At 36.1% G+C, this 115,343-nt stretch carries 117 protein-coding genes, 1 other RNA gene and 1 riboswitch (2 of these 119 running past the window's edge); of the genes, 57 read left to right on the top strand and 61 right to left on the bottom strand.

The window, feature by feature from the left end; translation table 11 throughout:
* On the top strand, positions 1–467 hold the end of the coding sequence (locus EYB29_RS04955; RefSeq protein WP_166626755.1) for a bifunctional folylpolyglutamate synthase/dihydrofolate synthase. Its footprint begins 793 nt before the window's first position; only the last 467 of its 1,260 coding nucleotides appear in the window; its start codon lies off the left edge, out of view; its stop codon occupies positions 465–467.
* Positions 468–735: 268 nt separating this feature from the next.
* Here the strand turns inward: EYB29_RS04955 and mscL are convergent, their stop codons facing one another.
* Positions 736–1,128 carry a large conductance mechanosensitive channel protein MscL gene (mscL, locus tag EYB29_RS04950; RefSeq protein WP_026866239.1) on the bottom strand — a complete coding sequence of 131 codons (393 nt, stop codon included), beginning with the start codon at positions 1,126–1,128 and terminating at the stop codon, positions 736–738.
* A 283-nt stretch (positions 1,129–1,411) separates the two neighbouring features.
* On the opposite strand from mscL, the gene acnA reads away from it, so the two are divergent.
* The gene (gene acnA / locus EYB29_RS04945; RefSeq protein WP_166626754.1) at positions 1,412–4,117 is read left to right on the top strand and encodes an aconitate hydratase AcnA; all 2,706 of its coding nucleotides are present in this window, start codon (positions 1,412–1,414) and stop codon (positions 4,115–4,117) included.
* A gap of 61 nt (positions 4,118–4,178) precedes the next feature.
* Here the strand turns inward: acnA and plsY are convergent, their stop codons facing one another.
* Positions 4,179–4,769 (bottom strand): glycerol-3-phosphate 1-O-acyltransferase PlsY, encoded by a 591-nt coding sequence (plsY, locus tag EYB29_RS04940; protein WP_026866241.1) that lies wholly within the window; start codon positions 4,767–4,769, stop codon positions 4,179–4,181.
* A 203-nt stretch (positions 4,770–4,972) separates the two neighbouring features.
* On the opposite strand from plsY, the gene parE reads away from it, so the two are divergent.
* The 7 genes from parE (at position 4,973) to EYB29_RS04905 (ending at position 13,250) form a co-directional block, all read left to right on the top strand.
* Entirely contained in the window at positions 4,973–6,955 is a 1,983-nt protein-coding gene (gene parE, locus EYB29_RS04935) for a DNA topoisomerase IV subunit B (protein ID WP_026866242.1), read from the top strand.
* Complete coding sequence (gene parC / locus EYB29_RS04930) at positions 6,942–9,371, top strand: DNA topoisomerase IV subunit A (protein ID WP_166626753.1); 2,430 nt, start codon at positions 6,942–6,944, stop codon at positions 9,369–9,371. Before parE ends, parC begins: the two co-directional genes overlap by 14 nt.
* A 17-nt stretch (positions 9,372–9,388) precedes the next feature.
* A complete protein-coding gene (locus tag EYB29_RS04925) occupies positions 9,389–10,843 on the top strand; it encodes an alanine/glycine:cation symporter family protein (protein ID WP_166626752.1) in 1,455 nt (484 codons plus the stop codon).
* 102 nt (positions 10,844–10,945) lie between these two features.
* Positions 10,946–11,461 carry an NUDIX hydrolase gene (locus tag EYB29_RS04920; RefSeq protein WP_205710591.1) on the top strand — a complete coding sequence of 172 codons (516 nt, stop codon included), beginning with the start codon at positions 10,946–10,948 and terminating at the stop codon, positions 11,459–11,461.
* 14 nt (positions 11,462–11,475) lie between these two features.
* A complete protein-coding gene (locus EYB29_RS04915; protein ID WP_166626751.1) occupies positions 11,476–11,772 on the top strand; it encodes a TIGR04104 family putative zinc finger protein in 297 nt (98 codons plus the stop codon).
* 61 nt (positions 11,773–11,833) lie between these two features.
* Positions 11,834–13,069, top strand: coding sequence for an MFS transporter (locus tag EYB29_RS04910; protein WP_166626750.1), 1,236 nt, complete (start codon positions 11,834–11,836; stop codon positions 13,067–13,069).
* A 10-nt stretch (positions 13,070–13,079) separates the two neighbouring features.
* The gene (locus tag EYB29_RS04905; protein WP_166626749.1) at positions 13,080–13,250 is read left to right on the top strand and encodes a hypothetical protein; all 171 of its coding nucleotides are present in this window, start codon (positions 13,080–13,082) and stop codon (positions 13,248–13,250) included.
* 82 nt (positions 13,251–13,332) lie between these two features.
* Here the strand turns inward: EYB29_RS04905 and EYB29_RS04900 are convergent, their stop codons facing one another.
* Positions 13,333–14,301, bottom strand: a complete 969-nt coding sequence (locus EYB29_RS04900) for a DUF1002 domain-containing protein (protein WP_166626748.1) — start codon at positions 14,299–14,301, stop codon at positions 13,333–13,335.
* Between the two features lie 215 nt (positions 14,302–14,516).
* Between EYB29_RS04900 and EYB29_RS04895 the strand changes: the two genes are divergently transcribed.
* From EYB29_RS04895 to EYB29_RS04790, 22 genes are all read left to right on the top strand, one after another.
* A complete protein-coding gene (locus tag EYB29_RS04895; protein WP_166626747.1) occupies positions 14,517–15,983 on the top strand; it encodes a vWA domain-containing protein in 1,467 nt (488 codons plus the stop codon).
* A 142-nt stretch (positions 15,984–16,125) separates the two neighbouring features.
* Positions 16,126–17,103 (top strand): LCP family protein, encoded by a 978-nt coding sequence (locus EYB29_RS04890; protein ID WP_166626746.1) that lies wholly within the window; start codon positions 16,126–16,128, stop codon positions 17,101–17,103.
* Positions 17,104–17,382: 279 nt separating this feature from the next.
* On the top strand, positions 17,383–18,054 hold the full coding sequence (locus EYB29_RS04885; protein ID WP_166626745.1) for a YveK family protein: 672 nt from the start codon (positions 17,383–17,385) through the stop codon (positions 18,052–18,054).
* Between the two features lie 11 nt (positions 18,055–18,065).
* On the top strand, positions 18,066–18,776 hold the full coding sequence (locus EYB29_RS04880; protein WP_166626744.1) for a CpsD/CapB family tyrosine-protein kinase: 711 nt from the start codon (positions 18,066–18,068) through the stop codon (positions 18,774–18,776).
* Positions 18,777–18,779: 3 nt separating this feature from the next.
* Positions 18,780–19,562 (top strand): tyrosine-protein phosphatase, encoded by a 783-nt coding sequence (locus EYB29_RS04875; protein ID WP_166626743.1) that lies wholly within the window; start codon positions 18,780–18,782, stop codon positions 19,560–19,562.
* A 15-nt stretch (positions 19,563–19,577) separates the two neighbouring features.
* Entirely contained in the window at positions 19,578–21,401 is a 1,824-nt protein-coding gene (locus EYB29_RS04870; protein WP_166626742.1) for a polysaccharide biosynthesis protein, read from the top strand.
* Positions 21,402–22,585: 1,184 nt separating this feature from the next.
* Entirely contained in the window at positions 22,586–23,797 is a 1,212-nt protein-coding gene (locus EYB29_RS04865) for a hypothetical protein (protein ID WP_166626741.1), read from the top strand.
* A gap of 22 nt (positions 23,798–23,819) precedes the next feature.
* Positions 23,820–24,299: an acyltransferase gene (locus EYB29_RS04860; RefSeq protein WP_166626740.1), complete on the top strand. Its 480-nt coding sequence runs from the start codon at positions 23,820–23,822 to the stop codon at positions 24,297–24,299.
* A 20-nt stretch (positions 24,300–24,319) separates the two neighbouring features.
* Positions 24,320–25,330 carry an NAD-dependent epimerase gene (locus EYB29_RS04855; protein ID WP_166626739.1) on the top strand — a complete coding sequence of 337 codons (1,011 nt, stop codon included), beginning with the start codon at positions 24,320–24,322 and terminating at the stop codon, positions 25,328–25,330.
* 19 nt (positions 25,331–25,349) lie between these two features.
* Positions 25,350–26,624 carry a nucleotide sugar dehydrogenase gene (locus EYB29_RS04850; protein ID WP_166626738.1) on the top strand — a complete coding sequence of 425 codons (1,275 nt, stop codon included), beginning with the start codon at positions 25,350–25,352 and terminating at the stop codon, positions 26,622–26,624.
* Positions 26,625–27,779 carry a glycosyltransferase family 4 protein gene (locus EYB29_RS04845; RefSeq protein WP_166626737.1) on the top strand — a complete coding sequence of 385 codons (1,155 nt, stop codon included), beginning with the start codon at positions 26,625–26,627 and terminating at the stop codon, positions 27,777–27,779.
* Positions 27,776–28,378: a sugar transferase gene (locus tag EYB29_RS04840; protein WP_166626736.1), complete on the top strand. Its 603-nt coding sequence runs from the start codon at positions 27,776–27,778 to the stop codon at positions 28,376–28,378. Before EYB29_RS04845 ends, EYB29_RS04840 begins: the two co-directional genes overlap by 4 nt.
* Entirely contained in the window at positions 28,371–29,021 is a 651-nt protein-coding gene (locus tag EYB29_RS04835) for an acetyltransferase (RefSeq protein WP_166626735.1), read from the top strand. Before EYB29_RS04840 ends, EYB29_RS04835 begins: the two co-directional genes overlap by 8 nt.
* Before the next feature lie 6 nt (positions 29,022–29,027).
* Positions 29,028–30,251 (top strand): phenylacetate--CoA ligase family protein, encoded by a 1,224-nt coding sequence (locus EYB29_RS04830; RefSeq protein ID WP_166626734.1) that lies wholly within the window; start codon positions 29,028–29,030, stop codon positions 30,249–30,251.
* Positions 30,248–31,390 (top strand): DegT/DnrJ/EryC1/StrS family aminotransferase, encoded by a 1,143-nt coding sequence (locus tag EYB29_RS04825; protein ID WP_305793597.1) that lies wholly within the window; start codon positions 30,248–30,250, stop codon positions 31,388–31,390. Before EYB29_RS04830 ends, EYB29_RS04825 begins: the two co-directional genes overlap by 4 nt.
* A gap of 91 nt (positions 31,391–31,481) precedes the next feature.
* The gene (locus EYB29_RS04820) at positions 31,482–32,066 is read left to right on the top strand and encodes a YdcF family protein (protein WP_166626733.1); all 585 of its coding nucleotides are present in this window, start codon (positions 31,482–31,484) and stop codon (positions 32,064–32,066) included.
* A 114-nt stretch (positions 32,067–32,180) separates the two neighbouring features.
* Positions 32,181–32,909, top strand: coding sequence for a GntR family transcriptional regulator (locus EYB29_RS04815; protein ID WP_166626732.1), 729 nt, complete (start codon positions 32,181–32,183; stop codon positions 32,907–32,909).
* The gene (locus EYB29_RS04810; RefSeq protein WP_166626731.1) at positions 32,890–33,909 is read left to right on the top strand and encodes a DctP family TRAP transporter solute-binding subunit; all 1,020 of its coding nucleotides are present in this window, start codon (positions 32,890–32,892) and stop codon (positions 33,907–33,909) included. The genes EYB29_RS04815 and EYB29_RS04810 overlap by 20 nt, the downstream gene beginning before the upstream one ends.
* A 50-nt stretch (positions 33,910–33,959) precedes the next feature.
* On the top strand, positions 33,960–34,436 hold the full coding sequence (locus EYB29_RS04805) for a TRAP transporter small permease (protein ID WP_166626730.1): 477 nt from the start codon (positions 33,960–33,962) through the stop codon (positions 34,434–34,436).
* The gene (locus EYB29_RS04800) at positions 34,433–35,713 is read left to right on the top strand and encodes a TRAP transporter large permease (protein WP_166626729.1); all 1,281 of its coding nucleotides are present in this window, start codon (positions 34,433–34,435) and stop codon (positions 35,711–35,713) included. The genes EYB29_RS04805 and EYB29_RS04800 overlap by 4 nt, the downstream gene beginning before the upstream one ends.
* A 10-nt stretch (positions 35,714–35,723) precedes the next feature.
* Entirely contained in the window at positions 35,724–36,731 is a 1,008-nt protein-coding gene (locus tag EYB29_RS04795) for a proline racemase family protein (RefSeq protein WP_166626728.1), read from the top strand.
* A gap of 175 nt (positions 36,732–36,906) precedes the next feature.
* Complete coding sequence (locus tag EYB29_RS04790) at positions 36,907–37,512, top strand: YdcF family protein (RefSeq protein ID WP_166626727.1); 606 nt, start codon at positions 36,907–36,909, stop codon at positions 37,510–37,512.
* Between the two features lie 44 nt (positions 37,513–37,556).
* Here the strand turns inward: EYB29_RS04790 and EYB29_RS04785 are convergent, their stop codons facing one another.
* Positions 37,557–38,798, bottom strand: a complete 1,242-nt coding sequence (locus EYB29_RS04785) for a YeeE/YedE family protein (RefSeq protein ID WP_205710599.1) — start codon at positions 38,796–38,798, stop codon at positions 37,557–37,559.
* A gap of 191 nt (positions 38,799–38,989) precedes the next feature.
* Here EYB29_RS04785 and EYB29_RS04780 point away from each other — a divergent pair, with 191 nt between their 5' ends.
* From EYB29_RS04780 to EYB29_RS04770, 3 genes are read left to right on the top strand one after another with little or no spacing between them, the layout of a single operon-like run.
* Positions 38,990–39,526 carry a TetR/AcrR family transcriptional regulator gene (locus tag EYB29_RS04780; RefSeq protein ID WP_026866251.1) on the top strand — a complete coding sequence of 179 codons (537 nt, stop codon included), beginning with the start codon at positions 38,990–38,992 and terminating at the stop codon, positions 39,524–39,526.
* Positions 39,527–39,835: a DMT family transporter gene (locus EYB29_RS04775; protein ID WP_026866252.1), complete on the top strand. Its 309-nt coding sequence runs from the start codon at positions 39,527–39,529 to the stop codon at positions 39,833–39,835.
* A 10-nt stretch (positions 39,836–39,845) separates the two neighbouring features.
* Positions 39,846–40,193 (top strand): DMT family transporter, encoded by a 348-nt coding sequence (locus EYB29_RS04770; RefSeq protein WP_026866253.1) that lies wholly within the window; start codon positions 39,846–39,848, stop codon positions 40,191–40,193.
* Between the two features lie 78 nt (positions 40,194–40,271).
* Here EYB29_RS04770 and EYB29_RS04765 read toward each other — a convergent pair whose 3' ends face one another.
* The gene (locus EYB29_RS04765; RefSeq protein WP_152023464.1) at positions 40,272–40,367 is read right to left on the bottom strand and encodes a type I toxin-antitoxin system Fst family toxin; all 96 of its coding nucleotides are present in this window, start codon (positions 40,365–40,367) and stop codon (positions 40,272–40,274) included.
* A gap of 146 nt (positions 40,368–40,513) precedes the next feature.
* Between EYB29_RS04765 and EYB29_RS04760 the strand changes: the two genes are divergently transcribed.
* From EYB29_RS04760 to EYB29_RS04745, 4 genes are all read left to right on the top strand, one after another.
* Positions 40,514–40,882, top strand: a complete 369-nt coding sequence (locus tag EYB29_RS04760) for a VOC family protein (RefSeq protein WP_166626725.1) — start codon at positions 40,514–40,516, stop codon at positions 40,880–40,882.
* 238 nt (positions 40,883–41,120) lie between these two features.
* Complete coding sequence (locus tag EYB29_RS04755; protein WP_166626724.1) at positions 41,121–42,392, top strand: Y-family DNA polymerase; 1,272 nt, start codon at positions 41,121–41,123, stop codon at positions 42,390–42,392.
* 23 nt (positions 42,393–42,415) lie between these two features.
* Positions 42,416–42,670 carry a hypothetical protein gene (locus tag EYB29_RS04750; protein WP_166626723.1) on the top strand — a complete coding sequence of 85 codons (255 nt, stop codon included), beginning with the start codon at positions 42,416–42,418 and terminating at the stop codon, positions 42,668–42,670.
* Between the two features lie 490 nt (positions 42,671–43,160).
* Positions 43,161–43,940: an acetoin reductase gene (locus EYB29_RS04745; protein ID WP_166626722.1), complete on the top strand. Its 780-nt coding sequence runs from the start codon at positions 43,161–43,163 to the stop codon at positions 43,938–43,940.
* A gap of 76 nt (positions 43,941–44,016) precedes the next feature.
* Here EYB29_RS04745 and EYB29_RS04740 read toward each other — a convergent pair whose 3' ends face one another.
* Complete coding sequence (locus EYB29_RS04740) at positions 44,017–44,358, bottom strand: hypothetical protein (protein WP_240921833.1); 342 nt, start codon at positions 44,356–44,358, stop codon at positions 44,017–44,019.
* On the bottom strand, positions 44,358–44,987 hold the full coding sequence (locus EYB29_RS04735; protein ID WP_166626720.1) for a helix-turn-helix transcriptional regulator: 630 nt from the start codon (positions 44,985–44,987) through the stop codon (positions 44,358–44,360). The genes EYB29_RS04740 and EYB29_RS04735 overlap by 1 nt, the downstream gene beginning before the upstream one ends.
* Before the next feature lie 138 nt (positions 44,988–45,125).
* Here EYB29_RS04735 and EYB29_RS04730 point away from each other — a divergent pair, with 138 nt between their 5' ends.
* From EYB29_RS04730 to EYB29_RS04705, 6 genes are all read left to right on the top strand, one after another.
* On the top strand, positions 45,126–45,269 hold the full coding sequence (locus EYB29_RS04730; protein ID WP_166626719.1) for a hypothetical protein: 144 nt from the start codon (positions 45,126–45,128) through the stop codon (positions 45,267–45,269).
* A gap of 196 nt (positions 45,270–45,465) precedes the next feature.
* Complete coding sequence (locus tag EYB29_RS04725; RefSeq protein WP_166626718.1) at positions 45,466–46,713, top strand: aminoacyltransferase; 1,248 nt, start codon at positions 45,466–45,468, stop codon at positions 46,711–46,713.
* Positions 46,714–46,957: 244 nt separating this feature from the next.
* Positions 46,958–48,220, top strand: coding sequence for an aminoacyltransferase (locus EYB29_RS04720; RefSeq protein ID WP_166626717.1), 1,263 nt, complete (start codon positions 46,958–46,960; stop codon positions 48,218–48,220).
* A 23-nt stretch (positions 48,221–48,243) separates the two neighbouring features.
* A complete protein-coding gene (locus tag EYB29_RS04715) occupies positions 48,244–49,491 on the top strand; it encodes a peptidoglycan bridge formation glycyltransferase FemA/FemB family protein (RefSeq protein WP_166626716.1) in 1,248 nt (415 codons plus the stop codon).
* Positions 49,492–49,593: 102 nt separating this feature from the next.
* Positions 49,594–49,899, top strand: a complete 306-nt coding sequence (locus EYB29_RS04710; protein ID WP_166626715.1) for a hypothetical protein — start codon at positions 49,594–49,596, stop codon at positions 49,897–49,899.
* A 189-nt stretch (positions 49,900–50,088) separates the two neighbouring features.
* The gene (locus tag EYB29_RS04705; protein WP_026866266.1) at positions 50,089–50,445 is read left to right on the top strand and encodes a YflT domain-containing protein; all 357 of its coding nucleotides are present in this window, start codon (positions 50,089–50,091) and stop codon (positions 50,443–50,445) included.
* A 54-nt stretch (positions 50,446–50,499) separates the two neighbouring features.
* Here the strand turns inward: EYB29_RS04705 and EYB29_RS04700 are convergent, their stop codons facing one another.
* Both EYB29_RS04700 and EYB29_RS04695 read right to left on the bottom strand, forming a co-directional pair.
* Positions 50,500–51,174, bottom strand: a complete 675-nt coding sequence (locus tag EYB29_RS04700; protein ID WP_166626714.1) for a hypothetical protein — start codon at positions 51,172–51,174, stop codon at positions 50,500–50,502.
* A gap of 60 nt (positions 51,175–51,234) precedes the next feature.
* Positions 51,235–51,561: a hypothetical protein gene (locus EYB29_RS04695; RefSeq protein WP_166626713.1), complete on the bottom strand. Its 327-nt coding sequence runs from the start codon at positions 51,559–51,561 to the stop codon at positions 51,235–51,237.
* Between the two features lie 127 nt (positions 51,562–51,688).
* Here EYB29_RS04695 and pepF point away from each other — a divergent pair, with 127 nt between their 5' ends.
* Complete coding sequence (pepF, locus tag EYB29_RS04690; protein ID WP_166626712.1) at positions 51,689–53,494, top strand: oligoendopeptidase F; 1,806 nt, start codon at positions 51,689–51,691, stop codon at positions 53,492–53,494.
* A gap of 317 nt (positions 53,495–53,811) precedes the next feature.
* On the opposite strand, the gene EYB29_RS04685 is transcribed toward pepF, so the two are convergent.
* Positions 53,812–54,687 carry a CvfB family protein gene (locus EYB29_RS04685; RefSeq protein ID WP_166626711.1) on the bottom strand — a complete coding sequence of 292 codons (876 nt, stop codon included), beginning with the start codon at positions 54,685–54,687 and terminating at the stop codon, positions 53,812–53,814.
* 169 nt (positions 54,688–54,856) lie between these two features.
* Here EYB29_RS04685 and EYB29_RS04680 point away from each other — a divergent pair, with 169 nt between their 5' ends.
* From EYB29_RS04680 to lysA, 8 genes are all read left to right on the top strand, one after another.
* Positions 54,857–56,458: an ABC-F family ATP-binding cassette domain-containing protein gene (locus EYB29_RS04680; protein ID WP_026866271.1), complete on the top strand. Its 1,602-nt coding sequence runs from the start codon at positions 54,857–54,859 to the stop codon at positions 56,456–56,458.
* A 64-nt stretch (positions 56,459–56,522) separates the two neighbouring features.
* Positions 56,523–56,704, top strand: a riboswitch (Lysine riboswitch).
* A gap of 84 nt (positions 56,705–56,788) precedes the next feature.
* The gene (locus EYB29_RS04675; protein WP_166626710.1) at positions 56,789–57,766 is read left to right on the top strand and encodes an aspartate-semialdehyde dehydrogenase; all 978 of its coding nucleotides are present in this window, start codon (positions 56,789–56,791) and stop codon (positions 57,764–57,766) included.
* A 13-nt stretch (positions 57,767–57,779) separates the two neighbouring features.
* On the top strand, positions 57,780–58,670 hold the full coding sequence (gene dapA, locus EYB29_RS04670; RefSeq protein WP_166626709.1) for a 4-hydroxy-tetrahydrodipicolinate synthase: 891 nt from the start codon (positions 57,780–57,782) through the stop codon (positions 58,668–58,670).
* A complete protein-coding gene (gene dapB, locus EYB29_RS04665) occupies positions 58,667–59,380 on the top strand; it encodes a 4-hydroxy-tetrahydrodipicolinate reductase (protein WP_166626708.1) in 714 nt (237 codons plus the stop codon). The genes dapA and dapB overlap by 4 nt, the downstream gene beginning before the upstream one ends.
* Positions 59,381–59,394: 14 nt before the next feature.
* Positions 59,395–60,108: a 2,3,4,5-tetrahydropyridine-2,6-dicarboxylate N-acetyltransferase gene (dapD, locus tag EYB29_RS04660; protein ID WP_026866275.1), complete on the top strand. Its 714-nt coding sequence runs from the start codon at positions 59,395–59,397 to the stop codon at positions 60,106–60,108.
* A 1-nt stretch (position 60,109) separates the two neighbouring features.
* The gene (locus EYB29_RS04655; RefSeq protein WP_166626707.1) at positions 60,110–61,261 is read left to right on the top strand and encodes a M20 metallopeptidase family protein; all 1,152 of its coding nucleotides are present in this window, start codon (positions 60,110–60,112) and stop codon (positions 61,259–61,261) included.
* Between the two features lie 18 nt (positions 61,262–61,279).
* Positions 61,280–62,350: an alanine racemase gene (locus tag EYB29_RS04650; protein WP_166626706.1), complete on the top strand. Its 1,071-nt coding sequence runs from the start codon at positions 61,280–61,282 to the stop codon at positions 62,348–62,350.
* Positions 62,340–63,620 carry a diaminopimelate decarboxylase gene (gene lysA, locus EYB29_RS04645; RefSeq protein WP_166626705.1) on the top strand — a complete coding sequence of 427 codons (1,281 nt, stop codon included), beginning with the start codon at positions 62,340–62,342 and terminating at the stop codon, positions 63,618–63,620. The genes EYB29_RS04650 and lysA overlap by 11 nt, the downstream gene beginning before the upstream one ends.
* Positions 63,621–64,100: 480 nt before the next feature.
* Here lysA and EYB29_RS04640 read toward each other — a convergent pair whose 3' ends face one another.
* The 3 genes from EYB29_RS04640 to EYB29_RS04630 all read right to left on the bottom strand — a co-directional run bounded on the left by EYB29_RS04640 (position 64,101) and on the right by EYB29_RS04630 (position 65,940).
* The gene (locus tag EYB29_RS04640; protein WP_166626704.1) at positions 64,101–65,162 is read right to left on the bottom strand and encodes a nuclease-related domain-containing protein; all 1,062 of its coding nucleotides are present in this window, start codon (positions 65,160–65,162) and stop codon (positions 64,101–64,103) included.
* A 166-nt stretch (positions 65,163–65,328) separates the two neighbouring features.
* A complete protein-coding gene (gene cspA / locus EYB29_RS04635) occupies positions 65,329–65,529 on the bottom strand; it encodes a cold shock protein CspA (RefSeq protein WP_026866280.1) in 201 nt (66 codons plus the stop codon).
* A 108-nt stretch (positions 65,530–65,637) separates the two neighbouring features.
* Positions 65,638–65,940, bottom strand: a complete 303-nt coding sequence (locus EYB29_RS04630; RefSeq protein ID WP_166626703.1) for a DUF1033 family protein — start codon at positions 65,938–65,940, stop codon at positions 65,638–65,640.
* Between the two features lie 123 nt (positions 65,941–66,063).
* Between EYB29_RS04630 and EYB29_RS04625 the strand changes: the two genes are divergently transcribed.
* Positions 66,064–66,792, top strand: coding sequence for a 5-bromo-4-chloroindolyl phosphate hydrolysis family protein (locus tag EYB29_RS04625; RefSeq protein ID WP_166626702.1), 729 nt, complete (start codon positions 66,064–66,066; stop codon positions 66,790–66,792).
* On the top strand, positions 66,779–67,972 hold the full coding sequence (locus EYB29_RS04620; protein WP_026866283.1) for a toxic anion resistance protein: 1,194 nt from the start codon (positions 66,779–66,781) through the stop codon (positions 67,970–67,972). The genes EYB29_RS04625 and EYB29_RS04620 overlap by 14 nt, the downstream gene beginning before the upstream one ends.
* A gap of 67 nt (positions 67,973–68,039) precedes the next feature.
* Here the strand turns inward: EYB29_RS04620 and brnQ are convergent, their stop codons facing one another.
* From brnQ to EYB29_RS04480, 29 genes are all read right to left on the bottom strand, one after another.
* A complete protein-coding gene (brnQ, locus tag EYB29_RS04615; RefSeq protein ID WP_166626701.1) occupies positions 68,040–69,353 on the bottom strand; it encodes a branched-chain amino acid transport system II carrier protein in 1,314 nt (437 codons plus the stop codon).
* Between the two features lie 91 nt (positions 69,354–69,444).
* Entirely contained in the window at positions 69,445–69,639 is a 195-nt protein-coding gene (locus EYB29_RS04610; RefSeq protein ID WP_026866285.1) for a DUF6501 family protein, read from the bottom strand.
* A gap of 67 nt (positions 69,640–69,706) precedes the next feature.
* Complete coding sequence (gene odhB, locus EYB29_RS04605; protein ID WP_166626700.1) at positions 69,707–70,963, bottom strand: 2-oxoglutarate dehydrogenase complex dihydrolipoyllysine-residue succinyltransferase; 1,257 nt, start codon at positions 70,961–70,963, stop codon at positions 69,707–69,709.
* A 17-nt stretch (positions 70,964–70,980) separates the two neighbouring features.
* Complete coding sequence (locus EYB29_RS04600) at positions 70,981–73,779, bottom strand: 2-oxoglutarate dehydrogenase E1 component (protein WP_166626699.1); 2,799 nt, start codon at positions 73,777–73,779, stop codon at positions 70,981–70,983.
* 108 nt (positions 73,780–73,887) lie between these two features.
* A complete protein-coding gene (locus tag EYB29_RS04595) occupies positions 73,888–75,261 on the bottom strand; it encodes a sensor histidine kinase (RefSeq protein WP_166626698.1) in 1,374 nt (457 codons plus the stop codon).
* Entirely contained in the window at positions 75,258–75,932 is a 675-nt protein-coding gene (locus EYB29_RS04590; RefSeq protein ID WP_026866289.1) for a response regulator transcription factor, read from the bottom strand. Before EYB29_RS04590 ends, EYB29_RS04595 begins: the two co-directional genes overlap by 4 nt.
* A gap of 136 nt (positions 75,933–76,068) precedes the next feature.
* Complete coding sequence (locus EYB29_RS04585) at positions 76,069–76,689, bottom strand: GNAT family N-acetyltransferase (RefSeq protein ID WP_166626697.1); 621 nt, start codon at positions 76,687–76,689, stop codon at positions 76,069–76,071.
* A gap of 92 nt (positions 76,690–76,781) precedes the next feature.
* Positions 76,782–77,405, bottom strand: coding sequence for a phosphatase PAP2 family protein (locus tag EYB29_RS04580; RefSeq protein WP_026866291.1), 624 nt, complete (start codon positions 77,403–77,405; stop codon positions 76,782–76,784).
* Positions 77,402–78,478 carry an undecaprenyldiphospho-muramoylpentapeptide beta-N-acetylglucosaminyltransferase gene (locus EYB29_RS04575; RefSeq protein WP_166626696.1) on the bottom strand — a complete coding sequence of 359 codons (1,077 nt, stop codon included), beginning with the start codon at positions 78,476–78,478 and terminating at the stop codon, positions 77,402–77,404. The genes EYB29_RS04580 and EYB29_RS04575 overlap by 4 nt, the downstream gene beginning before the upstream one ends.
* A gap of 96 nt (positions 78,479–78,574) precedes the next feature.
* The gene (locus EYB29_RS04570; RefSeq protein ID WP_240921832.1) at positions 78,575–80,152 is read right to left on the bottom strand and encodes a S41 family peptidase; all 1,578 of its coding nucleotides are present in this window, start codon (positions 80,150–80,152) and stop codon (positions 78,575–78,577) included.
* Between the two features lie 71 nt (positions 80,153–80,223).
* A complete protein-coding gene (gene deoD / locus EYB29_RS04565; RefSeq protein ID WP_026866293.1) occupies positions 80,224–80,940 on the bottom strand; it encodes a purine-nucleoside phosphorylase in 717 nt (238 codons plus the stop codon).
* 12 nt (positions 80,941–80,952) lie between these two features.
* Entirely contained in the window at positions 80,953–81,174 is a 222-nt protein-coding gene (locus tag EYB29_RS04560; protein WP_026866294.1) for a YozE family protein, read from the bottom strand.
* Complete coding sequence (msrB, locus tag EYB29_RS04555) at positions 81,175–81,609, bottom strand: peptide-methionine (R)-S-oxide reductase MsrB (protein ID WP_026866295.1); 435 nt, start codon at positions 81,607–81,609, stop codon at positions 81,175–81,177.
* Entirely contained in the window at positions 81,609–82,130 is a 522-nt protein-coding gene (gene msrA / locus EYB29_RS04550) for a peptide-methionine (S)-S-oxide reductase MsrA (protein ID WP_166626695.1), read from the bottom strand. Before msrA ends, msrB begins: the two co-directional genes overlap by 1 nt.
* A gap of 10 nt (positions 82,131–82,140) precedes the next feature.
* Complete coding sequence (locus EYB29_RS04545; protein ID WP_166626694.1) at positions 82,141–82,692, bottom strand: DUF2140 family protein; 552 nt, start codon at positions 82,690–82,692, stop codon at positions 82,141–82,143.
* 3 nt (positions 82,693–82,695) lie between these two features.
* Positions 82,696–83,169, bottom strand: a complete 474-nt coding sequence (locus EYB29_RS04540; protein ID WP_026866298.1) for a dihydrofolate reductase — start codon at positions 83,167–83,169, stop codon at positions 82,696–82,698.
* 8 nt (positions 83,170–83,177) lie between these two features.
* The gene (locus tag EYB29_RS04535) at positions 83,178–84,131 is read right to left on the bottom strand and encodes a thymidylate synthase (RefSeq protein WP_166626693.1); all 954 of its coding nucleotides are present in this window, start codon (positions 84,129–84,131) and stop codon (positions 83,178–83,180) included.
* 202 nt (positions 84,132–84,333) lie between these two features.
* On the bottom strand, positions 84,334–84,774 hold the full coding sequence (locus EYB29_RS04530) for a BrxA/BrxB family bacilliredoxin (protein WP_166626692.1): 441 nt from the start codon (positions 84,772–84,774) through the stop codon (positions 84,334–84,336).
* Positions 84,775–84,776: 2 nt separating this feature from the next.
* Complete coding sequence (locus tag EYB29_RS04525; RefSeq protein ID WP_370545378.1) at positions 84,777–85,565, bottom strand: virulence factor; 789 nt, start codon at positions 85,563–85,565, stop codon at positions 84,777–84,779.
* Positions 85,566–85,606: 41 nt separating this feature from the next.
* Complete coding sequence (locus EYB29_RS11705; RefSeq protein WP_370545379.1) at positions 85,607–85,888, bottom strand: NifU N-terminal domain-containing protein; 282 nt, start codon at positions 85,886–85,888, stop codon at positions 85,607–85,609.
* A 14-nt stretch (positions 85,889–85,902) separates the two neighbouring features.
* Positions 85,903–86,073 carry a zinc-finger domain-containing protein gene (locus EYB29_RS04520; protein ID WP_084145695.1) on the bottom strand — a complete coding sequence of 57 codons (171 nt, stop codon included), beginning with the start codon at positions 86,071–86,073 and terminating at the stop codon, positions 85,903–85,905.
* A 50-nt stretch (positions 86,074–86,123) separates the two neighbouring features.
* A complete protein-coding gene (locus EYB29_RS04515; protein ID WP_026866301.1) occupies positions 86,124–86,522 on the bottom strand; it encodes a ribonuclease HI family protein in 399 nt (132 codons plus the stop codon).
* A 2-nt stretch (positions 86,523–86,524) separates the two neighbouring features.
* Complete coding sequence (locus tag EYB29_RS04510; RefSeq protein ID WP_166626691.1) at positions 86,525–87,400, bottom strand: 5'-3' exonuclease; 876 nt, start codon at positions 87,398–87,400, stop codon at positions 86,525–86,527.
* 4 nt (positions 87,401–87,404) lie between these two features.
* Positions 87,405–90,791, bottom strand: coding sequence for a dynamin family protein (locus tag EYB29_RS04505; protein WP_166626690.1), 3,387 nt, complete (start codon positions 90,789–90,791; stop codon positions 87,405–87,407).
* A 3-nt stretch (positions 90,792–90,794) separates the two neighbouring features.
* Positions 90,795–91,916, bottom strand: coding sequence for a THUMP domain-containing class I SAM-dependent RNA methyltransferase (locus EYB29_RS04500; RefSeq protein WP_166626689.1), 1,122 nt, complete (start codon positions 91,914–91,916; stop codon positions 90,795–90,797).
* 93 nt (positions 91,917–92,009) lie between these two features.
* Positions 92,010–92,402: RNase P RNA component class B (gene rnpB / locus EYB29_RS04495), an RNA gene on the bottom strand.
* 19 nt (positions 92,403–92,421) lie between these two features.
* A complete protein-coding gene (gene gpsB, locus EYB29_RS04490; RefSeq protein WP_026866305.1) occupies positions 92,422–92,745 on the bottom strand; it encodes a cell division regulator GpsB in 324 nt (107 codons plus the stop codon).
* 12 nt (positions 92,746–92,757) lie between these two features.
* On the bottom strand, positions 92,758–93,297 hold the full coding sequence (locus EYB29_RS04485) for an SLOG family protein (protein WP_166626688.1): 540 nt from the start codon (positions 93,295–93,297) through the stop codon (positions 92,758–92,760).
* Positions 93,294–93,620 (bottom strand): hypothetical protein, encoded by a 327-nt coding sequence (locus EYB29_RS04480; RefSeq protein ID WP_166626687.1) that lies wholly within the window; start codon positions 93,618–93,620, stop codon positions 93,294–93,296. The genes EYB29_RS04485 and EYB29_RS04480 overlap by 4 nt, the downstream gene beginning before the upstream one ends.
* Before the next feature lie 94 nt (positions 93,621–93,714).
* On the opposite strand from EYB29_RS04480, the gene recU reads away from it, so the two are divergent.
* Complete coding sequence (gene recU / locus EYB29_RS04475) at positions 93,715–94,305, top strand: Holliday junction resolvase RecU (RefSeq protein ID WP_166626686.1); 591 nt, start codon at positions 93,715–93,717, stop codon at positions 94,303–94,305.
* A 5-nt stretch (positions 94,306–94,310) separates the two neighbouring features.
* Positions 94,311–96,773 (top strand): transglycosylase domain-containing protein, encoded by a 2,463-nt coding sequence (locus EYB29_RS04470; RefSeq protein ID WP_166626685.1) that lies wholly within the window; start codon positions 94,311–94,313, stop codon positions 96,771–96,773.
* Positions 96,774–96,925: 152 nt separating this feature from the next.
* Here the strand turns inward: EYB29_RS04470 and nth are convergent, their stop codons facing one another.
* The 19 genes from nth to aroC all read right to left on the bottom strand — a co-directional run.
* The gene (gene nth, locus EYB29_RS04465; RefSeq protein ID WP_166626907.1) at positions 96,926–97,561 is read right to left on the bottom strand and encodes an endonuclease III; all 636 of its coding nucleotides are present in this window, start codon (positions 97,559–97,561) and stop codon (positions 96,926–96,928) included.
* A gap of 10 nt (positions 97,562–97,571) precedes the next feature.
* Entirely contained in the window at positions 97,572–98,195 is a 624-nt protein-coding gene (locus EYB29_RS04460) for a DnaD domain protein (RefSeq protein WP_026866309.1), read from the bottom strand.
* A 57-nt stretch (positions 98,196–98,252) separates the two neighbouring features.
* Positions 98,253–99,542 (bottom strand): asparagine--tRNA ligase, encoded by a 1,290-nt coding sequence (asnS, locus tag EYB29_RS04455; protein WP_026866310.1) that lies wholly within the window; start codon positions 99,540–99,542, stop codon positions 98,253–98,255.
* A gap of 11 nt (positions 99,543–99,553) precedes the next feature.
* Positions 99,554–100,738 carry a pyridoxal phosphate-dependent aminotransferase gene (locus tag EYB29_RS04450; RefSeq protein ID WP_026866311.1) on the bottom strand — a complete coding sequence of 395 codons (1,185 nt, stop codon included), beginning with the start codon at positions 100,736–100,738 and terminating at the stop codon, positions 99,554–99,556.
* A 34-nt stretch (positions 100,739–100,772) separates the two neighbouring features.
* On the bottom strand, positions 100,773–103,292 hold the full coding sequence (locus EYB29_RS04445) for an exonuclease domain-containing protein (RefSeq protein WP_240921830.1): 2,520 nt from the start codon (positions 103,290–103,292) through the stop codon (positions 100,773–100,775).
* Between the two features lie 9 nt (positions 103,293–103,301).
* Positions 103,302–104,264: a biotin--[acetyl-CoA-carboxylase] ligase gene (locus EYB29_RS04440; RefSeq protein WP_166626684.1), complete on the bottom strand. Its 963-nt coding sequence runs from the start codon at positions 104,262–104,264 to the stop codon at positions 103,302–103,304.
* On the bottom strand, positions 104,245–105,432 hold the full coding sequence (locus EYB29_RS04435; RefSeq protein WP_166626683.1) for a CCA tRNA nucleotidyltransferase: 1,188 nt from the start codon (positions 105,430–105,432) through the stop codon (positions 104,245–104,247). Before EYB29_RS04435 ends, EYB29_RS04440 begins: the two co-directional genes overlap by 20 nt.
* A complete protein-coding gene (bshA, locus tag EYB29_RS04430) occupies positions 105,425–106,573 on the bottom strand; it encodes an N-acetyl-alpha-D-glucosaminyl L-malate synthase BshA (RefSeq protein ID WP_166626682.1) in 1,149 nt (382 codons plus the stop codon). Before bshA ends, EYB29_RS04435 begins: the two co-directional genes overlap by 8 nt.
* Positions 106,574–106,698: 125 nt before the next feature.
* On the bottom strand, positions 106,699–107,394 hold the full coding sequence (locus EYB29_RS04425; protein ID WP_026866316.1) for a zinc metallopeptidase: 696 nt from the start codon (positions 107,392–107,394) through the stop codon (positions 106,699–106,701).
* A gap of 55 nt (positions 107,395–107,449) precedes the next feature.
* Complete coding sequence (locus EYB29_RS04420; protein ID WP_240921829.1) at positions 107,450–108,004, bottom strand: DUF1405 domain-containing protein; 555 nt, start codon at positions 108,002–108,004, stop codon at positions 107,450–107,452.
* A gap of 81 nt (positions 108,005–108,085) precedes the next feature.
* Positions 108,086–108,886, bottom strand: a complete 801-nt coding sequence (locus EYB29_RS04415) for a menaquinol-cytochrome c reductase cytochrome b/c subunit (protein WP_051220459.1) — start codon at positions 108,884–108,886, stop codon at positions 108,086–108,088.
* A gap of 18 nt (positions 108,887–108,904) precedes the next feature.
* Complete coding sequence (gene qcrB, locus EYB29_RS04410; RefSeq protein WP_026866318.1) at positions 108,905–109,579, bottom strand: menaquinol-cytochrome c reductase cytochrome b subunit; 675 nt, start codon at positions 109,577–109,579, stop codon at positions 108,905–108,907.
* Between the two features lie 11 nt (positions 109,580–109,590).
* Positions 109,591–110,091 (bottom strand): QcrA and Rieske domain-containing protein, encoded by a 501-nt coding sequence (locus EYB29_RS04405; protein ID WP_026866319.1) that lies wholly within the window; start codon positions 110,089–110,091, stop codon positions 109,591–109,593.
* Positions 110,092–110,235: 144 nt separating this feature from the next.
* Positions 110,236–110,664: a DUF2487 family protein gene (locus tag EYB29_RS04400; protein ID WP_166626680.1), complete on the bottom strand. Its 429-nt coding sequence runs from the start codon at positions 110,662–110,664 to the stop codon at positions 110,236–110,238.
* Between the two features lie 5 nt (positions 110,665–110,669).
* Positions 110,670–111,146, bottom strand: a complete 477-nt coding sequence (locus tag EYB29_RS04395; RefSeq protein ID WP_026866321.1) for a YpiB family protein — start codon at positions 111,144–111,146, stop codon at positions 110,670–110,672.
* The gene (locus tag EYB29_RS04390) at positions 111,127–112,398 is read right to left on the bottom strand and encodes a tetratricopeptide repeat protein (protein ID WP_026866322.1); all 1,272 of its coding nucleotides are present in this window, start codon (positions 112,396–112,398) and stop codon (positions 111,127–111,129) included. Before EYB29_RS04390 ends, EYB29_RS04395 begins: the two co-directional genes overlap by 20 nt.
* A gap of 1 nt (position 112,399) precedes the next feature.
* Positions 112,400–113,689: a 3-phosphoshikimate 1-carboxyvinyltransferase gene (gene aroA, locus EYB29_RS04385; RefSeq protein ID WP_026866323.1), complete on the bottom strand. Its 1,290-nt coding sequence runs from the start codon at positions 113,687–113,689 to the stop codon at positions 112,400–112,402.
* A complete protein-coding gene (locus tag EYB29_RS04380) occupies positions 113,686–114,732 on the bottom strand; it encodes a 3-dehydroquinate synthase (protein ID WP_166626679.1) in 1,047 nt (348 codons plus the stop codon). Before EYB29_RS04380 ends, aroA begins: the two co-directional genes overlap by 4 nt.
* Before the next feature lies 1 nt (position 114,733).
* Positions 114,734–115,343: the 3' portion of a chorismate synthase gene (gene aroC / locus EYB29_RS04375; RefSeq protein WP_166626678.1), read on the bottom strand. The gene runs 557 nt beyond the window's last position; only the last 610 of its 1,167 coding nucleotides appear in the window; its start codon lies beyond the right edge, outside the window; the stop codon is at positions 114,734–114,736.

Below are 115,343 nucleotides of genomic sequence, written 5' to 3'. Positions count from 1 at the left end.
TTGCAGCCTTGTTAGAAATGCAAGAAGCGGGTGTGGTGAGTTTAGACGTCAACAAGATGATTACTGGTGTTGAACGTACTTACTGGAGCGGTAGAATCGAAAAGATTTCCCACTCACCCTTAGTGATAATGGACGGTGCCCATAATAATGAAGCTGTCGATGCCTTAGTTGCAACCATGCGTGAATCTTATAGTGATAAAAAAATCACGGTACTCTTTTCAGCAGTCAAAGGTAAGCCCTTAGACAGCATGGTATCTAAAATCGGCATGATCGCTGATACATTTGTCGTAACAGAATTCGACTTCTTTAAAGCCGAAAAAGGCGACGTGTTATTCGATGCCATCGAGCATCCAGATAAGCACTATGTCGAAGACTATATGGAATATATCCGTAATTTTTCAGGAGACTTGCTCCTCATTACAGGCAGTTTGTACTTTATCAGTGAGATAAAACAACAATTGAAGTAGAGTTTGCATGCCCACCTTATATGCGTATGAGGTGGGTTTTTGTTTGGGTTGTTAGGGAAGGGGGCTTACCGGCACTCTGTGGGGGTGACAGCGACTCGCTAGAGTTATATTGGCTCACTGTGGGGGGTAGACTAATATCGGATCACTGTGATGCTGACAGCGGGCCGTCGTTATGCCCACCACCAACAACCTTCACCCCCAAAAGCAAAAAAACCTGGCAGGAACACCCTATAAAAGGGGATCCTACCAGGCCTCAATTAGTCAAAACTTAAAGTGATGGTCCATTACCATCGTTTTTGTTGCCTTCAACGGCTTTAAGAGAGTCTCTCATTTCACGTAGTAATACAAGTTGCTCGTCTTCTGCTTCTTCTTCAACGAAGCGGTTACCAGATAGTTTGTTAACCACTTTAACGAATACGAATACTGCAGCACCGATGATGATGAAGTCGATGATTGCTTGAATGAACACACCGTAAGTAATACCCATGTAGCTCCATTCTGAAGCAAAGTCTGTGTTACCGAAAATCAACGCGATAGACGGCATGATAATGTTGGCAACGAGTGCCTCAACGATCTTACCGAAGGCAGCACCGATAACAACTGCGACTGCAAGGTCTAGAATGTTACCACGAAGCATAAAATCTTTAAATTCTTGCCACATAAAATAGCCTCCCTAGATTAAATTAAAATAAAAACAAGTGAATCGTAATAATACAGGAAAAATTATCATCAAGCAAGTTTATATTTTCAATTTTATGCTATTTTAACAAAAAATCAATGAGCAATTTACTTATAATGATTTATTATTAATGATATTATAATAAATAATAATAACTTAATTAACTGTTAGCTTATTCGTATCATTAGATTATGTTCATGCATTTACTTTATGAATATATTCAGTATACAATTAAGATGACTAAATTTAGAGGGGGCTTTTAATTATGTCAAATAACGTAAAGGAACATTCCCGCAGCACTTTATCGGTTAATGGTAAGGACTACACTTACTATAGCTTACAGTCACTCGTTGACAACGGCGCAAGTCAGTCACAAAATTTACCTTACTCAATCCGTGTGCTACTGGAATCTGTCTTACGTCAATATGACGGTAAGGTGATTACTGAAGATCACATCGAAGCATTAGCAAATTGGGACAAAGGGGATATCAAAGGGAAAGAGGTGCCTTTTAAACCTTCCCGTGTTATTCTTCAAGACTTCACTGGTGTACCAGCAGTTGTCGATTTAGCTTCATTACGTAAAGCCATGGACGATGTTGATGGGGACGTCCAAAAAATCAACCCTGAAGTACCAGTAGACCTAGTCATTGACCACTCAGTTCAAGTTGATGAATATGGTACTTTAAACGCACTTCAAAAGAACATGGAGCTTGAGTTCCAAAGAAATATGGAGCGTTATGAATTCTTACGCTGGGCAACGAAGGCATTTGATAACTATCAAGCAGTACCACCAGCAACGGGTATCGTTCACCAAGTGAACTTAGAATACCTTGCAAATGTCGTTCATAACAGAGAAGAAGAGGGTACGAACGTACTTTATCCAGATACACTTGTTGGTACAGACTCCCATACAACAATGATCAATGGTCTTGGTGTACTTGGTTGGGGTGTTGGTGGTATCGAAGCTGAAGCAGGTATGCTTGGCCAACCTTCATACTTCCCAGTACCTGAAGTAATCGGTGTACGTATGACGAATGCTTTACCTGAAGGGACAACTGCAACGGACTTAGCACTTCGCGTAACAGAATTGTTACGACAAAAAGGTGTGGTTGGTAAATTTGTAGAATTCTTCGGTGAAGGTGTTACAGCCTTACCATTAGCTGACAGAGCAACTATTGCCAACATGGCACCTGAATACGGTGCGACATGTGGCTTCTTCGCTGTAGATGAAGAAACGTTAGACTACCTTAAACTTACAGGTCGCGACACTGAACACATCGACTTAGTTAGAGCATATCTGAAAGAGAATAATTTATTCTTTGACCCTGCAGTAGAGCCAACTTACACAGATGTTGTTGAACTTGACTTATCTACAGTTGAGCCATCACTTGCGGGACCAAAACGTCCACAGGACTTAATTAATCTTTCTGATATGAAAGATGAGTATAGAAAATCTGTCACTGCTGAAAGTGGTAACCACGGTCATGGTTTAACAGAAGAAGAGTTTAACAAAACAGCAACAGTGAACTACAATGACGGTGACTCTGAAGAACTGAAAACAGGGGACTTAGTCATTGCAGCGATTACGTCTTGTACAAACACATCTAACCCATACGTTATGTTAGGTGCTGGACTCATTGCTAAAAAAGCAGTTGAGAAAGGTTTATCTGTACCGAAGTACGTAAAAACTTCACTGGCACCTGGTTCAAAAGTTGTTACAGGTTACCTAGCTGATTCAGGCTTACAACCTTACCTTGATCAACTCGGTTTCACACACGTTGGTTACGGTTGTACAACATGTATCGGTAACTCAGGTCCATTACGCCCAGAAGTGACTGAAACGATTGTAGATAACGACATGCTCGTTTCATCAGTACTATCTGGTAACCGTAACTTCGAAGGTCGTATTCACCCGCTTGTTAAAGCGAACTACCTAGCATCACCACAACTCGTTGTTGCTTATGCTTTAGCAGGTACAGTAGATATCGATCTTAGAAATGACCCAATCGGACAAGATAAAGAAGGTAATGACGTATACATGAAAGATATCTGGCCGTCAATTCAAGAGGTTAGAGATACTGTAATGTCTACGGTCACACCTGAACTATTTAGAAAAGAATACGAAACTGTATTTGATTCAAATGAAACATGGAATGAAATTGATGTAACAGATGCACCATTATACGATTTTGCAGATGAATCGACTTACATTCAAAACCCTTCATTCTTCCAAAAATTATCCAAAGAAGCGGGTACAATTGAGCCGTTAAACGGCCTACGTGTACTTGGTAAATTCGGGGATTCAGTCACAACGGACCACATCTCACCAGCCGGTGCAATCGGTAAAGATACACCAGCAGGGCAGTGGTTAATTGAACAAGGCGTATCACCTAGAGACTTTAACTCTTATGGTTCACGTCGTGGTAACCATGAAGTGATGGTACGTGGTACATTCGCGAACATCCGTATTAGAAACCAAATTGCACCAGGTACAGAAGGTGGCTATACAACTTACTGGCCAACAGGTGAAGTGATGAGTATCTATGATGCATCACAAAACTACCAAAAAAATGGTACAGGCCTTGTAGTCATCGCTGGTGACGATTACGGAATGGGTTCAAGTCGTGACTGGGCAGCTAAAGGTACAAACCTACTAGGCGTTAAAGCAGTTATCGCGGCAAGCTACGAACGTATTCACCGTTCAAACCTAGTGATGATGGGTGTACTCCCTCTACAGTTTGTCAACGGAGAAAATGCTGAAGATCACGGCTTAGATGGTTCTGAAACATTTGATATCAATATTGATGAATCCGTTACAGCTGGAGAAATCATCGATGTTGTCGCAACGAAAGAAAACGGCGACAAAGTGACGTTCAAAGCAAAAGTACGCTTTGACTCTGAAGTAGAAGCAGATTACTACCGTCATGGTGGTATCCTACAGCTTGTACTACGTAACAAAATCGCATCGTAAGTAAAGAGAGGCATAAATTAAGTCCATCAGAACTTATTGTTCTGATGGACTTATCTTTCTTTTACATAAATGTAATCTTCGGTTCAGTTTTACTTTTAATACGTTTCATATTGGGTATATGCTTAACTATGACAACGATGCCGAGGATGATACCAAAGATGATCATAAACCAATCTGAGGTAAACATGACACCAATTAATAAGGCGAGTGCTGCAAATACACTCGATAGGGAAACGTATTTCGATAGTTTTAAGGTAATTAAAAATGTTGATACTAACACTATAAACAGAATTGGGTTCGCAGCAAGTATGGCACCACCACCCGTTGCAACAGCTTTCCCACCTTTGAATTTTAAAAAGATAGAATAGACGTGTCCGAGTGCTGCAACGACACCGTAAATCACGACAGGAAAGTCACCAGTCACATCGACGAGCATGGCGACCCAAACTGGAATCGCACCTTTTAAAATATCGAGAATAAGGACGACAATTCCTGCCTTTTTTCCGAGGATGCGAAAGGTATTCGTTGTACCCACATTACCGCTGCCATGTTGTCTTAAATCAATGTTGTAAAATAATTTACTGATAATTAGACTGAACGGAATTGACCCAAACAGGTAGGAAAAGATTAATAAAATAAGAACTGTATACAATAGATTATCCCCTTTTTATTATCAGGTACTAACAGTTTACCATATATCTTTAAATTATCACATAATTATATAAAGTTACCATTAATATTATTATGTAAACTAATGACAAAACATTCTTGCAAAATGTTTGGATTTACGTAAAAATAGATAAGTAGATTAATTTAACGAACATACGTTTGTATTGTTTGTAGGAGGATACAGACTTGGCTAAAGAAACCGGATATAATGATGAATCCATACAAATACTAGAGGGACTAGAAGCAGTAAGAAAACGTCCGGGTATGTACATCGGTTCAACCGATACGAGAGGACTACATCACCTGGTATATGAGATTACGGACAATGCTGTTGATGAGATTATTAACGGCTACGGTGATGAAATCAATATTACAATCAATAAGGACGAAAGCATTACAGTTAGAGACAATGGCCGTGGGATACCAACAGGTATGCATGCTAGCGGTGTACCGACTGCTGAGGTCATATTTACGGTACTACACGCCGGCGGGAAGTTCTCTTCAGGCTCCTATAAGTCGTCAGGGGGACTACATGGTGTAGGGTCTTCTGTTGTAAATGCGCTCAGTGAACACTTAAAACTCCGTTCATTTAGAAACGGTAAAATATATGAGATTACTTTTAAAGATGGCGGCAAGGTCGACACGCCATTAAAAGAAGTCGGTAAGACAAAAGAGACAGGGACAGAAGTCACTTTTAAAGCAGATCCTGAAATCTTTAAACAGACGATCGCCTTTAACTTCGAAACGATTGTTGAAAGAATGCGTGAGTCTGCCTTCTTAACTCGTGGGCTTAAAATTACCATTAATGATAAAAGAACTGATGAAGAAGAAATATTCCAATATGATGATGGTCTGAAATCATTCATTAGCTTCTTAAATGAAGGTAAGGATGACATTGGTGAAATCGTCATGTTTGAAGGGACTTATAATGAAATGGTCGCAGAAGTTGCCTTTCAGTTTAACGACCAATACTCTGAAACAATCTTCTCCTTTGTCAATAACGTCCGTACTAAAGACGGCGGTACCCATGAGGTCGGTTTTAAGACCGGTTTCACTCGAGTCTTTAATGAATATGCCCGTAAAATTGGTGAGTTAAAAGATAAGGATAAGAACCTAGAAGGCTCTGACATTAGAGAAGGTCTAACAGCCGTCATTTCGATTAAACTCCCAGAACACCTCCTACAATTTGAAGGACAAACGAAAGGGAAGCTTGGTACGAGTGAGGCGAGAAACTTACTGGAGACACTCCTTACAGATCAACTCCCATACTTCTTAGAAGAGAACGGGGCCTTATCGACTCAACTTGTTAAAAAGGCAATTAAGGCAAGACAGGTGAGAGAGGCTGCCAGAAAGGCACGTGAGGATGCGCGTAGTGGTAAAAAGAACAAGAGTAAGGATACTTTACTATCTGGTAAGTTGACACCCGCACAAAGTAAGAACGCTAAGAAAAATGAATTGTTCTTAGTTGAGGGTGACTCTGCAGGTGGCTCAGCCAAACAAGGTCGTGACCGCCGTTTCCAGGCGATCTTGCCGCTACGTGGTAAGGTCATTAATACTGAAAAGGCGAAATTTGAAGATATCTTCAAAAATGAAGAAATTAATACGATTATCCATACGATTGGTGCGGGTGTCGGTAATGATTTTAAAGTAGAGGACTCAAACTACGACAAGATTATTATTATGACCGATGCAGATACGGACGGTGCGCACATCCAAGTCTTACTCCTCACTTTCTTCTTTAATTACATGAGACCACTGTTTGAAGCAGGTAAGATTTACATTGCCTTACCACCACTCTTTAAGTTAGAGAAGAAGGGTAAGAAAAAAGATGTCCAATACGTGTGGACTGAAGATGAACTAGAAGTAGCTCAAAGAGAGATGGGTTCAAATGTTGAACTCCAGCGCTATAAAGGTCTCGGTGAGATGATGGCTGAACAGCTATGGGAAACGACTATGAATCCAGAGACACGTACTTTAATTCAAGTGCGCATTGAAGATGAAGCCCTGTCACTTAAACGTGTGACGACACTGATGGGCGATAATGTAGAAATCAGACGTAAATGGATCGATTCAAACGTCTCCTTCACCCTAGAAGAAGGTACAAGTATCTTAGATAATCAAGATGTAGAAAAATTAGCAGAAAGTGATGAAGACTATGGCAGAGCATAATCCATTACAACAATTAAAGCTAGAAGATGTTATTGGCGACCGCTTCGGACGCTATAGTAAGTACGTCATTCAAGACCGTGCTATTCCAGATGTAAGAGATGGCCTAAAACCGGTACAAAGACGTATTCTTTACGCGATGTATAAAGAAGGAAACACTTTCGATAAAAACTATCGTAAGAGTGCGAAGACTGTCGGTAATGTGATTGGTAACTACCACCCACATGGTGAGAGTTCGATTTATGATGCCATGGTCCGCCTTGGCCAAGACTGGAAGATGCGTGAAGAGTTAATTCTGATTCACGGTAACAAGGGGAGTGTCGACGGTGACCCTGCAGCAGCCATGCGTTATACAGAAGCAAAGCTTGCTGAGATATCAGGAGAGCTCTTAAAAGATTTAAATAAGAACACAGTGCCTTTTATCGATAACTTTGATGATACAGAAAAAGAACCTGCGGTCTTACCGGCGAAGTTTCCAAACTTACTCGTCAACGGTGCAACAGGGATTTCAGCGGGTTATGCTACTGATATTCCACCGCACAACTTAGCGGAAGTGATCGATGCGACCTTAAAGGTGATCGATAAGCCGTCAGCAACAATCGATGAACTCATGGAATTTGTTAAGGGACCAGACTTCCCAACAGGTGCCATTATTCAAGGTAAGAATGAGCTGAAAAAAGCTTATACAACTGGTAAGGGACGCGTCGTCGTTCGCAGTGTGGTCAATAAGGAAGAAACAAGGGGCAATAAGGTACTGATTGTCATCACTGAAATTCCTTTTGAAGTGAACAAGGCGAACTTGGTTAAAAAGATGGATGAAATCCGTGCAGATAGAAAAGTGGACGGTATTATTGAAGTCCGTGATGAGACGGACCGTGAAGGTCTAAGAATCGTCATTGAAGCGAGAAAAGATGCCAATATCGATGCGATTATCAATTATCTCTATAAGAAGACGGATTTACAAGTCTCATATAACTTTAATATGGTGGCAATATCCGACCGTGCACCGAAGTTGATGGGCTTAAAAGATATTTTAGAAGCTTATATCCGTCACCAAGAAATCGTTATTACTAACCGTTCGAAATATGAGCTCGAACATGCTCAAAAACGTATGCATATTATCGAAGGCTTAATCAAGGCGCTATCAATCTTAGATGAAGTTATTAAAACGATTCGTGAATCTGAGAATAAGAGAAACGCCAAAGAAAACTTAATTGAACGCTATAGTTTTACAGAAGCTCAAGCTGAAGCCATTGTCATGCTACAACTTTACCGTTTAACGAATACGGACGTTGTAGAGCTTGAAACGGAGCAAAACGAATTAGAGTTTCAAATCAACCAATTAAATGAAATTTTAAATGATCCAAAGAAACTAAAAAGTGTGATCAAGTCTGAACTTAGACAGATTAAGAAAAAATATGCTTCAGAGCGTTTAACTGTCATAGAAGACGAAATCCAAACGATTGAAATTTCTAAAGAGCAGTTAATTGCTAAAGAAGAAGCAGTTGTCTCACTGACTAAGGAAGGCTACGTCAAGCGTACAAGCATCCGTTCTTATAATGCCTCTAATTTCGATGAAATTGGTATGCGTGAAGGTGATAACGTCTTGTTCTCGACGTTCTCAAATACACTAGAACAACTGCTCATCTTCACTAATCTTGGAAATTATATGATTATCCCGGTCCATGACCTTCAAGATATTAGATGGAAAGATATGGGACAACACCTGTCATCCCGTTTCAATTTAAAATCTAATGAAGCACCGATTTATGCGATGACCTTAGAGCAGTTTAGTCAAGATATTAATGTGGTCATGTCGACAAAATCCGGTCAGGTGAAACAGACTACTTTAAGTGAGTTTGAAGCATCGAGAATTTCGAGACCAATCATTAACATGAAACTTAAAGCGAATGATGAAGTCATTGATGTGTCCTTAGCAAAAGAACCACAAGATTTATTATTCATTACATCTAAAGGTCTGTCATTAAGATATGCCCTAGACCAAGTATCTGAAACAGGACTAAAATCTCAAGGTGTCAAGGCGATGAATGTTAAGCCTGATGATCATCTCGTTTTAGGTCGAGTGATTCCAAATGAGGGTAATTTAATCACAGTATCAAACCGTGGTGCGGTTAAACGAACGAAATTATCTACCTTTGAACATGGTAATCGTGCCCAAGTTGGCTCGATGTTATATAAAGATATCAAGTCAAAACCGCATGTGATTATCGGTGCAACCATTGTAGAAGATGGAAAGAATGTTAACATAGACTTATTAGCAGATGATCACAGTCATAGAACAAAAGCCAATGAAGTGAGAATCAGTGGTAAATATTCTAATGGTTCTTTCGTCGTCGATGAGGATACTTTCGGTCAGGTCAAACGCGTACATTTCTCTCAAATAGAGGAAGATAGATAATAAAGGGGAGGAACTGAATGCAAGACTTTTTAAGTGTTTTTGAACAAGCAGTCAATTTTTTAAATGATTTACTGTGGCAAGAGGTCTTAATTGGACTATTAATTATAGCGGGACTATATTTCTCATTTACAACTAAATTTGTCCAGTTTAGATGGTTAAAAATTATGTTTTCTTCACTCGGTGAAAAACGAGCGAAGATGCCAGACGGAACGAAAGGGATTTCCTCATTCCAGGCCTTTACAATCAGTGCGGCCCAGCGTATTGGGACAGCGAATATCGCGGGTGTTGCAACTGCTATTGTGGTCGGTGGTCCTGGGGCTGTATTTTGGATGTGGATTGTCGCACTCTTAGGTGCAGCATCAGCATTCTTTGAAGCGACACTCGCTCAAGTGTATAAGGTTAGAGATTCAGAAAGTGGATTTCGTGGTGGCCCGGCCTACTATATGACAAAAGGTTTGAATCAAAAGGGTATTGGCTACATATTTGCGATTCTAATGACCATTACTTTTGGTGTGGTCTTTGTCATGCTACAGTCAAACACCATTGCCAATGCTTATGATGAAGCCTTCAACATAGATACTTGGCTATCCGGTGTCATCGTTGCAGTCGTCGTTGGCTTAGTAATCTTTGGTGGGGCAAAATGGATTGCCAATGTGGCAACTGCCATTGTGCCGATCATGGCAGGACTCTATCTTTTACTGATTACCATAATTCTTGTTATGAACTATGACATGATTATCCCGATGCTACAGACGATTGTTATGAATGCCTTTGGTTTAGAAGAAGTCTTTGGTGGTGCTTTAGGTGCTGCCATTATCAATGGTTTCCAGCGTGGACTCCTTTCCAATGAAGCGGGTATGGGTTCAGCACCGAACGCAGCAGCATCAGCTGCCGTCCGTCACCCCGTTCAACAAGGACTGATCCAGTCCTTAGGTGTATACTTCGATACAATTATCGTCTGTACAGCAACAGCCATTGTAATTTTAATGTATACAGACTTAAGCTTTGGTGCCGATGCACCCCAAGGTATCCAAGTGACTCAAGCAGCGATGGACCAACAATTCTTCGGTTACGGTGGAACGATCCTTGCAGTATTTATCCTATTATTTGCCTTTACGACAATTCTAGGAAACTATTTCTATGCACAAAGTAACTTAAGTTTCATTGTGGATAATAAGAAAGTAACGACCGCATTTAGAATCATTGTGACTATTATGACTCTAGTCGGTGCAGTTTTAGGTGTTCAGCTCGTGTGGACCTTAGCTGACCTTTTCATGGCCTTCTTAGCCATTATTAACTTAATGATGGTGGTTGCCTTAAGTCCGCTGGTGTTTGAAGTCATGCGGGACTATAAGGAACAAAAGGACCGCGGAGAATCACCGATTTTCTATGCGAAAAACATCACCTACAAACTGCCTGATGATAATCAGTGGGGCAATGAGGATTATAGAAAAGACGAAGATGATAAGTAAGAACATGAGCCAACCGACAAAAATCGGTTGGTTCTTTCTTGTCTAGAAAAATTGAAATATGGTAAGGTAACTATTATGTCTAAAGACGAATGAGGAATAGTAATGGAACTTTGGAACTTATATGATAAGGATCGAGTATTGACAAAAGAGACCATGGTCAGAGGAGACGAAATGAAAAAAGATACGTATCATTTAGTCGTTCATGTGGTCATTATTAATTCAGAGAATCAAATGCTGATTCAACAACGCCAGTGGGATAAAATTGGCGCACCCGGACTCTGGGATATCACAGTTGGGGGCAGTGTACTAGCTGGGGAAACGAGTCAGGAAGGTGCCATCAGAGAAATTAGTGAAGAATTAGGTATCGAGCTTGATTTAAATCAAAGACCCCACCTTTCAGTGACCTTTGACCATGGCTATGATGATATATACATTGTCAATCAAGAGGTAGAACTCGATTCACTTAAAATACCAAATGATGAGGTCCTAGATACTAAGTGGGCTTCGATTGATGAAATCTATGAGATGATCGATAACAAAAGCTTTATAAATTACCGTAAGAGCTTAATTCAATTGTTATTTGATATGCGCTATTCTTACGGTGGTAAAAATGACTAGATAGGAGAGAAATCATGACTAAATGTGCGAGTTGTAAGAAACAGTGGACTGGGCTCTTGTTGTTTAAGGGGCATTTTGCTTCTCAGAACGGGGTAGAGTGTGACTACTGTGGTAAGATGCAATATGTATCGGAAAAATCGAAAAAAAGAATGATTATTCCTCTATTACTCGTTACAGGAATGTTGTTAATTGGACTCTTTGCACCACCATCAATTACTCAATATTTCTGGGTCTACATTACGATTACGGCAGTGACTTTAATTTATATGTATGTGAGTTTGGAGTTAACGGATATCCCACCAGAGCAATAGGCTTTTCTTTTTTTGTAATTTTGATATACTTCTGTAATACTTATATAAAGAAGGTTAGCGTATGCAACAAGTGAGAATCGGCACAAGTATTTACTTGAATTATATTTTACTGGGCATGATTAATTTAATTATCGCCTTACATATGAGTTTTTTAACGGAACAGTTGAATACCGATGCAGCTGCGATATCAGCACTTATTTCTGCCATTGGTATCGGGAAACTGATTGCGCTTAGCTTTGCAGGTAAACTATCTGATAGTCTCGGTCGTCGACCGATGATTATTACAGCATGTTTAATCTACGTAATCTTTTTATGCGCCATACCCTTTGCACCGACCTACACCATTGCATTTATGTTTGCACTTTTAGCAGGTATGGGAAATTCTATCTTGGATACGAGTTCATATCCGGCATTAATCGAAGTGTTTAAAAATCGTTCCAGTTCAGCGACGGTCTTAGTTAAAGCGTTTATGTCTGTTGGGTCAACAATCTTACCATTAATGATTACATTCTTTATGGCGAGAGACATGTTTTACGGTTATACCTTTTTCATTATGGCAGCAGTATTTCTTTTTAATGCCATCCATTTAATGAGCTTAAAGTTCCCAGAAGCAAATGAGGGATACTTACCGCCTAAGAAATCGACGCATAGACAAGTGAAATTAAAACCAAAGACGGTCTTTATGGAAAAACCGAAATTTTTACGTGAAGGTATTACAGTTATTGCGATTGGCTTTACTTCAGTCGGTCTGTTTCTTATCATCCAAACTTGGTTAGCGACTTATGCAGAAACGATCATTGGTTTAACAGAATCAGAGGCGATCAACCTACTAAGTATTTATAGCCTAGGCGGCTTTGTTACGGTCATTATTTTAGCGACCTTACTCGATAGAGTGTTTAAACCTGTGACAGTGCTCATAATCTATCCAGTCATTGCGATCCTTTCACTAACATCACTTCTAGTCGTAGAGAACTATATTATTCTGCTTATTATCGCCTTTATGCTTGGACTATCGACATCAGGTCTGTTCCAGCTGGCAGTGACACTGATGGCACAGTTCTTCCCAGAGAAAAAAGGAACAAGTACAGCCTTTGTAACCTTGTCATCAAGTATTGCCTTCATTACCTTACCGTATATTACGGGGCTCTTAAATCGACATATTACTGTATCGTCAATATTTATATTTGAGATTATGATCGCAATCATAGCAGTCACCTTAGCAGTGTTTATATCATATCGTTATAGAAAGATTTTTAATTCAAGAAGTTCTGGGAAAATATTGTGGCGTAATCCGTAAGGAGAATATCATGGTTAAGTTTTTTAGTATTGTGTTGATCATATTAGGCATTGCATCGTTTATAAATGTATTTATGAATCTATCTTCAAGTCTACTTATGTCAGGTGTCTATTTGGTTGCAGCGATTATTTTACTGTATGTAGGAAATCAGATGTATAGGAATAGTGGGAAAGAAGAGTAGGAAAGAATAAAAGATAATAGACAAAAAGGAAGCAACCTAAATACATAAGTTTTTAGGTTGCTTCTATTAGATTATGCTACCTCTAGAACAATCCTCTAAAGAATTCTACAATTCGATCCCAGAAGTTTCTGAGAGCTTCCATAAATGAATTGACCTCTTCAGAGTCTGCAATGTCACGGCCTAATTCAGATGCACTGTCTTTAGCATCTTGGAATGAATCACTTGATGTAATTCTATTCAAAAGATCTTCAGATGAATCCACTAATCTCTGTGCCTCTTCACCTGTGAAAATTCCTGAGTCTTTAATGCTGTTAAAGATTTCAACTAAACGATCGATTTGTTCCTCACTTAGTAATCCCTCTAAACCATTTTCTGCAAGTTTCTCATCAAGAATCGAACGAATTTGTTCCTCACTCACATCACCATTAAAGTTGTTGATGATCTCAACTTTCACTTCAGTGATAACTTTGTTTAATTGAACTTGTGTAAAGCCTTCTACATTACTATTCTCATTTGTAATGTCAGAAATAGCATCCAATTCATCCTGAGCATTTTGAGTTTTCTCAGGGTCAATCTCCTCACCTTGAGCAGCGTATGCTTTATAAACACCAGCTAAGGCACTTTCACCTGTCACATCCTGAGCAGCCGCAATCGTGACATCCGCATCAGTAATCCCTGAAGTTAATAAGGCATTTTGATAAGTCTCTTCAGAAATCATTGTAATGTTACCCAGTGACTCATCAATATTTATATTTAAGCCGCTACCTTCAGACGTTTGTTGTATACGAATACTCGACATTAAGACACTATTGTCATAATTTTGATTTACGTACTGACTGACATCCTCACTATATACATAATCGATGATATCAGAATCACTCGCGCCGAGTAGATCCGCAGTCTGTTCTTGTAAACCCGTATCAGATTCTAAAGCAGCACCATATACTGTCACAGCATTATCCCATTCACTTGCTGCATTGATATTCTGTGATGTACATGGAATCAATACAGATAGTGATACGACTGTGAGTACAAGTAATTTTTTAATCATTGTGTTAACTCCCAACTATTTTAATCTTTCATGCTACAGAACTAGCATTGTAATCATTTTACCAATGAATTATTAAAGGAAAATGAAAGTTTCATAGAAATATCCGAATATAAAATTTACAGTATTTTTACAAACTAATTTTAGTATTGCTGTTTTTAGATAATAATTATAGGCTATACTTAAATTAAAATTGAAAAATTACAAGGGGTGTAATGATGAGAGCATTTTTGTTGATGGGACTCTTTTTCATACTTACCGCATGCAGCACTACGGAAGGTAGCACAGACGAAACGACTGAAGATACTAACCAAACAGAGGAAACTGAAGCTACTAATGATAATGAATCTGAAGATACAAATGAGAGTACAGATGAATCTTCAACAGAAGAAGATAGTGACACAGAGAGCGATTCAAGTGAATCAGAAGACAATACTGACGAAGATCCAGCATCAAGTGAAGCAGAAGAAGAAGATATCGAAATTTCTTTAGATTCAGTTCTTGAAGAAGAAGAGGGCACAATGGTTGACGCTTCTAGAGAGGAACTTGAGGATGAGTTAACAACATTTATAGAAGATAACGATGGTGAAGTAACAGATGAAATGGTCTATGAAAAATTAATAGAAATGCTTGGTGGTCACCCAGATGTTCAAGAAGGTATCGAGTATTTCCAGGACTTTTCAGCTGAGCTTGTTGATTTAACAGATCAACCTGGTGGTTTGAAAGTTGAAGATGGTGAGCTTTCAATGAGAAATAATGTATATATTTTAATGGACAATAGTGGCAGTATGGCGGATGAAATTGATGGCACGACGAAGATGGATGCAGCTAAAGAATCAGTGAACCAGTTTGTTGAAGATATGCCGAATGGTACACAAGTGAGTCTAATCAATTATGGATTCTCAGAAGAAGATAGTGAAGAAGATAATTCATGTTCAGCAGTTGAAGAAACATTTCCAATTGGTGAGTATAATGAAGCTGAATTTAATGATGCTCTAGGTCAATACGGAAGTGAAGGATTTACACCACTTGCCCTTGCTATTGAAGAAGTCGGGAAAGTGATTGAAGATAGTGAAGCGACTGGTAGTCATACAATATACGTTGTAAGTGATGGTCAGGAAACTTGTAATGGAGACCCTGTTGCTGCTGTACAAGATCTACCTGAAGATGAGAATATCGAAACAGTGTTAAATATTATTGGTTTTGATATTAAAGATGATGAAGTTCAATCATTGGTAGATATTACTGAAGCCAACGGTGGAGAGTACTTATCTGCAACAAATCCAGATGAATTGTCGAGATTATTAAAACAGGAAAAACTAAATCTCTTTATAAAATATAGAGATTGGTCGAATGAGAACTTAAAAAATATTACTCAAGCAAGTAATGACAAAATGTTAGACAAAACACAAGTTTACAATGACGCAGCTACAGCAAACCGTGAAGTTAGTAATAGTATTAACGGGGTTTTAAATGATGTTTCACAAAGTAGTTCTCAGGAATATCGATATCCAGAAGCTAGAGAAATGGCAGATGAGAGATATCTCTTAGTGAGAGATTTCTTAAGTGAAGCTTATGACGAATCAAGTGATGATGTAGAGGCTGAAAAAGAAAAACTCCAAGAAACTGTCAATCAAGAATTTGAAGAAATTGAGAGTGAATATAAAGAAGACGCAGAAGAATAGTTATAGTCCCACTAAGTTAAATCAACTAACTTAGTGGGATTTTTGTATGTAATTTGTAGGCTGATTAAATCTGTTTTCACTTTATAATATAAGTAAGATGGCGTACAATTAGTTCTTAAGAAAAGTTTAGGGGCAGTTGGTAATGGACAATGAGCAGATGAGAAGATCCGGTAAGAAAGAATATAAAACTGTTAAGAAAACAAAACTTAGAAAACGTGGATTTGTTTGCCTTGGTGCAATTGCCTTAATAATAATTATTGCTTTATATATAGTGTTTTCCTATAGATCAGGCTTAAATATTGCTAAAGAAAATGGTGTCGAAACAGAATCAGAAACGTTTGACCCAGTGGACAATAATGATGGTAAAAAGACAATTCTCATCGTTGGCAAAGACCGTATGGATGAAGGTGCAGAACGTACGGATGTCGTGATGATAGGTCAATATGATTATATGAAAAAAGACATGAAGCTTGTGTCACTCATGCGTGATATCTATGTAGAGATACCAGGCTATCAAAACTATAAAATAAATGCGGTCTATTCTTTAGGTGGTATGGAACTCTTAAGAGAAGTCATTTCACATAACTTTGGACTAGAAGTAGAAGAATATGTGACCGTAGATTATGAAGCATTTACCGATACCGTAGATGTGATTAACCCAGATGGTATAGAAATTGATGTTGAAAAAGACATGTCAGAGAAAATTGATACGACACTTCATAAAGGTGTTCAACAATTAAATGGTCAGGACTTACTTGCCTATGCAAGATTTAGAAATGATGAAGAAGGCGACTTTGGACGGGTGAGACGCCAGCAGCAAGTCCTGTCTGAAATAAAAGATGAAGTTGTAAGTGTAGGCGGGGTTGTTAAACTGCCTAAAATCATAGGAACAGGCATGGGTTATGTTGATACATCAATGTCCAACAAAGAAATGTACAGAATGATTGCTAGCTTCCTAGTAAGAGGAGATAAGGATATTGAATCAATGACCTTGCCTTTAGAAAATACTTATCAATTTATGGATACTAGTTATACTGGAAATGTCATTGATATGGATTTTGAGAGGAATAGTGAAGAGTTGCATAGATTTTTAGATGGAAATAGTGAGGAAGAACAATAATTATTAATTTATAGTAAAATATATCAAGAAAAAGAGAAAAGCGACTTTTATAGTCGCTTTTCTCTTTTTATATAGACGTATATATACACTAAATATCTATAATTTATTAAATTAAAGTAAAGAATAAAAAAATTGTGATAAAAGATGTTCCTTTTTAATTTGGTTAGGTTTATAATTAAATCCATAATTTGAAATAAACATTTTTTACAATCATTAACAGTAAGGATAGATCATACATAGTAAATATTGTAAATTTGTTTGAAGTCGTTGGAGGAAATCATGGAAGAAACATTGAATTTAGAAGACATTTTAGATGTTATTAAGAGTAGTGCTTTAATGATTGCGATTATGACACTGTTGTTTGGATGCATTGCAGCTTTTGGAACATTGTTTTTCATAACACCTCAATATGAGTCAAATACTCAAATTTTGGTTAGTCAGTCTCAACAATCTGAAGTGATTGACAATCAAGATATTCAAGCGAGTTTACAGTTAGTGAATACATATAGGGACATCATTAAAAGCCCAACTGTTTTAGATGATGTCATTCAAAACTTGAATTTAGAAGAGTCAACTGAAGCTGTTTCAAACAAAATTAATGTAACAAACCAAGATCAATCACAGGTTCTAACGGTGACTGTGACTGATGAGTCAGCACAACGTGCTGAAGATATTGCGAATGAAATAGGAACAGTTTTCCAAGAGAAAGTCACTGAAGTCATGAGTGTGGATAACGTATCAGTTTTAGCAACTGCAGATGTAGGAGAAAATCCAGCACCTGTTTCACCTCAACCAGTGATTAATATTGCAATTGGTTTGATTTTAGGATTACTTGTTGGATTAGGTATTGCTTTCTTAAAAGCATTCTTAGATAAGAGAATCCAATCAGAAGAAGATGTTGAAAAGTATTTGGACTTACCAGTTATTGGTACAGTAGCCAAGTTTAAATAAGGAGCGTCACAATGAGTTCAAAGCGAAAAAAACTTAGAAAATATCAATCAGGTCCAAGAGATCTTATTGTTGAAAGAGAACCAAAGTCGCCAATTAGTGAACAGTTTAGAACGATTAGAACAAATATTACATATGCAAATATTGATAACCCTATCAAATCTGTTTTATTTACTTCAGCTACACCAAGTGCGGGTAAATCGACAACTGCAGCTAATGTTGCGATTGCTTATGCACAAGCAGGTAAAAAGACATTATTATTAGATGGGGATTTAAGAAGACCAACGTCCCATTATACATTTGAAATGCAGAATGTGATTGGTCTGTCCACGGCAACAATCAATGATTTACCATTAGCAGAAGTTGTCAGAGATACACGAATTGATAATTTAGGTGTTGTGACATCAGGTCCTATACCTCCAAACCCATCTGAATTATTATCTTCAAATAAGATGTCTGATTTTATAAAAAAATTAAAAGAACAGTATGACATGATCATCATTGATTCACCGCCAGTTTTAGCGGTGACAGATGCCCAAGTACTTAGTCAGCATACTGATGGCACAATAATCGTGACAAATGTAGAGGACAATAGTCGCGATAATGTGACACAAGCAAAAGAATTATTAGAAAAAGCGGACGCCAATATTATTGGTGTAGTACTGAACAACAAAAAAATGGATAACAAGAAAGATAGTTATTATTACTACTATGGGAGTGAGTAATAAATGATTGATATCCATAATCACCTTCTCATTTCAGTGGATGATGGACCATCCACTGAAGAAGAAGCTTTAGATCTACTGAAACAAGCAAAAGACAATGGAATTAGTAAAATAATTGTCACTCCACATCATTTGAGTGGTGATTATTTTAATGAGAAAAGCAAAACACTTAGTGATTTGGAAAGTCTCAAATCATTAATTTTTGATAACAATTTAGAAATCGAAGTATTTCCGGGTCAGGAGATCAGAATTAATGGAGATTTGGTGGATGATTTAGAGAACGACAAAAATCTAACACTCAATCATTCTCGATATGTATTGATAGAATTACCGTTTACGGAAGTACCTTCTTATACAGACAAGATGTTTTTTGATTTACAACTTAAAGGTTATACTCCTGTGATTGCGCATCCTGAGAGATGTCGACCGATTAAAAAGGATCCTAATCTGCTTTTTGAGTTAGTAGAGAAAGGGGCAATCGCACAGATTACTGCCTCATCAGTTGTTGGTACTTTAGGTGAGTCTATGCAAGAAGTAAGTTTAAAAATGATAGAAAATAACTTGATTCACTTTGTTGGCAGTGATGCGCATCATGCTAAAAATAGACCGTTTATGTTGAAAGAGGCATATAGGGTCATATCTGACAAATTGGGTCAAACATATGTAAGTGATTTACAAAACAATGCGGAAGCAATCCTTCATAATAATGAAGTGAAAGTGAAAGCACCTCAAAAATTTGAAGAAGAGACCAAAAAGAAAAGAAAGAAATTTTTTGGTCTATTTTAGAAAAGGTGTGTGGCAATGGGAGCGAAAAAAAGATATTTTTTACTCTTATTAATTGATTCATTAATCGTTACATTTTCGGTGTTCTTAGGATATTACATTCTGGCACCATTCTTCTTGGAGTATACATTAGGGCAATTGGCAATTACTTCAATCATCCTTTTATTTAGTCATCATGTGTATGCATACATTTTTAATCTTTACCACCGAGCTTGGGAGTATGCGAGTGTACGTGAATTAATCTCAATTACTCAGGCGGTATCGTCTTCGATTTTAACAACGTATATCTTAAACATTCTGATTTTTCAAACGAGCTATACCCGTCTTATGATCATTACATGGATGATGCATCTCATTCTTATCGGAGGATCGAGATTGTCTTGGAGAGTCTCTCGTAAGTATTTAACAGGCAAAAAAAATAATGGTCAGAAGATGTTGAAGACCCTAGTTGTGGGTGCAGGTAAAGGGGGGACCATACTGGTGAAGCAGTTAATTGACACACCGAGTATGGGCTTAAATCCTGTTGTGGCAGTGGATGATGATCCGGTTAAACAGAAGATGGAGATGACAGATGGTGTCAGAGTAGAGGGGACTCGAAATGATATTCAGAGTTTGGTTAAGAAGTATGGTATAGAGAAGATTGTTATTGCAATACCTTCTTTACCAAAGGCAGAGCTTAAAGAGATTCATGAGTTAGCGATTGGTGATCAAGCTGAGGTCATGACGATGCCTAATATCGATGATGTCATGACGGGTCGAGTTGAAGTGAGTACGCTAAGAAAAGTTGAAGTTGAGGACTTACTTGGTAGGGAACCGGTTGAACTGGATTCAGAAGGTATTGAGGATCAGGTGTTGGGAAGAACGGTTTTAGTAACTGGTGCTGGAGGTAGTATCGGATCTGAGATTGTGAGACAGATTACGAAGTTCAATCCACAAAGAGTTGTTTTGTTAGGTCATGGTGAAAATAGCATTTATAAGATTTTAGAAGAAGTGAGTGGTTTTAATAATTCGATTGAGTACATACCGATTATTGCGGATATCCAAGATCGTGATCGAATGTTTGAAGTCTTTGAAAAATACAAACCGAATATTGTGTATCATGCAGCTGCGCACAAGCATGTACCGTTGATGGAGTATAATCCGAGAGAAGCCGTAAAGAATAATATTATTGGTACAAAGAATACAGCTGAAGCGGCATGTGAATATGGTGCGACGAAGTTTGTAATGGTATCGACGGATAAGGCGGTTAACCCACCGAATGTTATGGGAGCGACAAAACGTGTTGCCGAAATGGTTGTGCAAGCACTCAACGTAGAATTTCCAGAAACAACTTTAGTCGCTGTGAGATTTGGAAATGTCTTAGGTAGTCGTGGCTCAGTGATTCCTAAGTTCAAAAAGCAAATTGAAGCGGGTGGTCCAATTACGATTACAGATGAACGCATGACCAGGTATTTCATGACAATTCCAGAAGCTTCAAGACTTGTTATACAAGCTGGTGCTCTTGCAGAAGGTGGAGAAATATTCGTCCTTGATATGGGTGAACCAGTTAAGATTGTAGATTTAGCTAGAAATATGATTCAATTAAGTGGTTATACGGAAGAAGAAATCGAGATTAAATTTACTGGGATTCGGCCAGGTGAGAAATTGTATGAAGAGCTACTGGATCCAAGCGAGATACATCCTAATCAAGTTTTTGAGAAAATATACATTGGTAAAACTACAATTATAAAATTAGATAAAATTGAAAATTTAATTGCCAACATTTCTACTTGTGGAAGTATGTATATGAAAAACGAATTATTAAACTTTTTGAAAAGGGATATAAAAAATGAGGAAAATTAAAAATTTTAGTATATTTGCCCTCAGTAATTTCATATATAGTTTTTCACAGTGGGTTATATTAATTTTGGTATTAAAGTTTATAGGCATAGAGAGTATGGGGCTATATAGTTTAGGGCTTGCTATATCTGCCCCGGTAGTTTTAATAACTTCTTACGGATCAAATGTCTTATTAATAACTGATAACAAGTATTCATTTTCTAATTATTTTTATAGTAAGATATCAACCCAGTCTATTATATACATACTTATATTAGTGTTTTTATGTGTAGCGTATTTGAATGATTTATATTCATTTCTAATCGTATCAATGGTTATTTTTTTGAAGTTTACTAACTCATTAATTGATCTTTATTTTATAAAATTAATTTCAGAAAAAAAACATACTGCTATTTCTATGTATAAATTTTCAATTTCATTTTTCTACTTAATTTTCAATGTTTTTTGTATAATAATTTTGAATAGTCTAGTCATTTCTATTTTATTGACTATTCTCATTAACTTCATTATAATCATTTTCTTTGTATTGAAGCACGTTACAAATATGAGATTGAGTGCAAAAGAATTGAAAAATTTGATAATTTTAGGTGCACCTATTTCATTTACATTGTTCCTTTCATCACTGAATACAAATATACCGAAATATGGACTTGAAATTTTTACAAATAGCTTTTATGTAGGTGTTTTTACATCATTATTATTTTTCTATTCAGTTGGAAATCAAGTGTTTTTTAGTATTAATAGTTTCATATTACCATTTGTTAGGGATTCATTAGATAACTCCAATAAAATAAAGATACTTTTTAAAAAGATAATGTTTGTTCCGATATTGTTTCTCTTGCCTTTTTTACTGATTTTTCTTTTTTGGGGAGATGAAATAATAATATTAATTTTTAATGAAGATTTGCTTGAATACAAAACAGAAATGATTGCAATTATATTAAGCTCAGTTCTAATTTATTATAGTATTCTGTTTGATATATTTATCAATATCTATAAAAAATATAAATTTAATTCAATTTCACAACTGATAAGTGCGATTACGGTTTTACTATGTAGTCTATTCTTGATTAGTAGCTGGGGTATAAGTGGTGCTGTAGTATCTTTTATTGTATATTGCATCCTTTTATTCGTATTAAAATTTATACGATCATACCTTTTAATATATAGGAGAATCTAGTATAAACATGACTTATTTTGATAACGAATTCTTCCATACTGTTCTAATTTTAACGATTGCTTTTATATTATTAACTGTCTTTTTAGTCTTTGCTCTAATTAACACCAGTGACATAAATTTCATATCTATTTTAATTGTTTCGTCCTTAGTTTGGATTATCTTACTTATGATTCATAATTATTTTTTTAGCTTACCATTTTCAGGAAATGATGATATACGATTTGAACAGTTATCTTTAAACTTTTATTACAGTTGGATATATGACTTGTCATTAAATATATTTCAGAATAGCTATTTTTATTCAATGATACTTGGAATGCTTTATTTTATTTTTGGTTATAATGAAATTTTACCGGGTCTTTTCAACTTAACATTTTATGTGTTTTCAATTTTTATTGTCTATAAAATATATCTTCTAGTTTTTCAAAACAAAAAAGGTGTCTATCTTTGTCTATTATTATGTGGCTTTTCTATAGTTAACATTATTTTTTCAGTAATTACTCTTAGAGAAATTCAGGTAACTTTTTTTATTCTCATGATGTTGTTCTTATCATTAAAATTTGCAAAAACGAAAAACAATAAATATGTTATTTACTATATCGCTACTTGTTTGGTTGGATCACAATTTCACGTAGGCCTAATAGCGTTTATAGTGTTTATAGGTCTTCAATATTATCTTCTTAATAAAGGAACAAGTAAGATATTTTTTACTATGATAATTCTCTCTGTTTTTATTGGTGTCATTAGTTTATCTGACGACACAAAAATTGATTCGGTACTTGATGATGACAATGTTTCGTATGAACAGTCTGGTGCAGATTATACTATACCAATTGGAGATAGTATTTTAAATCCGCTTTATAGTGTGATTAAAGTTCTATACTTTCTGTTGAAGCCATTTCCATGGGAAATAAGTAATTTCAATGGAATAGTAGGGATTTTGTTAAATATATTTATAATTGTAATGCTTATTAATATTTACAAATATTATAGGGAAACTAATGACAAATATATTCTAACCACATTTCTCTTTATAATTACTTGCCTAATAATTTTCGGGTTAGGGACTTCGAATTATGGTACTGGCTTTAGGCACAAACACAAATTCATATTTATATTGATTATGTTTATTCCACCACTCATTGTATTTAAGGAATACTACAAAGGAGGTTTGATTAAAAATGTATCTAATCTTAAAACGAATAGGAAAGGTAATTAGATTTATTCCAGTTTCCTTTAGAATGTTTATTTTTGAATCGTCAAATAATTTTAATAACTTATTTGCTTTTGCTATAAGGTATTTAATTCTAAGTTCTTTTACTCAGAAGATAGGTGAAAGAGTCTATGTAGGGAAAAATACAACTTTTAAGAACATCGAAAATCTGGAACTAGGAAATTCGGTATCTATACATGATGGTTGTTATATTGATGCATATGGCGGAATAACTATTGGGGACTCAGTTTCAATTGCCAATCATACTTCTTTGATTTCTTTTGAACATACTTGGGAAAATATTGACATGCCAATTAAATATAACCCAGTTGCCAAAAAAAGTATATTTATCTCGAGTGATGTCTGGATTGGATCAGGATGTAGAATTTTAGGGGGATCATTTATTGAATCCCGAGTAGTTATTGCTGCAGGTGCTGTGTCAAAAGGATACATTGATAAAAATAGTATTTATGGTGGTATTCCTGCGAAATGTATAAAAAAAATATAGTTAATAAAGGAGTGTAAGTTTTGAAAATTCTTATAACAGGCAGTGCAGGATTTATTGGATCTAATCTCTCAAAAAAACTCTTAATATTAGGTCACGAAATCATTGGTATAGATAATTTGAATGATTATTATTCAGTTAAGTTAAAAGAAGATAGATTGAATCAGTTTCTTAATGGGCAGGTAAAAAATCATCTTATTAACCTAGATGAAACTGAAAAGGTATTGGAAGTTTTTAAGGAGGAAGAACCTGAAATAGTAATTAATTTAGCTGCTCAAGCAGGAGTTAGATATAGTTTAGAAAACCCACATACTTATATTACAAGTAATGTAAATGGTTTTATGAATATATTAGAGGGTTGTAGGCATCACGATGTTAAACACTTAATCTATGCTTCATCTAGTTCTGTATATGGTGCTAATACTTCTAAACCATTTTCTACTTCTGACAATATTGATCATCCGTTAAGTCTTTATGCGGCTACTAAAAAGGCAAATGAATTAATGGCTCATACCTATAGTCATTTATATAACTTACCAACAACTGGATTGAGATTTTTCACTGTTTATGGGCCATGGGGAAGACCTGATATGGCATTATTCAAATTTACGAATGCCATAATCGATGATGAGCCGATTGATGTTTATAATCATGGAAATATGATGAGAGATTTTACCTATGTTGATGACATTGTAGAGGCAATTTCTCGACTTGTAGATAAGCCGGCTAAACCAAATCCTGATTGGTCAGGAGATAATCCAGATCCTAGCTCAAGTTATGCCCCATACAAAGTGTATAATATTGGGAACAATTCTCCGGTCAGATTAATGGAATTTGTAGAAGCGATTGAAAATAGAGTAGGTAAAACTGCAATTAAAAATTATATGGATTTACAGCCTGGTGATGTTCCTGAGACGTACGCGAATGTTGACGATCTTTTCAGAGACATTGACTTTAAACCGTCAACCGACATCCAAGATGGAGTAAATCAGTTTGTAGATTGGTACATAGATTATTACAACATTAAATTATAAATGAATGGTGGAGAAAATATTGAATCGTAAAATTGCTGTTGTTGGATTGGGATATGTTGGATTACCTGTAGCTGTATCTTTTGGTAAACATCATCAAGTTATTGGATTTGATATAAGTGAGCAAAGAATAGAAGAATTAAAAACTGGTTATGATCGTACAAATGAAGTGACAGTTGAAAATCTTAATCAGGCAGACATTGTGTTCACTGATGATAAGAATGAATTGAAGAAAGTAGACTTTATTATTGTTGCAGTACCGACGCCAATTAATAAACATAATCAACCAGATTTAACGCCATTACTTAAAGCAAGTGAAACTGTTGGATCTGTTATGGAGAAAGGTACAATTGTTGTTTACGAGTCTACAGTCTATCCAGGCGCTACTGAAGAGGACTGTGTTCCAGTACTGGAGGAACATTCAGGATTAAAATCTGGAGAAGATTTCTTTGTTGGATATTCGCCAGAAAGAATTAATCCAGGAGACAAGGTACACACATTTGAAAGTATAACGAAAGTCGTTAGTGGTCAAACTCCTGAAGTGTTGACCATTGTTGCGGAAGTATATTCCTCAGTTGTAAAAGCCGGTGTACATAAAGCGGCTACTATAAAAGTAGCAGAAGCTGCAAAGGTTATTGAAAATACTCAACGTGATGTAAATATTGCTTTAATGAATGAGCTAGCTCTAATTTTTGACAAAATGAATATTAGAACTAAAGATGTTTTAGAAGCTGCTGGTACGAAATGGAACTTCTTAAAATTCAATCCTGGTTTAGTTGGAGGACACTGTATTGGAGTAGACCCATATTATTTAACTTATAAAGCACAAGAACTTGGTCACCATCCTGAAGTCGTTTTAGCAGGTAGAAGAATCAATGATGGGATGTCAAAACATATCGCTTCTTCTATTATTAAGCAAATGTTGAAGAAAGGATTTTCTGTAGTTGGTACTAAAATAAATATTTTAGGTCTGACATTTAAAGAAAATACACCTGATTTGAGAAATACTAAAATTATTAATGTAATAAAAGAGTTGCAAGATTTCGGACTGATTGTGAATGTACATGATGCAGAAGCCGATCCTAAAGAAGCTAAGAAATTTTATAATATTGAATTAAGTGATTTTAAAGATTTAAACAATGAAGATGTAATAGTATTTGCTGTACCACATAGAGAATACATTGAAAATAAAAATGAGTATTTAAATCTTGCTTCAGATAATGCATTGATTATTGATGTAAAAGATATAATTGATGATGAAGATCTGAAAAATGAACAAACAATCTGGAGGCTATAGATGAAACCGAAAATAGTACAGATTTGTGCACTTGATTCTACAATATATAAAATGCTCAATAAGTTAAATCAGAAATCTCTAGATGAAGGATTTGAGGTACATTGTATTTGTTCTGATGGTGATTATGTAGAAAGACTAAAAAAACTTGGATATAAAGTTCATCCTATTCAAATTGATCGGAAAATTAGTTTGGCAAGCAACTTTAAATCTGTTTTAAAAATCAGTAAAAAGTTGAGAGATATAAAACCTGATATTGTTCATGTTCACACTCCTATAGCAGCGTTGCTTGGAAGAATCGCCTCGAAAATATCTAGGGTTAATACCACAATATATACTGCTCATGGTTTTTATTTTCACGAGGGGATGTCTAGAATAAAGTACTCTTTATTCTACAACATAGAAAAATACGCTGGTAGATTTTTAACAGATTATATATTCACTCAAAGTGAAGAAGACTTCAAACTCTCTAAGGACGGTCATTTTCTATCTAAAAATAATAGAAATAATTATTTGCATATTAGTAATGGAATTGATTTAGAAGTGCGGTTTAACTTCCAAAATTATAATGCTAGTAATAAAGAAAGCATTTTTGAAAATTATAATTTATCAGAAAACACGTTAATACTTTCCTTTATAGGTAGAATGGTAAAAGAAAAAGGAATAATTGATCTTATTGAAGCTATGGAAAGTCTTAATGATTATAATGATATTCATTTATTTGCAATAGGTGGTTTACCAAAAAGTGAGAGAGATAATAGTCTCAGTAATTTAATTGAAGAAGGGTATCATAAGAATATCAGTTTCACTGGAAGTATTGAAAATGTTGAAGATTATTTATACTCTAGTGATATTTTTATACTACCTTCTTATAGAGAAGGTATGCCCCGTTCAATAATAGAGGCTATGGCAATGAAAAATGCAATAATTGCTACAGATATTAGAGGATCAAGAGAAGAAGTTGTGAATAATTATAATGGATTTTTAATAGCATTGGAAAGTCCAGAACAAATTAAAGAAAAAATTCTAGAACTTTATTCAGATAGAAAAAAACTATCTGATTTTAAAATAAACAGTTTTGAAAGAGCAAAAAATCTTTATGATGAAAATAAAGTTGTAGAAAAACAATGTGAAATTTTTAAAGAGGTGATTAGTTGATAAAAAGAATATTTGACTTTTCAGTTTCATCTGTTGGAATTGTCATAATAAGTCCTGTAATTGCAATTACTTCGATTGTTATTGCTAAAAAAATTGGTAGTCCAATAATATTTAAACAAACTCGTGTTGGTAAAGACAATCAATTATTTGATTTATATAAATTTAGAACTATGACAAATGAGAAAGATATATATGGCAATTTGTTACCTAATGAAATGAGACATACGATGATTGGGAAAAGACTAAGAAAATACAGTATAGATGAACTTCCCCAATTATTAAATGTAATTAAGGGTGATATAAGCTTAGTCGGTCCTAGACCGCTTTTAGTTGATTATTTACCACTATATAACGAAAGACAAATTCGTCGACATGAGGTGAAACCGGGGATTACTGGTTGGGCACAGGTGAATGGTAGAAATGCAATTTCATGGGAAGAAAAGTTTGAATTAGATATATGGTATGTAGATAATAAATCTTTTGCCCTTGATTTATATATTCTTTATTTAACAATAATTAAGGTCTTTAAATCAGAAAATGTTAATAAAAGTAATCAAATAACTATGCAACGTTTTGAAGGAAGCAATATAAATGGTTAATCTTTATATTGTAGGATCAGGTGGCTTAGGTAGAGGTTTGGCAGATGCATTGATTTTTGATAATCACAAACAAATTGAAGATGAATTTAATAATATATATTTTGTAGATGATAACACTAGAGGCATGTTTATAAATGATCTTGAGGTTAAAATGAATATAGATGAGCTTTGCGACTTTAATGAAAAGTGTTTAGTTATAAATGCATTAGGTGAACCAAAGGTGCGTAAAAATATTCAGAAAAGACTTTTATCAAATAGGAATTTGATTTTCCCAAACTATATCGATAGTGATGTTAAATTATATAAAAATACCCAGATAGGGAAAGGGAACATAATTACTCGAGGAGTAGTCCTATCTACAAACATTGAAATAGGTGATTTTAATTTAATTCATTTTAATTGTACCATTGGTCATGATGTTAAAATAGAAAATTATAATTGCATATATCCACTAGTGTCATTGTCTGGTTATACATCTGTTGGTAGTGGAAATATGATTGGTACAGGAAGTTCCTCACTACTCGGATCTTGTCTTAATAACTTTGTAAAAGTGGGAGCTAATTCTTTAATTCGAGGAAACTATGAATCAAATATAACTATTGTTGGCTCTCCAGCAATAAAAATATCAAATGAAATAGAGTGATAGCATATGAAAATCAGTGAGGCAATAAGGTTTGTTCCATTCTATCTCTATAATTATTTAACACGAAATAAAATATACAAAAAAATGAATCACATTGATGAGAATATATCCGATATATATGACTATGCAATAAAGAATGTACCCTTTTATATGCGTAATAAAACTTTTCCAATTATAAATAAACAAATAATTCAAGATAATCTAAATGATTTTATTTCAAATGACTATGATAAGGATGAGTTGATTAAAACAACGACATCTGGCTCATATGGTACGCCATCAACTTTTTATAGAAATAAAGATAAAAAAATAAATCAGATTACGGATGTTCTTATTTTTGGACGTCATAATAATTATTATTTTGGGGTAAAACATGGATTCATTAGAGGGATAAAAAAATCCAAAAAGTCGTTATTTATACAAAACGAAATCCATCTAGATCCCCAAAATTTAAATCAAAAAGCCATGGAAGAATATTATATAAAATTGAAAAAGGTTAATCATATAATAGGTTTTCCAAGTGTTATTCTGAACTTTATTGACTTTTGTGAGAAATTTAAATTAAAAAGATTAACAAATATATCAGGTGTTACTTGTACGGCAGAACCATTAACGGTTGAAGATAGAGATAAAATCTCTAAATTCTTTAATTGCCCTGTGTTAACAAGATATGCTAGTGAAGAAGTAGGGATAATCGCTAACCGTTTACCTGGTGAGACTTTTTACAGAGTTAATAATGTATCAGTAAAAATAGATATATATAAATTTGATTCTGATGAAAAACAAGAAGATGGACTTGAGGGGAGAATTATAGTAACTGATTATTACTCACATGCTATGCCACTAATAAATTATGATACTGGCGACACTGGTGTAATGGAAACTATTATTAGAGATGGTGTTGAAATTAAGTGTCTAAAAGAGATAACAGGTAGACTGGTTGAACATTTATATGATGAAAAAGATGATCTTATTTCACCATTTGCAATCAACGTATTACTAAAAGATTATCAAAAAATAGGGCAATTTCAGTTTATTCAGCTGGATAAAGCAAAGTATCGTTTAATTGTCACAGGTGAAATTGATAATACTTATAAAGATGAAATCATTACAGATTTGAAAAAGATTCTTGGAAATAATATTGATTTATTGATAGAGCAAGTTTATGAAATACCCAGTCTAAAATCTGGGAAACGCCCTTATATTAGAAACGAATACAAAAAGGAATGATGAAATTGTCTTCTAGAATATTACTTTCTTCACCTCACATGGGAGGGGCAGAGCAAAAGTATGTACAAGAAGCGTTTGATACAAACTGGATTGCTCCATTAGGTAATAACGTTAATCAATTTGAAAATCAAGTTAAAGAATTTACTGGTTCAAAATCAGCATGTGCCTTATCAAGTGGAACAGCAGGAATTCACATAGCATTGGACATACTTGGAGTAGGTCAAGGTGATATTGTATTTTGTTCATCTCTTACATTTATCGCTAGTGCCAATCCAATAGTATATCTAGGTGCCAAACCGGTATTTATCGATTCAGATTTAGAAAGCTGGAATATGTCACCGGTTGCTTTAGAGAGAGCATTTAGAGCTTATGAAGCAAAAGGCAATCTTCCCAAAGCAGTAGTTGTCGTTAACTTGTATGGACAATCAGCAAGAATGGATAAAATATTGGAAATCTGTAATCGATACAATGTTCCCGTTATTGAAGATGCTGCAGAATCTTTAGGTGCTAAATACAAAGGTAAAATGAGTGGAACTTTTGGTAAGTTTGGAGTCTATTCGTTCAATGGAAACAAAATCATTACAACTTCCGGTGGTGGAATGATTATTTCAGATGATGAAGAAAAGATTCAAAAGGCCTTAAAGAAAGCGACCCAATCCAGAGATCAAGCAATTCATTATCAACACAGTGAAGTAGGGTATAATTACAGATTAAGTAATATCAGTGCAGGAATTGGTCGTGGACAAATGGAAGTATTGGATCAAAGAATTGATGAAAAACGTGAGATTTTCAACCGTTATTCAGATGCCCTTAAAGACATCAATGGTATAGAAATGATGCCTGAAATGGAGGATACATACCATAACCGATGGTTATCAACTATGACAGTAGACCCCGAAATGTTAGGAGTAACTGCATTAGAAATTGTTGAATACTTAGGTGAGAATAATATCGAAGCTCGTCCAGTGTGGAAACCGATGCACATGCAACCAGTATTTGAGGACTGTGAATACTTCAGTGAAGAAACTGATAACTCTAAATATCTATATGAGAATGGAATTTGCTTACCTTCTGATACGAAAATGACTGAAGAACAACAAAAATTTGTTATTGAAAAAATTAAAGAAGTATTGAACTAAGCCGTAAAGTAAACTACGGCTTTTTAATATACTTTTTATATAAATATGATAGTATTATTACTGATTAATTAGAGCGTCATAGGAGATGCTAATGAAAATAAGAATTACAGTAATTTTAATTTGTATATGTCTGTTGCTATTATTTATAACAATTTTAGATAGTTTTAATCACAGTAAAACAGACACCCCAAAACAGGCAGATGTAATTATCATGCTCGGTGGTGGAGATGGTCGTTTAGAGAAGTCTGCAGAACTATATCACAAAGGGTATGCAGATTATGTAATGATGTCACCAGAAATAGAATCAATTAGATCGCAGAGCACAGAATATGCGATTGAGCTTGGAATTCCACAGTCAGCAATAATTGAAGAGAAGAATGCTAGAAGTACATATACTAATGCCACAGAAACATTAAAACTAATGGAAGAATATGAATTTAAGAGTGCTCTAATCGTCTCTAGTGATTATCATTTAAAAAGAACAAAGTTGATCTATGATAGGCTAGATGATGGTAAATTCGACTTATCATACATTTCTGCACTCAGTGATGATGGTAAGACCTGGCATGAACGACCAAACGCTAAAAGAATATGGTTTACCGAATTATATAAACTTTGGGGTTATCGACTAGGCTTATATAACTTTATAGATGAACCGGACAAATATGATCCATAAAAATTAAGTCACATACATTTTTTGTATGTGCTTTTTTGATGGAATTTTTAAAATATTTTAAAAATAATACTTGAACTGGGATACAGTATACATTATGATTAGTGTAATCATACAATGAAAGGAGAAAAGTTAATGATTCAGGAAATCAATAACTCGCCTATACGAGAACAGGTTTTTAAAAGAATTAGGTTTATGATTTTGAATTATGAACTCATGCCTGGTAGTAAAATTATTGAAAGTGAAATCGCAAAAACATTAGGAGTCAGTAGAACACCAGTTAGAGAAGCGATGCATAGGTTAGAAGAAGAAGGACTAATTAAAATTTTTCCTAGGAGATATTGTTTAGTAATAGGTATAACTACAGAATCTATTCATGAAATTAATTTAATCAGAGCAAATTTGGAACCGCTTACTTCTGTTATAGCTACCGAAAAACTCAGTTCTGATGATTTAGATATACTCCAGAATATTTTAACAGAATCTAAAGAGTCATTTGATAAAGGCGATATTGAGACAATGGTTAAACTTAATGACGAATTTCATAATGTAATTATTCAATCTTCTAATCTACCAAGGATAACTAAACTTCTTGAGAATCTTCAGGATTACTATATGATGTTTCGTTATTCTTACATGAAAAAATCTGAATTAGCAAAGAGGACTCTAGATGAACACCAAGAGATAATTGAGGCTTTAAAATCACGAGACAAAGAACGTGTAGAAAAAGTCTATAAAAAACATGTAAATGGCATTCTAGAATATGAATATGTAGCAGTTAATGACGATATGACTAACATAGACGTTTTTAACAAGGGGGCTAATCATGAAAGGGATAGTATTTAATAGACTCTATTTTATACCCTTACTAATATTTCTAGTATTACTTTCAGCCTGTAACAAAGAAGAAACGGAAAGTGAGGAAGTTATTACTTTAAGTTTTGCTAATGAATTACCCGCTTCTCATCCATGGGGAATAAGCGCTGAAAAGTTTAAAGAGACTGTTGAAGAAGAATCAAATGGAAGTATTGAGATAGTGATTCATAATGGTGGATCTTTAGGGTCATCTGGTTATGAAATACTAGAAGGTACTGGTTTAGGCACGATTGATATTGGAATTGCTTCGACACCCGTTTCACAAATGTTGCCGGAATTTGAATTATTATCACTACCATATTTATTTAAAAACCGAGAAGATGCTTGGGAAGTGGTGGATAGTGAAGTAGGTACGGAAATTATGAAAGGTTTTGAAGAACAGAACTTAAAACACTTAGCCTTTTGGGAAGATGGTTACAGACAGGTTACTAATAATTCGAGACAAATCTATACTCCTGAAGATTTCGAAGGATTAAGAATCAGAGTACCTGAAAGTACTTTAAGAATGGATACTTTCGAGGCACTTGGCTCAAGTCCACTACCAATGTCATTCTCAGAAGTATTTACAGCATTACAACAAGGGACGATTGATGGTCAGGAAAACCCTCTGTCTGTAATTGAAAACTCTTCACTTTATGATGTACAAAAATATTTAACAATAACTAATCACGTATATTCTCCTGCTTCATTATTTATAAACAATGAAGTTTGGAATGAGTTAACTAATGAACAACAAGATATTTTAATTGATGCAGCCAACGAAGGAAGAGATCTTAACAGAGAATTAAATAAGGAAGAAGGTGAATCTTTAGCAATGGAGCTAGAAGAAAAAGGGATGGAAGTATATACATTATCTGAAGAAGAAATGGAGGTGTTTCAAGAAACTACTTTACCAGTGTATGAAAAATTAGTGGATGAGTTAGGTGGTAATAGTGATGAAATACTCAAATCAATACTAGAAAGGGAATAGGAGGAATTATGTTAAAACTAAGAAGTTGGATATACAACGTAATCATTTATATGAATGCTGCAGTACTGCTTCTGATGTTTATTCTGTTAATTGTTCAAGTGTTTTTTAGAAGATGGTTAAATGATCCGTTAACATGGTCTGAAGAAATTGCCTTACTAACAATGGTTTGGATTACATTTGTTGGTGCCTATCAATGTACAGCAGAAGATAGTCACTTAAAAATGTCATTTCTTAAGAACGCATTACCTAAAAGGCTCTCATTATTTTTAAACATAATTACTAAAATAATAATTATAATCTTTCTGATACTCGCAATGGTATACGGAATACCATTACTGGAAATGTCTATTTCTAGATATTTACCTATAACTAAGTTATCAATGCTTGTTCCATATTTAATAATTTGGGGATCTATAGTTTTAATGCTTATTGAAGTTGCATTACAAGTAATAACCGAGCTTAAAGATGCAATTGTGAAAAGTAATACAGATAACGAGAGTACCTCACAAGGAGGTAAAAACGAATGACAATACTTATTATGTTACTCATTGTTCTTGTACTGTTAGCGGCTGGAATTCCAATTGCATTTGCGCTAGGAATCACAGCAGTTCTTTTTCTAGTATTACTAACAGATTTGCCTCTAAGCTTAATGCTTCAACAGCTGTATTTAGGTATAAATAGTTTTCCATTATTGGCTATTCCACTATTTATACTTGCAGGATCATTGATGAATATGGGTGGAATGTCACTCAGACTTATCAATTTTGCATTGTCAATAATAGGTACTATAAGAGGAAGTTTAGCATATGTAAATGTACTAACCTCAGTATTTTTTGGTGCCATTACTGGTACTTCTGCTGCAGCAAGTGCAGCAGTCGGACAGATTATGATTCCAGCTATGATTGAGAAAAAATATGATAGAGGATTCGCTGCTGCTACAACATCAGCTGGATCTACACTAGGCATATTAATTCCACCAAGTGTGCCATTGATTTTATATGGTTCAATTGCTGGTATTTCAGTAGCTGACTTATTTATTACTGGTATTTTTATAGGATTAGCAGTTGCGATTGGCTATGTTGTTGCTGCATATTTCATGACCAAAGGTCAGAATTATGAAATGGAGACTCAGAAATTCAGTTTTAAATTGGTATTTGAAAAATTTGTTGCAGCTATTCCTGCCTTATTGATACCAATAATTATAATGGGTGGTATTCTATCAGGAATTGTGACTCCAACAGAGTCTGCAGCAATCGCAGTTTTAGTGGGTATTATTGTGGGATTTGTATACAAAGAACTGACGATTAAAAAATTAATTGAGTCCCTGATAGACAGTGTTAGAAATACTGCCTTAGTTATGTTTATAGTGGCTACTGCAACAATTCTTGGATTTTCATTCTCTGCCTTAGGTATTGGGGAACAGATGATAGCACCATTCATGAATTTTGCTGATAACCCAATTATCATAATGTTCATGGCCAGTTTCATATTATTAATTGGTGGTTTTATTTTTGACGGAACAGTTATGGTTGTTGTACTTGTGCCCTTGTTCTTACCAATTGTAGCTGCAACTACAATTGATCCAATACAATTTGCAATGATTGTAATTATAGTATGGGGAATAGGTCAGCAAACACCACCGGTTGCTAGTGGACTTTATATAACTACTGCCATAGCGAAAGTTAGTATGTTAACAGCGAGTAAATATAATATTTGGTATATTTTAGTGTTGATTATTGCGCTTATTGCCATGATTTTTATACCAAATATCATGCTGTATTTACCAAGACTAATTATAGAATAGGGGATATAATATGAAATTTAATAATACAATTAATGTTATTGATACGCACACTTTTGGAGAACCGACTAGAATTATTAATGGTGGATTATTTAAAGTCGAGGGGACAACTGTCGCTGAGCAAAGAGATTATATTGCAACAAATTTTGATTGGTTACGAGGTGCAGTAATACAAGAACCAAGAGGGCATCGAGATATGTTTGGTGCAATTTTGTTACCACCATTAAGCGATGATGTGGATTTCGGAGTAGTATTTATGGATAACTGTAATTTCTTAAATATGTGTGGACATGCCACTATAGGTATTTCGATGGCAATAGTAGAAACAGGCATGGTTGAGGTTACAGAACCAGTCACTAATTTAGTATTAGAAACGCCTGCAGGTAAGGTATATCCCAGAGTTAAAGTGCAAGATAATAAAGTAGAGTCAGTTACATTTGAAAATGTGCCTGCATTTTTAGAAAAACAAGATTTTAAAGTAACTATACCAGACTATGGAGAAGTGAAAACGGATATTAGTTTTGGGGGTAATTATTTTGCATGGGTAGATGCTGATAAGATTAATTTAAAAATTGACAAAATGAACACAAAAGAAATTAAGCGAGTCGCTGCATTGATTAAAGAAGAAGTAAATAAAAACTATACAGTTCAACATCCACTGAATCCCTATATTAACTATATAGATATAGTGACCTTCTTCTCAAAACCTACAATTGAAGGTGCAACCTATAAGAATGTTCATATATTTAGTGATAATCAGGCAGATCGGTCGCCTGGTGGCACAGGTACAACTGCAATGGTTGCCAGAATGATAGGTAGAGGGGAATTAGATTTAAATGAAGAAGTTGTATGTGAAGGCTTTGTTGGTGGAACATTTACAGGAGTTGGGACTAAACGTGTTGAATTAGGAAATAAAGATGGAATTATTACAGAAATTACCGGAAAAGCTTTTATCTCTGGATTCCAGAATATATTCATAGATCCAGATGATCCATTTAAATATGGTTTTATAGTCGAATAAATACTTATCTATTAATATATATCTAAGATAAGCTGCTAGTTATTTAGCGGCTTATTTTTATTTGACTTCATTTTATAAAGACTAATTCTATAGCTCAATTATAGAATTATTATTATTTAAAATACTTGTGTGCTATTATTATTGTTGATTAATTAGAGCGTCATAGGAGATGCTAATGAAAATAAGAATTACAGTAATTTTAATTTGTATATGTCTAATCCTATTATTTGTAACAATATTAGATAGTTTTAATCACAGTAAGACCGACACACCAAAACAAGCTGATGTGATTATCATGCTTGGCGGTGGAGACAAGGGGCGCATGCAAAAGGCTGCTGAACTATATCATGATAACTATGCTGATTATGTAATAATTTCACCAGTAAGAAAGCACATTTACCCACAAAGTATAGAATTCGCAACAGAACTCGGTATTCCTGAATCAGCAATTATTGAAGAACACAATGCAACAAGTACCTATACAAACGCAACCGAAACCTTAAAAATAATGGATGAATACGAATTCGACAGTGCCCTCGTCGTTACAAGTGACTACCATCTTAAAAGATCTAAAATGATCTATGATAGAGTAAATGATGGAGAATTTGACCTATTATACATTTCTGCGCCGAGCACAGACGGTAAAGCCTGGCACGAACGAAGCTATGCTAAAACATTGTGGTATAGTGAATTCTACAAACTCTGGGGCTACCGACTCGGACTCTACAACGTTATAGATCAAAGCGATCACGACGAACAAAATCCTAACATCCAAAAATGATGTTAGGATTTTTCATTGGGTTTTGGGTTTTTATCGATTAAATATTAACACACCGAATCATTAGACTTAGGAACCGACAATCCAAATAAAGGTCTAAGATATAAAGCTAAGAAGGTACCACCAATAGCAACAATACCCCAAATATAACCATGAAGACTGAAGGAAGCAATACCACCAAAGTATGCACCAATATTACAACCAAAAGCTAAACGTGCACCATAGCCCATCATCAGGCCACCAATAACAGAAGCCATAAAATTACCTTTATTAATCTTAGTGAACTTAAACAACCCACCAGCCGCAGACGCAATAAAGGCGCCTAAAATCACCCCAAAATTAAGGACAGTCGTCGTATCAGCAAATATCGAAGCATTTAAAGCCGTAGCCGCTTCACCTTGCCAATATCCCCAACTCACAACATCAAAACCAAGAAATCCTGCAATTTTAGAACCCCATAAAGCAAAAGCAGACGTAATCCCCCAGGGCTCACCACGCACCATTAAAGTCAAAGCATTTAAAACAGCTAACACCACAGCCGCTACCATCATTGGCCAAGACCCTCTAAACACTCTCTTCCAACCATGAGTAGACGGAACCGTCGCTGCCTTAGGCGCATCTTTCTTTCTCTCAACTACCTTACTTATAAAAGCAATCAACCCCAAAATAAGTAAAGAAACAATTAAGGCACCACCATAACCAAGATCAGTAGATGTTGCTAAAGAGAATGTTCCCATTGATGGTAAATCCTCAGTCCAGAACGGTAAATGCGCCGCGCCAATCGTAGTACCAATGATGAAGAACATTAAAGTAATAAACATAACCGAACGACCCGCACCAATATTAAATAAAGTACCAGACGCACAACCATTACCAAGCTGCATACCAATACCAAATATAAAAGCACCCACGATTAGACTCACACCGACAGGAGAAACATAACCCGTTACCTCAGCACCAAAAAATGAAATCCCAAACGCTAAAATCGGCGCGAAAAGTAAGGTCGCAGTACCCAACATAACCATATGTGCACGGAGCGCCTCACCATTACCTACAGACATCAATCGTCTAAAAGCAGAAGTAAAACCAAAACGAGAGTGAAACAAAGTATAACCCAATAATAAACCTATAATCAGTAGTATCGGTTGAACCATATCTTGAGTCATTGCTAAATATATAAATAAAACCAAACTCACTAAAACACCAGCAGTAATCAACCACTTTTGGGGTGGATTTAAAGCCTTCACTTGAGTTTTAGTATTATTGTTAAAATTACTTACCGTATTTATATTAGAAACCAAGAACAACACCCCTATTCCTACTTATTTACTATGATTTCGTCAGTATAAGAGGGAAGTGGATGTTTGTCAAAGAAAATAATGATACTTATTCAAATTTCATTCTTGACTTTACGGAAAAATTCATGCTATATTTACTTTACTGAACGTTTGGTATAGTAAATATTAAAAGAGGTATACACATGAAGAAAAAAGATCAATTACTCATCAATGCAGCAAGAATCGTAAACGAAGAAGGTATTCAAAAACTCACCATGAGCTATCTAGCAGAGGCATCAGAAATCACTAAGGGTGGCATACTTTATCATTTTGAAAACAAGGAAGAATTACTCTACAAAATGAACGAAAAAGTCATCAATGAATTTGAAGACAGTATTCGTGGTTATAAAGCAAACTTAACAGGTCCATACCAATACACTAGAGCATACGCCTTAGCAACTATGGATTACTTAACAGAAATAGAGAATATTCTATTACCTGCAGTATTCATTTCTTCCCACGAAGACAAAAGAAGTAAGGCATATTGGGAAGATACAATTAAACGTTGGGATGAAGCTTTTGAAAATGATCAAGGGGATCAAAATAAGATACTCGAACTCAGAATGATTTGTGACGGAATTTGGTTTACTTTAACCTATAACATCAGCAGTGAATACAAAGAGAAGATGGAGACAGTTGTTAGCAACTATATTCAGTCACTAGAAAAGGAAGTGAATTAAATGCCATACATTTATTTATTAGGCGCAATTTTATCAGAAGTTTTCGGTACAACCATGATGAAATTGACAGCAACAAGTGATAACAAACTCTATATTGTCGGCATTGCAGGCGGTTATATACTCGCGTTTTTCTTACTCTCACTCTCATTAATCAGCTTACCATTAAGCTTTGCCTACGCCGTTTGGAGTGGGGCAGGTACTGCATTCACGGCCATGGTCGGATATCTAGTATTCAAAGAACAAATCACAAAAAATGCACTCATCGGTATCATTTTAATTATTGCCGGTGTTGTGCTGATGAGAGTATAAGGAGAGAACTATGAAATACTTTTTAATATTAACTACATCGATCCTATTTGAAGTATTCGCAACATCCATGCTAAATCTATCTCAAGGCTTTACAGTTTTAGCTCCGACGATTGGTATGTTTATTGGTTACGCCGCATCATTTACCTTATTAGTGATATCCTTAAAAGGTATACCACTTAGCATTGCCTACAGTGTTTGGGCAGGACTAGGCACGGTCGTTACAGCTATAGTTGGTATATTCTTATTTAATGAAGTCCTCACTTTAATCAATATTAGCGGTCTAGCTATTATTATAGTCGGGGTTGTCATTATGAATATGTCTAAGAAAGAAGAGAGTGGAGCAGACGGTGTAGTTTAAGTTCAAATAGATTTAGACTTTCACACACTAACCCCGAGTTGCTGGGAAGAACAACTCGGGGCTTTTTGTGCTTATCGCCTAATCTTTCCTTTGTAATTCAAGCCAGTGCTTGAACAGTTGGACGATACATCCAACGATGACCGGTCCAACAAAATATACAAAAATAGCGTCCATGAACTCCACCCCCTCCCGGAACATATTTCGCCCGGGAAGAATAGGCGATATAATAATTATAACAAAAATAGAACGTAAGTTCGATTTTTTGGCAGGATTTTTTTATTATAAATTAATGTTATTATTGTTCTAAAAGGAGGAGTCGAATGACCTATTCTTTTCAAGGTATCGATCATGTACAAGTTGCAGCACCAAGAAATCAAGAAGATGAAGCGAGAGCATTCTATGGTGACAAGTTAGGATTTCAGGAAATCAAAAAGCCTGATCTCTTAGCCAAAAGAGGCGGCGTTTTGTTTCAGGTCGGTCAACACCAATTACATGTCGGTGTAGAAAACGATTTTCAGCCTGCTAAAAAAGCACATCCTGCCTTTGAAGTTAAAAATATAAAAGACCTAAGAAGTAAACTGATGGAACAAGGTGTAAAGATTAGAGAAGATGATAACTTAGAAGGCGCAGAAAGATTCTATCTTCATGACCCATTTGGTAATAGATTAGAATTTTTAGAGTGGTTATAATTTTATATTAGAACGATTGTATGAAATAAATACTTCAAACTGGTAATATAATTCTGCATATGTTAAATTATAGGTAACAAAAATAGTGTACATGACTTCACACGAACCACCAAACGCTGGGAAGAGCGTCTGGTGGTTTTTTTGTTTTAAATTTTATTTAATATTATAAGTGCTATAGCTGATTAAACATTAAGATCCATGCTAAAATAGAACATATGTTCTGTATAGGAGGGTCTAAATGTATCAATTATATAACTATAATCTATGCCCACAGCGAGATATTTTCTGTGTAGATTTAAAAAGCTTCTTCGCCAGTGTATCTTGTATATTAAAAGGCTTAGATCCTATGAAGGTAAAACTCGCTGTCGTCGGAGATACGAAAAGTATTGGCTCTGTTGTACTCGCAGCGACTCCAGAATTAAAAAAGATTGGCATTAAAACAGGATCTAGATTATTTGAAATTCCTTCAAGAAGCGATATTTATATTATCAATCCATCTATGAAAATATATCTAGATTATACTAAACGCATTACAGAAATCGCTCTGAAATACGTTGCGCCAGAAGACTTTCATCAGTATTCAGTTGATGAGTTCTTTATGGATGTCACTCATAGCTACAAACTCTTTGCAGATAGCCCAAAGGAACTTGCTAAACTTATAAAAGATGAAATCTATGAAGAAACAAAAATTGGTTCTGCCATTGGTATCGGCGATAACATGTTACTTAGTAAAGTTGCCTTAGATATTGAAGCCAAGCACATGCCAGACGGTATCACAGAATGGCGTTATCAAGATGTTCCAGACAAACTATGGGATATTAAACCACTGAGTAAATTTTGGGGCATTAACCACAGAAGTGAAAAGAAACTCAACCAACGTGGCATATTTTCTATAGGAGATTTAGCAAAATACCCCCATACTCATTTAAAAAGAGACTTCGGTATTGTTGGTGTCGACTGGCACTTACACGCTAACGGCATTGATTTTAGTCAGATCAGTAACAAACATGTCGTCCATTCACCATCCATTGCGAAGAGCCAAATACTCATGAGAGATTATCAATTCGAAGAAACCTATGTAGTTTTATTTGAACATATCGATGAAGTCGTCCATAGAATGCGCTTGATGAAACAACTCGCAAGAACCGTAGCTTTTACACTCGGTACCAAGGGCGGTCATATATATAGAAAGCAATTTACCATCAAAGAAGGATCCAACAACGAAATGGATATTATGAAATTGGTTTGGAAGCATATCAACAGAATCGCCGATCCCTATGAACTTTACAGAACCATATCAGTCTCACTATCGAACTTTATACCAGACAGTGCCAAGCAGATTTCACTCTTTCAAGATCCAGACAAATTATTAAGAGAAGAAGCCCTAATGAAGACTATAGACGCTCTAAAAGAGAAATATGGACAACTGTCTATTATGCGAGCCATTAGCTGTACAGAAGCCTCTACCTTGAAATTGAGAGAAGGTTTGATTGCGGGGCATAAAAGGTAGAATCATAGTAAGGAAGTGATGATATGCGGATAAGTATATTGATATTATCTGTAATCAATTTAATATATTTAATTACCACGTTTGCCGCCAATCAGCCTAATAATATTTACCTATCACCACTAGGCTTACCATTCTACATCGCAATCGTTTTAGCACTTTTAAGTGTCGTGATTTTACTCATCAGCAAAACAGGTGAGGGAAGCGCTAAAAAATTAAGCCTCTCTACGATAGGCATTAATATTATTGGAATATTCCTAGTAAGAATATTATTTTTATAAAACGAGGCTAGATGATTATATGTAATAAGACCTGACCTTCAGTGCTGAAAGTCAGGTCTTTATATTTTCAGCATCATACTTATTTAATCGCTGTTTAGTTTTATATACATCTGAGAAAGAGACTAAAATTAACATCCAAAAGACTAGATGGCTGATTCTAAAAAACTTTCGTCGGAGACGGGAAATACGATACTTAATATAATCACTAATACTACAACATAAATCGTAGTATTTCTTTTGTATAAATAGGTTTCTTTTAAATCTTTATATTTTGTCTGACGAGAACTTATATAAATCGACAATCCTATCAAGCCCAGGAAAATTACGAGAATGTACATACCATCTATATTTATGGGGATTAGATTAGAGTTGAGGTCGACAATTATGAAACCAGATTGTTTCTGTTATTTTGAGTTAAATATTAGAAAATTCCAAAAAATATCTGTAAGATAAATTATAGGAATATATTACAGATTAGGAGGAATTTTTAATGGTTAATGAAAGAGTTGCGGTCATTACAGGATCAGCTCAAGGACTGGGTAAAGGTATAGCAGAAAAGTTGAGCAAAGAAGGTTTTAAAGTTGTTATTAGTGATGTGAATGAAGAAGCATTAAGTTCAACTTTAAGTGAGTTTAAAGAAAAAGGTTATAATGTTTTTGCAAAAGCAGCAGATGTAACTAAAATAGAAGATCATGATGCGTTAATTGAAGCGGCAGTAGAAGAATATGGAAAAATTGATGCTTATATAAATAATGCAGGTGTAGAAGGTGTAGTTGAAAAAATAGAAGATATCACTGAAAAAGATATCGATTTTGTATTAGATGTCAATGTCAAAGGTGTATTTTATGGAATTCAAGCAGCTGCTAAACAACTGAAGAAACAAGGAAAAGGTGGAACTATAATTAATGCTGCGAGTATTGCGGGCCATGAAGGATTTGATTTCCTAGCTGCTTATAGTGCATCGAAATTTGCAGTGCGTGGACTCACGCAAGTTGCGTCTAAAGAATTTGCGAAAGATAATATCACTGTCAATGCTTATTGCCCTGGTATTGCTGCAACTGGAATGTGGGAACGACTAGATGAGAAATTTATGGATGTTATTGGTACTAAGAAAGGGGAGGCACTTGAGCAATATTCTTCCTCAATTTCTTTAGGTAGAACACAAGAACCTACGGATGTTGCTAACTTAGTCGCTTTCTTAGCATCTGAAGATGCTGGATATATAACTGGTCAAGCTATTATTACAGACGGTGGTATGTTGTACAGATAAGTTTAGAATTTTCAAAGAAAATAATGAAGGTAAATCGGACAAGGTCAATATTAAGAATTGACCTTGTCCGAAGTTTTTAACTGCTAAACGCAAACATAAAGATCAAGCCATTCACTATACCAAAGACCAGTGATAGCATGGTTCCAACTAAGACATACTCACTTTCTTTTCTAACAGATTCGCTGGATTTACCCCCAGAGAAGCGGAGAATGGATTTTGCCGCAACTAAGAGTCCTAAGGCTGTGTATTGATTCAACATTACAAATGCGATCGTTAATAATCTTTCACAGTAGCCGATCGTCATTCCAATACGGTCGGTTTCTGTATTTTTCTCACCAGATAAAATCTCTAAGATGATTTTTATAAAGAAGCCGCTGAGTAGATAGAAAATAACACCAACAATAATTAATAAAGTCATCATTTGCCCCCTGACCCGGTAATATCACGTAGCTGATCTAAAAGCACTTCTGAGCTAAGTGAATAGGTAGATTTTACATAATCAATAATCTCAACTAATTGCTTCACCCGTGACAGTTGGACATGTTTAGAAATCGTCGCCACAGACTTATTTGTCTTTGCAGCAATATCCTTTTGACTCATACCTGTTAAATAATACTGCAACACTTCTTGCTGACTTTCAGTTAAATCCCTAAAGATATCCGTCGCATACATTAAGGCAATTTCTATACCTTTTGTCATATGCGGACTTGCAAAATCCTGCATGTTAGATTTCTTTATAGATTGAAGCGACTCTCGAACCGTTTTAATAGACGGATGATTCCAATGCTCAGGATTACCCTCCGGAAAAGGAATATCCACACTATGGAAGCTACACTTTATAGGAAAACCCGAAGCGGGCCATAGAACTTTGACGTAAAGCGACAAAAGGGCAGTGTAATGCTCAGTATCAGAGAGTATGAATAACTCATCACCCATGCGATAATTAACGTATATTTTATTTTGATTTGTATTTAATTCTTGTAATTTTTCCTCGATAAAAGCAAGATGATCATAAATTTCCGCTGGGGCCTTAGTGCTATTAGACACATCCATAATCAACATAGATAAGATAGGAACCATCTCCTTAAACTAGTAAAGATAGTATATATCAATTAGCCTAAAAAAGCGAATTTTATATAATTCGTTTAAATGGACGAAATATAGCAAATAAAATGGAGGATATAAATGGATAATATAAATAGTATTGATTTGATTCCGACTATTATTACATCATCAGTGGCGATTATGGCAGCTATAATGACAGCAAAATTAACCACACATTTTGACCATAAGAATTTTATGAAAAGAGAAGAAGAACAAAGAAATTAAATTGACCTTAGTCTAAATTTTAGCTGTTATCTTTCATACTGATAGCAGCTATTTTTATCGACTAAAATTATGCCTAAACTTAACGATTTTAGGGAATTCGTTTAATAAGGTAAATTTGATTTTGCTTTGAGATGAAACTACTTGTGAAATCTGTTACTATATTAGAGATTAAGAATTGATGAACGGGAGTGCCATTATGCAATTTACAGAATTAAGTTTAGCTGAGTTTAATGACTTTACGAGAGAGAACTTCAGTCATTTCACTCAAACTGAAGAGAACTACCAATTAAAAGTAGACAGTGGCATCGAGACTTATTTAGTCGGTGTGAAAGATCAAGGCACAGTAAAGGCAGCGTGTTTAGTCACTTTAACACCAGTAATGAAGGTATTTAAATACGCATATACAAACAGAGGACCAGTTTTAGATTATAGTGATGAAGCGGTATTCAATACATTTTTTGAAGGACTCACAAACTTCTTAAAACCGAAAAAAGTATTATATCTTAGAGTTGACCCTTATGAAGTGATTAACAAACGTAATCACGAGGGTGAGATTATCGAAAGTATGGAAAACGACTATATCGTCGATAACTTTAAAGCACTCGGCTATAATCACGACGGCTTTAGAAACGGCTTCGACCCGATTGTGCAAGTGCGTTGGCATTCTGTCTTAGATTTAACTGATAAAGACGAAAAACAAGTTTTTGATGACATGGATAACCTAAGACGAAGAAACATTAAGAAGGCTGAGAAGCACGGACTACACATTAAATATTTAGACTTAGACAACATCGATATCTTCCGTAAATTTATGAAAGATACATCAGAAATGAAATCCTTCTTTGATAGAGATGACAGCTTTTACATTGACCGTAAGAAGTACTTTAAAGACCAAGTCTTGATTCCAATGGTTTACGTAGATCTTGAAGACTATACTGAGTCCATTGCTAATGACAAAACTAAGATGCAAAAGAATATAGATAAGGCGCAAAAAGCCTTAGACAGAGATCCAGACAACGAGAAAAATCAAAACAAAATTAAGAATCTATCAGAACAAATTGAAAACATAGATGCGAAGTTACAAGAAGGGGAAGAACTCCTACAGACACATGGAAAAGAATTGCCACTATCCAGTGCCTACTTCATTGTTACACCACACGAAGTAACTTACCTTTCCGGTGGAACAGACAATGACTTTAGACACTTTGCGGGATCATATCTCATTCAGTGGACCATGATTAAATACGCATTAGAACAAGGTATAGACCAATACAACTTCTATGGAATCAGTGGAGATTTCACTGAAAATGCCGAAGACTATGGTGTTATACAATTTAAGAAAGGCTTTAATGCGGTCGTTAATGAGTACATCGGGGACTTTATTAAACCAATCAACGGACCAGCTTACAAAGCATATCAAGCAATTAATAAAATAAGAGGATAGAATGGGGAGCAGCGTGAAAATTACTTTTCACGCTGTTTTTTGTGGTGATGTTTTTTTTCGGTAGAAGAGAGATTTCATTGACTTATAAGATGAGTATATTGGTAGATGTCCCACGGCATTGTCCACTAAACAGCACTATATCATGCCTAAACTTACCTCATACTGTGATATAGTTGAATTAATGCATATAAGAAGGTAAAATATTTTATTGATTAAAAGAAGACTTTTAAGAGAGAGTGAAATTATGAAATTCTTGGAACTTACTGATGAGGAATATCAATCTTTTATAGAGGAAGGGCATGAGTCAGCCTTCTTCCAGATGATAGAAAATAAAAAGAACCGTGAAATGGATGGGCAAGAGGTAAAATTAGTCGGTGTGAAGGATGATAGTGACAAAGTCATTGCTGCTTGTCTATTCACCTTACAGCCAACGGTTATGGGTAAGTATTTCTATTACTCTAACCGTGGACCGGTCTTAGATTACCACAACCTCGATCTCGTTAAATTCTTCTTTGAAGGTTTAACGGATTATTTAAGTAAAAATAAATGTTCTTACGTTAAAGTCGATCCAAACTGGATCTACAAAAAGTACGACAAGGATGTTAATGAAAAAACGGATTATGAACCAAAAGATAATGTCATCGAGCTTTTAGAGTCTCTTGGTTATGCACATGAAGGCTTCACACGTGGCTATTCTAAAACATCTCAAGCGCGTTGGATGAGTGTCCTAGATATGTCTCCATTTAATAACGAGCAGGAACTGATTAAATCATTCGATTCCCAGCGTAAACGCAATATGAAAAAGGTTCAAAAGTATGGCGTAGAGCTTAGATTCCTAGAAGTGGATGAGATTGATAAGTTTGTGAAGCTTTATGCTGACACATCCGAACGTCAAGGCTTCTTTACACACCCTGATCCAAAACGCTATTTCTCAAACTTTAAAAAAGCATACGGAGACAAGGTTTTAATTCCATATGCTTATATTGAGCTAGACAAATATGTCGAGAATCTTACAAGTGAATTAGAAGATGTTGAAGGTCGTTTAGTTACCATGCAAGCTAAAGAAAACAAAAACGATAAAACACTCAACAAAATTAAAGAGTTAGAAAAACAAGTGGCGAACTTAACGAAAGATTTAGAAGAGGCCAAAGTCATACATGACAAGGAAGGCAACGTCTTAGATCTTGCTGCAGGTATCTACTTTGAAACTCCTTATGAACTCGTTTATAATTCAGGTGCGAGTACGTCTGAATACCCACAGTTTGTTGGACCATACAAGATGCACTTAGAAATGATGAAGTATTGTATAGACAATAATATCGACAGATATAACTTCTATGGTGTCAGTGGGGACTTCTCAGAAGACGGGGAGGACTATGGTGTGTATAGATTTAAGCGTGGATTTAACGCTGAAATTGAAGAACTTGTAGGTGACTTTGTAAAAGTCATTGCACCATTCCAACACAACGTTTATAAAGTGAAAGCAAAACTCGGACTCAATAAGTAAAATAGAGAAGGGTTGGTCCAGAAATGGAAGTAAAACCAATATCAGAACAAGAATTTAAAACATTTCTTGAGGATTATGATGGTCATATGCACTATTTTCATGACGAAATGTTCTATGATTACATTTCGAAGGTTAATGAGACCCATCTCTTAGGGCTCTTTGACAATGAAACAGTCATTGGTGTATCCATGCTGAGTGCGACATCTGTCCTAAAGAAATTTAGACTGTTTACATCCCACACTGGGCCTTTATTACAAGATTTTTCTAATGATAAGTTAGAATTTTTCTTAAAAGAAATTGACCAGTATGCAAAGAAAAATGGTGCACTGCAAATGATTCACTCGCCTTATGCGGTCTATCAAATGCGTGACCATGACGGAAACATAATAGAAGATGATAGCCGAAATAATCACGATATTATTAAAATCTATGAGGACTTAGGCTATAACCATCATGGTTTTACAACAGAGCTCATCACTGAAGAGCTACTGAGATATCAAGCAGTGATTGATGTGGATAAGCCGCTAGATGACATCTTAAAACAGATGGATACAACGACGCGTTACAATACTCGTCAAACTGAGCTTATGCCTTTAGAACTAAGACTTTTAGAAGAAGATCAGTATGATAAGTTTATCGATATCTATAAGGAAACAGAAGAAAGAATCGGTTTTGATCCAGTGCCAAGAGAGAAGGTTAAAAATCTCTTAAACACTTTAAAAGACCGTATGTTTTTAGTCTTAACCCATGTCAATGTGGATAAATATCTTACTCAATTAGAAGCTGAACGCCAAGAAGAACTTAAAAATATCGCTGAAATTGAAGAAAAAACAGCAAATGGTACAGCAACAAAACGTGAGAAAAAACGTATTAATGAACACAAAGAACAATTGGCAAGTAAAGATAAGCGTATAGAAAAGATGGAAAGCTTCAAGGCAGAATGCGGCATAGAACTCGATCTATCCGTTGGTATGTATTATTACAATAATCAAGAGATGGTGTATCTGTTTAGTGGCAGTTACCCAGAATTTTCCTTCTTTAAAGGAACGAATTTTGCTACTTGGGAAATGATTAAAAAAGCGAAAGATTTAGGTCTGAAACGCTTTAATTTCTTCGGTTTAACTGGTGATTTTACAGAAGACTCCAAGGATTACGGTGTGTATAGATTTAAGCGTGGCTATACACCATATATAGAAGAACTACCAGGTACCTTTGATAAGGTGTTTAATAAGCCTGTTTATTTATTAGCAAAAAAATTAGGAAAAATATAGCTTGACAACCAGAACTGAAAAGTTCTGGTTTTTTCTATATAAGTGACTAAAAGACATTTAAGTGGGTAAATGTACACTGAAAATAAATAAGGAGGCATTATTGTGGATTCATCGCAACCAATTAATATTGACCTTGGTGAACTAAAAGAACAGCCAAATCGTGCATTTGAGGCCGCAGAGAAAGAAAAACGCGTTGTACATGTCATGGATGGAGATCAATTAGCTGGTGTATTAATGAGTAAAGCACAATACGAATTTGCCTTGGATGAGATTGAGTCATTGTACGATGTAATTGATGAACTCACTGTAAGTGATAGTATTGCAAACTCAGATGAGAAAAGATTTTCAGTATATCATGATGACTTTGAAAGAATAAAAGATATGCAATTGTATGAAGAATGGGATTAAGTGTTAGATTTTGAGATATTTAATCCCTTTTTTTAAAATTCATATTAAAGTTTACATAACATATATTATCGGAAGTTATGTGTTTATCAGAATAGAACCCCTTTTCACGTGATTATGATGTTTAATATTTTATATTTCGGATAAATAATATATGTAAGATGATTGATTAAATTTTAGGAGGTTTTAAATATGGCACCATTCTTTAAAGTTTATCATGACGATGAAAGAATTCAGGAAGATATCAATATCTTAAAATCAAACAAGATTGATAAAGAAAATATCTATGTATTAACACATGATGACGATCGTACAGATCGTATTGCAAAAAATGCTGAAGCCAATACGATTGGCGCAAAAGAACAAGGTTTAGCTGACGCAGTTAAATCTACTTTTGAAAAACAAGGCGACGAATTAAGAAATAAGTTCGAAAGTATCGGATTTTCTAAAGAAGAAGCATCAGAATATGAAGCAGAATTAGACAAAGGCGCAGTATTCCTAATTGTCACTGAATCATATGGTGTAGACTTAGAAGCACTAATAGGATAAATGTTTAAAGCCATATCCCCTACTTTTTGGGATATGGCTTATCTGATTAAGTTACTATTGTTCTCCTGTGAATCCATTACCTGCTTCAATATCAATCAGCCAATGCCGTTTTAACATAAATGCACGTTCGGTTGCTGCTGTTGCGGCGATAATCGCGACAGCAAAGTTTTCCCAAAGCGACAGAGAAATCGGCGATGTAAAGGTACCAATATTTTCAGCCACCCACGGAATTTCTGTTAGTGTTTCTGTCAACTGTAATACAGTTAATACAAGTGAAACTAACAGGATAATTATTGCTAATATACTGATAAAATTACTGATAACTGGAAACCGCTGATGAAACCCTCTTCTAAATCCTCTTACCGAGTTTTTATCAGGATAGACTGAGAAAATCGCATCTTGATCAGAAACATAATTAATTTTATTGATACCACTCGTACTATTTTTAACTTCGATCATGCCATCATCAACTGGAAATACAGCTGGGAGTTTAGAAAAAGCAATATGTCTTCCTTCTTTATACAGGTCTACAGAAGGTTCTTCTGAAAAATATCTAGATTTTAAGGCGTAGTAAGTCGTGTTCCTATCCGCTTTATAGGTAATTTCTAAGTGAAACAACGAATGCGTAAATATATTCCAAATTTTATAAGGCTTCAAAAGATGACCATCGCCCGCTTTTACTTTCTTCATTTGTTTACGTCGTCGACTTTTTCTAGTAAAACCAAGCATAGGAAACACCCTCTTATAAAATTTCTATACCCACGAAAAATACCCATAAACACTGAATAATCAGCGTTTACGGGCTTTTTCTTCTTCAGATTCTCTCAATACTCTTTCTGCTTCTCTAACCTCTTTAGCTTTTCTTCTATTTCTTTTCGCCACCCACATAGATACTGAAATAACTAACGATAAAACTGCTAGAAACGCTGCATATCCAAGTAGTGGTTGCCATTCTAAGTTAGAATAGAAGTTCGGTAAGATGAAAGCTAAGGCCCCCATCACCACGAAAGTTATAATCGGCATAATATAATATTTTTTTGGTAAAAATCCAACAAGAATACTTAATAAAATAACTGCTAATAAAGAATAAATATAAAACTGTACATCATCTATCATATTATCACCTCTTGTGTTTAATACCCCATTATTTAAAAATCATTCATATTTCATAAGTTATACAATATTCACAATTTTATGTATAATATATAATAGCAACAAAGGAATAATAACGGGAGATGATTTAATGACAGAGTTACAAAACAGAACAGATGTCGATGTGAATTATACTTGGGATTTATCGGTTATCTTTAAAGATGACGAAACTTGCCAGGCTGCCATCGAACAAGCACGTAAACAGATCGACGACTTTCAAAAGAGTCACCAAGGACAAGTGAATACTGTAGACAATGCAATCAAAGCCATTGACGACTACCGACAAATTTTAGAGGCGAATGTATTAATCGGTACATACTCAAACCTACGATTATCGGAAAATCGCGGTGACGAAGCTGCACAAAAACTGGGTGGTTTGACGGGTAACCTCCAAACCGACTTAAGTTCAAAAACGAGCTTCTTAGTCAGTGAATTACTTGAGCAAGATGAATCATTTTTACAAGAAATTGGTCAAACTAAGACAGAATATAAACACTATATAGATGATTTACTACGCTCTAAGCCCTACCAATTAGAAGCCAACGTTGAAAAAGCACTCGCATCTTTCTCTTCTGTATTTGCGGGACCTTATGATTTATATCAAAAAACAAAATTACTAGACATTGATTTTGGTACCTTCACTGCTAATGGTGAGGAATATTCTTTATCTTACCTAGCGTTTGAAGGTGGATTAGAATCCAATCCTGATAAGGAAGTTCGTCGTCAGGCATTCAAAAAATTCTCGGAATCGTTAAGACAATACCAAGAAACGACGGCTGGGACTTATGATATTCACTTAAAACGTGAAAAAGCAGAAGCAGACTTACGTGGTTTTGACTCTGTGATTGATTACTTATTACACAGACAAAAAGTTGATCGTGAATTATACGATAGACAGATTGATACGATTACTGAAAAATTAGCCCCACATATGCGCCGTTATGCGAAGTTACTAAAAGATGTTCACGGCCTAGACACTATGAAATATGAAGACTTAAAGATTCCGTTAGATCCAGAATCAGAGCCAGAGATTAGTGTAGAAGAATCAAGAAAATATATTTTAGATGCCCTTGGTATTATGGGTGAAGATTATACAGATATGATCAACAGAGCCTACGATGAACGTTGGATCGACTTCGTTCAAAATAAAGGGAAATCAACAGGTGCTTTCTGTTCTAGTCCATATGGCAGTCATCCGTACATTTTAATCTCATGGTCTTCTTTAATGGAAGAAGTATTTGTCTTAGCCCATGAATTAGGTCATGCGGGTCACTTCTATAATGCGAACCGTGCACAAAATATTTTTGATACAAGACCATCGATGTACTTTATCGAAGCGCCAAGTACGATGAACGAGATGTTGATGGCCAATCACTTATTGAAGAATTCTGAAGATCCTGCATTTAAACGTTGGATCATCAGTTCAATTATCTCAAGAACTTACTATCATAACTTTGTCACTCACCTACTTGAGGCAGCTTATCAAAGAGAGGTTTATAAGCGTGTTGATAATTATGAGACAGTGACTGCATCGACGCTCAATCAATTAAAACGTGAAGTCATTGAGAAGTTCTGGGGTGAAGATGTTGAAATCACTGAAGGTGCTGAATTGACTTGGATGCGTCAACCACACTACTATATGGGACTTTATCCGTATACTTATTCAGCTGGATTAACAATTGCAACAGAAATGTCCAAACGTATTTTAAACGATGGCCAACCAGCTATTGATGATTGGTTAAATGTGCTTAAGACGGGTGGTAAAGAAGACCCAGTAGAATTAGCGAAGATGGCCGGCATTGATATTACAACTTCTGAACCATTAGAGAATACAATTGCCTATATCGGAGAACTCGTTGATCAATTAGAAGCGTTGACTGAAGAAATCGGTAAATAATTTATAGAGTATGAAATCCTTTGATGGATTTCATACTTTTTTATTATATATGGATTGTTACGTGTCGTCGTGGAATTGACGACGGCACGTAAATGAGAATACGTGCCAATGAGCAGGTCACAATGGCGCAAAAAGAGAAATACGCGCCAATGAGCAGGTCACAATGGCGCAAAAAGAGAAATACGCGCCAATGAGCGGATCACAATGGCGCGAAAAGGCAAATACGTGCCAATGAGCGGATCACAATGGCGCAAAAAGAGAAATACGCGCCAACGAGCAAATCACATTGGCGCGTACGTATTCTCGAATCAATATATTTACTTATCTTTTAAGTGTGTCATGCCGTTAACAAACTCGATGCGTCCTTCTTTCAATAATCCACCTAAAGCGCGTTTGAACTGACCTTTAGATAGGTTGAAGACACGTTTGATGTCTTCGGGTGAACTTTTATCGTTAAATTCCATCATGTCATCATGCATCTGCATGTATTCGACGATACGTTCTCCGTCAGTACCTAGACGTTTATAGGATTTTTCTAGGAAGGAGCCGTTGACTTCACCTTTGTCATTAATGCCAATCAGTCTAAAGGAGACTTCTTGCCCGAGTCGAGGCTCTTGCTCTCTTTCACTCTCGTGAACGAAGACCTTGTAGCCTTCATCCGAAATCAGGAAGGTTCCGACTTTCAGTAAACGGTACGGACGCCCTTTTAACCACTTGTTACCGAGTGATTCATAGTCCTCACGAGTTAATTTCTGGAACTTTTCACTTACTTCTGTTTCAGTAATTAGACGGCCGTACAACTGATCATCTGCCTCAACACGAATCGTCGCATAGACCATATCATCGACAGCTGGCCAAACTTCCTTCATACGTGGTAAGTCAATCCAAGGAATGAGGATTTCACGTGGTGAGCCAATGTCTAAGTATGCCCCATCACGATTGACTTCGCTCACTCGTGCGTAGCCGAATTTGTCGGCTGTAATGCTCGGGATTTTAGGTGTTGCGAAGAGTTCACCTGAACGGTTTGGGTAGATAAAGACCGGTACTTCTTCGTCAATATCATAATCCAAGTCTTCTTCGATTTCTGAACGGTTCATGCGGATATACTTTTCATCTTCAGTTACAAGATGATAGGTCGAGCCTTCTTTTTTGATTACTTTTAAAAATTGTACTGTACCTGATATTTTAGTCATTTTAAGTCCTCATTTATTTCACAAATTGTTTTAAACTATTAAGTTCTATTTTAGCAATAGCCTCATTGGTTTCAAAGGTTAACTATATTCCAATAATATCATATTTATGGTATCATCGCTTATGAATGTAAACTTTTAAAACGAATGTTTAATATAAAGGAGAATGCACATGCTGCAAGTAAGCGACGTGAGTCTGAGATTTGGAGATAGAAAGCTTTTTGAAGATGTAAACATTAAATTCACACCAGGGAATTGCTACGGATTAATCGGTGCAAATGGTGCAGGTAAATCTACATTTCTTAAGGTATTAACTGGTGAAGTTGACTCAGATGGCCACGTGATTTTAGGACAAGACGAACGCATGGCGTTCTTAAGACAGGATCACTTTGGTTATGAAGACACAAGAGTTTTAGACGTTGTCATGATGGGCCATGAGAAATTATGGAATGTTATGAACGAAAAGAATGAAATCTACATGAAACCTGATTTTTCAGATGAGGACGGTATTAGAGCGGCTGAACTTGAAGGAGAATTTGGTGAAATGGGTGGTTGGACTGCAGAAAGTGATGCAGAGTCCCTACTCCACGGCCTTGGAATTCCTCACGACTTAGTTGATAAGAACATGTCCGAACTTGATAATACACAAAAGGTAAAAGTGCTTTTAGCTCAAAGTCTATTCGGTAATCCTGATGTACTGTTACTCGATGAGCCGACCAACGGTTTAGACATTGAAGCGGTACAGTGGTTAGAAGAATTCTTAATCGATTTTGAAAACACTGTAATCGTCGTATCCCACGACCGACACTTCCTAAATAATGTATGTACACATATTGCGGATTTAGACTTTGGTAAGATTAAAGTCTATGTTGGAAACTACGATTTCTGGTATCAATCTAGTCAGATGGCCCTACAAATGGCCCAAGACCAAAATAAGAAAAAAGAAGAAAAGATTAAGGAACTAAAAGACTTCGTTGCTCGGTTCTCTGCCAACGCTTCAAAATCTAAGCAGGCAACCAGCCGTAAGAAGATGCTTGATAAGATTGAACTTGAAGATATTCAACCTTCATCTCGTCGCTATCCATTTGTCAACTTTACTGCAGGTAGAGAAATCGGTAATGAGCTCTTACAAGTTACTGGACTCTCCTACTCTATTGACGGTGAAAAGGTACTTGATAACCTATCATTTACTTTAGCACCTTATAGTAAAGTCATACTAACAGGTGGATCAGAATTACAAAGAACGACCCTACTTCGTATTTTAGCTGGAGAAATTGAGGCTGATGAAGGCGAAGTTCGCTGGGGTGTCACAACATCACAATCTTACTTCCCTAAAGATAATTCTGAGTACTTTGAAGGTGTGGACTTAAGTCTTGTTGAATGGTTGCGTCAGTATGCACCACCAGAAGAACAGACTGAAACATTCTTAAGAGGCTTCTTAGGTCGCATGCTCTTTTCTGGTGAAGAAGCGAAGAAAAAAGCGAGCGTATTATCAGGGGGAGAGAAAGTACGCGCCATGCTCAGTAAGATGATGTTATCTCAAGCTAACGTCATTCTACTTGATGAGCCAACAAACCACTTAGACTTAGAAAGCATTACTGCGGTCAACGATGGCTTGAAGAAATTTAAAGGTTCTATGATCTTTACATCACACGACTTAGAGTTCATAAATACAATTTCAAACACAGTCTTAGACATCTCTGACAACAAGGCAATCGTTAAGGAAATTGGTTATGAAGATTACCTTGTAGAAAAAGGAATTATCAAGAAATAAGAACTTTCTGTTTACTTTGAATATTACCTTATGTATAATGACATCTAACGACAAAAACTAAATATTATTAAGATGAGGCGCATCAATCATGAGTACTCATATACTTAACTTCTGCGAAAGTGTATATGACTAAAGGGTGAGATGCCGAAATGAATGGTAGAAACGCAGCTACCACTCGTTGGATTCGTAGGTTAAGAGCTAAGGATTTGTCATTATTTTCACGGATAATGGAGTGCATCACTTGTATATAAATTTTAAACAAGTCTGGTCACCCAGGCTTGTTTTTTTATTTACATTTTTGATTGTACTTATAAAACTAGGAGGCATGTTATGAAATTAGCAGTAGTTGGTGCAACAGGTGTTGTAGGTACAAAAATGTTAGAAATGATTGAGCAATATGAAATCCCTTTTGATGACTTGGTCTTATTTTCATCCAAGCGTTCAAGTGGTAAAGAAGTTGAGTTTAAAGGACAAACTTACATTGTCGAAGAATTAACGAAAGATAAAACAAAGGATGGCTTTGATTATGTCGTCATGAGTGCAGGTGGGCGGGCGAGTGAAAAGTTCGCCCCACTTTTTGAAGACAATGGCGCAATCATTATCGATAATTCAAGCTTTTGGAGAATGAAGGATGATATCGATCTCATCGTTCCAGAGATTAATGAGCCTAGATTAAATAGAAAGATTATAGCGAACCCGAACTGTTCAACAATTCAATCTGTCATTGCCTTACAACCACTCTACGATATCTTTGGTATCAAGCGTGTCCATTACGCAACTTACCAATCAGTATCTGGTTCAGGTGCAGGTGGCATTAGGGATTTAGAAGAAGGTGCAAAAGGTGAAGCACCGACAACATATCCGAAACCAATATATAACAATGTGATTCCTCAAATTGATGTTTTTTTAGAAGATGGTTATACAAAAGAAGAAGTCAAAATGATTGATGAAACGAAAAAGATTCTTGGAAATGATGATATTCAGGTCACTGCAACTTGTGTGAGAGTACCGGTGATTTCAAGTCACAGTGTTCAGATCAATGTGACTTTAGAAAAGAGAGCAACAGAAGAAGAAGTTAGGAATGCTTTTAGAAACGTACCACACATTGTCTTGATGGATGATCCTAAAAATGGTGTCTACCCTACACCGTTTGAAGCATCCCATCAAAATGAGATTTACGTCGGTCGTATTAGAAAAGACCCAACGCTCGAGAACACCTTCCACGTATGGTGTGTCGGAGACAACTTACTTAAAGGTGCCGCACAAAACACAGTTCAAATTCTTAAAACGCTAATCGATAATAAATAAGGAGCGGATATATATGACCCATATTTTTGAAGGTATTGGTGTTGCAATGACCACCCCATTTTCGAATAATCAAGTGGATTATGAAGCATATAAAAATCATATTGAATTTTTAATCGAGCACAACGCACAAAGTTTAATTATCAATGGTACAACAGGAGAATCCCCTACCCTTTCAGATGATGAAATCAAAGGACTATTAAATACAGCGATTGAAACAGTGAATGGTCGTGTGCCAGTGATTGCAGGGACCGGAACAAACTCTACAGAGCGTTCAATGGCCCTATCGAAATATGCTGAAGAAGCGGGTGCTGACGCAGTCATGTTAATTACGCCTTATTACAATAAGAGTAATCAACGCGGTTTAGTGGCACACTTCACAACGATTGCAGATGCCATTAACATTCCGATTGTCTTATATAATGTGCCGTCCAGAACGAACTTATCAATTGAACCTGAGACGGTACTAGAACTCAGCCAACACAGAAATATTGTCGCTTTAAAAGATGCTGTTGGTGACTTAAACTACACAATCAACGTCTTAAACTTAGTCGATGAAAACTTTGCCCTCTACAGTGGCAACGATGATAATTTCACAGACTTTACAGATCTTGGCGGTAAAGGTTTAATTTCAGTAGTCGGCAATGTGATTCCAAAAGAATTACAAGATGTCTACGAGCGTCAAACCAATAATGACCGTGAAACCGCAAGAGCACGTTTTAAAGATTTAATGCCGGTCATCAATGCTGTACAAGTAGACGTCAACCCAATCCCAGTTAAAGCACTCACAGCAGAACTTGGTTTTGGTCAATATGAACTAAGACTTCCACTCTTACCATTAGATGAAGCAGTTAGACAGACTGTTGTTGATGTTTATCAAAGTTACAAAGAAGGTGTCAGAGTATGAAGATACTCTTGATTGGTTACGGGACGATGAATCAAATTGTTAGTCGTCTCGCTAAGGAAAAGGGACATGAGATTGTCGGTGTGATTTCATCATCGACAGATATCTACCCTAATTTTACGAGTATTGATGAAGCGGGTGCAGATGTTGCAATTGATTTTTCAAATCCTGAAAGATTGATTCCTTTGATTTCAGAAGACTTTAAAACACCACTCGTCGTTGCAACGACAGGATCTAAAGAAGAGATTGTCAGCTTACTAAAAAAGAGAGCTGAATCGTCTCCTGTGTTCTTTAGTGCCAATATGAGTTATGGTGTAAATGTCTTAAATAATTTACTTAAAAAAGCCTTAAGTGAATTGAGTGACTATGATCTAGAATTAGTTGAGCGGCACCATAATAAAAAGGTCGACGCGCCGAGTGGTACTTTAGTTAAACTGTTAGATACAGCACTTGAAGAAAGACCTGGGAGCTATCCAGTTTACGATCGATCCAGTGCTAGATCACCACGCAGTAAAGAAGAGATTGGAGTTAGTGCCATTCGCGGTGGTACGATTGTCGGTACCCATGACGCAATATTTGCAGGTCATGATGAGGTTATTGAACTGAGACACACCGCCCAGTCAAAAGATATCTTTGCAAACGGTGCAATCAAGGCAGCAGAGGCTTTGATTCATAAAGAAAATGGATTTTATAACTACAACAATTTATTTTAAGGAGAAATTTAAACATGGAGAAATTTACAGCAGAAGAACTTATTAATTACATTTCAGAGGCAGAAAAAGAAACACCTTTAAAGATATATATCAATGGAGATTTTTCTGATGTCACTTTTGATGCGTCATTTAAAGTATTTGGTACGAATGAATCTAAAACAATTTTTGCCGACTCAAAAGATTGGCAAGCCTTTTACCCTTCAATTGAAGACAAGGTAACGGACATTGTCGTAGAACAAGATCGTCGTAACTCAGCGATTCCACTCATGGACCTAACGAATACAAATGCACGTATTGAACCCGGTGCTTTCATTCGTGAACATGCAGTCATCGAAGATGGTGCGGTAGTCATGATGGGTGCTTCTATTAATATTGGTGCCATCGTTGGTGAGGGTACAATGATTGATATGAACGCTGTTTTAGGTGGCCGTGCGACGACAGGTAAAAATGTTCACGTCGGTGCTGGAGCAGTACTTGCTGGGGTGATTGAACCACCAAGTGCCTCACCTGTTGTCATTGAAGATGATGTATTAATCGGTGCGAACGCTGTAATTTTAGAAGGTGTTACAGTCGGACAAGGCTCAATTGTTGCAGCTGGTGCAATCGTGACTGAAGATGTACCTGCAGGTTCGGTTGTTGCAGGCACACCGGCAAAGGTCATCAAACAAGCAAGTGAAGTGACTGACTCTAAAAAAGAAATCGTTCAAGCACTTAGAAAGTTGAAATAAGATGACGATAGTATCAAATGAAGAATTAGAGTTTGTTATTAAACATAGAAGACATTTACATCAACACCCTGAGCTAAGTATGGAAGAGTTCAAGACGACAGAATATGTTATCAGTGTTCTTGAGGCACTTGATGTGCCCTACTACCGAGTGCTAGAGACCGGTGTGATTGCTGAGTTAAAAGGAAATAGTGATAAAATCCTTGGTTTTAGAGCTGATATAGATGCCCTACCGATTCAAGAAGTCAATGAAGTTTCTTATAAGAGCACAGTTGATAATGTAATGCATGCATGTGGCCATGATGGTCACACGACTGCCCTCTTACTCTTTATAAAGCGGATGAAGAAAGTGTTTGATCAAGGGGAATTAAAACACAATTGCGTCTTTATTTTTCAACCGAGTGAAGAAAGTAACGCAGGTGCAAATCTTTTACTTAAGGCATGGGAGAATAGACCGGAATTTGATGCAATATTTGGCATTCATTTAATGCCAGATGAACTAGAAGGTACAGCGCACTATAGGGATGAAGAATTAACTGCGAGTGCGAATGAGTTCCACTTTACAGTTGATGGTACAAGTGCGCACGTGGCTCAAAAACATCAAGGGCGTTCTGCACTTGAGGCAATCATTAAAATTGCCAATGAAGTTTCAAATATTCAACAGTTCCACCTGGATGGTTTAAATAGAAATATTGTACACATGGGTGAACTACAAGCAGGAGAAGCAATTAATACAGTACCAGCTAAAGCTTCTCTTAGAGGAACAATACGTACTTATGAAGAAGCGGATTTAAGTCAGATTAAAACACAGATGGCTAAAATAAAAGAAGCTTCTGAGCTACTCTACGGTGTGAGAACAGATTTAGCATATAATAGTGGGTATCCTGCGGTAAAAAATAATGGAAGTCTTAAAGGTTTAGTAGAAAAATCCTTATCGTCAATCGGCATGGAAGTGAATGACATGGAAAAACCTTACTTATTCGGTGAAGATTTTTCATTCTACGGAGAAATCGCACCGGCGTATTTTGTTTTTATCGGTTCGAGAAATATCGATCAAGGTTTCGTTACAGGACTACACACCAATACTTTTAACTTTGATGAACGTGTCCTCATTGATGTAGCGAACTACTATGAAGCAATTTTAAATCACTATTAACGGTCAGGAGTGGCGAATATGGGCGGCGTATTTCAAGTCGATCAAGCTGAATTTATTGAACAAGCAAAACAATTTCAGCTAGAGGGTCAAACGATTGCAGTTGTAAAAAATAATGCATATAACTATGGTTTAGACTTCACGGTAAAGGCCTTTGCCATAGCAGGCATAGATTATTTTGCAACGACTTCAATTGAAGATGCAATTTATATCAGAAAAATTTGTGGGCAGAAGGTTAATATCTTTCTCCTAAACCCGACAACTGATTTTAAACAGGTCAAACAGCATCGACTTGAGATTACCCTACCTTCTCTTGACTATTATATGTCCTATAAGCATGACTTAGTGGACATTGACTTACATATTGAATTCGAGGGATTATTTAAGCGCTCAGGATTCGCTAAAATCAGTGAAGTTGAAGCATTGTTAAACGATGCAAAGTCTGAAGATATTGACTTAAATATTAAAGGACTATGGACACATTTCGGTTATGCTGATGAATTTGATGGTGTATATGAAAAAGAAAGACAGCTATGGCTGGATTTTGTAGAAGGTGTTTTTGAACTCGGGATTCATCCATCCGTTGTTCATTCACAAAATAGCGCGTCATATATGCGTGATGGTCTGTTTAATAATCATAGTCATGTTCGATTAGGTATAGGCTTATATGGTTCTAAACCATTTAAATCATTAGACAGTAAAGACTTCATTCAAAGTGTGTCTGTCACTGCCCCAATTGTCCAAATTAGGCAATTAAGAGCGGGTGAATCACTTGGCTATAGTAAAGCATTTACGGCGACTGAAGATTGTAAGGTCGCTATTGTTGATATCGGCTATGGTGATGGTATTTTAAGAGAAAGAATTAAACATGGCTGTGAAATTGGTGGTCGGTCTTATGAAATTGTTGCCTTGATGATGAGCCACATGGCAGTCTTGGTTGATGATCACGTTAAGATGCACATGCCGGTTTACTTATATGGTAAGAGCCAAAGAATCGACCACTTTACAGCACTAGGAGTCGGTGCAAACTCAGAACAACTCGGTGCTTTTAATTACAACTCGATGAGGAGAGAAATTGTTTATGACGACTGAATACGAAAACGGACAATTAATGATGCGAGGCCATAAAATCGCAGACCTTGCAAAGGAATATGGTACGCCGTTAATAATCTACGATGAAGATAAAATGACTTCAATTATGAATCAATATCATCAAATTTTTAAAAGTCATCAAGTCCCCTACTCAATTTCCTATGCCTCTAAAGCATTTTCAAGCATTCAGATGATCAAAATCCTAAAGCGTCAAGAAATGGAATTGGACGTTGTATCAGTTGGAGAACTCTATACTGCGCTAGAGGCAGGTTTTCCAGTAGAAGATATTCACTTTCATGGTAATAACAAGACGCCATTTGAAATCGACTATGCGATTAAAGCTGGTGTACGATTTTTCATTATCGATGCGATAGATGAAATTGGCTTGATTAATGAGCTGGCTAAAGACCTATCTGAAACCGACCGAATCAATGTCTTAATTCGTATCAATCCAAGTGTTGAAGTCAATACACATGAGTATATTTCAACCGGCCAAGAAGACAGTAAATTTGGCCTGTCCTTATCGAACGGTGCAGCTAAAACGGCGATTGATTTGATTCAGCAAAGTGAGCATTTAAGCTTTAAAGGTATACACTACCATCTAGGCTCACAGCTGTCAGAGAGTAGACCGTTCATTAATGCGATTACCAATGTCTTTACTTGGCTAGATGAAGAGGATATTAATATTGAAGTCTTAAATATGGGCGGCGGTTACGGTGTGAAATACACACAAGATGATGTGCGTTTTCCGATAGAGTCCGGATTTGATGAGATATTAACGCATTTAAAAGAAACTTTGGAAGCTTCTAATCGTCCAGTGCCTCACTTAATGATAGAACCAGGTCGTTCTATTACCGCAGAAGCTGGGCTTACAGTATATGAAGTGGGTACTATAAAAAATATCCATGGTATTAGTAAGTACGTATCCATCGATGGAGGTATGAGTGATCATATTCGTACTCCACTTTACGGTGCAGAATATGAAGTCATTCCAGTAAAACTTAGCGATGATAATGCACAAGTCTCAACACATGTCGTCGGTAAATTATGTGAATCCGGTGATGTTATTGGTAAGCACAAGATGTTACCGCACGACTTAAAACGTGGGGATTTCCTGGCCGTTAAGTCAACAGGTGCCTATCATTACTCCATGGCTTCGAACTATAATCAAATGCAAAAACCAGCAGTGATTTTTGTTAGCGATTCAGGTGTTCGAGAAGTCATTAGACGTCAAAGTTTACCACAGTTAATAGAAAATGATGTGCGATGATGTCACACCTCCAAATTGTTAAATTTGGAGGTGTTTTTCTGAGAACACTGAAGATTTGTTGAACAAATACGATCTCGCCTTTCGTATCATCATGAGCATACTACTCGTATACTCTGCGATTAGTATATTCTCGTGAATTATGGGTGGATTGCTTGGGTTAGTGTTGTTGGAATGGTGATGAGATATCGACATACTCATTCTATTGAGCTGGAATAGTGATGAAATATGGACATTCCCATTCTATTGAGCTGGAATAGTGATGAAATATGGACATTCCCATTCTATTGATTTGGAATGGTGATGAGATATGGACATTCCCATTCTATTGAGTTGGAATGGTGATGAGTTATCGTCATCACCATCCACATGAGTCAGAATGGTGATGAATTATCGACATCACCATCCACATGAGTCAGAACAGTGATGAGGGTCTGTCATCACCATCCAATCAACTTTCTCACTACTTTTCAGTTAATTCATCTATTTAATATGGTTTTTATACCTAATATTAAAGTTGGGTGATTGAGTTGCCATATCAAAATTAAAGTATTTTAAGGTATAAGTGCTATGATTACCCTTTTTGTTTTGGAAACAATGCTCTAAAAGTACCCGCCTTACTACATCTGCGGAAATTTCATAATCAATAAAGGCCATCAAATCGTTTCTGGTCATTTCTTCTTTGTAGAACAAGAATTTATAGTCGCTCATTGCTCTCAGAAGATGCGTTTCATTACTTTCAATTGACCCACACTTATTACAGACAAGATGAAATCTTTTTCTATTTAAGTTAAAGTGACCACATGATCCGCAGTAAAGACCGATTTTTATGCGGGTTTTATCAGTTGAAGGGTTGAAATATGGATTTTCTACTGTATATTGGCTGAGCAAACGAGAAATGTAGTCAGCCTTATTCCCTAAACGCTGGCTTGAACGATTGAGCTGTCGGAAGTATTCACGCATGCCAGAGCGTAAAATAATCTTATTACAGTTTGAAGAATCATCGGTCCGTAGCACTAACGAGTCGTTAGGAAATACCAACTTCCCACTTATATTAAAATCACTCTGCCCTGAATTTCTTAGATCCATTAATTTTCCTAGTGACCGGTTGAGTTGACTAAAAGCATCGTTTGGCAATTGATAGTTATTATTGAACCAAGTGCCATTTTCAATTGTGTAATTCCCAGTAAAATTTTTAACTTCGTTACTAATAATGCCTTGGTCAGTGATGATAAGCGTGTCGTACTGGGTACAAGAATTACCAATCTGAAGATAAAGATCTCGGTATATGTACAAGTAATCATGACCCATACGGTCAAAAATCCTGTCATACAGGCACTCACCTTCATAACCCTTTATAGCATTTTTGTATTTAAAATCCTCACTTTTCGTTAATTTAACACGTCGATTCAAGGCTTCATAATGTAGTAATTCATGGGGTTTATTTCTACTATTTATAAAAATTGCTATCCCTCCTAAAAGTCCATCTACTCTATATATACAAAAAAAAAGCAGCTTTTCTTTTTTTCGGACAAGTTTATACAAATTTTATAAAATTGCTTAAGTTTTCACCTCTCTTAACCGATAAAAGTTAAATTTCCCCAAAAATTTATTTCAATAAGTCTTACTTAAGTAAATAAGCACAAAAAAATAGGACCCCAATAACTGGGATCCTGTAGTTTACAAATTATTCTAATGAATCAATTTATAATTATAGTTTAGCAACGTTAGCAGCTTGTGGACCGCGGTCGCCTTCAACTACTTCAAATTCTACTTCTTGACCTTCTTCAAGTGATTTGTAACCTTCTTGGTTAATAGCTGAGAAGTGTACGAATACATCGTTTTCGCCTTCAACTTCGATGAAGCCGAAACCTTTTTCTGCGTTAAACCATTTTACTGTACCTTGTTTCATTAATAAAATCCTCCAAAAGACGTTAATTATCAATAAGCATAACTTACTGATAATTCATATTATACAAGAAGGATTGTTATATTGCAATCTCATTTTCAGGACTTTTCTTTAATTGTCTTCATAGTTGAAAAATTCATTATTTTTAGTCATCAATGGCGTATAGTAAATTTGCATATCTTCTTCGCAGTCTTCGCAATACTCTATATCACAAGCATTGAAAAAAGCAATAATATTATATTTTCCTGTTATATGGCTATTATACTTTTGTTTCATCTCGTCGATGATTGTATTGTATGTGTGCAAGAGATTATTTAAGTCAGTCGCCTGATACCGTTTGATGATATCTTCTTGCCAACCATCAAATAGCCACCAACCTTCATAATCAGCCTTTATGATTACAACTTCATACATGTTTAAAACTCCATTTCACTAGCCTATCGTTGAAATCATTATAAACGCGAATAATTAGCATTATCAAGCATTACGCTTTATAATTGTAATAAATAGCCACATTTTATTAAGGAGTTTTGAACGATGAAAGGTAACTATTCTCATTTCATTGCTTCTGTGATCGCCGTACCTATAGGACTGATTACCTGGGTACTCTCCTCAAACATATTTGACATTCATATGTTTCTCGATGTAGTGCTAGGTATAGGTGGTTTTGGTGCATCCTACCTCCCCTCACATCGAATCGCTCACAATAAGCATTTAGAAGAAATAAACTTAACGAATAGTGAATATAAATATATCAAGAGCCAGTTACATCAGGTTGATGAACAGATGAAAAGGCTGAGATCCAGCTATATGAATATTCGTTCGATCAAAGATGCAAAATTAATTTTTGAAATCAATAGAATAATTAAAACAATCATATCTTCAGTTGAAGAAGAGCCTCGGAAGTTTTATCGAGGTCAACAGTTCTTTCACTCTAACTTAGAGTCTGCAGTTAATACGATTGAAAAGTATTTATATTTATATAAGATGCCGGGTAAATCTAAAAATGAACGTATCCAATTACATGAAACCCGCCTTTCGCTATTAGAGCTGAAAAGAACTTTACAATCGAATTTATCTTACATGAATCAAGCGAGTTATAATGATCTCGATATAGAAAGAGAAATTATTAGAAGAAATGCATCGAGATCAAAAAAACGCCACGCAATGTTAGGTAACAAGCTTGATAAAGAAAAAGTAAATCTAAAACGTGAAGAAAAAGAAGATGAAATACTATATCGAGGTGAACAGAATGACGGAAGATAACTTAAAAAATGAACTATTAAAAGACCCATTTAAAAGTATAAATGAACCTGGTGAACAGGATGACTTCGTACTCCAAAAGGAAGTTCAACCAGAGACAAATAGTCAATCTAATTCAGTACTGACGACTTTTCAAGATCAGTTCTCAGAAGAGGATTTAAAGACAATCAAAGACATCAAAAACAAGATTCAACCGCTTGATAACGATGCCTTGATTACTTACGGTGCGAATGCACAGCAGGCAATGTCTAAGTTCTCTCACCAAATGTTAAATGAGGTTCAATCAAAAGATGTTGGGCCGATCGGTGATACGCTTGAAGATTTGATGAAGAAGCTTAAAGAGATTGACCCTGAAGAGTTAACGAATGAAAAAAGTAACATCTTTAAGCGTATGTTCGGTAAAGTCAAACGCTCAGTCAATGAGATGATCTCAAAACACCAAAGTATTGCTTCACAAGTAGATCGTATCTCAATCCAACTTGAACATGCTAAAGAAGTATTGGTTAAAGATGTGAACATGTTAGATGGTCTTTATAACCAAAACAAAGATTACTTTGATGCCATTAATATTTATATTGCAGCGGCTGAACTTAAAAAAGAAGAGCTTGAAAATGAAGAGCTACCAAGACTTAAAAAGAAAGCAAATGAATCGAATAACCAGATGGATGTTCAAGATGTGAATGATATGATGCAGTATGTAAATCGTCTTGAAAAACGTATACACGATTTAAAACTGTCTAGACAAATCACATTACAATCTGCACCTCAAATTCGTATGATTCAAAATATTAATCAGACCTTAGCGGAGAAAATTCAGAGTTCAATTTTGACTTCTATTCCATTATGGAAGAATCAAATGGCGATTGCCCTGACCCTACTTCGTCAAGAATCGGCATCTAAGGCACAACAAGAAGTGACGAATACAACCAATGACTTATTAACGAAGAATAGCGAAATGCTTAGACAAAATTCACTGAGAACAGCAACTGAAAATGAACGTGGTATTGTAGATATTGAGACATTGAAACTGACTCAGGAGAATCTTGTATCCACAATTGAAGAAACATTAAAAATTCAGTCCGAAGGTTCACAGAAGCGTAAATCAGCTGAGGCTGAACTTGTAACAATGGAAAAAGAATTGAAGGAACGACTCTTACAATTAAAAGATGAATATAGATATTAATTAATAACTATAATAATCGACACAAAAATGGGAGCTAGCAAAATCGCTAGCTCCCGTTTTTTATGTTTTAAGAGTACTCTACTTTTGGTTTATTCAGTGCGATAACATAACCAAGAATGTAACCGACAATCATGAATGGTAGCCATTCAAAACTTGAACTAAACAGAGGTAATACTTCTAGCCAATCCATTGTCAGCCATCCGTTTCGGTGAATAACTGAAAGAATAGAAAGAATTGCAACTAATAATACTGGAATTTGCAAACTCAGTTTTGGTGATGGTACAAAGTACGTTAGCACTAGTAGGACGACTGTTGTCATTGCAACAGGATAAATAATCGACAAAATTGGAACGCTTGTTGCAATAACTTGGTCTAGACCTTGGTTGGCAAGACCAAATGAAATAAGTACGAATAAGACAACCCATACTTTGTAAGGTACTTTAGGTAAAATGCTATTAAAGTAGCCAGATACAGAAACTATCAATCCAGTTCCAGTAGTTAAACAAGCTAAGAATACTATAGTACCTAATAAGATTGGTCCAAAAATACCAAAAATATCAGAACTCATGAAAGTCAGTAAGAACGTACCTAAGTTTTGGTCATCAACAGCTGCCCCGCCGAGATCAACTTTGTTCGCTAACCAACCGAGTGAGATGTATATGACACCTAGTAAAATCGCTGCTAGAAATGCTGACTTGATTGTGCCAAACAGCAAATCCTTTCTATTGGTAATTCCAAGTTGACGAATAGAATTTAAAACTAAAACACTAAAGGCAATTGCTGCGATTGCATCCATTGTTAAATATCCCTCTGTGAAACCAATAGAGAAAGGTGAAGTCGCTTCAAATGTTTCATTTGCAGGATTAATTGGATTATTAAAATATGCAATACCTGCAAAGATAATTAATAAAACAATACTGATTAATAGTAAAGGTGTTAATACTTGCCCAATACTATTAACGAGTGAGCCTGGTTTAATACTAAGTAAAAATACGATAATAAAGTACACAAGTGAAAATATTAATAACCATAATCCAGTATTTTCACTCAAGAACGGTACTACTGCCATTTCATAAGCTGTTGTTGCTGTTCTTGGAATGGCAAAGAATGGTCCAATCGTTAAATAAATAACAACTAGGAAAATTACTGCAAATGCTGGATGTATATTTTTAAGAGACTCTCTATATCCATCTTTTGAAATTGAACCAACAATGACACCTAAAAGTGGTAAACCTACCCCAGTTAAGACAAAGGCAATAATTGCTGTCCAGAAATATTCTCCGCTAGAAAAACCGAGAGCAGGTGGAAAAATTAAATTACCTGCGCCAAAAAACATGGCAAACAGGGTGAAACCTACCATTATGACTTGCTTCGTACTCATATGCATCCCTCATCTAAAAATTAGTATGCAATTAGTCTACACTAGAACGTATAAAAAATCTATGAGTTATTTAAATTATCTGAATTATTTTCTAAGAAAAGTAAGTTTTGTAATATCCAGCAGGCTTTCCTGAATTGTCTATAACAAAAATATATTCTTCAGTTTCGTTAATGACTCTATACTCCTTACCTACAGTTAACATATCAGAGACTTTAAACTTTTCTGCATCTGTATGTTTAACTGTGACAGTACCTAGATTATTATCTTGCCAATTTTCTTGAATCATATTATTCCTCCTATAAAAAAGAAAAGGTATCCCTTGGATACCTTTATCTTTAAAAGTATTTAATAAATTAACCTTCTAGTAACAGGTCTTCTGGATTTTCGATTAATTCTTTAACAGTTTTTAAGAAGCCAACTGATTCTGCACCGTCAATGATTCTGTGGTCATAGCTTAATGCAATGTACATCATTGGGCGGATTTCAATGTCATCTCCAACCGCGACAGGACGTTTTTGGATTGTGTGCATACCTAAGATTGCAGCTTGTGTACCATTGATGATTGGTGTAGACATTAATGATCCAAATACCCCACCGTTAGTAATTGTGAATGAGCCACCTGACATTTCATCAAGAGAAAGTTTCTTCTCTCTCGCTTTTGTTGCGAGGTCAGCAATATCGTTTTCAATTTCAGCAAATGTTTTTCTATCTGTGTTACGTACTACCGGTACAACAAGTCCTTCTTCTGTAGATACAGCAATCGATACATCAAAGAATTCTTTATAAACTAAGTCTGTGCCATCAATTTCAGCATTTACAGCTGGGTACTTACGAAGTGCGGCTGTTACAGCTTTAGTAAAGAATGACATAAAGCCAAGTTTAGTACCATCATTACGTTCCATGAATGATTCTTTTTTGCGTTTTCTTAATGCCATAACATTCGTCATATCTATCTCGTTGAATGTTGTTAACATTGCAGTATTTTGAGAAACATCTAATAGACGTTTAGCAATGGTTTGTCTACGGCGTGACATTTTTTCACGTCTAACTGGTTTTTCAGGTGTTGTATTTTGTTTCGTCTCAGCTTTAGGTGCTTCTTCTTTTTTAGCAGCAGGCTGACTTGAAGCTTGACCGTGATTTTCAACATCTTGGCTACGTACAAGACCGCGTGGATCAGCAGCATTGATGTCTGAAAGGCTAATGCCTTTTTCACGTGCAAGTTTTCTAGCAGATGGTGTGGCAACGATTGTACCATCTTCAGTTTTCACAGTTGTTGTTTCTTCTTCTTTTTCTTTAGGTGCTGAAGTAGATTCTTCTTTTGCTTCAGCTTTAGGTGCTTCTTTTTCTGAACTTTCTTCTTTTGCAGGTGCACCACTACCCTCACCGACTACGGCAATGACTTGACCAACTTCTACAGTGTCACCTTCTTCAGCTTTAATTTCTGAAATGACACCAGCTTCTTCACTGACAATTTCTACGTTTACTTTATCAGTTTCTAATTCAAGGACGTTTTCACCTTTTTCTACACTGTCGCCTACTTGCTTAAACCAAGTAGATATAGTTCCTTCTGTAATTGATTCTGCTAATTCAGGCACGATGATTTCAGCCATTTATATAATACCTCCTATTATTTTAAAGCGTTCTCGATGATACTTTGTTGTACTAGTTTGTAAGATCCACCGTTACCTTCGGCTGTTGAAGCACTTGGTTTTCTTCCTACATAATTTAATGTCGCTTTAGATGGTACGATATCGAGCAAGTACGGTAGAACGAAGTGATATGCACCTTGGTTTTGTGGCTCTTCTTGAACGAAGCGTACTTCACTAAGATTCGTTAAGCCAGATAAGACTTCTTTAATTGACTCGCTTGGGAATGGATATAGCTGTTCAAGTCTAATGATGAGTAATTCATCGTTAGGTGATTCGTTTTTCGCTTCTGCTTCAAGTATATCTACAGCGACTTTACCACTTGCAATTACAACAGTTTTAACTTTAGTTTTCTTGTATTCCGGAACAATAATTTCTTTGAATTGACCGTTTACAAATTCACTTACAGGTTGGCTCGCTGTTGAGTTTCTAAGCAAACTCTTAGGTGACATTACAACGAGTGGACGCATTTTTTCAGTGTTCAAGTATTTCGCTTGTCTACGTAAAATGTGGAAGTAGTTTGCACTACTAGACAAGTTAACCACTGTCATATTATTTTCTGCACATAGCTGTAAATACTTCTCTAAACGTGCAGATGAGTGTTCAGGACCTTGTCCTTCTTGAGCATGTGGTAGAAGTAAAGTTAAGGCAGTTCTTTCACCCCATTTAGAGTGGGCACTTGACATAAATACATCAAAAATTGCTTGGGCCATGTTGGAGAAATCTCCGTATTGTGCTTCCCAAATTGCCATAGCTTCATTGTTCTCAACGTTGTAACCATACTCATAAGCAACAACCGCCATCTCAGTTAATGGTGAGTTATAAAGTTCAAATGATGCTTTAGAATCACTGATGTTGTGAAGTGGTGTATGTCGTTTACCTGTCTCTGGGTCATGTAAAACAGCATGACGTTGAGCGAATGTACCACGTTCTGCATCTTCACCTGTAAATCGAATTGGCGTACCGTCTTGGTTAATTGTTGCAAATGCAAGGGCTTCAGCATGTGCCCAGTCAACAAGTGCTGTGTCGTCTTCAAATGGTTTCTTACGACGATCTAAAACATTACCTAATTTCTTAAGTGGTTTGAAGTCCTCCGGGTATGTTAACAGCTCTTCATTGATCTTCGCTAATCTCTCTCTAGAGATTTCAGTTTCTTGATCATTTGACTGTCCTTCTAAGATTTCATCAGGTGTCTTGATATCTTTAGTGACAATCGTATCATCTTTGTTGATCTTGTCATGTTCCGCTCTTAATTCATCTTGAATTGCTTGCATAATCGATTCTTTGTCTTCTTTTGTTAAGACACCCTCTTCAACAAGTTGATCACCGTAAAGATTATCAATAGTTGGATATTCATGAACTTCATTATAAAGTTTAGGGTTTGTTGTCATTGGCTCATCCATTTCGTTATGACCATAACGACGGTAACCAATCAAATCAATTACAAGGTCTTTTTTGAATTTCTGACGATATTGTATTGCAATATCAATGACGCGTAAAACATATTCCGGGCGGTCAGCATTGACGTGGAATACTGGCATATCAAAGCCTTTAGCGATATCAGATGCATATAGTGTTGAACGTGCATCCCACTCCTCTGTTGTAAAGCCAATACGGTTATTCGTAATGATGTGAAGTGCCCCACCAACCGTATAGCCTGCGAGGTTTGATAAGTTCATTGATTCAGGGTTAACACCTTCTCCAGGGAAGGCTGCGTCACCATGAATGATTACACCAAGTGAATTATCAGTATCATGTACTGCTTTACCACTTTGGTTTGTTGAATCTTGTTGTGCGCGCGTACGTCCTTGGACAACGGGTCCAACAATCTCTAAGTGTGATGGGTTATTAGCAAGTGTAACAGTCTGTGTGATTCCTTTGTCTGTTCTTGTTTTCACACCACCTAAGTGATATTTAACATCGCCCATCCAACCATTCGTCAATTCTAGTGAACCGTCTTCTGGTAAGAATTTCATTGGGTCGGTAGACATAAATTCACTTAACATCATAGCGTAAGGTTTTTGTAATGTATGTGTGAGTACATTTAAGCGACCACGGTGTGCCATTCCAATTTGTAGATGTGGAATATTTTCATCCGCCATGCGTTGTAATAAGTGATCTAACATGGGTACAAGTGAGTCTACACCCTCAATAGAAAAACGTTTTGCACCAACAAAGTTTTTGTGAAGGTATTTTTCAAATCCTTCTGTTTTAACAAGTTCTTTAAACAGATGAAGTTTTTCTTCTTCTGATAAATTCACTTCGCCTTCACTTTCAATAGCGTTTTGTAACCATTCTCTTTCCTCGCTATTGTTGATGTGCGTATATTCATAAGATAAAGGAGACGTGTAAACCTGTTCTAAATAACGTGCTGCATCCAAGGCATTATCGAACTTATCAGCCATCGCTTCTGATACGATACTTGCTGGTAGAGCTTCTAAATCCGCATCCTGGAAGCCGTATGCATTGAAATCAAAATCTGGTGCATTATCAATTTCTGGAGCATATACTGGATACACATCGGCTTTTAAATGACCATATTGACGAACGTCGTTTAGCCATTGTAAAATCCCTTTAATCTTGTCTTGTCCTGCAGCAGATAACTGCTTGCCGTCCTGACGAGTATTACCTTCCTGATCAGTTGAAATGTTATCAAAAAGATACTTCATTTCATCTGATACTGAATCTGGGTCATTCTTGTACATGTCAAAATATTCAAGAATTAAACCAAGATTTGTACCAAATCTAAGTGGTGCATTCTCAAATTCTCTTTCTTGCATTGTACTGCCACCTCGTTTTATTTTTTTAATACTCTTTATACCTAAACTTTACCATTTTGTGCCTCTTCTTTAAAGCACGAACATTGATAAGTGTAAATTTAATCTCGCTTATTTTTGAACTTTTGGAAATTTGATATGAACAGTGGTCGATTGACCTTCAACACTAGAAATCCAGACCTGTCCACGGTACAATTCTGCTACTTTTTTAGCAATAGAGAGACCGAGTCCATTGCCACCTTGTTGACGACTTCTTGATTTATCAACGCGGTAAAAACGATTAAACACTTGATCGATTTCATCTTTAGGAATACCGATTCCACTATCGCTTATTTCAATCAATACATCACCCTTATTATCAACTTCAGTTGATACTGTGATATGTTTGTTTTCTTTATCGAATTTAATGGCATTATCTAAGAAGATAATGAGCATCTGTTCAAAGTGATAGTTGTTGATAGGATACATAAGATTCGCCTTAGTAAAGTCGGTTGTAAACATGTAGTCTGGATGCACTTTTCTAAGGCTTGATAAACGACTTTCAATCTCATCATTAATGTTAACCAAATCGGGTTGTACATACTCCGAACCTTCATTTTTAGTCAGTAGTAATAACTCTTCAACTAGACGATTGATTCGCTTTAATTCATCTATAGAGATACCGAGTGACTCATCGAGTACTTCAGGATTATTTCTCCCCCATCGATTGATCAACTGTAGGTGACCCTGAATAATTTGTAGGGGTGTTCTAAGTTCGTGTGAAGCATCTTCAACGAATTGCTTTTGCTGATTATAGGATTCCTCTAGGGCATCCATCATATTATTAAAGGATTCAATCATATAGTCTGTTTCAACAATATTCGTTTTTAGTTCCAAACGTTCAGCAAAGCCTTGGTTTTCAATCTTTTTCAGTTGATTGGTAAATCGACCGATGGGTTTAACCATCTGGATTGAAAAGAAGTAAGAAATAACAGACGTAAACGTGATAGATAAGAACCCGATAATTGTTGCGATGAACAGCATCATTCGAATAATTGTATTATACTCATTGAGCGGATGGATGACTGCAACATAGCCATGCCAAAAATCAGATTGAATCATCTGAGTTGCAACTAAATAATCATCCCCCTCAATACTTTTCTCATTAATCAAAGGGTTGTCCGATTGCTGGAAATCCAATTCAAAATACAATTCAGAACGCGCTGGCCATCTGTATACTTCCTCACCACTTAATGTATATAAAGCCATCTGTTGGTTGTCAATTAAGCTAGAGTATATGTCTCGCTCAGTAATGGTATTAAAAGCTTGATTGGCATAGAGCGTACTCACATCATCCAATGCCCTTGAAACAGATCGGTATTCTTGATCTTTTAAATAAACACTCGTGGCATAAATTAAAAGTGAACTAAATAAAAGATAGGTAATTGTAATGATAAGTATAGATAATTTTAGCCACTGCGAACGTAATGATTTGTTCGTATTCATTGTCGAATCACGTAACCGACGCCACGAACCGTTTCGATAACCTTATCCTTCTCGAAAGGTTTAAGCTTGTTTCTCAAATATCTGATGTATACATCGACGACATTGGTCTCAACTTCACTATCATAGCCCCAGATAATATCTAAAATCTGTTCTCTTTTCATAACAATACCAGTGTTCTTAGCAAGTAAATAAAGTAACTCATGCTCAGTTTTTGTCAGTTCAATCGGCTGATCATCAATCGATACAGTATAGGCGGTTGTATCGATTTGGATGCCATGTAATTCAACTGTGTCATGGTTCACTTCAACAGATTGGTTTCTACGCATTATCACGCGAAGACGCGCCAGTAACTCCTCTATTTCAAAAGGCTTAACAATATAATCATCTGCACCATAGTCTAGGCCGACAACCTTATCATAGGTCTCCCCTTTTGCTGTAATTATAATAATCGGCGTATTCTTCGTTTTTCTTAATTTACGACACACTTCTAGTCCATTCAGCTTTGGTAACATTAAGTCTAAAAGAATGGCATCGTAATCATTATCATAAGCAAGATTAAAACCCTCTTGCCCATCATCTGCAATCGTTACTTCATAGCCTTCATGGCTTAATTCTAATTCGATAAAACGTGCTAAATTCGTTTCATCCTCTACTACTAATATTTTCGGCATCTTTACCCACCTCATTTTCTATAATATTATCATGAAAATGAAAACTAAAGAAATATGAGCATCAGTCATAAATACATATACATAAAAGTAAAAAAAGCGGAACTTAAATAAGTTCCACTTTTTTACGATATAAAGATTAACTCACTATAGTAGATGGCGTTTCCATCATATAGCTCTGTTGTTTAATTAATAAGTTCTTTTTAACTTCAGGCCATTCGTCATCGATAATTGAATAGATAATCAGATTTCTAGGAACACCGTGTAGTGCACGTTCCTTTCTTATAATGCCCTCTTTTGTAAAACCAATGCGTTCGATCGCTTTGTTCGAACGCTCATTTCTTTCATCTGCTCGTACTTGAACCCGCATGAGGTTCAATACCTCAAAACAATATTCGAGTAATAGGAATTTGCTGTCGGAGTTAATGAAGGTGCGCTGTGCTTTAGTACCAAACCATGATGCACCGATTTCACAGCTCTGACGCTCGTAATCAATATGTTGGATTCTCGTTGAGCCAACGACTTCTCCTGTAGATTTTAAGACGACAACAAAGGGAATTGTATTCATCTCACCACGTAAGTCTATGGCACTTTGAATCCATTCACGCATTGTATCTTCTGTAGTCGCTTGAAAAAGCATATAAGTCCAAATACTGTCATGGTTTATTGCCTGTAATTCTTCTGCATGACTGAGTTGCATCGGAAGAAGTCTAATTCTGTCGTTTTCAAGTGTGATGTTTTCATATAAATTTATCACCATAAAATCACCTGCCGTCTTAAAATATTTCTAAAGCAAATCAATTATAATTCCCCTACTCACCTTTAGCAATCAAAAAAATTACGGCTCCGATCTTAAAATCGAAGCCGCTTTTTAAACTTGTTGTGCATGAGCGCACTGGTGCCAAAAACAACGGCAAGACCGATGATGACACCGGCTAAGACGTCGGTTGGATAATGGACACCGAGGTAAACTCTTGAAGACGAAATCATCAAGATGAAGGTAGCGCAAATGGTCATTAATAGCGCCTTATTATTTAAATTCGTTTCTTTTATGACGTGAGCAACGGAACCAAAAAATATGGTGGAACCGACTGCATGGCCGCTCGGAAAACTGAAACCTGAGATTTCAATTAATCTTAAAAAGCTTGGACGTTCTCTATCAAAAGAATTTTTTAATACTGGGATTAAAACTGTTGAAATCAACATTGAAATAATGAAAAACAGTGTATGAATTTTAAGTTTATACAGCATTAAGATAGAAATCATTATTAATGACATAACAATCATAGATAAAAGTTCACCAAGCTGAGTAAAACCTAGCATTAATGCTGTGGTAATGAAGCTTTCAGAGGCATAGATAAATTCATAGACTTCTCGGTCGATCCAGCGGCCGAGCCTAGACTCATGGAATATTGCTATGACACCAAAAATTAAAGTGAACACTAAAAATAAGGATATTTTCTTTTGTCGGCTCACTTCTCTGCCTCCTCGATTAGCTTATCTGCGAATTCACTTGGTTGATAAGCGTGTTTAAACTGTGTCATTTTAATCGTAATTTCACTGTAATTCTCATCGATGTGTGTCAATTTATTTTGTAGGTTGTCTAGATTTAAATCATCTTCTTCAATTACTTCTGCATAGCCATGCTTTTTAAAATGCTTGGCATTTTGGATTTGATCCCCACGACTTTGATCTAAACCAAGTGGAATTAAAACCATTGGTTTTTTAGCGAGCAGAAATTCAAAAATTGCATTTGAACCTGCTCTTGAAATTACAACATCAGAAATTGCGAGTAGATGCTTTAAATCCTCATCTGCATACTCCAGTTGAAGGTAGCGATCATGCTTCACACTGTCGTTTTTGTTTCCCTTACCCGTAAGGTGAATAATTTGATATTTGTCACACAGTGTCGACAAGTGACTCCATACAAATTCATTGATTTTCTTTGAACCAAGTGAGCCACCCATTATTAATAGAACTGGCGTTTGACTTGTGAAATGGCTGATCTCATAGCCAGTTTCGTTATTACCAGTATTCAGTTCTGTTCTTAAAACTGGTCCTAAGTATTCTGCCTTTACGTCAGTGAAATGACGTGTTGTTTCTTCAAATGTACAGAAGACCTTAGTTGCAAATTTACTTGCAATTCTATTTGCTAATCCAGGTGTTAAGTCGGATTCATGTATATAGACAGGGACATCTTTTGCCGCTGCTGCTAAAACGACAGGGACTGAGACAAAGCCGCCCTTAGAAAAGACGAATAAGGGTTGTTCTTGTTTTAAGATTTTTTTTGCATCAGTCACACCTTTTAAAACTTTAAAGATGTCTTTAAGATTCTCAAAAGATAAATAGCGTCTTAGCTTTCCACTTGAAATTTCATGGAATGGAATATTAGTGGTGCCAATAATTTCTCTTTCTATTCCTTTTTTAGAACCGATGTAATGTGGATCTATCCCTCTTTCTATAAGTTCAGGAATAAGTAATTTATTGAGCATAACGTGCCCGACTGTTCCACCACCAGTGAGCATTGCTTTTTTATTTGTAGAAACCATAAGCGCCTCCATAATACTTGTTAATCTTAACTTTAAACTATTTAGATAAGCTCTACAAGAAAAATTCCGTACAAGATTATTGTACGGAATTTAGTCTTATTCTTCTGTCTCTTCGCTATCATCTCTAAGGTTTTGTTCTTCCTCTTCAACAACAGGAATGTGTGTGGCATTATTTCTCGCTTCTTGTTCAATTTCCATAATAGACATGTCGCTATTAATGTAATCAATTAAATAGTTGAGCTGAGCATCCTCTTCTTGGATGAGTGATCTAACATCTGAAATAATACTTGTTGTTGTTTCGCCAGTTACGATACCGTCTACTGGTAAATCGTTGGCATTTTGATAGGCTTCAACCTGACTTGTAAGTTCTTCATCGAAGGTCGAATTAAATGTTGAAATATCATAGCCGAGTGCATCAAGAGCGACTTTAATAGACAAGATTTTCTCATTTGTTTGACCTTCAGTGAACACTTCATCTTCAGTGAGCAGTTCGATTCTGTAGTGATCAGGTGTGATCAGCTCAATATCCGGTGTAATACCTTCATCTTGTACCCATGTCTTATTCGGTGTTAGCCATTTAGTATTCGTATATTTCAACATGGAATTGTCTTTAAATTCACTCGTTCTTTGTACGACACCTTTACCGAATGACGTTGTACCGACTGTTTTAATGTCGATTAAGTCAGATAGTGCACCTGTAAACACTTCTGAAGCACTTGCTGAACCCTCATTGATGAGTACATAGACTTCATCGAACTGCTCAGCATTCGGATTCTTTTCATTCTCTGTGAGGAGTTCTTGCTGATTACCTTGATTATCTTCAAGGTAAAGTGCAGTGGTGTCCTTATCAACGAATTGGTTAATTAGTGTCACTGCTTCGTTTAAGAGTCCACCTGGATTATAACGGAAGTCGATAACGAGTTCTTCTACCCCATCTTCTGCAGCTTGATTAAAGAACCTCTCAAACTCTTCAGTCGTGCCTTGTTGGAATCTGTTAACAGAGATGTGCCCGACGCCTTCAATTTCTTCATACGTTACACTATCAATGTGTATAGTATTACGGGTAATAGTGATATCACTTGGACTAGCTTCACCGCGTTGGATCGTTAAGGTGACATCTGTTCCCTTTTCTCCACGAATCAACTGGACAGCCTCAGTTGTTGTCATACCTTCTATTGACTCCCCATCAACTGCAAGAATCTGATCGCCTGGTTCTAGACCTGCCTCTTCAGCGGGCGACCCTCTCATTGGACTAGAAATTAAGATTTTGTTGCCTTCTTGCATGATTTCAGCGCCAATACCTTCGAAGTCACCTGTAATACTTTCTTCAAATTCTCCAGTCTCGTCGATATTCATATATTCACTATAAGGGTCATCTAAACCTTCAACCATACCTTTAATTGATGATTCAATTAGAGCATCTTGATCAACATCTTCATAATAGTTTTCAGTTAAAGTGTCATAGACATTATATAGCTTGGCAAATTCAGTACGCGTATCAGTGCCAACGTTAACTGCGCGCTCTTGGTTATTAGACATCGCGACAGCTGTAATCACTACGCTGATTATAATCGTCGTCAGTATAATAACGATAAACCAAAAGACATTAATCTGTAGAGATTTAAGCCTATGGCCGACATTCTTTTCATTGTTTTCTTCGCTCAACTTATGCACCTAATTTCTACTACGTATATTACTCATATATTATCAGTTTCTTTCATCAAATAAAAGAAAGAACAGTGAAATCACTGTTCTTCGATAAATGGTACTGCTGCATCAAGTGCAACTTCAATCATATCGTTGAATGTTGTTTGTCTTTCCTCAGCAGTTGTTACTTCTCCAGTTATTAAGTGGTCAGAGATTGTTAAGATTGCTAGCGCTCTTGCTTTGTACTCTTGAGCGATTGTAAATAAGGCTGCTGACTCCATCTCAACTGCAAGTACACCGTAATCTGCAAGTTGTTTTGTGTCAGTCTTAGTATCATAGAATGAATCGGCAGTATAAACGTTACCTACCTTAACATCTAATCCACGCTTTTTAGCTTCATTGTAAGATGTTAATAGTAAGTCAAAGTCTGATGTTGGTGCATAAGAAACATTGTTGAAAAGTTTAGCATTTTGATAAGAATCTGTCGTTGCACTTTGAGCAATGACAACATCTCTAACTTTTACTTCTTCTTTAAGGGCACCAGCAGTACCAACACGAATTAAGTTCTTAACACCGTATTCACGCATAAGCTCGTGAATGTAAATAGATATAGATGGGACACCCATACCTGTACCTTGAACTGAAATTCTTTTACCTTTGTATGTCCCGGTATAACCGAACATGTTACGAACTTCGTTATAGCAAACAACATCTTCTAAAAATGTTTCAGCAATATACTTTGCACGTAGTGGGTCACCTGGTAGTAAAATAGTGTCTGCAATATCGCCTTGTTTTGCATTAATGTGAATACTCATCTTGTCATCTCCTTAAGATTTTAGCCATTCTTTATATTCAAAAAAACTTTCATCGAACGTATCTAATGATATATGAAGATAAGGGTTCTTTTCAAGATAATCTGAAATTTCTCCGTAATCTTTTGAGTGCTTGGGAAATGATAGATCTTCTGAAATGTGTGTTGCAAGTTTACCGATGTCCGTTTTTGCACCCACTTCAGTTTTCATATATTGGTAATATGAGCGATCTTTCATCTATTTATTTTCTTCCAACAAATTGACAAACTCACCGTAACCTTGACTCTCGAGCTCACTTTTTGGAATGAAATCAATTGCCGCTGAATTAATGCAGTAGCGAAGTCCGCCTGTTTCCTTTGGACCGTCAGGAAAAACATGGCCTAGATGTGAATCAGAGCTCTCACTTCTCACTTCTGTACGACGCATACCAAAAGAAGTGTCTACATGTTCAGAAACATCCCCTTCATCAAGAGATTTAGAGAAGCTTGGCCAACCACATGATGAATCAAATTTATCTTTAGATGTGAATAGAGGTTTTCCACTTAACTTATCTACATAGATACCTTCTTCAAAATGCTTCCAGTATTCATTTTCAAATGGTGCTTCCGTTCCATTTTCTTTCATGACCTGACGTTCTAAGTCAGATAATTCTTCTACACTTTTTCTTGCCATTATTTTTCACCCCATATATTTTCTATAAATCCTTGGCGACCAGATCCTTTATAATACGCCTTGTAGTGACCTTGGTTTTTCTTGTAGAAGTCTTGGTGCTCCTCTTCTGCTGGATAGAAGTTTTTATAAGGTAGCACTGGCGTTTTAATTGGGCCAGGGAAAATGTTTTGTGAATCGAGTTCTTCTATGACTGCTTCTGCAGTTTCCTTTTGTGCTTGATCGTGATAGAAGATTGCTGGTCTGTACTGTGGACCTCTGTCTCCAAACTGACCGTTAGTATCAGTCGGATCAAATGTTTTAAAGAAGATTTCTAAAACTTCTCTATAGGAAATGATAGAGTCATCAAATTCAACTTGAACAGCTTCTACGTGATCTGTTGTTCCTGTTGAGATTAATTCATATGATGGATTTTCTTCTTCACCGTTAGAATAGCCTGATGTAATCTGTTTCACACCGTCCCACTGATCAAATGGTTTAACTAAACACCAGAAACATCCGCCGGCTAAAGTTGCTATTGTCATAATGTGCCTCCTAGAAAATGTTGTTAATTGAAAAATACCATGTGTCGGCTTCATAGTCTATTTTGTTGACTTGTAGGCCGATGCCAAAATACTGTTCAAAGATCTTCGTATCAATGATAAGTTCTTTTTTACCATCCGCCATGGTAATCCCTTCAGGTAAATCTAAAAAGGTCTTAAGTGCAGAATATAAGGTGTCTTCACTTAAGGGTAAATCCGCTAAGTTTAAGTCTGTTAATGGAATGACAATGTTGTCGCCATCAACAATTGGTGCACCTCGAACTGATGAGCGAATGGGAATGCCTAAGACCCGAGATTCAATATTGACCGTTACTCCTGATGTGTCTATGTCAACATTAAAGTTTTCATAGGGTAGATTGTCATTGATTAGTGTTTTTATTGTTTGGTTCGGTAAGATGAATGTAAGTGCTTGAGGCGAATTTTCTGTTCCCGTCAAATCACTTTCCTCATAGTCCTGGTTAAAAAATGAGGCGACAATGACAACGATAATTAGGTTGATTAAAAGTAGCGTAAAGAATAATATCATCCATAGTTTGTGCATCATACTTTACCTTCTCACAAGATGATAAAAGGTATGAGGATATATATTCTTATCATCTACTACGCCTTTTTCTTCGTCTTTAATTTCCCAATCATTCATATTATAATTCGGGAAAAATGTGTCACCGCCGAAAGTCTCATCAATGACTGTGACATACATCTCGTCAACTATATGCATGGTTTGTTCGTAGATGGTTGCTCCACCGAAGATAAATACTTTACCAGGAAGTTTTTCAATCTCATCAATGTGATGAATGATTTCAACACCATCTCTTTGATAGTTTTTATCAGAAGTTAAAACGACATTTGTCCGATTTGGTAAGGGTCTCCCTAGAGTATCGAATGTTTTTCTTCCCATGACGATAGTTTGATTGGTTGTCAGCTTCTTAACATGCTTTAGGTCATTTGGCAGTGACCAAGGCATGTCGCCATTAAAGCCGATAACATTTTGATTAGCGTGTGCAACAATTAATGCAACCATAGTGCCTCCTAAACTGCAATCGGCGCTTTAATAGCCGGGTGCGATTGATAATCTATAATTTCTAAGTCTTCATATTCCAAGTCAAATATTGATTTGTCAGTGTGAATGACAAGTTTTGGAGGGTCATAGCTCGTGCGTTCAAGCTGTGTATTGACTGCTTCAAAATGATTAGAGTAGATATGGGTATCACCAATTGTGTGAACAAACTCCCCAACCTCATAACCCGTTTCACGAGCAATTAAACAAAGCAGTAAGCTATAACTGGCAATATTAAACGGTACCCCTAAAAATACATCGCCTGAGCGTTGATAGAGCTGTAAGCTTAACTTATTTTCACTGACGTAAAATTGGAAGAGTGTATGACAAGGCGGCAGTGCCATCGTGTCGATTTCAGCTGGATTCCATGCACTGACAATATGACGTCTCGAATCAGGTTTAGTTTTAATCCCCTCAATCAAATTTTTGATTTGATCGATGACGACGCCGTCTTTGCCTTCCCAATGACGCCATTGTTTACCGTAGACGTTACCTAATGTGCCGTATTTTTGGCTAAATTCATCATCGTTTAAAATACGTGCTTTAAATTTCGCCATTTCTTCATCATAAACTGCTTTAAAGTCCGGGTCTTTCAAGGATCGGTGTCCAAAGTCAGTCATATCTTCACCATGATAATCATTAGACTCTACATAATTTTTAAAGGCCCATTCATTCCAAATATTATTATTGTATTCAAGTAAATACTTGATGTTCGTATCGCCTCTTAAGAACCAGATTAGCTCTGTTGCAAGTAATTTAAAAGATACTTTCTTGGTCGTTAATAAGGGAAACCCTTCACTTAAATCAAAGCGCATCTGATGACCGAAAATTGATTTTGTACCTGTATTTGTGCGATCATTCTTAGTCGTTCCCGCATCTAGTATGCGTTCGAGTAACTGGTGATAAGCTAGGTCAAAGGAATTCATAAAACCACCCTTTTCTTTTATAGTTTAATTCTATATAATTAATATTAATGAATGAGTAAAACAATTAGTTTGGAGTGCTGAAGATGGAAATCTTATTTACAATTGGTTTATCTTTACTAGCATTATACATGATTAGTATGTGCATTTACGAATAAGTCATTCTAAAAGTGTAAAAAAGGAAAGGGAATATTCCCTTTCCTTTTTATTTTGCACAATGTGTATCAAAAGCGTCTTTGATGTCTGTCATAATATCTTCGATAGCTCTGTTCTCTATATCTGAACGACCTAAGAAACTTACGAGTTCCTGTCCTTTAAATAAGGCCATAGATGGACTCGATGCAGGTTCATCTATATACTCTCTTAGCGTTTCAGTTGCAGGTCTTTCTTGACCAGCGAAAACTGTTGCCAAACGGTCTGGCTTAATCGGATTTTGGCTGGCAACTGTTACTGCTGCTGGACGCGCTAAACCTGCTGCACAACCACAAACGCTATTAATCACAACAAAAGTGGTCGTATCATCATTTGCGTCTTTCATATATTGATCTACGTCCGATGGCTCTAAGAGTTCAGTAAAGTCATAGTTCGTTAGTTCTCGTCTCATCGGTTCTGCTATTTCTCTCATGTAAGCTTGATATGCATCCATACTTATCTCTCCCTGTTCTGCATTTGTTTCCACACACTGCCGAGTGCTGACTCGCCTTGTTCGATTCTCGTAATCGCCATTTCTATTTGTAATCTGACGTCATATTGAGGGTCGTTTTGGTGTGTCCTTAAAATAGGTAGACTTGATTCATCACCGGTCTCATAGATAAACATCGCTGCACGCCAACGGATGATCGGGCTTTTGTCATTTAGGGCTTGGTACATATCATCTAGCCCTTCTTTAAAGCCTAAGTCACTATAAGCATCTGCTGCCGTACGTCTAACAGGAATCGCTTTGTCTTCTATTGCTTTATTTAAATAAGGCAAGGTGTTTTTAGACTCAATCATCGCCAAGAGGCCAACCGCCATACGACGTACTTGAAGCTTTTCATCTTCTAGTGCATAAGCTAAAAACTCATAGTCACTTTCATCTGGTGTGTCGTAGTGATTTAACATATACAGACGAGTTTTCCAGTCCGGTGCATTTTTAAAGTCATCTATTGATACTTTAAAGTATTTTTTCGGTTCTGGCTGAATTTTTGCTTGAGCCTCTTTAATTAATTGATCGAGTCGCTCCATAGGGTAGAGCGCATCCATTTCTTCAGTCAACTCATCAAGGACTGCTTCGCTCGTACCATATCTGACTTGTAAATCCACCCACTTACGGCCGAAGATAATATTGTCTTCAGGAAGTGTCGCTTGTTCAACCGCCTGTGTAAATTTTTCAGATAAAGCACGACGATGTTCCTCACCATCATTTATTTTTAATTGATAAGGAATATTTTTAAACATGAGCACCTGAGCGGTCACTTCACCAAAGTTAGACTCAGGTGTTAGACTTTTTTTGAATCACTATCCGAGCCTTCGTTAAATACCGCTTCAATTTGTGGAATTAAAGTGTCCCAATCCACTTTAGGACTCTTATCTACTGATATGAAATCCATAGCATGAAAGACGCTCGTCACATCTTCTAATTCTAAAACACGCGCAATAAAAGCTGGCGTATCTTCTGTGATTTCTCTATACGTCGATGATTTCATATCGTCTTTCGGTTCACTTACAGTAATTTTCATAGTATTTGGACTTGGTGTTGGTTCTATTCTTACAATTTCCATATTGTTGCCTCCATCTATAATTTGTTACCTTGCATTTTCATTTCAATACCCACTGAGCATTCACTGATACAAAATGCATGAGCACTGGCCTTGCTGCCTTCCTCACGATTTCTTTGTTTAAGCAGGCAGCCTTTACAATATCTTTTCTCTAAGTAATTAATTTTTTCAAGTGCTTCTGTGTTCATTGTCATACCTCATTACTAAAATTCGCTAGTGACATACTTCTATTTAATAATTATAGACTTTTCTTCTCTTTATATAAACGGTCTTTTGCAATTTGATCTGCTCGACTGTTCTTCTTTCTCGGTGTATACGAAACGATAAACATATCCATATGCCGTGTCAATCCAATGACCTGATCAAAATAAAATTTAAATACTTTATTTTTGACGAAGTTTTTATCGAACGAATCAACAATAATTTTAGAATCAGTATAAACGATTAGTGAGGTAATTTTAAGTTTTAAGGCTTCTTCTACTCCAAAGGCCAAACTTGCCCATTCCGCTTGGTGGTTATCCATCTCTCCTAAGAATATGGAGGCACTGTGGTCAAGTTTTTCACCCGTAATCACAATTCCACCCGCTGAGAGCTTTGGCGACATACTAGCAGCAGCGTCAATATACATGATTGCCATAATTATACTAACTTCAATGAACCTAAGTATTTTTCAGTGATTCTTAGGTCATAGTCCTGGAGTACTTTAATCGTTTGAGCTTCATCATAGATATAATGACTATTGGCTAGAAGCTGATCCATTTTTAAAGGCACATCCTTAATGATTTCAGCAAGACGAAGTGACATATTTAGTGACTCTAAGTCAGCCTGTATTTTGTCTTGCATTTTTGGTGTGAGTGTATCAAGTGTGTTTAGAAGATTTTCAACTGAGCCATGTGTCTGAATTAATTTTAAAGCTGTCTTCTCTCCGATACCCTGAACACCTGAATAGCCGTCGCTCGTATCACCCATCAAGGCTTTCACATCAATAAACTGCCGTGGGTGAATGCCGAACTGTTCTGTAAAAGTCGCCATATCGTAGTGATGATACTCTGTATAGCCTTTTTTTGTTAAAAGTATTTTATTGGTGTTGTTAATTAACTGTAGAAGGTCTCTATCTCCACTGACAATAGTTAAGTCATCTATATGTGTAGAGACCGTCCCTATCACATCATCGGCTTCATATCCGATGACGCCTTCTTGATGAAAGCCGAGGTCGTGCATGACGTTTTTAATCAGATCGAACTGGGGTTTTAATTCCTCAGGCGGTGCTGGACGGTTTGCTTTATAACCATCGAACCACTCATTACGAACTGATTTTGAGCCCATATCCCAGGCGATGATCACATTTTTTGCACCGGTAATTTCTAAGAGTTTAAAGGTATGTCTCAACATGCCTTGTACACCGTTTGTTGGTTGGTCTTTACTGTTATACATGAATTGATTACGAAAGCTCGTAGCAAAAAAATGTCTAAATAAGAGTGCCATGCCGTCGATGATGATAGTTTGTCCAGTCATTACTTCACTCCTCTATTATTAAATCAGTAAGATTACTATAAAGTGTTTGATCGGCTTTATAATCTTCTTCTGAAATTTCTTTTACAGGTTCTCTTAGCGCTTTATAAACTTGAGCTTTTTCATCCATAAATTGCAAATCCAGTCGTTCAAGATAGTCTTTTGTTAAGGAAACCATATCACCTTCAAGTGCCTCTATATTAATACTCGCACTTAAGTCCTTCGCTAAATCGAGTAAGGTATTTCTAAAGCTTGATGAATCCTTACGGTTTTTATAGAGTGCCTTTTCATATGATTGAAGCACAGTTTCGTCAATTTGAATTTTGGGTTCATCCGCATATGCGGTGTCTATTGATAATGAACCAGCACTACCAAATTCACCGAGACGTTCATTAAACTGTATCAACCTTTGATTTGTTAAATTATCTGCTTGTCTATAAATCGCATTAAAGGCAACGCCAGTTTCCAGTGTTAAATAGCTATCTATATTTTTACTAACCAAGGCAGAAAATTTACTCAGATAGTGCTTATCTCTCATCTCAGAAACTGTAATTAAACCTTTTAGATGATCATAGACTTGAAGTTCTAAACGTTTTGGTAGATAAGTTAAGATAATATCAATTTCTTGTTTTAATACTTTTATAAATTGCTTGGCGCTCAAGCTTTCTATCTCTGACTTTAGCGCATTTCTACCTTCAATAATTCTTTGGCGCTCTTGTCCACTATCTTCAAACTGTTTAATATTACTAGCAACAGTATTGATTAACTGATTTGTCGTTTCACTTAATGTTCTTAATTGAACATTCCTTGCTTGTTGATCAGCGATTTTTCTGATGTCAGTTTTCGCTAGATCGAAGTCGTGATCACCAGATTGGATCGCTTTTTTAGAAGACACAGGATATATAACATGTTTAATCTGTAATTTATTTAAGGCATTCGCCATATAGTCGATGACTTTTTCCTTGTCGTCTTCTGACTTCATAAGATCTACCGCGTTAATAATAAAAATCAGCGGGAAATCTTCCCCTTTTAATGATTGAATATATTTCAAGAAGGTTTCGTCTGAACGTGAAAATACATGATTGTAATAAGAAACATAAATAATCATATCACTTTGACTGATGATATCTCTTGTTTCTGATGTATGTCTTTGGTTGATTGAATTGATACCTGGTGAATCAATGAGATTATAATGCTTAGTAATTTCAATAGGAATAGATACATTTGCTTTATGAATGAAGGTGGCATCCTCATCATTACTAATCATTTCTATTAAGGTATCTGTATCAAAATCTTGCTTACTATTTAGAATAGGTTCGTATTGATCGTATTTATTTAACAAGCCTCTAAGTAAGGGTTTATAAGTTTCTTGAACTTTATCAATGTTTGCTTTCATCCATTTTTTATAACCCTTTACTGTGTCATGTGTTTCACCAGATAAGGTTTGTAGTGTTTCAGTGAGATCTGCTTCTGACTTCATCTCCCCTGAACTCGACTTGTTATCGTTGATTTCTGTTATAGTCGCGGTCGTTGGATTCGGACTTGTTGTTAGACGGGCCTGACCCAGTAAGGCATTAATAAAGGTCGTCTTACCCGCACTAAAACCACCAAACACACTGATATTCGCCTTGCCAGTTTCTATTCTATGCACTTTATGATCAATTAAGTGCTTAAAGTTGTTATAGCGAGGTAAATTTTCTAGTTGTTGACTCACTTGTTTAAAATAATCAACTGAATATGTTTCATTATTATCGACAGTAAAATTATTATGTCTACTTTCTATATCGTCTTGAACTATATCTGTTGAAGTATCAATTTCGATTTCTTCTGTTAGATTCAGCTTATCTAATTCGTCATCCATATGAATATATAGATGCTGGTAGTTTTTTGTTGTAAGAGATTCGAGTAATTCAAGAAGTTGTTTGACTTCGACGTACAAAGATTTTTCATGTTCTAGTGTAGAAGATGCTTTTGTCTCCCCCATATTCTCAACCGTTAGTTGAGAGAGGTGGCTTTTTGCTTTTGTTGATACTTCTCTTTCTAAAGTAGATTTCAATTTGTCAAAGTAGTTTTTAATATAGCTCTGGTTTAAGGAAATATTTTCATCTTTTCCAAGTAAGTCGCTATGCCACTCATATTTAAAGGGTGGACCACTTAAGCCGAGTGTTTTATAGAGATTGTTCACATTGGCGTTGATTTCTGTATCGATAACTTTCTGGATGACTTCCTTTATATCATTTACAGATGTATTTAACATCTCTTCTTCTTTTTTCTTTTTACCAAATAGTCCTGTAGGTTTCTTCTCACCTGCTTGTATCTTTAAATATTCTATGATGGTATCCTTAACTTGATGGGGAAAAATATAAGCGTCTTTCACTAGCTTTCTTACATTATCCTTAACATGGTCTTCTAATACTGCTTGGTCGGATCTTAAATCGTCCAAATGTGCTTCGTTAATTTCTTGTTCCAAGTAATGGATTCGTTCTTTAGCACGTTCAAGGTTTAGTGGACGATCCGTATTCAAATTATGTTCAACCGCGTCTATCTTGTCTTCTAAGTATTCAATCTGTTTCTGTTCGATATTATGCATAATTCTCTGGTCGTATCGTTCGGCCATTTCCTTACGACTTTCTATTTCTTTAATATAAGTTTTTAAGTTGTCAATCTGGTTATAAGGTGTGTCGTATATAGATGTAGTAAAAATGTGTTCAGGATGAATGTCCCAATTATCTAGTGTACTTTTTACACGACTTAGAAATGTATCTAAAGTCAGTTCATGGTCATCATGCTTATCAATCTGATTGATGATGAGACATATTGGAATGTTCAATTCCTGTATCTCTCTCAGGAGTTTTAAATTATGTTCACTTTCCACATGATTATATTCCACAGTAAAGAAGATGACATCACTGTTAAGTAAAAAACGATTGGCAGATTCTTCGTGGCTACTTGTGTTAGAATCTACACCTGGTGTATCTTGAAACACTGTATTTATATTGAAATCATCATGTTGAACGTCCATTGTAATTGCTTGGATATCTAGATCTAGAGTGTTGAGAATTTTTAACTCATCATAATCATTTACTGTTGCATATTGATATTGATTAATAAAAGCCTCAATCTTATTATCTTCACTGATTTGAACACTGACTGTGTTACTTGTCGTTGGTACCGGTGAGGATGGTAAAATATCCATACCAATTAAATGATTGATTAAGCTTGATTTCCCCGCAGAGTAATGGCCAATAAAAGAGAATACTAGTTGTTCGTTGTATGTCTTTTGTATGGCATGATCAATTTGAGATACAAGTACATCATTATCTGATTTTAGTATTTCTTTTTTTAACTTATATAAACGATTTAGTGTTTCTTTTTCTTCCCCTTGTGCTGACAACGATTACTTCACTCCCCAGTATTGGTAAAAGGTTGTTTCAATATAGCCATTAAATAATTTTCTGCGTTTTGTCGCTTTCTTCCCTACGATTTGTTCAAATTCTTTGTTTGAAGTCATTAGATATACATTTAGGTTTGGGAAATTAGTCATTAGTTCCCCTATTTTGGCGTACATTTGTTCAACGGCTTTCGCCTCACCAATGCGTTCACCGTATGGTGGATTGGTAATTATTTGTGCATGCTCATCAACATGATCTAAATCATGTATGTCTAATACGCCAAAATGAATATCATCATCTAGGCCGACTTCTTCTGCATTTTTCTTAGCGATCTTAATCATATCGATGTGGATATCAGTCGCATATATTTTAACTTCCTTATCGTAATCCGCTTGTTCTTCACATTCAGTGCGTAACTGTGTCCATAAGTCTTCAGGGATAATATCCCATGATTCACTATCAAAACTGCGGTTCGAACCTGGTGCAATATTTCTTGCCATCATCGCTGCTTCAAGCGCAATCGTTCCTGAGCCTGTAAATGGATCATAGAGTGTATTTGTACCATCGTAGTTTGCAAGTTTTAACATGCTTGCAGCGAGTGTTTCCTTGATTGGTGCTTCCCCTTGCCCGACACGATAACCACGTTTATGTAGTGCATCACCACTAGTATCAACAGTAAGAATCGCGCGGTCTTTTAGTATATTAATATCGATTTTATATCTTGGTCCGTCTTCTGGTAGTTTCCCCGTCATTTTAAAGGCATCCTTTAAGTGTTCAACAATTGCCTTCTTCGTGATTCTCTGCACGTCAGGTACACTATATAAAGTCGACTTATGTGAACGTCCTGTTACTGGGAACATTGCATTAGGCCCGAGCACATCGGATAGTGGCAAAGCTTTAACCTTCTCGAATAGTTCGTCAAAGGTCTTGACCTCGAAGTCTCCAAGGATAATTCTAATACGGTCAACAGTACGTAACTTTAAGTTGGTTTCTACAATGGTCTTCTCATCCCCATTAAAATAAACACGTCCATTTTCTAATTCTGTTGAAAGCCCTAAAGATTTAATTTCTTCTGAAACCACTTTTTCAAGTCCCATCGGTGTATTAACAATAAATTTAAAGTTCATATAAGAAGCTCCTAAAGTTTGATTTGTCTATATTATAGTATGAAAATAGGCATAAAAAAAGCTCTCCTGTTCGGAGAGCGTCTAGTCCGGTTTCTCTATAAGCCATGTTCTGTACCGCTGTGCTAATAGCGTGCACTAGTATACACTCGCACATTGGTGATAATCATCTGTCTATATTATTTAAAAATAATATCTCTCCGTCAGTTGAATTCCTGTTGGAAAGTGCTCCTACCTAATTTGGATTGCTCACTCGAGGGGTTTACCGCGTTCCACCTTCAGCATTTCTTTTGAAGTTCGTCACTGTGGCACTTTTAAAGCTACTCTATTCATATGATAAAATCACTTAGAATATTTCACAGCCGTCAAGATATAAATATCATTGCCCAGACTTATTGTTTCGTCTGGCACGAACACTACGATCATCTCAGATCGTGTGAGCATGGACTTTCCTCTATACATCAAAATGCATAGCGATTATCCGAGTTACCGTTCATTTACTTGCTGTTTACTTTTCTGATTTACCAAATACCTGTTTTTCAAGACTAGATAAACGTTTTAAAATATCGATTTGTTGACTCTGCCCACCAGAACCTTGAGTTCTAGAATTGGTTGCTACCCTCACACGAAGATCTTCAACCTCTTTTTTTAGACGAGCGTTTTCTTCTTCTAATTTCTTAATGTTGTTATTCATGTCTGCCATTTTTTGATAGTCGCTGATGACATCATCAAGAAAACTATCTACTTCGATCGGTTTAAAACCTCTCACCGATTTTTCGAATTCCTTTTCGAATATATCTTTAGCAGACAGCTTTAGCGTATAATCACTCATCTCTTACACCTCTCAACTATCATATCTATCGTTGACGAAATAATTAATATCGTCAAATTGTATTCTTTCAATATTATACTGATTCTTCTCATTTAATTCAAGCATAAGACTAAATATATATTTTAAGTTTGTCTCTGTTTCACTATCATAGACAATATAACCATAGTCTGTATGTTCAGTAATAAAGGCATTAATGGCTCTAAACATTGATGGGTCCTTATAGGGCCGGTCAAAGATGAATTTATGGAAATCAGCGTGTGCTAAAATATTATTGAGTTCGATCTTATGGCTTTCAGAATAGCGGTCATCAAATTCATGAAATGGCTTTAAGACGCCGAGCTTAATATCATAGTCTTTTTTTAAGTCTATAATTTCATTGGCTGCGTACATTTCTATACCTGTGTAGCCTTGAATAATAAACCATTCAGTACCTTCCTCAATTAAGCGAATAATTGAGGACCTAAGAAAGTCTCTTAATACTTTTACTTCAGGTTGACTATCCTTAAAGATACCGAGTTCATAATGCCGGTAGCCTGTAATGAAAACTCTCATATTAAACCTTCTTTATGGGCATGGTTAATCCACATATTTATATATTTGTATTTTTCATGATACAGCTTTAAACTAAAACGTGAAATATGACAACTCATTAAGAGTTCCATAAGCTCTTCAAACATTGTAATTTTAACCTTTTCAGTTAAACGATGATCAGTGTTGAAGTTTTCGATGTTATAAGCAAGCTTTTTATTTTTATCGAGAAAAGGTTTGATGTCTTGGTCGAAATCGAAGACTTCTCCTTCCTTGCTGAGTGCATAACGTCGATCGAGTTCATCTAAAAGATGACGATAGTCTTCGAATGTATACTCACTTGACATTCCTTTTTCACCACCTATAATAATGAAATGTTAATCAAATTCTAATAAATATATTATAATTAGTATATATAATAATAGTTTGGAGTGCGAATAAATGAAATATCCTCAGGGCATTAAAGCACGTCAAAAACCAAAATCAAATGGCAAAGTGTCTTATGGCCAACGCGGGATGACCTTAGAGAAGGATATTGATAAGACGAATCAGTATTATTTGGATACGAAAAAAGCGGTTATTCATAAGAAGCCAACACCGGTCCAAATCGTTAATGTTGATTATCCTTCTAGAAACAAAGCAAAGATTACTGAAGCGTATTTCAAGGTTCCGTCAACTAGTGACTATAACGGCATATATAAAGGGAAATACATCGACTTTGAAGCGAAGGAAACTCGTAATAAAACACGCTTTCCTTTCATTAATATACACGCCCATCAAGTCGAACATATGAGAGCATGTCATAATACCGGTGGCATTGTCTTTTTAATTATTAAGTTTACAGTCTATGATGAAGTATTTCTTTATCCTTTTGAACATTTTGTCAAACATTGGGACAACTTTATGGCTGATGGACGTAAATCAATACCTTATGAAGATATTAAAAATGAGAGTATTTTACTACCAATAAAATACAATCCGCGTTATGATTATTTAGCTGCACTTGAAGAATTTTATAGTGAAATGGAGTAATATATATGGAATCGAATTTTAAAAGGAGCAAAGACCCGAAAAATAAAGATAAGAATCGGTCTAAAAGCTCATCTAAATCATCGATTATAAAAAAGGTACTATTATATGGTGGACTGATTGTATTAATTGGATTAGTTATCGGTGCAGTCTTATTTGCCTACTACGCTTCACAGGCACCCGCATTTAGTGAAGAAAAGTTAAAGGACCCTGTCCCAGCGGAAATATACGACCGTAATGATAATTTAGTCACCACCTTGCATACTGGACAAAAACGGGAGTATGTCAGCATTGAAGATGTACCTGACCACGTGACTGATGCCGTCTTAGCGATTGAAGATAATCGTTTCTATGAACACGGTGCGATGGACTTTGTTAGGTTGGGTGGTGCAGTCATTTCTAACTTTACAGATGGCTTTGCCTCTCAAGGTGCGTCAACAATTACACAACAAGTAGTTAAACGTGCCTTCTTAACTGAAGAACAGACGCTAGAACGTAAAGCTCAAGAAGCATATTTAGCCTACCGACTTGAACAAGAGTATTCAAAAGATGACATTTTAGAGATGTACTTAAACAAAATATACTATTCAGATGGTATATACGGTATTCGTACAGCAAGCCTCTACTACTTTGATAAGGAACTTGCAGATTTAAACTTAAAAGAAGCGGCGTACTTAGCAGGTTTATCTAACCTGCCTAACGTTTACAACCTTTACGTTGATCCAGAAGCCGCACAGTCTAGAACAGAAACAGTCCTATACATGATGTTAGAACATGAGAGAATTACACAAGAACAGTATGATGAAGCGATGAACACAGACTTAACAGCAAACTTAGTTCAACGTGATGAGTCAGATCGAGCCGTTGCTGAAGAAGAAGATCCTGAATATGCATCTTACATTAATTACGTTAAGACAGAAATCCAACAACATGATGAATTTAGAAACAGAGATATCAATGAAGTCTTAAATAGTGGAATTAAGATCTATACCAATATGGATTCTGAAATTCAGTCGTATCTACAAAATATGGCTAACAATAGAAACTATTACTACAATGAGAAGTTCCAAAGTGATGACTTTAATCTAGCATCAACCATCTTAGATACAAATTCTGGTGGCTTAGTAGCAATGACTGGTGGCCGTGATTACCAAGAAGTTGTGGATCAAAACTTGTCATTAGTTCAACATAATGTCGGTTCAACTATGAAACCATTCTTAAGTTACGGACCTGCAATTGAGCATATGGACTGGGCAACAAATCACCAACTACAAGATGAACAGTCATACAACCCTGAAGATAGTCCAAACAACACGGTATATAACTATGACAATCAAGGACACGGTAATGTCACTATGAGAGATGCCTTGAGACAAAGTTTCAACGTCCCAGCAGTTAAAGCCTTTGAAGCGGTTCAGGAAGAAGCGGGTAACGATGTCCCTAGAGAATTCGCAAAAGAAGTTGGTTTAGATTACGATACTAAGCTTGACGGTGAATACACAGTATCATTTAATGATGTACTCGGTGGTGGAGAATCACGATTCAGTCCCCTACAGATGGCACAAGCCTATGCAACTTTAGGTAATAATGGTGAATTCAATGAAGCACAATCCATTCGTCACATCGTCACTGATGAAGGTGAGACTGTCGAGTTTGAAAATGAATCCCATCAAGCCATGAAAGATTCAACAGCTTACATGTTAACAGATATGTTGAAAGATACTTTTGCAAACAATGGTAGTGCAGACTACATTCAAATGAATGGCCTAAACATTGCAGCGAAAACAGGTACAACATCACTAGATACTTCCATACTTGAAGAAAATGATCTGCCTTCAAACAGTGCCAAAGACGCTTGGATTGTTGGATATACACCAGAATATACAATGAGTGTATGGACAGGATTCGATAATGCCAATGCAGGATATTCAGAAGACAAGCTATTTATCGGAACAGATGAACACATTACACCACAATGGTTCTTTAGAGATATTATGCAGTACATTAGTACATTTAATGGCCAGGACTTTGAACAGCCAGACTCCGTCGAACAGATTAATGGTAACGAGCTTGCTGTTGCAGATGCGAGTGGCGGTGGATTATTTAACAGAAATAATAACTCAAATAATAACTCAAATAATAATTCAAACAGTAACTCTAATAGTAATAGCAATAATGATAGCGATAGTAACAGTGATTCATCAGGCGGTGCCTGGTCTTGGCAATATAACGAAGATGGGGAAATTGAAACTGAAGGTGACGTGCCAGAAGGTGAATTACCGGATGATGCAGAACTCGCAGAACCATCTGAAGACAGCGGATCTTCAACGACTGAAGAAGAACCAACTGATGAGGAGACCGAATCAGAATCAAGCAGTGAACCAGAACCTGACTCTGAACCTGCGGCAGAATCCGAATCAAATTCATCATCAGAAGAAGAATCCACTACTACAACTGAAGAGGAAGAATAAAAAAACGCTAGACTCTTTCCTGAGAGTCTAGCATTTTTTATGGGTGCGTGTATGAAGTGGTGATGAAGAATGCTCATCACTATTCTGACTGTATGGGATGGTGATGAAGAATGCTCATCACCAACCAAACACAAACCCCGTAAATATCACGACTACTTTACCAGACCTTTTTTCAAGCGTTTTTGCCCTTCTCTACACTCTTCTAAGAGCGGACACTCATGACACTTAGGTGCCCTGGCTAAACAGTGGTATCGTCCAAAGAAGATGAGTTGATGATGGGTCTTACTCCATCTTTCAGGCGGAATTTTGCGCATTAAGGTCTCTTCTACTTCTAAGGGTGAATCTTTATAACGTGCGATGCCTAAGCGTTTAGAAATGCGTTCGACATGGGTGTCAACAGCAATTCTTGGTGTGTCAAAAGCTACAGATAATACAACATTTGCAGTCTTTCTACCTACACCTGCTAAGGAAATTAGGTCATCGTAGTTATTGGGAATTTCTCCATTGAATTTTTCGATTAAGTCTCTGCATAATTTTTGGATATTTTTTGCCTTATTACGATAAAGTCCAATCGTCTTTATATATGACTCAATTACTTCGACGTCGACTGCTAAATAATCTTCTGGAGTTTTAAATCTTTCAAATAAGCCTTTAGTCACTCGGTTTACACCAACATCTGTCGTCTGTGCACTAAGTAAAACTGCAATCGTCAACTCGAAGGGGTTCGTGTAGTTTAATTCTGCTTCTGCCTCTGGAAACATCTCCGCAATCACATCGATCATTTCCATTGTCTTTTTCTTACTCGTTGTCAAGTCTTTCCCCCCGATCTAGCCATGAAATTACAGGTAAGCCTGTTCCTTTTTGGTCTTCACTTTTTGATGTACTTAGTAAAATTCGTTCAACATATTGCAGCGATGTAATATTCGATTTATATGCCACGTCTACAGCATTCATTATATCTTCAACTTGATAGTTAGAATCATTAATCCAACTGTTTAGACGCTGATACTCATTTGGACTAATCGTACGGCCATAGAGATTTTCAATATAGTCGAACATTTCTCTTAATGATTTTTCATCTTTTTGTGGTGCTTCAACAGTGTTATAAATAAAATCTTCTAAACGCTTGTATAAAGGTTCAAAGTTAAAGCGTTCAACATAGCCATCTTCTTTTTTTATGGTCTGGAGTTCGATGCACTTTTCTTTAATTAACAATTGAATAATCCGAGTGAGTTCACTTTGATTTAGTGTGGTGCCCTTAATCAGTTCACTAAATTCAGGGGCTTCGTCTGTCTGACGATCATTTTCAATCATCTTTATTAGGATAATTAAACTTTGTTCGTCTAATCCTAATTCACTATAGTGATCAAGTAAGATTTTGTTTACCGGAACTGTAATGTATTTAATATAAGATTGTTCCATAGAATAATCTCCAATCATATAAAGGAGACATTAGCTGTGCTAACGTCTCCGTGTCATTTATGGGTATAGACGGTTTAATAATCTTGGGAATGGTGCGGTTTCTCTAACATGTTGAACACCTGAGAACCATGCAACTGCACGCTCTAAACCAAGACCGAAGCCTGAATGCGGCACACTACCATATTTACGTAGATCTAAGTACCATTCATAGGCGTCTAGGTTTAAGCCTGAATCGATGATTCTTTGTTTAAGTTCATCGTAGTCATGAATACGTTCACTACCACCGATAATCTCACCGTAACCTTCTGGTGCAATTAAATCTGCACAAAGTACTGTACGTGGGTCTTCAGGGTTAGTACTCATATAGAAAGATTTAATTTCTTTTGGATAATTTACGATAAAGACCGGTTTCTCAAAGCTGTTTGCAATCTCAGTTTCATGTGGAGAACCGAAGTCATCGCCCCACTCAATATCATCAAATCCTTTTTCGTGTAAGAGGTCAATGGCCTCTGTATAAGTGATTCTAGGGAACGGTGCTTTGATTTTTTCAAGCGCTGTAGTATCACGTCCAAGAGCCTCTAAATCCAGTTTACAATGCTCTAAAACATTTTTAGCTAGATATTCAACATATTGTTCTTGAACAACTAAGCTATCCTCGTGATCATAGAACGCCATTTCTGGTTCAATCATCCAAAACTCAATCAAGTGACGACGCGTTTTAGACTTCTCAGCACGGAAAGTAGGACCGAAAGTAAAGACTTTACCATGCGCCATTGCAGCAGCTTCAGCGTACAACTGACCACTTTGTGAAAGGTATGCATCTTCATCAAAGTATTTAGTATGGAAGAGTTCAGTTGTCCCTTCTGGAGATGAACTTGTTAAAATTGGTGGATCAATTTTTTTAAAGCCATTTTCATAGTAGAAGTCATAAGTACTTTTGATAATTTGATTTCTAATATTCATTACAGCATGTTGTTTTTTAGAACGTAACCATAGATGTCTGTTATCTAGTAAAAACTCAGGCCCATGTTCTTTTGGTGTAATTGGGTAACCATCTGCACTTTGGATAATTTCAATACGAGAAACTTCCATCTCATAGCCAAAACTTGAACGGTCATCTTCTTTAATTACGCCAGTCACATACATAGAAGTTTCTTGGTTTAAACCTTTAGCAAGGGTAAATAAATCTTCGTCGTTCGCTTTTACGACGATACCCTGCATGAATCCAGTACCATCTCTTAATTGTAAAAATTGAAATTTACCTGACCCACGTTTTTGGAGTAACCATGAGCCGATTGTGACTTCTTGACCCACGTAGTCTGGTGCTTGATTAATTGTTATTTTCATTCTTACCATCCTTAGACTGTCGTTTTTTTATTAATAAATGTTTTAATTCTTTCAATGCCTTCATTGAACTTTTCTTCAGAGACTGAATAGCTAATACGTGCATAATCTTTTGCACCAAAAGCTGCTCCAGGCACAATTGCAACGTATTGGTCTGTTAAAAGACCTTTAACAAAATCATCTACACTGTCATAACCACACTGACTTGCAATATCTTTTAAATAAGGGAACAAGTAAAATGCCCCTTCTGGTTTGATACAGCGAACGTGTGGCACTGTCATGAGTTTTTCATAAGCATTGTCACGACGCGCTTTAAACGTGCTCACGTAATCATTTTTAAAGTCGTCTGACATGTTATATGCCTTAATCGCAGCATATTGTGAGGGTGATGCCACACTCGTCGTAGATTGGGAAGATAAATCCCCTAATGCTTTAATAACATTCAATGGGCCACAAGCGTAGCCAATACGCCAACCTGTCATCGCATGTGATTTACTAAAGCCATTTACGATAATCGATTGCCCTTTAATTTTCTCGCTTAAACTCGCAATCGAAATATGTTCACGCTCATAGGCCAAGACTTCATAAATCTCATCGACCACTACTATTATATCAGTATGTTCTAAAACATCTACTAAGGCCTGTAGTTCCTCTTTACTGTAGATGCCCCCTGTTGGGTTATTAGGTGAGTTTAAGACAATCATTTTAGTCTTTTCAGTGATATGTGCTTTTAAAAGCTCAGGAGTCAGTTTAAAGTTTGTGTCTTCTGTTGTTTCAATTGTGACAGGCTCTCCGCCCACCATTTTAATCTGTTCAGAATATGATACCCAGTAAGGTGCGGGTAGAAGCACTTCATCAGTCGGATTTAAAGTAGCTAAAAAGATATTAAATAACACTTGTTTTGCGCCATTACCTACGTATACCTCGTCTGGAGTATACTCTAGATTATTATCTCTTAACATTTTGTCTGCAATCGCTTGTCTCACTGCTTTAATACCGACAGAAGCTGTATATTTTGTATGGCCATCAAGTGCGGCTTGATGGGCAGCTTCGATGACTTCTTCAGGTGTATTGAAGTCGGGCTCACCTGCAGATAAGCTGATAATATCATAGCCATCAGCTTTTAGTTTTCGAGCTGTGTTTGTAATTTCAATCGTTTGGCTCGGTGTAAGCGACTTAACTTTCTCGGATAATTCCATCTTGCGGCAGTCTCCTAACAATTCGTTTTCCTTATTATAAATCAAAAAGCAATGCTTTAAAAGATGTCCGATCATCATGGATAATATTTTTCTCAGGAAAATATTTTAAGAAAGCATTCTTATATGGTTTATTTATTATCCTATCATCAAAGAGCATGAGAATACCCTTATCTTCTTCACTACGTTTTAATCGACCTGCAATCTGTCTAAAGTGAATGACAGCCTCTGGTAAATCTTCAGAATAGAAATGTGAAAAGCTGTCCTGGTTAGGCACTGGGAATGGTAATTTAGTCAGCATGAGTGTCTTATCTTTTTCAGATACTAAGTTGACCCCTTCTGTAAAAGTGTAGGTCCCTAATAACAGGCATTGGCTAAGCTGATTGTACTGATTGAGTAATTTTTCATTATTAGAACCACGCGTCTGTTTTAAGACAGGAATCTGATCAAATAAACCGACTTCCTCAGTATAGCTGTAGACCTTTTCTAGTAGTTCGAAATTAGAGAAAATAACAATGAGTTTACTGTTCGTTTCACTTAAGTACAGGGATAGGTAATCCAGAATATCGATAACATAATCAGGATTGTTCATATCGTAACTGCTGATGTCGTTTGGAATGAATAACTTTATGTCATCAAACATTTCGGTATTATCCATTATTGTCGTATCATATTCGTGATCACCAAACCAATATTTCAAATGCTTAAAACTGCCATTTACTTCTAGAGTTCCTGATAATAAAATCTGGCTAGGAATCTTAGTTAAAGCACTTGCTAATTCATCCAGTACGTCAGTTCTAATTTCAACTTCTGTACGTGTCGGATTGGCATGAGTTTCTATATGACAGTCATCGTATATAATCGCATGCTGAAGCCTTTTTAATGATTGTTCAAAGAAATGCATGTGATTATAAAGTGCTTGGTAGTTCTTCGTACCTCTTATTGTACTTAAAAATAATTGTGTATACTTAATGATGCTTTCTAAGGTCTCACTCGCTTTTTTAATCTTACTTTTAGAAAAATGCTTAAATAATTCATCAATTTGTCTATGCAAATTGACGACAATATCTTCTAGTAAATATAGGGATACGGCTTTATTATCTTCAGCATAGGAACTTAATAAGCGAGATTGACTCAACTGTCCGATTTGACCAATAAAAAACTTCATCTCACTATAAGTATATTTTCTTCTTTCTTTTAAATCTAAGGCAGATTTTAACTGATGCGCTTCATCGATTATTAAGGCATGTACATCATACAAATTATTAATACAATCATTAAGGAAATAATGGTTCGTCACAATAACAGGCACTCTTTTAGCATTGTTTAAGGCACGTTTAAAATAGTAGTGTTGCTTATTGTCACCATTCTGGATGCGCATCGTATCGTAGTATGATTTTTCGGGTCCACGTAGATTTAACTCAGATAAGTCACCTGTTTTCGTAGATAGCAACCATACCAAAATGCGCATTTTTAAAAAACAAATTTCTGGATTATTATCTTCTGATTCTAAGAGTGCAGAAAAAGCATCTAAATCAATATAATTATTTCTTCCTTTTAATAAGACAAAGGGCGCTTCTAATGAAACAACACTTCTTAGACGCGTTAGTGAAGACTCTATTAATTGGTTTTGTAATATTTTTCTCGATGTGGAGACGACGACTTGCTGATGATAATTTGAGTAATAACAAATTGCTGCAATTAAAAAAGCATCACTTTTACCAAGACCAGTGTAGGCTTCAATGGCATGAAACTTCTCATTGACTAGACTATCGTAAATTAATAAAGATAAGTCATATTGATCTTGGCGGTAGTCATGATTGGTTTCATGTAGATATTTTTTATATAGCTCATCTACAGAAATCGGTTTAATATCATGTGTGTTTAAAGTAAAGTCCTTGATATAAAACTGCTTATAACTGACGATGTCATCTCGATCGTTGTCTATATTAAGACTTAAGACATTAAAGAGTAAATCAGTAATATTAGTGGGTAAAGACTTCGTTAAATGATAAATCGTAATCAGCGTTTGTCGATGTAGATTTAGAATTAAGTCAAATATCTTAATCAGAACTTTAGCAGTTGCTAAGGCATCTTCGTCTGCCCTATGTGCCTGTGATAATTTTATATCTAAAAATTCAGCGACTAAATGTAACTGATACCCAGGAACTGTAGGCAGAAAGATTCTTGAAAGTTCGACCGTATCTATTTTATAGGTTGGGTTATATTTAATACCACATGCCTTAAATGCAGTCTTTAAGAAATTGAGATCAAAATCTACATTATGTGCAACAAAGACTGAGCCCTTGAGCATGTCCCTAATTTCCCAAGCGATATCTTGAAACTTAGGGGCGCCAATCAACATATCAGGCGAAATACTTGTGAGTTCCCGAATAAAGGGTGATATGGTCGTTTTATCACTTAAGAAAGTATTGTATGTGTCCACAATCTCATTGTTTCTCACAAAGACAATACTAAGTTGAATAATCTTATCTTTTTGTAGGTTGTTACCGGTCGTTTCTAAGTCTACGACGGCAAAAGTTTTATTTAACATCATATCACCAAATTAAATTTCAATATCTGCACTGATTACCTGATGTATATTTTGTTCTTCATCAATAATGATTAGGTAACCCTCATCATTTACATCAAGTGCCTTACCTTTAATTATACCATTTGAACTGCTAATCTTTAATTGACGATTAAAGATTATGGAATGCTCTATCCATTCATCTCTAATTTCTGAAAAAGAAGTTGACATAAATTTGTTATAGTAAATTTCTATATTCTTAAATAACTCACTTAAAAATGAATCGATATCTAACTGCTTTTCAGATGGTAGTTCAGCATTAAGAGCAGTAGCAGTCGACAATGATTCGATATCTGTTGAGGGTTCAATATTGATACCCACACCACATATAATGGTTTGAACGGTGTCTTCTTCAGAAACAATTTCTGTTAAAAAGCCGCATACTTTCTTATCACTGATATAAATATCATTAGGCCATTTAATTCCACTTTTTAAACCTGTGTTCTTTCTAATCGTTTGACTAATTGCTAATGACATGAATAAGTTGAATGTAATCATATCACTATGTTTTATATTCGGCCTTAAGACGAGTGACATGTAGAGACCAGTTTCTTTAGGAGACAGCCATTGCCTTTTAAACCGTCCCCTACCTTCCGTCTGTGACTCACTTACTATTACTATGTTATCATCATTTTTATGTAAAATGTTAAAGGCTGTATTTTGTGTAGAGTCAACAGTCTTTTTATAGATGAGTTGATCAAATAGTGTGGATTTGTCAATAATCGATAGCAGTTTGGCTTGATTAATATTTTGAGATGCTCCGACTAATGCGTAGCCCTTATTCTGAACAGCTGCTATTTGATATCCCTCATTTTTCAAAGCTTGTATATTTTTCCAAATCGCTGTTCTAGAAACATTCAGTTGTTCTGCAAGTGAATTACCAGAAACATATGTTTCACTTTGTAAACAATCTAATATTTTACTCTTCGTACTTTGCATGATTTTTCACCCAGTTAATTATTTCGTTTTGGTCATTTTCCAATTGACCGAGCACGACTTGTTTTTCTATCTCTGATAATAGTGTTTTTAACCATGGTCCGCCTTGTCGTTCTAGTACCTGCATTAAAACTCGACCATCAACATATAGGTCACTACGACTGTTTATAACAAGTTTGTCTCTCAGTGTGATGGCATTTAAAAGTATGTCGACTGAATCTGTACTTAGTACGTCATTCTTTTGATTTAAGTGAAGGACTAAATCCATAATTTCCTTGTTGTAATAGTAGGCAATTAATTTAGAATTTACATTCATGGACAAGTCATCAATTAAAGATAAGCTATCACGTATCTGATTTTTTAAGTGGTTCGATGGCTTGAGCTCATTTAGGAACCTTAACAAGGATTGGTCATGGTAAACGTGTATTACGAGTGCTTCTTCAATATTTGATACGCATGCACTAAGATATGTGTCTTTATGGACATGCTTAAAGAAAGGGATATATTCCAGTAAGCCAGTTTCAACTATAATATTTTGTGCGGCCGACGGATTTAAGCCTGCATACATTTTCTTAAGTTCTGTAAAAGTACGCTCACTCGCAATATGAGCAAGTAAAGCCTTATTTTTATGAATCGCTGCCTTTACATTTTCAGTTAGTTTAAAGTCTAATTGGGACATAAATCTAACAGCTCTCAGCATGCGAAGTGCGTCCTCACCAAACCGTTCATCTGCCTCGCCTACTGTATTAATAACATTTTCTTCTAGGTCATCTTGACCGTGATAAGGATCAAAGAGTATCATATTTTTCATCATTGCCATTGCATTGATCGTAAAATCTCGGCGACTTAAGTCATCTTGAAGATTTTCTGTGAAGAATACTTTGTCTGGTCGTCTAAAATTACTGTAGGTACCTTCTGTACGGTAGGTCGTTACCTCAAAAGGTGTATCTTCTATTAGAACAACAATCGTGCCATGTTCTTTACCCACATCAATCGTCCGTTCGAATAGCCGTTCAATTTCATCAGGTAAGGCATTTGTTGTTATATCTACATCGTTAATTGGCCGATTCAATATATAGTCACGCACTGCCCCGCCTACAAAATAGCCTTCATAGTCGTTTTTCTCTAAGATGTCTAAGATCAAGCCTGCCTGCTTAAACAGTTTATTCATGTGCATCACCAGAGATTAAATGGTTATATAAATTCTCATATTGATCAACAATTTCTTCCATATTAAAACGTTCTTTTATATCTTTTAACATAGCACCTTGCATAGTTTTAAATTGGTCTTCATGGGTTAACAATTGAACAATACGGGCTGCTGCTGTTTTATAATCACCAATTTCAACTGTATAGCCTGACTCATTATCTTGAATTACTTCAGATATCCCACCGGCAGTTGAACCTATAGGTACAGCACCACAATACATTGCTTCTAGCATCGCTAGGCCAAAGCTTTCTTTTCTGCTAAGTAAAAGGAAAATATCTGCGAGTTTATAGTAGTCTGTGATATCAGAAACTTGGCCTATGAAATGAACGCGGTCTTCTAAATCTAATGATTTTACAAGTTGTTTTATAGAGAAAAGCTCTGGTCCATCTCCGACATATACTAAGTGACAATCGACTTCTTTTAAAGCTTCGTTAAATGCATATAAGACATGATCGACATTTTTAATCTTTCTGAAGTTTGAACTATGAACAAGCACCTTTGCTTCATCTGGAATGCCGAGCTTAATTTTTGTTTCAGCTTGAATCTCTAAACGACTCTCTGTATTAAAACGAGTATCGTCAACAAAGTTATAGACGGTCTCTATTTTAGTTTTTGGCTTAATAAGGTCATAGGTCTGCTCTCTTAGACTATTCGACACCGATGTCGTTAAATCAGACTTATCAATCCCAAAACGAATCGCATTTACCAATGACATATCGTGACCGAGTACAGTAATGTCAGTACCATGTAAGGTTGTTATTATACCCACATCTTTTTTCTTAGACATTTCACGAGCCAAGATGCCACATACAGCATGAGGAATCGCATAGTGCATGTGAATAACATCTAAATCAAATTCATCTATCACTTCGGAGATTTTACTAGATAAGGTAATGTCATAAGGTGGATACTTAAAGACACTGTAGTCGTTAACTTCTGTCTTATGGGTATATATATTATAGTGGTTTGCTCCAAGTCTAAATGGCACACTGGATGCAATAAAATGGACCTCATGACCTCTATTTGCCATTTGTATGCCAAGCTCTGTTGCAATGATGCCACTCCCACCTACACTTGGATAACATACAATTCCTAACTTCATACCAATGCACCTCAACTACTTATAATTTATATCAGTCTTAATTATAGAGAAAATTTATCGATAAAGGAAACGAATATTACTACAAATAAAAAACGACCGAATAAACGGTCGTCTATAATCTAATTCTAATTGTTTCTTGCAATCATAATAAAGCGTAGAAGTTCAGCCACAGCGACTGCAGTTGCTGCAACATAAGTCATTGCTGCTGCATTTAACACTTTCTTAGCATGACGATACTCTTTACTATTAACAATATTTAATTCTTCGATTTGATTCATGGCACGTTTAGAAGCATCGAATTCCACTGGTAAAGTCACCACTTGGAATAATACTGCAAAGGCCATTAAACCGATCCCTGACCATAAAAGAATTTCGCCTAGTCCCCCACCTGCAGCACTTTGTGCCGCAGTTAAGATAATACCAGCGATAATTAAGAAATACGAGAAGTTAGAGCCTAATGTCGCTAATGGTACCAGTGCTGAACGGAAGCTTAGGAATTTATAGCCTGTTGCATGTTGAATTGCGTGACCAACTTCGTGTGCGGCAACTGCTGTACCTGCAACACTTGGATTGTCGTAGTTACCTGGAGATAATACGACTTTTTTGTTTTTAGGATCATAGTAATCAGTCAAAGTACCTTGTCCACGTTCGACACTTACATCGTAAATACCATTCTCACGTAAGATATCTTCAGCGACTTGTTTACCAGTCATACCACTAGTCGAACGCACTTTAGAATACTTGTTAAATGTAGATTTAACATTCATCTGTGCAAGCATTGGTACTATCATTAAAATTATAAAATAGATTATCAGATACACATTTGTCCCTCCGTCTTGTTCATAGTTATATTTTACTAAAGTGATTTTACATAAGTCAATTATTACGTCTATCTACAAGCTTCCATAATAGTATAAGCACGATTATTGTTAACCAAAAAGCCAAGTATCCTATTTGATTTGCAAATCCATGCAAGTTTCCGTATCTTGGATACTGCATAAAGACATAATCGATGACGTCATTATGAAATAACCATAAGGCAGTCACACCAAAGTGCCAAATTTTTATTTTCATATGGGGAAGAAACAAGAACGCTTGAATCGCCATTGCCAAGTGGGATGCAATCAGCATCAAGCCAACTAATGAGACAAAGCCCATGTCAATAAAGTTCCAAATGTTCATAATCACTGCCCAAACACCATACTTAATCAAGGTTGTAAATGCTAGAGCATCAACCAACCCTGAATGCTTATTAAACAAGATTAAGACAATAAGTACACATAAGAACAAAGTTGCAGTCGGGCTATCTGGTACAAATGGGTAGAAATACCACGGTGTAACGGAAAGTTGTCCACCATACCAAATATAGCCGTAGACTGTACCTAAAAAGTTTGAAATCAGCAATAAGACTAAGAATTTTCTGTTAAACATTAAGTTATATATGTAGTTAAATAGCATAGTTTCTCCTACAAGAAGACCCCTCTGTTACCAGAAGGGTCGTTATTATTTGTATTATTCAGCTGATTCTTCAACATTGCTTGCTTCGTCTTTACTTGTTAGTTCAAGTCCAGCAACATATTCAGAAATCGCAGTGATTTCTTCGTCTGTTAATTGACCTTCAAAGGCAGGCATTTCACCACTACCACTTCTAACAAAAGCTTCAACCATTTCAGGTTGTAAATCAGGTTCAATTAAGTTCGGGCCTGATCCACCAGCAAGTTCCCCACCGTGACAACTTGTACAGTTTGTACGGATTAAGTCATTGAAGACAGGATCTTCTGCATCTAAGTTAGAGAAAACAATCTGACCTTGTTGGTTTTGTTGTTCCCAATCATGGTAAGCAACTGATTCCCAAGTTGTGTAGAAGATAATACCTACAGCTATGAGCATCATACCTGTAGCAACTGGACGTTTTTTCCAGTGACGTTCTTTCTTACCGTCAAGCCATGGTGCAAGTAATAGAGCACCGAATGCGATACCAGGAATGATAATCGCACCTACTACGTTAAATGGACCAGACGCATAAGTGTATTTTAAAATCTGATAGAGGAAAAGGAAATACCAGTCAGGTAGCGGAATATAACCTGTATCAGTTGGGTCTGCCATGCGCTCTAATGGTGCAGGGTGTGCAACCGTTAAGCATAGGAAACCGATTAAGAATACTGCACCAGCCATCCATTCTTTAAGAAGGAAGTCTGGGTAGAATTCCTCTGTACGACCAGGGAATTCTGAATAATCACGATTTAATTTTGGTTTGTCATACTTTTGTACACGTGAATCACCTACAAAAGTTAGACCTTTACCGTGTTTCATAAATAGTCCCCCTCCTTCTTATAGTGGTCCTGCAATACCTTGTCTACGTATTAAGATAAAGTGAATAGCCATTAATACAAATAGCGCAGCAGGCAGGAAGAACACGTGGATAGCAAAGAATCTAGTCAGTGTTTGAGCACCGATAATTGTCGCATCACCTGCAAGTAGAGTCTTAATCCACTCACCGATAAACGGAACACTTTCAGCGATATCTAAACCTACTTTAGTAGCGAATAGAGCTTTCATATCCCATGGTAATAAGTAACCTGTGAACGCAAGGCCAAGCATAACTGCGAATAACAGTACACCGACAACCCAGTTTAATTCACGTGGTGACTTGTATGCACCTGTAAAGAATACTCTTAGAGTATGTAGGAACATCATTACTACGACCAAGCTTGCACCCCAGTGGTGCATACCTCTGACAATAACACCAGCTGCAACATCCTGTTGTAGGAAGTAAACAGAGTTCCAAGCGTTAATGATATCTGGTACATAGTACATTGTTAAGAACATTCCAGACAAGATCTGGATTACTGTAATGAAGAACGTTAAACCACCAAAACAATAGACGAAAGCTGAGAAGTGATAGGCAGGGTTAACATGCTCAGGCACTTCGTGATCTGCTACGTCTCTCCAAATTGGTGTGATGTCAATTCTGTCATCAATCCAATCATAAATACGATTCAGCATCAATTACCCTCCTATACTAATTCATTTTCTTTAATTGCACCGATAGTTAAGAATCCGTCAGATTCTCCAACTTCGTACATATCTAAAGGCCCACGTGGTGGTGTACCTGGTACATTCTCACCATTTTTCTCATAGAGCCCGTTGTGACATGGACAGAAGAAACGCTCTGGATTACTTGCATCGCTTGCCCATGATACAGTACAACCCAAGTGCTTACAAACCGGTGATAGCGCGATAATCTCATCGCCTTCTTTGTAAACCCAAGCGAAGTCTGTAACTTCACTCACATACCAGCCATCTGTTTGCTCGAATGTGAAGTCTACACTGACTGGTTCTTCGGTGATGTCAGCAACTTTTACACTTGTTGCAATCATGTCACTTGCAGATGATTCTTTAAATAGTGGATCTAGAGCAAAACGACCCATTGGAAGAATCATTCCTGCAGCCATAAATGAACCCACACCCATTAGAGAATAGTTCAAAAACTGGCGTCTTGTTACTTTTTGCGACATTAGTCTTTCCCCCCTCAAACGCACATACTTTTACAAATAATATAACTAGGACATTTCAATTTTAGCTTATTAAAACTGACTGGTCAATATGGTTTTCAAAGAATTGACACATCTAATAAATAGATTGTGTAATAATACTTCTAATTATTGATTCCATATACCAATAATTTGCTTGATAACAGATTTTACTTCGTCATTGATTATTGAAATTTTCATTTCATTATCCATATCGCTTATTGGAATACTATTAACCCTAATGTGATCCAAACCATCTAACTCAATATCTTGATAAGCAATGCTCACCACATTTTTAAAGCCATATGCTTTTAATTGATCTTTGTAAGCAATAAGGCTCGTATGGTCATCTGTTACAGTTGTAAAAGCAGGTGTAATCATCAATCTACCCTTCAGCTGTTTTTCTAACTGGATGGATATTAATTGCATGAGTTCTAAATTATTAGCATGTGTGAGAACTTCATTATCAAAAGCAATGCTTACCACTGGCACAATTGCAGTATCGATAAACTCAATTTCATCCTTTAAAACGCGAAGATCCTGTGTATTAAATAACACACTGACTACCCTCTTTCTTTTGTTAATTTTTGTAGCTCATCTGTCAGTTCATAAAATCTAACTTCATCTTTAGATAATAAGGCTTGGTCGATTAAATGTTCGAGTTCCTTTATATCTTCTTGAAGAATCTCATCATTTTTTGTTAGTTCTTCAGACCGAATTTGATTATAGCGAATATCATCTGTTGAGAGTATGAATTCTAAATAAAGACCGTCAGTTTTGTTCAAGTTCAATTCATGGAAGATTGTCTCACCATTGTCTGTGATGATACCGTCTTTTTCGAACATTAAGGTTGGTCTATTTACATTTTTTTCTGCAATCCTTAACTTTCTACGTATAGAAGAATCCGTAAAGGAAATATTATGGGTAATCAGTGGGTGAGATTTAATAAAATTTAAGATCCAAACTGCAGTATGGTCCTTAAAATCATAGTTATAGAGACAATAGTTAATAAAATCTTTTTTAAAGCTCGTCTTCCTCACCTGCTATCTGCTCATAATCCATCTGCCAGTCCGGATTGTCAGGTTCTAGTTGCATCAGTTTCTCTAGGATTTGTTTTTTGTCTGGATGATTAATTTCTCTTAAGTAATAGTAATAATCTACATAGAATTCAAGAGAATCATCTAACAGTGCTTGGGCATCCTTGTAGTATTTTAAGGCTTGACTGTCATTTTCATTTTCTGCTTCTATTTTAGCAAGTAAGTAAATCGATTCACCACTTAGGGCATTGATGTCTAAATGTTTAACATAGTCATCGATTGTGTCTGTTTCACCTGTTTTTAAAATACTTTCAAAGAGCATTAGATATGCATCATCGTAGTCTTCATCCAGTTCAGTTGCGATTCTGAAATGTTCAATGGCTTTGTCCGCTTGGTTTTGTCTAAAGTACAAGCGACCAAGATGGAAGTAAATAAGCGAGTTTTTATCATTTTCTTTAAGATAGGTTAAAAGTGTTTCTGTCGCGTCTTCTAAATTATGTTCAGTTTCATAGATGTTCATGAGTAAAATATAGGCATTGATAAAGTACGGTTCATTGTCGAGTACTTTTTCAAGTAAGCTTTTAGCTGCATCGTAATCTTTTAAATTATATTCGAGTAAGGCTTTTTTGTAGAAGTCTTCATTTGAATAATGATCTTCTGAAATACTATCGAAATATGCACGTGCATCTTCAAAGTTTAAAAGATTGACGTTGATATCCGCTAATCTTAAACCAAGTAATATACCATTTACTTCCTCGAGCCCTTCGTTTAAAACATCTTCATAAAATCTGACTGCTTCCTCAAGGTCACCATTTGAGTAGTATAACTCGGCAATTGCAAAGTCGATAATGATGTCATCAGACATATTTTTTGCCTCAAATAACAATCTTAATGCGACGTCGTTTAAGTTCATCTGTTGAAAGATTTCTGACTTCAACATTAGTACTGTTGGCGTTTCAGGGCTAGAGTTAATCAGTTCAAGGGCATCATCAAGGCGCCCTTCACTGATATAAGATTCAACGATATATGAAATGACGTAATCGTCATGGTCTACGTTATTATTTAAATGTAGGAAAATCTGTCTTGCTTGATATTCTAAACCTGCATTTTGTAATGCATCTCCCAAAACAAAGAGTGCTTCTAAAGACTCATCTGAGTGAAATTGGTCTAGACTATTTAAAATATTGTTTAAATCACTTTCAGGGTATGTTCCCTGTCTAAGTTTATCGATTATTTGAAGAATTTCTTCGTGCATATTATCGATCCTCTCGTAAACTATTAAGGTCTTCAAGGAAGCTTGGGAATGACACATCTATGGCACTGATATCATCAATGTTGATTTCTTGATTCGTTGCAATGGCCATAATGATCAGCATCATTATAATTCTATGGTCATGATAACCCTTAAAGATTTCGTTTGCTGTGACTGAGCCATAGCCTGGATTGACTTCAAAACCGTCTTCAAAAGTGTTAATGTCAACACCAAACTTCTTCAATTCATCTTCAACAGCACTAATTCTGTCAGTTTCTTTATAGCGAAGTTCTTCTGCATCTCTAACGGTTGACGTCCCATTAGTAAATGCAGCAAGTACCGCTAAGATTGGAATCTCATCAATTAGACGTGGGATAATTTCGCCATCAATAGAGAATGGTTTAAGATTTTTTGTGTATTTGACATGAATGTCGCCAAAAGCTTCTCCATCTGTCGTTTTCTCATCAATCGTAATATTAGCGCCCATGGTTTTCACAACATCAATAATTCCCGCTCGAGTATCATTTAAGGATACGTTATTAATAGTAATATCAGCACCTGGTGTAATCAAGCCGAGGACGATGATGAAGGCAGCTGAAGAAATATCTCCTGGAACAACGACATCGGATGATGTCAGTGCTTGCCCTCCATTTAGTACTACGGTCTTATCTGCTACATTAATGTCAGCACCAAATTGTGCCATCATTATTTCAGAATGATTTCTTGATGGATGCGTTTCGTGAATAATTGTTTGACCTTCTTGAAAAAGCCCAGTGAATAAGATGGCACTTTTAACTTGTGCTGAGGCAATCGGCATATGATATTCAAGCGGTTTGATTTTAGCTGGTTGAATTGAAATCGGTGGGAACTTATCTTCTTTTAAGTTGATCTTTGCACCCATTTCACTTAGCGGGATGACTACCCTATCCATGGGGCGTTTAGCAATCGTTTCATCACCCTCAATCACTGCATTAATCTGTTCTAATCCTGCGACTAAGCCAGTTAAAAGACGTGTCGTTGTACCGCTGTTTCCTGTGTAAAGAATATCTGATGGAGATTGAAGCGATTGATGACCACTAGAAGTCACTTCAAAGTCAGCTCCGATTCTCTTAACGTCAGCGCCAAGTTGTCTCATGTTTTCAAAAGTTCTTAAAGTATCCGCACTAATCAGAGGGGATTTTATAAAGGTTGTTCCCTCTGCTAAAGCACCTAACATCAAAGCGCGATGGGTAATCGACTTATCTCCTGGAACAGTAATGTTACCGGTAAACTTACTATTTAAAAGTTGTTTCATAGGCACTCCCTTAACTCTAATAAGTATTCTTTTAAGGTCTCTATCTTTAAATCTGTCACAACAAGTTGTGAATCCTGATTAAATAATACGTAACTGATTACACCTGAGAGATGGTTCTTTTTATCTTTTTCAATTAATTTTAGCATAACATCAATGTCCATTTCTTTTAGAAGATGGACTGGATAGCCATGATACTTCATATAGCTATAATAAGCATCTAAATCAAATTGCGTATTATGAACTTTGTTTGAGAGATGGAGACTCACAATTATACCAAGCATGACTGCTTGCCCGTGTGGAATTTTGTAGCTATATTCTAAGGCATGTCCAAGTGTATGACCAAGGTTTAAAAACTTTCTCCTACCGCTCTCATGCTCATCTTCAATCACAAATTGCATCTTAGTTTGAATACCCTGAATAATATAAGGGGTTAAAGTCTCTACTCGAATCTCATCTTTCGTATCAAGCATTAATTGGTTCGCATCAGCTTCTGAACTTAACAATGCATGTTTAAATACTTCACCAAAGCCACTTAATTTTTCACTTTCACTTAATGAATCTAAAAATTCTAAGTCGTAAATGACAGCCTTAGGTCGATAAAATGCACCGATTAAGTTTTTACCGTGTTTAGAATTAATGGCCGTCTTACCACCAATTGCAGAATCGTGAGCGAGCAGTGTTGTTGGAACGTGAATGTAATCTACACCACGGAGGACCATACTTGCAATAAATCCGCCTGCATCTCCAGTTGCCCCACCACCGATAACGACAAGTAGAGAATTTCTCTTAATATCTCTCTCTAATAAAAGCTCTACTGTTTCCATTAAAGGAGAAGCGTATTTAAACGATTCTCCTCCAGTGACAGTTATAGGGTGCTTGATATTTTTTAATTTACTATTTTTATATAGTGAATAGACGTTCTCATCGATGATATAAAACACCGATTCGTATTGATTAGTCAAAGATTCTAAATGAGTATCTAAGACACCGCGTTCAACATAAATTGGGTAGTTATTTGTTGGATACGTTGTAATGATATCCATATTAAAATTCTCTTAAGCGTTTTTGATAGTCACTTAAGGCAGCTTTTAACTCAGAAAAATCATCACTTGGGAATTTTTCTAGTATGGCATCAGCTACTTCAATCGCAACCATATGTTCTGCGACTATTGATGCTGCTGGTACAGCACTTGGATCACTACGTTCAATCGTTGCAGTAAATGCTTCTTTCGTCTCAATATCCACGCTCATTAAAGGCTTATAAAGTGTAGGGATTGGTTTCATAACACCTCTAACTACGATTGGCATACCTGTTGTCATACCGCCTTCAAAGCCGCCAAGATTATTACTACTTCTGTAATATCCTTCTTCTGTAGAATATTTAATTTCATCTTGAACTTGTGAGCCAGGTGTAGAGGCCATTTTAAAGCCCATGCCAAATTCCACACCTTTAAAGGCGTTAATACTAACAATAGAACGGGCAATTTTTGCATCTAATTTACGGTCATAGTGTACATGAGAGCCGAGTCCAGCTGGTGGGTTTTCAACGATAACTTCTACTACTCCGCCGATTGTATCCCCGTTTTTCTTGGCAAGATCAATTGTCTCTTCTGCGGCTTTAACGACATCTGTCGATACCATACGTACACTGGAG

The organism is Jeotgalicoccus sp. S0W5, from assembly GCF_011634875.1.
GTDB lineage: Bacteria > Bacillota > Bacilli > Staphylococcales > Salinicoccaceae > Jeotgalicoccus > Jeotgalicoccus marinus.
Note: the sequence above shows the minus strand (reverse complement) of the source record. Positions and strands in the feature narration are given on the sequence as shown.

What these genes read in the sequence shown, in the direction of transcription:
- mscL (WP_026866239.1), bottom strand. Translation starts at nt 1,128, where the DNA reads ATGTGGCAAGAATTTAAAGATTTTATGCTTCGTGGTAACATTCTAGAC.
- acnA (WP_166626754.1), top strand. Translation starts at nt 1,412, where the DNA reads ATGTCAAATAACGTAAAGGAACATTCCCGCAGCACTTTATCGGTTAAT.
- parC (WP_166626753.1), top strand. Translation starts at nt 6,942, where the DNA reads ATGGCAGAGCATAATCCATTACAACAATTAAAGCTAGAAGATGTTATT.
- EYB29_RS04925 (WP_166626752.1), top strand. Translation starts at nt 9,389, where the DNA reads ATGCAAGACTTTTTAAGTGTTTTTGAACAAGCAGTCAATTTTTTAAAT.
- EYB29_RS04920 (WP_205710591.1), top strand. Translation starts at nt 10,946, where the DNA reads ATGGAACTTTGGAACTTATATGATAAGGATCGAGTATTGACAAAAGAG.
- EYB29_RS04915 (WP_166626751.1), top strand. Translation starts at nt 11,476, where the DNA reads ATGACTAAATGTGCGAGTTGTAAGAAACAGTGGACTGGGCTCTTGTTG.
- EYB29_RS04910 (WP_166626750.1), top strand. Translation starts at nt 11,834, where the DNA reads ATGCAACAAGTGAGAATCGGCACAAGTATTTACTTGAATTATATTTTA.
- EYB29_RS04905 (WP_166626749.1), top strand. Translation starts at nt 13,080, where the DNA reads ATGGTTAAGTTTTTTAGTATTGTGTTGATCATATTAGGCATTGCATCG.
- EYB29_RS04900 (WP_166626748.1), bottom strand. Translation starts at nt 14,301, where the DNA reads ATGATTAAAAAATTACTTGTACTCACAGTCGTATCACTATCTGTATTG.
- EYB29_RS04895 (WP_166626747.1), top strand. Translation starts at nt 14,517, where the DNA reads ATGAGAGCATTTTTGTTGATGGGACTCTTTTTCATACTTACCGCATGC.
- EYB29_RS04890 (WP_166626746.1), top strand. Translation starts at nt 16,126, where the DNA reads ATGGACAATGAGCAGATGAGAAGATCCGGTAAGAAAGAATATAAAACT.
- EYB29_RS04885 (WP_166626745.1), top strand. Translation starts at nt 17,383, where the DNA reads ATGGAAGAAACATTGAATTTAGAAGACATTTTAGATGTTATTAAGAGT.
- EYB29_RS04880 (WP_166626744.1), top strand. Translation starts at nt 18,066, where the DNA reads ATGAGTTCAAAGCGAAAAAAACTTAGAAAATATCAATCAGGTCCAAGA.
- EYB29_RS04875 (WP_166626743.1), top strand. Translation starts at nt 18,780, where the DNA reads ATGATTGATATCCATAATCACCTTCTCATTTCAGTGGATGATGGACCA.
- EYB29_RS04870 (WP_166626742.1), top strand. Translation starts at nt 19,578, where the DNA reads ATGGGAGCGAAAAAAAGATATTTTTTACTCTTATTAATTGATTCATTA.
- EYB29_RS04865 (WP_166626741.1), top strand. Translation starts at nt 22,586, where the DNA reads ATGACTTATTTTGATAACGAATTCTTCCATACTGTTCTAATTTTAACG.
- EYB29_RS04860 (WP_166626740.1), top strand. Translation starts at nt 23,820, where the DNA reads ATGTTTATTTTTGAATCGTCAAATAATTTTAATAACTTATTTGCTTTT.
- EYB29_RS04845 (WP_166626737.1), top strand. Translation starts at nt 26,625, where the DNA reads ATGAAACCGAAAATAGTACAGATTTGTGCACTTGATTCTACAATATAT.
- EYB29_RS04835 (WP_166626735.1), top strand. Translation starts at nt 28,371, where the DNA reads ATGGTTAATCTTTATATTGTAGGATCAGGTGGCTTAGGTAGAGGTTTG.
- EYB29_RS04830 (WP_166626734.1), top strand. Translation starts at nt 29,028, where the DNA reads ATGAAAATCAGTGAGGCAATAAGGTTTGTTCCATTCTATCTCTATAAT.
- EYB29_RS04825 (WP_305793597.1), top strand. Translation starts at nt 30,248, where the DNA reads ATGATGAAATTGTCTTCTAGAATATTACTTTCTTCACCTCACATGGGA.
- EYB29_RS04820 (WP_166626733.1), top strand. Translation starts at nt 31,482, where the DNA reads ATGAAAATAAGAATTACAGTAATTTTAATTTGTATATGTCTGTTGCTA.
- EYB29_RS04815 (WP_166626732.1), top strand. Translation starts at nt 32,181, where the DNA reads ATGAAAGGAGAAAAGTTAATGATTCAGGAAATCAATAACTCGCCTATA.
- EYB29_RS04810 (WP_166626731.1), top strand. Translation starts at nt 32,890, where the DNA reads ATGAAAGGGATAGTATTTAATAGACTCTATTTTATACCCTTACTAATA.
- EYB29_RS04805 (WP_166626730.1), top strand. Translation starts at nt 33,960, where the DNA reads ATGAATGCTGCAGTACTGCTTCTGATGTTTATTCTGTTAATTGTTCAA.
- EYB29_RS04800 (WP_166626729.1), top strand. Translation starts at nt 34,433, where the DNA reads ATGACAATACTTATTATGTTACTCATTGTTCTTGTACTGTTAGCGGCT.
- EYB29_RS04795 (WP_166626728.1), top strand. Translation starts at nt 35,724, where the DNA reads ATGAAATTTAATAATACAATTAATGTTATTGATACGCACACTTTTGGA.
- EYB29_RS04790 (WP_166626727.1), top strand. Translation starts at nt 36,907, where the DNA reads ATGAAAATAAGAATTACAGTAATTTTAATTTGTATATGTCTAATCCTA.
- EYB29_RS04780 (WP_026866251.1), top strand. Translation starts at nt 38,990, where the DNA reads ATGAAGAAAAAAGATCAATTACTCATCAATGCAGCAAGAATCGTAAAC.
- EYB29_RS04775 (WP_026866252.1), top strand. Translation starts at nt 39,527, where the DNA reads ATGCCATACATTTATTTATTAGGCGCAATTTTATCAGAAGTTTTCGGT.
- EYB29_RS04770 (WP_026866253.1), top strand. Translation starts at nt 39,846, where the DNA reads ATGAAATACTTTTTAATATTAACTACATCGATCCTATTTGAAGTATTC.
- EYB29_RS04765 (WP_152023464.1), bottom strand. Translation starts at nt 40,367, where the DNA reads ATGGACGCTATTTTTGTATATTTTGTTGGACCGGTCATCGTTGGATGT.
- EYB29_RS04760 (WP_166626725.1), top strand. Translation starts at nt 40,514, where the DNA reads ATGACCTATTCTTTTCAAGGTATCGATCATGTACAAGTTGCAGCACCA.
- EYB29_RS04755 (WP_166626724.1), top strand. Translation starts at nt 41,121, where the DNA reads ATGTATCAATTATATAACTATAATCTATGCCCACAGCGAGATATTTTC.
- EYB29_RS04750 (WP_166626723.1), top strand. Translation starts at nt 42,416, where the DNA reads ATGCGGATAAGTATATTGATATTATCTGTAATCAATTTAATATATTTA.
- EYB29_RS04745 (WP_166626722.1), top strand. Translation starts at nt 43,161, where the DNA reads ATGGTTAATGAAAGAGTTGCGGTCATTACAGGATCAGCTCAAGGACTG.
- EYB29_RS04740 (WP_240921833.1), bottom strand. Translation starts at nt 44,358, where the DNA reads ATGACTTTATTAATTATTGTTGGTGTTATTTTCTATCTACTCAGCGGC.
- EYB29_RS04730 (WP_166626719.1), top strand. Translation starts at nt 45,126, where the DNA reads ATGGATAATATAAATAGTATTGATTTGATTCCGACTATTATTACATCA.
- EYB29_RS04725 (WP_166626718.1), top strand. Translation starts at nt 45,466, where the DNA reads ATGCAATTTACAGAATTAAGTTTAGCTGAGTTTAATGACTTTACGAGA.
- EYB29_RS04720 (WP_166626717.1), top strand. Translation starts at nt 46,958, where the DNA reads ATGAAATTCTTGGAACTTACTGATGAGGAATATCAATCTTTTATAGAG.
- EYB29_RS04715 (WP_166626716.1), top strand. Translation starts at nt 48,244, where the DNA reads ATGGAAGTAAAACCAATATCAGAACAAGAATTTAAAACATTTCTTGAG.
- EYB29_RS04705 (WP_026866266.1), top strand. Translation starts at nt 50,089, where the DNA reads ATGGCACCATTCTTTAAAGTTTATCATGACGATGAAAGAATTCAGGAA.
- EYB29_RS04700 (WP_166626714.1), bottom strand. Translation starts at nt 51,174, where the DNA reads ATGCTTGGTTTTACTAGAAAAAGTCGACGACGTAAACAAATGAAGAAA.
- EYB29_RS04695 (WP_166626713.1), bottom strand. Translation starts at nt 51,561, where the DNA reads ATGATAGATGATGTACAGTTTTATATTTATTCTTTATTAGCAGTTATT.
- pepF (WP_166626712.1), top strand. Translation starts at nt 51,689, where the DNA reads ATGACAGAGTTACAAAACAGAACAGATGTCGATGTGAATTATACTTGG.
- EYB29_RS04685 (WP_166626711.1), bottom strand. Translation starts at nt 54,687, where the DNA reads ATGACTAAAATATCAGGTACAGTACAATTTTTAAAAGTAATCAAAAAA.
- EYB29_RS04680 (WP_026866271.1), top strand. Translation starts at nt 54,857, where the DNA reads ATGCTGCAAGTAAGCGACGTGAGTCTGAGATTTGGAGATAGAAAGCTT.
- EYB29_RS04675 (WP_166626710.1), top strand. Translation starts at nt 56,789, where the DNA reads ATGAAATTAGCAGTAGTTGGTGCAACAGGTGTTGTAGGTACAAAAATG.
- dapA (WP_166626709.1), top strand. Translation starts at nt 57,780, where the DNA reads ATGACCCATATTTTTGAAGGTATTGGTGTTGCAATGACCACCCCATTT.
- dapB (WP_166626708.1), top strand. Translation starts at nt 58,667, where the DNA reads ATGAAGATACTCTTGATTGGTTACGGGACGATGAATCAAATTGTTAGT.
- dapD (WP_026866275.1), top strand. Translation starts at nt 59,395, where the DNA reads ATGGAGAAATTTACAGCAGAAGAACTTATTAATTACATTTCAGAGGCA.
- EYB29_RS04655 (WP_166626707.1), top strand. Translation starts at nt 60,110, where the DNA reads ATGACGATAGTATCAAATGAAGAATTAGAGTTTGTTATTAAACATAGA.
- EYB29_RS04650 (WP_166626706.1), top strand. Translation starts at nt 61,280, where the DNA reads ATGGGCGGCGTATTTCAAGTCGATCAAGCTGAATTTATTGAACAAGCA.
- lysA (WP_166626705.1), top strand. Translation starts at nt 62,340, where the DNA reads ATGACGACTGAATACGAAAACGGACAATTAATGATGCGAGGCCATAAA.
- cspA (WP_026866280.1), bottom strand. Translation starts at nt 65,529, where the DNA reads ATGAAACAAGGTACAGTAAAATGGTTTAACGCAGAAAAAGGTTTCGGC.
- EYB29_RS04630 (WP_166626703.1), bottom strand. Translation starts at nt 65,940, where the DNA reads ATGTATGAAGTTGTAATCATAAAGGCTGATTATGAAGGTTGGTGGCTA.
- EYB29_RS04625 (WP_166626702.1), top strand. Translation starts at nt 66,064, where the DNA reads ATGAAAGGTAACTATTCTCATTTCATTGCTTCTGTGATCGCCGTACCT.
- EYB29_RS04620 (WP_026866283.1), top strand. Translation starts at nt 66,779, where the DNA reads ATGACGGAAGATAACTTAAAAAATGAACTATTAAAAGACCCATTTAAA.
- brnQ (WP_166626701.1), bottom strand. Translation starts at nt 69,353, where the DNA reads ATGAGTACGAAGCAAGTCATAATGGTAGGTTTCACCCTGTTTGCCATG.
- EYB29_RS04610 (WP_026866285.1), bottom strand. Translation starts at nt 69,639, where the DNA reads ATGATTCAAGAAAATTGGCAAGATAATAATCTAGGTACTGTCACAGTT.
- odhB (WP_166626700.1), bottom strand. Translation starts at nt 70,963, where the DNA reads ATGGCTGAAATCATCGTGCCTGAATTAGCAGAATCAATTACAGAAGGA.
- EYB29_RS04600 (WP_166626699.1), bottom strand. Translation starts at nt 73,779, where the DNA reads ATGCAAGAAAGAGAATTTGAGAATGCACCACTTAGATTTGGTACAAAT.
- EYB29_RS04595 (WP_166626698.1), bottom strand. Translation starts at nt 75,261, where the DNA reads ATGAATACGAACAAATCATTACGTTCGCAGTGGCTAAAATTATCTATA.
- EYB29_RS04590 (WP_026866289.1), bottom strand. Translation starts at nt 75,932, where the DNA reads ATGCCGAAAATATTAGTAGTAGAGGATGAAACGAATTTAGCACGTTTT.
- EYB29_RS04585 (WP_166626697.1), bottom strand. Translation starts at nt 76,689, where the DNA reads ATGGTGATAAATTTATATGAAAACATCACACTTGAAAACGACAGAATT.
- EYB29_RS04575 (WP_166626696.1), bottom strand. Translation starts at nt 78,478, where the DNA reads ATGGTTTCTACAAATAAAAAAGCAATGCTCACTGGTGGTGGAACAGTC.
- deoD (WP_026866293.1), bottom strand. Translation starts at nt 80,940, where the DNA reads ATGAGTATTCACATTAATGCAAAACAAGGCGATATTGCAGACACTATT.
- EYB29_RS04560 (WP_026866294.1), bottom strand. Translation starts at nt 81,174, where the DNA reads ATGAAAGATCGCTCATATTACCAATATATGAAAACTGAAGTGGGTGCA.
- msrB (WP_026866295.1), bottom strand. Translation starts at nt 81,609, where the DNA reads ATGGCAAGAAAAAGTGTAGAAGAATTATCTGACTTAGAACGTCAGGTC.
- msrA (WP_166626695.1), bottom strand. Translation starts at nt 82,130, where the DNA reads ATGACAATAGCAACTTTAGCCGGCGGATGTTTCTGGTGTTTAGTTAAA.
- EYB29_RS04545 (WP_166626694.1), bottom strand. Translation starts at nt 82,692, where the DNA reads ATGATGCACAAACTATGGATGATATTATTCTTTACGCTACTTTTAATC.
- EYB29_RS04540 (WP_026866298.1), bottom strand. Translation starts at nt 83,169, where the DNA reads ATGGTTGCATTAATTGTTGCACACGCTAATCAAAATGTTATCGGCTTT.
- EYB29_RS04535 (WP_166626693.1), bottom strand. Translation starts at nt 84,131, where the DNA reads ATGAATTCCTTTGACCTAGCTTATCACCAGTTACTCGAACGCATACTA.
- EYB29_RS04530 (WP_166626692.1), bottom strand. Translation starts at nt 84,774, where the DNA reads ATGGATGCATATCAAGCTTACATGAGAGAAATAGCAGAACCGATGAGA.
- EYB29_RS04525 (WP_370545378.1), bottom strand. Translation starts at nt 85,565, where the DNA reads ATGTTTAAAAATATTCCTTATCAATTAAAAATAAATGATGGTGAGGAA.
- EYB29_RS11705 (WP_370545379.1), bottom strand. Translation starts at nt 85,888, where the DNA reads ATGGAAATTGTAAGAATAGAACCAACACCAAGTCCAAATACTATGAAA.
- EYB29_RS04520 (WP_084145695.1), bottom strand. Translation starts at nt 86,073, where the DNA reads ATGAACACAGAAGCACTTGAAAAAATTAATTACTTAGAGAAAAGATAT.
- EYB29_RS04515 (WP_026866301.1), bottom strand. Translation starts at nt 86,522, where the DNA reads ATGGCAATCATGTATATTGACGCTGCTGCTAGTATGTCGCCAAAGCTC.
- EYB29_RS04510 (WP_166626691.1), bottom strand. Translation starts at nt 87,400, where the DNA reads ATGACTGGACAAACTATCATCATCGACGGCATGGCACTCTTATTTAGA.
- EYB29_RS04500 (WP_166626689.1), bottom strand. Translation starts at nt 91,916, where the DNA reads ATGAACTTTAAATTTATTGTTAATACACCGATGGGACTTGAAAAAGTG.
- gpsB (WP_026866305.1), bottom strand. Translation starts at nt 92,745, where the DNA reads ATGAGTGATTATACGCTAAAGCTGTCTGCTAAAGATATATTCGAAAAG.
- EYB29_RS04485 (WP_166626688.1), bottom strand. Translation starts at nt 93,297, where the DNA reads ATGAGAGTTTTCATTACAGGCTACCGGCATTATGAACTCGGTATCTTT.
- EYB29_RS04480 (WP_166626687.1), bottom strand. Translation starts at nt 93,620, where the DNA reads ATGTCAAGTGAGTATACATTCGAAGACTATCGTCATCTTTTAGATGAA.
- recU (WP_166626686.1), top strand. Translation starts at nt 93,715, where the DNA reads ATGAAATATCCTCAGGGCATTAAAGCACGTCAAAAACCAAAATCAAAT.
- EYB29_RS04470 (WP_166626685.1), top strand. Translation starts at nt 94,311, where the DNA reads ATGGAATCGAATTTTAAAAGGAGCAAAGACCCGAAAAATAAAGATAAG.
- nth (WP_166626907.1), bottom strand. Translation starts at nt 97,561, where the DNA reads ATGGAAATGATCGATGTGATTGCGGAGATGTTTCCAGAGGCAGAAGCA.
- EYB29_RS04460 (WP_026866309.1), bottom strand. Translation starts at nt 98,195, where the DNA reads ATGGAACAATCTTATATTAAATACATTACAGTTCCGGTAAACAAAATC.
- asnS (WP_026866310.1), bottom strand. Translation starts at nt 99,542, where the DNA reads ATGAAAATAACAATTAATCAAGCACCAGACTACGTGGGTCAAGAAGTC.
- EYB29_RS04450 (WP_026866311.1), bottom strand. Translation starts at nt 100,738, where the DNA reads ATGGAATTATCCGAGAAAGTTAAGTCGCTTACACCGAGCCAAACGATT.
- EYB29_RS04445 (WP_240921830.1), bottom strand. Translation starts at nt 103,292, where the DNA reads ATGATGTTAAATAAAACTTTTGCCGTCGTAGACTTAGAAACGACCGGT.
- EYB29_RS04440 (WP_166626684.1), bottom strand. Translation starts at nt 104,264, where the DNA reads ATGCAAAGTACGAAGAGTAAAATATTAGATTGTTTACAAAGTGAAACA.
- EYB29_RS04435 (WP_166626683.1), bottom strand. Translation starts at nt 105,432, where the DNA reads ATGAATAAACTGTTTAAGCAGGCAGGCTTGATCTTAGACATCTTAGAG.
- bshA (WP_166626682.1), bottom strand. Translation starts at nt 106,573, where the DNA reads ATGAAGTTAGGAATTGTATGTTATCCAAGTGTAGGTGGGAGTGGCATC.
- EYB29_RS04420 (WP_240921829.1), bottom strand. Translation starts at nt 108,004, where the DNA reads ATGTTTAACAGAAAATTCTTAGTCTTATTGCTGATTTCAAACTTTTTA.
- EYB29_RS04415 (WP_051220459.1), bottom strand. Translation starts at nt 108,886, where the DNA reads ATGAAACACGGTAAAGGTCTAACTTTTGTAGGTGATTCACGTGTACAA.
- qcrB (WP_026866318.1), bottom strand. Translation starts at nt 109,579, where the DNA reads ATGCTGAATCGTATTTATGATTGGATTGATGACAGAATTGACATCACA.
- EYB29_RS04405 (WP_026866319.1), bottom strand. Translation starts at nt 110,091, where the DNA reads ATGTCGCAAAAAGTAACAAGACGCCAGTTTTTGAACTATTCTCTAATG.
- EYB29_RS04390 (WP_026866322.1), bottom strand. Translation starts at nt 112,398, where the DNA reads ATGCACGAAGAAATTCTTCAAATAATCGATAAACTTAGACAGGGAACA.
- aroA (WP_026866323.1), bottom strand. Translation starts at nt 113,689, where the DNA reads ATGAAACAACTTTTAAATAGTAAGTTTACCGGTAACATTACTGTTCCA.
- EYB29_RS04380 (WP_166626679.1), bottom strand. Translation starts at nt 114,732, where the DNA reads ATGGATATCATTACAACGTATCCAACAAATAACTACCCAATTTATGTT.